Here is a 112036-nt window from a genome sequence, read left to right as displayed (position 1 = left end):
CGCCGATCTGGACGCGGTATCGCGCCGACTCGACGCACTGCTCCAGCCGCAGCTGCCGGTGGTGCTGTCCGGCAGCCTTCCGTCCGGGCTGCAAGCCGATGCATGGGCCCGACTGCAGGCGCAGGTGCGCGCCGCCGGCGCGCGCGTACTGCTGGATACCAGTGGCGACGCGCTTGCCGCGGCGTTGAGTGGTGCACAGGGTGCACTGCCCTACGCGGTCAAGCCCAACCGCCATGAACTGGAGGCCTGGGCCGGCACGCCGCTGCTGGATCGCAGCGCCCTGCGCGCCGCGGGCCGGGCCTTGGTCGAACGCGGAGTTGCACTCGTAGCGATCTCGATGGGCGCCGACGGCGCGCTGTTCATTGATCGCAGCGGCGCCCTGGTTGCACGGCCAGCGCGACTGGCGCAGGGCAGTACGGTCGGTGCCGGCGACGCCATGGTCGCCGGCATCGCCGCCGCCTTGTTGGAGCCCTCCCCCGATCTGGCCAGTTGTGCGCGACTGGCCACGGCGTTCTCGATGAGCCGGCTGGAGAGTGGCGACGCGCGACGGCTGGACCCGGCGCAGGTGCGCGCGTGGACCGGCGATGTACTGATCGAGCGGTTGGATTGAAACCCCTGCAGAGGGGGCTGCGGCTGGCCTTGGGCCACCGATGGCCCCTGCTGCAAGGACGAACCCGAAGAATTCCAGGAGTTGCCATGCAAGCTTCCACCGTAGTCATCGCCGCTGGCGAACGCAGCATCGAGGCCGTTCTTGCCGCCGAAGCGCTGCGCCGCGCCGCACGCCAGCAAAGGGTCGAATTGGCGATCGAAATCCGCAGCGATCAGGGCGTGACCGGGGCATTGCCCGACGCGCAGGCTGCCGCCGCAACGCAGCTGCTGCTGGTGGGTGACGGCGAGGCGGACAGCGCCCGCTTCGGCAATGCCCAGATCGTGCGCGCCGGCCTCGGTGAAGTGCTGGACGACCCGCTCGCCGTGCTGGCGCAGCTCGCCGCAGCATCGTCACCCCCTTCCAGGGATGACGCGGGCAAGCGCATCGTCGCCGTCACCTCCTGCCCGACCGGCATCGCCCACACGTTCATGGCGGCCGAAGGCCTGCAGCAGGCGGCCAAGGCACTGGGCCACGCGATCCGGGTGGAAACCCAGGGCTCGGTCGGCGCCCAGGACGCGTTGAGCGACGACGAAATCGCCGCCGCCGACCTGGTGCTGATCGCCGCCGACCGCGAAGTCGATCTGTCGCGCTTTGCTGGCAAACGCCTGTTCAAGAGCGGCACCAAGCCGGCGATCAATGACGGCCAGAACCTGATCCGCAAGGCGCTGGCCGAGGCTGGCGTGCAGACCGGCAGGGTGGCTTCAGGTCGCACCACCGAGAAGGCCAGGGTCACCGGCCCCTACAAGCACCTGATGACCGGCGTGTCGTTCATGCTGCCGTTCGTCACTGCCGGCGGCCTGCTGATCGCACTGGCGTTCGCGCTCGGCGGCATCTATGCCTTCGACGATGCACACAAGGGCACGCTGGCCTGGTCGCTGTTCCAGATCGGCGCCAAGTCCGGCTTCATGCTGATGGTGCCGGCACTGGCCGGCTACATCGCCTACTCCATCGCCGATCGCCCGGGCATCGCCCCGGGCATGATCGGGGGATTGGTGGCAGTCAACATGGATGCGGGCTTCATCGGCGGCATCCTGGCCGGTTTCATCGCCGGCTACGGCGTGCATTGGATCAACCGTGCGCTGCGCCTGCCGCGCAGCCTGGAAGGCCTCAAGCCGGTGCTGATCCTGCCGGTGCTGGGCACGCTGCTGGTCGGCCTGTTGATGATGTATGTAATCGGTACGCCGGTGGCTGGGCTGCTGGCCTGGCTGACCGACTGGCTGCGCGGCATGCAAGGCAGCAGCGCGATCCTGCTTGGCCTGCTGCTGGGCGGCATGATGGCGGTGGACATGGGCGGACCCGTCAACAAGGCGTCCTACGCCTTCTCCACCGCATTGATTTCCAGCCAGGTCTACACGCCGATGGCGGCGACGATGATCGGCGGCATGACGCCGCCGCTGGGTATCGCACTGGCGACATGGCTGTTCAGTAGCCGCTTCACTGCCGAGGAGCGTGGCACGGCCGGTGCCGCTGGCGTGCTTGGCCTCAGTTTCGTGACCGAAGGCGCGATCCCCTATGCTGCGCGTGATCCGCTGCGCACCATTCCGGCGCTGATCCTTGGTTCTGCCGTGGCCGGTGCGATTTCGATGGCCGCAGGCGTCGAACTGAAGGTGCCGCATGGCGGCGTGTTCGTGCTGCCGATCCCGAACGCAGTCACCCACCTTGGCATCTACCTGCTGGCACTCGTGGCCGGCGTGGCCGTCACCGCGGTCGCGCTGCGCGTGCTCAAGAAGCCGGTCACGGCTCCCACCCTGTAAAAGGAACCCGCCCATGACCTCCCCTTCCCGCCGCCTGCTGCCGACAGTGATCCTGCTGGCCCTGCCATCACTGGCCGCAGCCGCCGACGCGAGCGACGTCTTCGCTCCGAAGCTCGCCTACACCGGCGAAGCGGCCGCCACGCTCGACGGTGGCAAGCGCAGCGGCACGGCCTATGCCGGCCAGCTGATGTTCGGTGCCGACGTGGACCTGGACGCGGCGTTTGGCTGGCGAGGTGCGACGGTCAAGGCCTACGGCATCAACCGCCATGGCACCAATCTCGCCAACAGCAGTACAGGCAACAGCACCTCGGTGCAGGAAATCTACGGCGGCCAGGGCACGCGCCTGGCCAACCTGACCCTCGAACAGAAGTTGTTCAACGACCGGTTGGTGCTGGAAGCAGGGCGCAGCGTCGCCAACATCCACCACCTGGGTTCGGACCTGTGCCAGTACTTCCAGGGCAACTCGGCCTGTGGCAACCCGACCTACGTATTCCGCACCAGCAGTTTCACCTGGTGGCCGGTATCGAGCTGGATGGCCGATGCCACGGCCTGGGTGACGCCCGATGTCTATGTCCGCGTCGGCGCCTACCAGGTTGATCCCAGCCAGGCCGAGGATGGCCAGCATGGCCTGAAGTGGAATACGAACCAGGCCACCGGCTGGATCGTGCCCTACACGATCGGCTGGCGCAGCCCTGCTTCGGCACGACTGAAAGCCCGCTACGAACTCGGTGGTTGGCAGGACAACTCGACCTATCGCGATCCGCTGCGCGATGCCAACGGCATTCCCGCGCTGCTCAGTGGCCAGGAGTACGCGACGCGTCACGGTCGCTCCGGTGCGTTCGCCCGCTTCGAGCAGCAGCTCACCAGTGATGGTGCCGGCCGCGGCCTGACCCTTTTCGGTGCGGCGCTCAAGGGCACCTCCGGCCAGTTGATCGAGGATCATTTCCTGCAGGCCGGGCTGGTGCAGAAAGGCACGTTCGCCCGGCGGCCGCAGGACAGCATCGCTTTCGTCGTGACCCAGCAGAAGTACAGCAGCATCGCGCTGGAAGACCTGCGCCTCGCCCGCGCCGCAGCCGGTGGCAGCGGCACCCCGCACGGGAGCCAGGTGATGATGGAGCTGAGCTACGGCATCCAGCTCACCCCGCAGCTTCGTGTTGCACCGAACCTGCACTACATCGTGCACCCCGACCAGTTCAATGAGCCCGCACGCCAGCATGACCTGCCGGATGCGCTGATCGCCGGCATGCGGATCGACTGGAACCTGTAGGAAATGTCAGGTGGTCCTGGGGCGCGGCCCGTGTCAGGCACCGGGTCCACGGCCGGTCCAGGCGGCGTACCGACCGCCCGGCACCCGGGTGACCGCCTGCCCTGGCCGGGGTTTCAGGTGCTGTCCGCCGCCCACGCCAGTTCGAATGTCAATGCGAGGCGCTGGCCGGGCTCCAGCCGGTGCGGTGCCAGGGTGTAGCCATCTGGCGGGCCGCTCTGCGGCTCGACACAGGTGGCGTGCGGCGTACCATCGTAGACCACCCAGTGGTCGTGGTCCGACCTCAGCCGCAGGTGCTGGCCTTCGCGTATCAGCGTGACGTCACCGTCGGCGATGAAGCAGTCATCCCAGGGGCCGGTGGTGGGCTCCACGCGGGGCAGCGTGGCAATACCTTCCCTGTCCCGCGGATACATCAAGCGAGGACTGAAAAGCAGTCGTTCCGGCTTCCGGAACCAGGGGTGCCAGCCCAGCACCGCCGGCATCGCCTGGCCGCCGGCCTGGACCGAGAGGTCCATCTGCAGGCTGTGAGCCTGCAACTGCAGGTCCAGCACGGCAGCGCCACCGAAAGGCCAGTAGCCGTCGCTCGGCAGCTCCAGCGACAACCGGGCTGCCGCCGCGTCCAAGCGGTCGATCCGCCAGGGTCGCGAGAAACCCACCCCATGGATGGCGTGCCCGTCGAAGTTGAGCGGCAGCCGATGCGGCCTGCCGTCAAAATGGAACTGTCCACGGCGGATGCGCCCGGCCCACGGCACCATCGGGTAGCAGCCCCACGCGATCGCCGCCGGGCCTGCCTGCTGCGCATCCACCAGCCATTCCACGCCCCGGTAGCGCAGGTGCGCCACGCGCCCGCCCGCCCCTGCGGCGAACGCAACCTCCAGTTCGCCGCACCTCAGCCAGTGCAGCTCGCCGGCTGGCAGCGGAGCCAGCGCATCATCCACCGGCAGCATCCGCTCAGGCCCCATACGGGTTGATCGTGCGGATGCTTCCGTCCGGCTCCATGTGCAGCGGCGTGCACTTGGCCGAGCGCAGGTGGGTGATGCCGCCGGACATCAGTGCATCGTGATAGAACAGGTACCACTGTCCTTCGAACTGGCAGATGGAGTGGTGGGTGGTCCAACCGACCACGGGGGTGAGGATCACGCCAGCGTAGGTGAACGGTCCATACGGGCTGTCGCCGATGGCGTAGCACAGCTGGTGGGTGTTGCCAGTGGAGTACGACAGGTAGTAGCGACCCTGGTACCTGTGCAGCCACGGACCTTCGAAGAAGCGGCGCGCATGGTCGTCCGCGCGCAGCGGCTGGCCATGCTCATCCAGGATCTGCACTTCGCGGGTGGGTTCGGCCAGCTCGGTCATGCCGGCATCCAGGCGGCCCACGCGCGGGCCCAGCGCCGGTGCGCTGCCCTCGGGCTCCTCGTGGGCCCCGCTGTACTGGTTGTCACGATACTTCTGCAGCTGCCCGCCCCATATGCCGCCGAAGTACAGGTAGTGGCTGCCATCCTCGTCTTCGAACACGGCCGGATCGATCGAGTACGCACCCTTGATCGGCTCCGGCTGGGGCACGAACGGGCCCTCCGGCCGCGCACCGATCGCCACGCCGATGCGGAACCGGCCCTCGGCATCCTTGGCCGGGAAGTAGAGGTAGTAGCGGCCATCACGGCAGGCGGCATCGGGGGCCCACATCTGTTTGCGGGCCCAGGGCACGTCGCGCACATGCAACGCCATGCCGCAATCGACGGCCGTGCCGTCGGGCGTATCCATCTTCAGCACATGATAATCCTGCATGCCGAAGTGGCCACCTTCGTCGTCGAATGGCTGGCCGCCGTCGATGTCGTGCGACGGATAGATGTACAGGCGCCCCTCGAACACATGCGCCGAAGGGTCTGCGGTATAGATGTGGGTCACCAGCGGTTGCGAAATGGCGTGCGCGGTGAGCTGCGCAAGACGGGCTTCGCTGGCCTGGCCGTCTTCGCCGGCAGAGAGGTCGATCATGGTCGTCATCTTGGAGTTACGCGGAGGCGTCGGCGGAACGGCGACGCAGGTGGAGGTCCTGCTCGATGCGGGTTTCAGTGCGCTTGTCGATCCTGTAGAAGACCAGCAGCGCCACGGCGAGCAGGAAAGGAAGGGAGCAGTAGACGCTTACGGTCAGGCGGATGCCCTGCACCACGGCCTCAGGCTGCTGCGCCAGGCCGGCCTGGTAGCCGTAGTGGGCGAGGATCGCGGCGACCAGCGCGCCGCCCACGCTGAGGCCGATCTTCAGCCCGCACAGCATCGCCGAGAAGATGATCGCGGTTGCCCGCCGATGGTTCTTCCACTCCGAGTAGTCCGCGACGTCGGCGATCATCGCCCACAGCAACGGGATGGTGATGCCATAGCAGAAGCCATGCAGCATGAAGGCGCCGAACGCCACCGCCACCGCCGTGGGTGGAAACAGGTAGAAGGCAAGCAGGAACAGGGTCGAGACAAACAGGGCGCCACCGAAGACGTCGCGCTTGCCGAAGCGGTCCGCCAGCCGTCGCGATGCGCCGATACCCAGGATCATGCAGAGGATGCCGCACGCGTTGAACAGGCTGAACGCCGAGGTGGCCGCGTCCTTCGGCCAGGTGAACGCCGCGAAGCCGGCGCTGGCCAGCGCAGCATTCAACGCGCTGACCAGGCCGTTGAACCCCGAGTTTTCAAGGAAGCCGGCCAGCGCCGCTTCACTCATGTAGTACTGGAAGTAATAGATGTAGGTACCGCCCTTCAATGCCAGGTTGATGAACACCAGCACGGTCAGGGCCAGCATCACCTGCCACGGGCGGTTGTGCAGCAGGTCCGACAGGTCCTGCACTATGCCGCCGGTCTGTTCGCGCGTCGGCACGATGCGTTCGCGGGTGGTGGCGAACGTGATCAGGAAGAACGCCGTGCCGATGATGGCGAATGCGGTCATGACCTGCTCGAAGCCGCGCACCCGGTTGCCGTCACCCAGGATCAGCACCAGCGGCATCAGCAGCACCTGGATGATGAACTGCGCGATCATCACGGCCACGAAGCGGTAGGCCGAAAGGCTGTTGCGCTGGGCCATGCTGCCGGTCAGCACGCCGCTCAGCGCCGAGTACGGCAGGTTGTTCGCTGCGTACACGCAGACCAGCAGCGCGTAGGTGGCCAGTGCATAGATCACCTTTCCGCGCTCGCCCAGGTCCGGCGTGCTGAACGCCAGCAGGGACAGTACGCCAAAGGGAATGGCCGTCCACAGGATCCACGGCCGGAAGCGGCCCCAACGGGTGGTCGTCCGGTCAGCCGCGATGCCGATCAACGGCGTGAACACGAACGCACCCAGCAGGCCCACCACGAAGATGATCGTGGCCGCGGTCGCAGCTGGCAGGCGGTAGACGTCGGTGTAGAAGAACGCCAGGTAGGTGATCAGGGTCTGGAAGATCAGGTTGGCGGCGAGATCGCCCAGGCTGTAGCCGAGCTTCTCGCGTACCGATAGCGCGTGTTCAGTGCTTGCCATGCAGCGGACGTCCTGGAAAAGGGATCTGGGCGGAGGGAAATCGATGCCCGCGAGAGCGATCAGTCATGCGCGGACACCACCGTGAACCTGCCCTGCGCGCGTGCATCGGCACTGGACGCCCCCACCCTGACCTCGTAGGCACCGGGCCGCACCTCATACGCGGCGCGCGCTTCGTCATAGTGGCGCAGGGCCTGCGCTGCCTCCAGGGTGAACGTCACCGTGCGGTGTTCGCCCGGGGCCAGATGGATCCGCTGGAAGCCACGCAGCTCCTGCACGGCATCGCCGCTGCCAGCGTGCTCGCGCCGCACGTACAGCTGCACCACTTCGTCACCGCTGCGCGTGCCTGCGTTGGTCACATCGACCGCCACGCCCAGGCGGCCATCGGCGCGGAGGCTGTCTGCATCGAGGCGGAGCGTTCCATAGTCGAACCGCGTGTACGACAGGCCGTGACCGAACGGATAAAGCGGCGTGCCGCGGAAGTAGCGATAGGTGCGGCCCTCCATGGCGTAGTCGTCGAATGCCGGCAACGCTTCGCTGGCCTTGTAGAACGTCACTGGCAACCGGCCGGCGGGATTGACGTCGCCGAACAGCGCCTGGCCGACGGCGGTGCCGCCGCGCTGCCCGGGGTACCAGCTCATCAGGATCGCCGGCAGATGCGACTGCGCCCAGTCCACGGCAACGGCCGAGCCGCCGGTGAGCACCATCACCACCGGCTTGCCGGTAGCGTGCAGGGCCTCCAGCAGGGTGCGCTGCGGCGCGGGCAACCGCAGGTCGGTACGGTCGCCACCGGCAAAGCCTGGATAGTTGACCGTCATTTCCTCGCCTTCGACATCGCCGGTAAGGCCACCGACGAACACCACCACATCGGCTTCGCGTGCGGCATCGAGCGCTTCATCGAACGGCGCCTTGGCGCCGGGCATGCGCCAGCCCAGGCGCACGCCGGCATCGCGCTCGTCGTCGTAGTACTCCAGCGTCAGCGCGTAGGCACGCCCGGCCTGCAGCTCCAGTTCGATGCCCTCGGCATGCAGGCGATCTGTGTTCACCCAGTGATCGATCACGCGCTTCCCGTCCAGGTACAGGCGGTAGCCATCATCGCCGGCCACCTCCAGCCGGTAGCGGCCGGACACGGGTGGCAGCAGTTGGCCACTCCAGCGGATGCTGAAGCGGTCGTTCGGGATCCCCTGCCCCGGTGCCGCTTCGCCGCGTGCCAGCAGGTTGTCGGTCGGCGAGCCGCGGTCCCAGCGGAAGCCGATCTGCGCGTCGGTACGCACCAGGGCCGGCGTACCGGACAGGTCGGGCGTGCGGAAGTACTCGCCACGCAGGCCACGCTCGGGCGAGTCCGCCGAAGGCCGCAGGAAGGTCGGCTCGATCAACGGCGTGGCACCGGGATCGTCGCGGCCCTCCACCAGGTCCACGCCGCGGGCATAGCGAACCTCGACGCCCTTGGCCGCCTCGCGTATGCCCTGCAGGATCGTGACCGGCGCGGCCGGCGTGCCGAAGTAGTTGCCGAGCAGTGCCATGGTGTCGTCGGCAGTGGGACCGACCACGGCAATGCGCTTGATGTCGCGTGACAGCGGCAGGATGCCGTCGTTCTTCAGCAGCACCAGCGACGCCTGCGCGGCCTTGAGCGCCAGCGCATCATGGGCCGGGGCCTGGTTCACCGAGGCCGGAATGCGCGCCCAGCGCACCCGCTCCGGCGGGTCGAACATGCCCAGGCGCATCCGTGCGGTGAACAGACGGGTCACCGCATCGTCGATCTCCGCTTCGCTGATCAAACCCTGACGCACGGCTGACGGAAGCGTGGCGTACTCCTGGCCGCATTCCAGCTCGGTGCCATTCCTGACCGCCAGCGCCGCAGCGGCTTCGCGCGTGGTCACGATATGGTGGTGCTTCCAGATGTCGACGATGGCCCAGCAGTCCGAGACCACGTAGCCCTTGAAGCCCCAGTCGCGTCGCAGCACATCGCGCAGCAGGAAACGGCTGGCACTGGCGGACTCGCCGTACACGCGGTTGTAGGCGCCCATCACAGCATCGACGTCGCCCTCCTTGACCAGCGCCTCGAATGCCGGCAGGTAGGTGTCATACAGGTCGCGCCGGCTGGGCCGTGCATCGAAGTGATGGCGGTCGGCCTCCGGCCCGCTGTGCACGGCCAGATGCTTGGCGGTGGCGTCCAGCTTGCGGTAGACGGGGTCGTCGCCCTGCAGGCCACGTACGAAGGCCACGCCCATGCGCGCGGTGAGGTACGGGTCCTCGCCATAGGTTTCCTGTCCGCGGCCCCAGCGCGGGTCGCGGAAGATGTTGACGTTCGGCGACCAGAAGGTCAGCCCCTGGTAACGGCCGTGCGCGCCTTCGCGGAGGAACTGGTGGTGCTTTGCGCGGGCCTCATCGCTGATCGTCGTGGCCACCTGCCCCATCAACGGCACATCGAAGGTCGCGGCCAGGCCGATCGCCTGCGGAAAGACCGTGGCCTGCCCTGCCCGTGCCACGCCATGCAGTCCCTCATTCCACCAGTCGTAGGCGGGCACACCCAGGCGTTCGATTGCCGGCGCGGCGTTCTGCATCTGCGCGGCTTTCTCTTCCAGCGTCATCTGCGCGACGAGTGAGGCAGCCCGTTGCTCGAAGCTGGCCGAAACGTCCAGCCAGGGCCGCGGCGCGGCTGCGGATGCGGCCGCCGCGATGCAGGTCAGAACGAACACAGTGAGCCCGCGGCGCAAAGTGCGGCGACGGGCGTTGGACGACAGCGACAGCCTCATTTGCTTCTCCCGGTGCGCTCATCGCGCGCGAAGGGACCCAGCAGTGCGCCTACGAATCCGCCTGCCCGGTCCGTGCTCAGAACGGTGCCATCCACCTTGCCTGCAAGCAGTTGCCAGCCCTGCCCGTCGCCGGTATCGAACGAGAACGCGTAGTCGCCCTCGTTGCCGGCGATCTTCAGGCGCAACGCATCCGGTGCCCGCACCTCGCGGGTCGCCACGATGCGCGTACTGCCACCGCCATCACGAACTTCCAGGAAGAGCGAAAGTCGCTCGTCCGGAAGGCTGCGAACGCCAAGGAAGTACCAGTACGCCTCGCTCTGGAACGCCGCCAGGCCGGCCGCCACGCCAGGCCCCGGCCGGCTCATCGCGGCGCTCGCCTCGAAGCGCAGGTGCTGCTGGCGTCGGCCAAGGAACGCGGGATTGCGCAGCGTGTCCAGATCCTCGGCAAGCGGGTGCACGGCCAGCATTCCCGGGCGCGTGGCCAGGTCGGCCCAGGCGTGCTTGGGCACCCGCACGCGCAGCCACTGGCGATCGAGCCTCGGTCCATCGAAGTTGTCGCGCTCGACGAAGTTGCCGGTCGAGGGGGCCTGGGATGCTTCGCCCTGCATCCACGACGGCGCCTTGACCACGTAGGGGATGGGCTGGTCGGCCGGCAGGATCCGTGGCCAGCCGTCCTGCCAGCGCACCGGCAGCAGATAGGTCTCGCGCCCGGTGTTGTAGTGCCGCGTCTGATAGTTGCGGCTGGCCAGGAACACCGCCCACCACGAACCGTCCGGGCCTTCGACCAGGTCGGCATGGCCGGCATTGGTGATCGGTAGCGGTCGGTCGTCGGGCAGCTCGCGCTGGGTCAGGATCGGATTGCCCGCGTAGGGGTCATACGGGCCCCACACGGTGCGGCTGCGCAGCACCACCTGGGAGTGCTGCGGCCCGGTGCCGCCTTCGGCATCGGACAGGTAATACCAGCCCTGGCGCTTGTAGATGTGGGGGCCTTCGATCCAGATCGGGTTCTTCGCCGGCTCCACGCCCGCGTCGACCAGCACCCGGCGCGGCCCCACCGGCTTGAAGGCAGCCAGATCGATCTGCTGCATCCAGATGGCGCGGTGCCCGTCGTAGCGTGGTGTGCCGGGCGGCGCGTCGTTGTTGACCAGGTACACCTTGCCGTCGTCATCGAAGAACAGTGATGGATCGATGCCATCGATGCCGGGCAGCCAGTGCGGATCGGACCACGGACCGGCCGGGTCGCGCGCGGTGGCAATGAAGTTGCCGCCACTGTCGGTGGCCGTGGTCACCACGTAGAAGACCCCATCGTGGTATTCGATGGTGGGCGCGAAGATGCCGCGCGAGACGCTCAGTCCGTCGAAATCCAGCTGCGTGGCGCGGTCGATCACGTTGCCGATCTGCTTCCAGTGAACCAGGTCGGCACTCTCGAACACCGGAATGCCCGGGAAATAGGTGAAGCTGGAATTGACCAGGTAGAACCGGCCGTTCGCGCTCACGATGCTGGGATCGGCATGGAAGCCGGCCAGCACCGGATTGCGGTAGTGGTCGGCCGGCAGCGGCGTGTCGAAGGCCGCGTCGTGGCCGCGGTATTCGAACCAGTCGAAGTACACCGGCGGTGCGTCCGGCGGCGCGCTGGCCGGGCTGGTTGCGGCCGACAGCAGGAGTGCCGCCGCCAGCAGGTGGCGCGCCATCGACCTCAGGCCGGCCCTGTCGCGGACCGGAGGGGACTGCTTGGACAACGTCATCATCGTCGCGTCTCGGCTTCGGCAATGGGAAGTTCGAACGGGCCTGCCGGTGCCCCGCTGCGGTCGCGTAGCGTGCACACCGGGCCATCGGCCCAGCAGTAACGGACATGCGTTGCGTGCGTCGACAGCGGGCCGCGCAGCAGGATCCGGCGCCCATCCAGTTCGGCGTCGCCGTAGTCGCAAAGGCCGCTATCACCCCTGGTCCCGCACAGTTCAAAGCCAATCGGACGCAGCGCGCCGGTCGCGGTGAGCACGCCTTCGACATCCTCGAACGCAATGGCCACGCCAGCGGGCGTGCGCACGGCCGTTACCGCTCGCGGACCCGACGGCGCCACGTCCTGCTTGCCGTACACCACGTGGCGCGCCAAGCGCGCCAGGCGGCGCCCGAGCTCCTGCTTGTTCGGCGGATGGATGTCGTAGGCGTCGCCGATGTCGATGGCAATGGCGAGCCCGCTCAGCGCGTCCTCGGCGGCGACGCGCCGCTGCGCCTCACGCACCTGCGCCCAACCGCTGGCGGCGGGCGCAACCGGCGGCTGGCCGTAGCCGGCCAGCTGCACCAGCAGCAGTGGCGTGCGCGCACCGAACTGCCGCCGCCAGTCCTCGCGCAGCGCACGCAACCGCATCGCATACGTCGCACCATCGCTGGTGTTCGATTCACCTTGATACCAGAGCATGCCGCGCAGCCCGAAGCCCCCGAGCGGTGCGATCATCCCGTTGTACAGCGTCGACAGCCCGGTGGCGGCCTGCCATGGCGCGAAAGGCGGCGCCTGCTGGCCCGCCGCCACCCGGTATTTCCAGGGGCCCTGCAGTGCCACGCGCTCGCCGTTGTCGAACTGCAGGCCGTATGCCGTTGAGGGGCCGGCCAGGCCGCCTTCGCCGTAGGTGTCCAGCACGTTGACCGCAATGCTGTTGGATCCCGCCTTCAACAGGCCACTCGGCAACGGATAGCGCCTCTGGCCGGCGCCGTACTGGCTGCCGACGGCGACCCCGTTCACCCAGGTCACGTCCGCCTCGTCGGCCGTTGCCAGCTCCAGGGTCGCGCCGCGTGCAGCCTGTTCAGCGCTCAGCACCACCTGCGTGCGATACCAGACCATGCCGTTGTAATCGGCAAGCGCGCGCTCGTTCCACCGCTCCCATGCGCCCAGTGTGGCCGGTGCGTGCGACCATGCGCGGTCATCGGTATCCGCGCGCCAAGGTGCGTCGCCGGGCAGCGCCCCTTCGCGCGTCTCCCACCAGTGCTGCCAGTGGCGGCCCCAGGCTGCGCGTGCCTCCAGCGGATCACGGGCAGAGCGCGCGAGAATATCGAGGGCCTCGTCCATGCCGCCTTGCCCGCGCAGGGCATCGGTACTGGTCCAGGCCTCGATCCGCGAGCCGCCCCACGCCGCCTGGATCAGCCCCATCGGTACGGTAACCGTGCGCTGCAGTTCGCGGGCGAAATAGAAGCAGGCTGCAGAGAAACCGCGCACCGAATCGGGCGTTGCCCGCGTCCATCCAGGGTCACCCTTGAAGCTCTCCTGCGCCTGCACGGCCGCGTCCTTCGGCACGCTGAACAGCCGGATCCGTGGCAGCGTGGCCGAGGCGATCTCGCTGGCTGCGTTGAGCGAGCGCCAGACCGGCAGCTCCATGTTCGACTGCCCCGCGCACAACCAGACGTCGCCGACCAGAAGATCCCGCGCCGTCTCACGCCGGGTCCCGGCGGTTGCCTCGAGGGTGTACGGGCCGCCTGCGGCGATGGCGGGGAACATGGCCTGCCAGCGGCCTGCCCTATCGGCCTGTGTGGCCACCGCCTGGCCCGCGAAGGTGGCCGATACCGCCTGCCCAGGGCTTGCCTGGCCCCAGACGGTGATCGGCCGGTCGCGCTGCAGGACCGCATGGTCCTGGAACAGCGGGTGCAGCAAACCCGTCGTTTCGCCGGCCGCCACCGGTGCGGCAAGCCACGCCAGCACCATCAACGCCGCCGCGCGGGCGGACCATCCGAACCGGTTCATCGCCCATCTCCGGGTGCGAAAGGAAACTGCAACGCCTGGTAGTACGACAACGGCTGTGGCGGTGGCCGTTCTCCCGCCGGCAGCGGTCGGCCGCTGACTGACTGGAAGTACGCCACACTGGCATCGCGCCACCACTGCGCTTCCTCGCGCTGGATCTGCAGGAACGCCGCCACCTGCTGGTGCCGCTGCGGATCGATCCGATCGCGCAGGCCCGCCCAGGTCGCCTGCATCGACTGCACCTGGCGCACACCCCGCGAATAGCGCCCGACCAGTTCGTCCCACAGCGTCCTGCCCGAGCGCATGCGGCGGTCCCACGGCACGTGATGGAACCACAGCAGCAGCGACTCGGGCACCCGCGCCGGATCGCCATAAACCCCGGCAACCGGCGGGAAGTACTGCCCCACGGCGTTGCTTCCGCTTGCGCTGCGGTCAAAACCGATGCCGTTGCGGTCTGCACGGTGGTAGTAGACCGACGTCCAGTCCGCACGTGGGCCTCCGTCCACCCAGGGGCCGGGGCCGTAGTGATGGCCGCGTGCCATCAGGTGGTGCAGGCCCAGCGGCGTCATGTAATCCACTGCCGCCTCGCGCGATTCCATCATCATCCGCACGATCGGGCCGGTCACCTGCGGGTCGGGCGAGAAGGTCAGCGCGACCCAGTCCTCGGCAATGCCGCGCGCGGACTGCTGCGGATTCCATGCCAGTCGCCCGAACGCGTACCAGTTGGCCTGGTCGAAATGCGAGCCGCTCCAGGTGCGGTCTACGCCGATGTTCGCAACGCCGGCGATGCCGGTCAGTGCATGACCTTCCAACGAGCCGTCGACCACGCGGGCGACCGTGGAGCCCTCGCCACGTGCATGGGTGTCGGCCTGCAGCACTTCTTCGTAAAGCGTTCCCAGGTACACCAGGTGCGTCGCAAAACCCAGGTACTCCTTGGTGATCTGCAGTTCCATCATCAGCGGCGTGCGTGGCATGGCGCCGAACAGCGGATGGAACGGCTCGCGCGGCTGGAAGTCGATGGGACCGTTCTTCACCTGCACGATCACGTTGGGGCGGAAGGCACCGTCCAGCCCTACAAACTCGCTGTACGCCTGCTTGGCGCGATCTTCGGGAACCTGGTGCGAGTACACGAAGGCGCGCCACATCACTACGCCGTTGTAGGGCGCCAGTGCCTCGGCCAGCAGGTTGGCGCCGTCGGCATGGGAACGACCGTAATCCTGCGGGCCGGGTTGCCCCTCCGAGTTCGCCTTGACCAGGAAACCGCCAAAATCCGGAATGCGCGCATGGATCTCATCGACCTTGTCGCGCCACCAGCGCCGCACAGCCGGATCCAGCGGATCAGCCGTTGCCAGGCCGCCAAGCTCGATCGGCGCACTGAAGCGCGCGCTCAGGTAGACCCGGATGCCATAGGGCCGGAACAGGTCGGCCAGCGCGGCGGCCTTGGCCAGATAGGCCGGCGACAGGCTCAGCGCACTGGCATTGACGTTGTTGAGGACGGTGCCGTTGATGCCGAGCGAGGCGTTGGCACGGGCGTAGTCGGTGTAGCGCGGGTCACGCCACTGCGGCAACGTCTGCCAGTCCCACAGCGAGCTGCCTGCATAGCCACGCTCGACGTAACGATCCAGGTTGTCCCAATGGTTGAGCACACGCAGTGCGACCTGCGGCGACTCACGCACATCCAGCGCCTGCAGTGGGGTGCCACGCTGCAGCAGGCGCAGCAGATGGAACATGCCATACAGCACGCCGACATCCTGGCGTGCCGCCACAAGCAGCACATCGCGCCCCTCGATCCGGACCCGCCGGATCAGGAAGCCCTCGTCGCCCAACGTGGCGATCTCGTTGCCGTACGCGGCGACGAGTGTCGAAGATTGCGGCGTGCCCAGCACCAGGGCACGCTCGGTACTGATTGCCGTTCGCATTGGCGGCGCCGCTCCCAGCAATCCAGGGAGGCTGCGCGCAAGCTCGTCGCGGGTGGCGCGCTGCATTGGCGTGCGATCCGGGGCCACCACTTCGGCCAGTTGCCGCCGGTAATCGGCAGCGACCGTTGCGGCAACCGGCTGGTAGCGCATCCACAGCGCATAGCCATCCTCCGCCCGTGCCCCGCCAACACAGGCCAGCAGCACGAGCAGGGCCCACAGGTGCGTGCCGACAGCGCGCAACAACGGCGTTAACATGCGCCTTTGTAGACTACGTCCGGGCCCGGGGCAGCGCATCATCGTCCTTCGCACCCGCGCGGCAGCGCCACCAAGAACAAAGGGATCGTGCATTGGACAAGCCGAAGAAATCGGTTCGCCGCAGAACCGCAGGCGTGACGATCGACGAGGTTGCGGCCCTTGCCGGCGTTTCGCCGATGACCGTGTCGCGGGTAATCAACCAGGGCAAGGTGCGCGACGTCACCCGCGAGCGCGTGCTGCGCGCCGTGCGTGAGCTGGGCTATACGCCCAATCTTGCCGCCAGTTCGCTGGCCGCTGCACAGCACACGCGCATTGCGCTGATCTATACCAACCCCAGCGGCGCCTACCTGCGCGAACTGCTGGTGGGCCTGCTGCGCGTCGCCTCCAGTTCCGCCATCCAGCTGGTCATCGACTACTGGGACAACCTGGATGCCGAATCCGAACGCAGGGCGGCGCGTGCGCTCGCCGGACGCGTCGACGGGGTGATCCTGCCGCCGCCGCTGTGCGAATCGCAGGCCGCCGTAAGCGAACTGGTCAAGGCTGGCATTCCGGTGGTGGCCATCGCATCGGGTCGCCTGAGCGAGGCCCTGTCCTGCGTCCGCATCGATGATTTCAGTGCGGGCAGGGAAATGACCGATCACCTGCTCCGGCAGGGACACACCCGCATCGGTTTCATCCGTGGGCGCGATGACCTGAGCGCAAGTGCGCTCCGCTACGACGGCTTCGTCACCGCCCTGCGCGAGGCCGGGCTGGCGGTGGAGCCCGGCCTGGTCCAGCACGGTGACTACACCTACCGGTCCGGCCTGGCCGCGGCCGAGAAGCTGCTGTCCCAGCGCCGGCCACCGACCGCGATTTTCGCCAGCAACGACGACATGGGCGCCGCCGCCATCTCCGTGGCGCATCGGCGCGGGCTGGAAGTGCCACGCGACCTGTCGGTGGTGGGTTTCGATGACACCTCGGCCGCCACCACCGTGTGGCCGGAACTGACAACGATCCACCAGCCCATCGCCTCGATGGCCAACGCGGCCATCGACATCCTGCTGCGCACCATCCGCCGTCCTGCGGGGGACGCAACGGTGCTGCGCGAACATGTGATGCCGCATCGGCTGATCGCACGCGGTTCGGTAGCCGCACCGCCCACGCGCCGGTAGCGAAGGCCCCGCCCTCATGCCTGCGCCTGCGCAGCAGGCGGCAGGGTGCCGGCCAGGCCGGCAGCAATCATGCGCCGCATCCAAGGGCGACCTCGGCTTCGTTCAGTGCGCCCAGCGCGACGCGTGACACGGAGATCGTCATCGCATCGGCCGTCACCACCGACCACGGTCGGTCGATCGCGTCCAGCTTTGCACCCGCCTTGGCCAGGCACTTCAGCGGCACGCCAACGCGCTTCCACTGGCCTTGTGGAAGCGCCGCCAGCGACGGCCCGATGGCGATGCGTGCCGAGCAGCCCACGCCGCAACCGACCGACAGCCACGCCTCACCCTCCGGCGCAGCGTCCACGCGCAGCGTGGTCAGCAGCATCAGGTCACCGTTGGATTCGCGCTGCAGGTCCAGCGCCGTGTGCGAGTGCAGTGCAGCAACGGCCTCGCCCTTGCCCGACCAGGCCAGGCGGCGCCCATCCTCCTGCGCCAGATGATCCACGCCGGTGATCTTCAGCCGATCATCGGGCAATGCGTCCGGCACGCGGGTCACGGTCAGGCCCTGGCCTGCGGCCTGCTCAAGGCGCAGCGCCATGCCGGGGCCTGCATCACCGCGCGCGAAGAACACGCCGGTCGCGCCCTCGTTGCCGGTCACGCCCGATGCCTCCGGCAGCGCGGCCAGGTCGCCGTTGTCGGCGTAGGTCAGGCCGAAGCCGAACGCAAACAACGGATCGTAGTCCTTCTGGCCGACGTTGTTGGCGTACTGGGTGGCGGTGCGCGGCCAGCTGAAACTGAGCTTGCCCTTGAAATCGTGCTGCACCCGGCCATCGCTTCCGCGCAGCAGTACATCGGCAATGCCGGCGCCTTCCGAGCCCGGCAGCCACGCGGCCACGAAGGCATCGGCGGCATTGATTTCCCGGTTCACCCAGAGCGGCCGCCCGCTCAGGAAGACCGCGACGACCGGTATGCCATCGGCCTTGAGCCGCTTGAGCAGCGCCAGATCCGTTTCGTTGCCGGGCTTGTAGGCCAGCGTCGGCCGGTCTCCCTGGAACTCGGCATAGGGGTCTTCGCCAAACACCACCACCGCCACGTCGGGTTTCACTGCATAGCGACCGTCAACGGCAAGCACGGCTTCACCACCGGCCGCCCTGGCCTGGTGCGCGATGCCCTCGTAGATGGAGTCCGCATTGGGGAAGTCCTTGCGCGTGGTGCCGGTGCCCTGCCAGTTGAGCGTCCAGCCGCCGGCCTGCTTGCCGACATCGTTGGCACCGTCGCCGGCCACGAGGATCCGCTGCTTCGGCGACAGCGGCAGGACGCCGTTCTGGTTCTTCAGCAGGACCAGCGATTCGCGCACGGCCTGCCGGGCCACCGCGCGATGTGCCGGCGCGCCGATCAGTGCGAACTGGCCGCCAACGGCCCGCGTGGACGGCCTGCCGGCCTCGAACAGCCCCAGGCGGAACTTGACCCGCAGGATCCGGCGCACCGCATCGTCCAGGCGCTGCGGCGTTATCCGGCCGTCCTTCACCGCAGCCAGCGTCGTCTCGTAGAAACCCTTCCAGCTGTCCGAGGCCATCGCCATGTCCAGGCCCGCGTTGATCGTGGCCGGGCAGTCCGTGGTGGTGCAGCCCTTGACCTGGCCATGACCATTCCAGTCGCCCACCACGAAGCCACCGAAGTTCATGCGTCCCTTGAGCACATCGGTGAGGTAGTGCCGGTGCCCGTGCATCTTTTCACCGTTGACGCTGTTGAACGATGCCATCGCGCTCTGCGCGCCGGCGGCGATGGCCGGCGGGTATCCGGCGGCGTGGATGCGTACCAGGTCCGGCTCACTGATGCGGGTGTCGCCCTGGTCCTTGCCGTCGGTGGTGCCGCCATCACCGAGAAAGTGCTTCACCGAGGCGATCACATGGCGGCCATCGAGGAACTCCGGTGTTCCCACCCTGCCCTGCAATCCCTCCACCATGGCGCCGGCATAGCTGGCCACCACCTCGGGCGATTCCGAGTAGCCCTCGTAGCTGCGGCCCCAGCGATCATCCTGGGGTACCGCAACGGTCGGCGCGAACGTCCACTCCATGCCGGTGACGCGGGTTTCCAGCGCGGTGATGCCACCGATCTGCCGCAGCAGCTCCGGATTGCGCGTGGCGCCCAGCCCGATGTTGTGCGGGAACAACGTGGCGCCAATGATGTTGCTCTGCCCATGCACGGCATCGATGCCGAACAGCAGCGGAATGGCCTTGCCGCCTTTCGACGTGTCCATGGAGGCGTCGTAGAAGGCGTCTGCCAGCGCCAGCCACTCGGCTGGCGACGCATCGTAGCGGCCACCGGGGTCGGAATTGCCACCGGCCAGGATCGAACCAAGGCGGTAGCGCCGCACGTCATCGGGGGTGAGGCTGGCAATGTCGCCCTGCACGAGCTGGCCGACCTTTTCCTCCACCGTCATGCCTGCCATCAGGTCGGTGATCCGCTTCTCCAGCGCAGGATCCGCGGCCAGTGGCCAGGTGACCTGCGGCCACGGGTCGCTGGCGGCTCCCGCAGTGGCGGCGGGCCGGTCCTGGCCGTGGCAGCCCAGCAACGCCAGCGTCAGCACGGCGACCAGCACGCCGCTGCGGGATAAGGAGGTCTGCGATGTCATGGCGCTCATCCTTCCATCTGCTCCAGTTCCTTGCCCTTGGTCTCGTGCACATGCCGGACCACGAAAATCACCGAGATGATCGCCGCCACCAGGTAGATGCCGTAGGTGGCCGCCAGCCCTGCCGCGGCCAGCAGCATCGGGAACGTCACCGTGACCACGAAGTTGGAGGTCCATTGCGCTGCGCCGGCGACCGCCAGTGCCGAACCGCGGATCTGGTTCGGGAACATCTCGCCCAGCATCACCCACATCACCGGCCCCCACGACAGGTTGAAGAACACGACATAGGCATTGGCCGCCACCAGCGCCAGCGTGCCCATGCGCCCGGGTAGCTGCAGATGCCCGTCGGCCAGTGAACCACTTGCAAACGCGACCACCACCAGTGCAAGCGACAGCGACATCCCGGCCGAGCCGAACCACAGCAGGGGCTTGCGGCCGATCCGGTCGATCAGCAGCACCGTGACCACGCAGGCACCGATGCTCAGCGCGCCGGACAGCACGTTGATCAGCAGCGCGTCGTTCTCGGAAAAGCCGACCGCCTGCCACAGCACGGCGCCGTAATAGAACACCACGTTGATGCCGACCAGCTGCTGGAAGCAGGCCAGCCCGACGCCGACCCACACAATCGGGCGGATCCGCCCGGTCGCCCGGCTCTTCAGATCGGACAGGCGCGGGCGATGGTGGTCGTTGGACAGCGAGGCATCGATCTCTTCGAGCGTGGCGCGGGCCTTGTCGTTGCCGAGCAGCCGGGTGAGCACGCGCAGCGCGTCGTCCTTGCGCCGCTTGACCACCAGGTAGCGCGGGCTCTCAGGAATGGTCAGCAACAGCAGCAGGAACACCAGCGATGGCGCGGCCTGCATCCAGAACATCCAGCGCCAGGCAGCCTGCCCGGCCCACAGCGGCTCGGTCGACGCGCCCGCTGCGGCCGCCAGCAGGTAGTTGGACAGGAAGGCGGCGGTGAGCCCGGTGATGATCGCGATCTGCTGCACCGTGGCCAGGCGGCCGCGATAGCGGGCCGGAGCGACCTCGGCAATGTAGGCCGGCGAGATCACGCTCGCCGCGCCTACCGCGAACCCACCCACCACCCGCGCCGCAATGAACCAGCCCGACGAGGCCGCCGCCCCGGCACCGAGTGCCGACAGCAGGAACATCACCGCCGACAGGATCAGCACGTTGCGACGGCCGAGGCGGTCGGCCAGGCGGCCGGCACTGAACGCGCCCACCGCACAGCCCAGCAGCATCGACGCGATCTCGAACCCCTGCATCCATTCACCGGACCGGAACGCCTGGTGCAGGCCGTCCTGGGTGCCGTTGATCACGCCGCTGTCGAAGCCGAACAGAAAACCGCCAATCGTCGCTACCACGCTGATCAGTACGATCAGCCGGGTGTTCTCACCGCTGCCTGCTGCCTGGTTCATTCCCGTCCCCTTGAGTGCACCGTTGCCGCGCTCAGCGCAGCAGGTACTGGTTGAGCAGGTTTTCGTAACGCTCCTGCTTGCCGCTGGCCTGGTGCGGTTCGCCGAGGCGGGCGGCCAGGCCCGCCAGGTCCGGCAGGCTGAGCGTGCCACGCTCGAACTCCTGGCCGGCGCCGCTGTCGAAACTCGCGTAGCGCTCCTTGCGCCATTGCTCCCAGGGCGACTCGGTCAGCAGTGCATGGGCAACCTCCAGCCCGCGTGCGAACGCATCCATGCCGCCGATATGGGCAATGAACAGATCCTCAAGGTCGGTCGACTCACGGCGCACTTTGGCATCGAAGTTCAACCCGCCCTCCAGCCCGCCCTGGCGCAGCACGACCAGCATCGCACCCACCGTGTCGTACAGATCGCTGGGGAACTGGTCGGTGTCCCAGCCGTTCTGCGCGTTGCCGCGGTTGGCATCGATGCTGCCGAGCAGGCCATGGTCGGACGCAACCTGCAGGTCGTGCTCGAAGGTGTGCCCGGACAACGTGGCGTGGTTGGCTTCGATGTTGAGCTTGAAGTCCTTGTCCAGCCCATGCTCCTTCAGGAAGCCCACCACCGTGGCACTGTCGAAGTCATACTGGTGCTTCATCGGCTCCATCGGCTTGGGCTCGATCAGGAAGTTGCCCTTCAGGCCGATGCTGCGGCCGTAGTCGCGGGCCATGGTGAGGAAGCGCGCGAAATGTTCGATCTCGCGCTTCATCTGGGTATTGGCCAGCGACGCATAACCTTCGCGTCCGCCCCAGAACACGTAGTGCTCGCCGCCGAGTTCGACCGTGGCCTCCAGCGCGGCCTTGACCTGCACCGCTGCGCGCGCGACCACCGCGAAGTCGGGGTTGGTCGATGCGCCGTTCATGTAACGCGGGTGCGAGAACAGGTTGGCCGTGCCCCACAGCAGCTTGACGCCGGTGGCCTCCTGGCGCGCCTTGGCCAGGGCCACCATGTGCGAGAGGTTCTTCTGGTACTGGCCGATGTCGTCGGCATCCGGCGCCAGGTCGATATCGTGGAAGCACCAGTACGGCACGCCCAGCTTGGTGAAGAACTCGAACGCCGCGTCCACCTTCGCTTCGGCCGTGGCCAGTGGCGAGGCTGCCTCCCACGGGAACTGCCGTGTACCCGGGCCGAACGGATCGTGCCCGGCATTGCAGAAGGTGTGCCAGTAGCACACGGCGAAGCGCAGATGCTCCTGCATGGTCTTGCCACCGATGACCCGGTTCGCATCGTAGACCTTGAAGGCAAGCGGATTGTCCGAGCCCTTGCCCTCGAACGGAATGCGGCCGACGCCGGGGAAGTACTCCTTGGCGCCGATGAAGGGCTGCGTGCTCATGGTGCGTGCTCCTGTCGTTGTACGGGGTGTCGTGGAGGAGCCATCAGCCGCGCTGCAGCGGCGTGATGGCATCAAGATGGCTGAGGAAGCGTGCGTAGGCCCGTGCATAGGCATCGCTGCGGGCCGGATCCGGCCGTGCGGACAGCGCCGGATCGACGGTGACGTGGCGCGCGGTGATGTCGCTGATCGAGGCGGCGTCTCCCTGCGCCCGGGCGAGCGCCCACAGCGCCTGCAGTGCCGCACCAAACGCCGCGCCTTCGGCCTGCACCGGGACGTCCACCGGCAGGCCGAACACATCAGCCACCAGCTGACGCCAGGCCGCGCTGTTGCTGCCGCCGCCGGTGAGCACGATGCGATCGAACCGCATGCCCGCGCGGACGAAGGCGTCGTAGCCGTACTTCAGGCTGTAGGTCGCGCCCTCCATGGCGGCGCGGTAGAGGTGCGCCGGGGTGAAATTGGCGATGTCCAGGCCTGCCAGCACGCCCTTGCCGAGCGGCAGGTCGGGGGTACGTTCGCCATTGAGGAACGGCAGCATCACCAGCCCCCCTGCGCCCGGCGGCGTCGCGTGGAGGTGCGCATCGCCGTCGCGGCTGCTGAAACCAAAGGCGCTGGCCACGCGTTCGGTGGCCACGGTGCAGTTCATGGTGCAGATCAGCGGCAGCCAGCCACCGGTGGACGAGCAGAACGCCGCCCACGCACCGTCCGGATCGATCACCGGCGAGCCGGAATAGGCGAACAGCGTTCCGGAGGTTCCCAGGCTCATCGCCAGCCGACCTTCCGTGACGCAGCCGGTGCCGATCGCCGCCATCATGTTGTCGCCGCCGCCAACGGCCACCTTCACCGCCGCTGCAAGCCCGAGCGCGGCCGCGGCCTTCGGCGCGATATCAAACAGGGCGTCGGGTGCGGCGATCGGCGGCAGGCAGGCGGCAAGATCACGATCAGGATCGGTGGCGCGCAGCAGTTCCTGCGACCAGGTGCGTGTGCGCACGTCCAGCCAGCCGGTTCCGGACGCATCGCCAAGCTCGCAGAACCGTTGCCCGGTCAACACGAAATTCAGGTAGTCGTGTGGCAGCAGGATGGTCGCCAGCCGCGCATAGGCGTCGGCACGGTGGATCCGGGTCCAGGGCAGCTTGGACGCTGTGTAGCCGGCCAGGATCGGGTTGCCCGCCAGCGCGATGGTGCGTTGGAACCCGCCCACGGCGTCCATGATCTGGATGCATTCGGCCGAGGTGCTGGTGTCGCACCACAGCTTGGCCGGCGCCAGTACCTCGCCAGCATCATCAACCGGCACGAACCCATGCTGCTGCCCCGATACCGCCAGCGCGACGATGCGAGCGCGCAGCGAGGGATCGATCCTGGCAAAGCAGGCGCGCAGGGCCGACACCCAGTCGGCAGGCGCCTGTTCACGGCTGCCGTCGGCACCGCTGTCCATCGCGAGCGGCACGCTGGCCGAGGCCACCACCACCTGCGTCCGCGGGTCATAGACCAGCACCTTCAGGCTCTGCGTCCCTGCATCGATCCCTGCAACCAGACCCATCGAAACCGCCTCCGATCAAAAAAGGTAGCGCTAACATTCCGTGGACTCAAAAAGGGGGCGTGGTGTCCGGCCCCCTCGTTGCCACCGCGCGCGTCATCGCCAGCGGTGTTGCCGCACTGTAACCAGCTGCAGCGGAAAAAGCGTGCTGCAACGCAAAACCCTGTTACGCGCTTGCTGCCGTCGAACGCCACACGTCCACGCCGGACCTGCAGTACTGCGCGATGAACTCCGCCTGCGCCGGCATCTGCGCGGCAGCCTGCTGCACGGGCTGTTGGATGCCCTTCAACAGGGTGCGCAGATCGGCGTCGCTCACGGCCCGCGCCAGCGGGTGGGCGGGACCGGGCGCGATGCCCTGCCCGAGCAGCACGCTGGTCCAGGATTCCACGCGGAAAACCTCGCCGGGGTCCTGCCACGCATGTGCACGCTCGCGCCACGCGCTCAGCCGCTGCTGCAGCGATTCGGGCACGCGCATTTCGCGACACGCCTTCCACATCGGTTCGGGGCGCTGGGTTGCGTGGTAGTGCAGGATGATGAAGTCGCGCACGTGCTCCATTTCCTGGCGGCTGACATCGTTGTACAGCTTCACCAGCGACGCACTGATGCCATCGAACGGGAACAGCTGGATCAGGCGCACTACCGCGCTGATCGTCAGATGGATGCTGGTCGACTCCAGCGGTTCGATGAAGCCGCTGGCCAGCCCGAGCGACACCACGTTCCTGTTCCAGGCCTTCAGCCGGCGCCCGCTGCGGAACGGCACCTTCCATGGATCGCGCAAAGGTGGAGCCCCGGCATCGCGCAGCAGCTTCGCTGCGGCCTCGTCATCGGACAGGTGGCGGCTGTCATACACCAGCCCGCAGCCAACGCGGTGCTGCAGCGCGATGTGCCAGCGCCACCCCGCTTCGTGGGCGATCGCCCGGGTATAGGGCACCGGCGGCGCCACCGCTTCGGTCTGCACCGCCACGGCGCGGTCGCACGGCAGCCATTCGTGCCAGTCCTCGTAGCCGGTGCCCAGCGTCTGCTCGATCAGCAGGCCACGGAAGCCGGTGCAGTCGATGAACAGGTCGCCCTCGATCACCTGGCCGTCGTCCAGTACCAGCGCCTGCACCGAACCGTCGTGCGCGTGCTGCCTGACCTGGGCGATCCTGCCTTCGATCCGGCGCAGGCCGTGGGCCTCGGCCCTGCGGCGCAGGAACCGCGCATACAGGCTGGCATCGAAATGATACGCATAGCTGGCCTGCGGCTGGGTGTGCAGCGAGAAGCGGTCGCCATGCGATGCGATGCTCTCCAGGCTGAAGTCGCCCAGCTCCGAGGGCATGCCGCGGCGCAGGCTGTCCAGCCAGAAGTGATGGAAGGGTGCTGCCCAGGTGCCGTGGCCGATGGTGCCGAACGGATGGAAGAAGCGATCCCCCGGCAGGCGCCAGTTCTCGAACGAGATCGACAGCTTGAAGGTGCCGGCCACCGCGCGCAGGAACTCCTGCTCGTCGATCTGCAGGAAGCGATGGAAGGTGCGGATCGGCGGCACGGTGGACTCACCGACGCCGACCGTGCCGATCTGCTCGGACTCGACCAGCGTGATCTGCAGCTGGTCACGGAACTGATGCGCCAGCGCGCAGCCGGCCAGCCATCCCGCCGTACCGCCACCGGCAATGACCACCTTGCGGATGCGCTCTGCAGGCGTGCTCTGGGTATCCAACACGGTGCCCTCTCTCAACGGTTGAGCCTGCCCAGCAGCATCGCGCGCATGCGGCGGGCGCGCTGCTCGTCGAACGGTGCCAGATCCCCGCGCGCCGTCTCAGGCAGGTGCTGACCGGCGCGCTCGCCGGGGCCGAATACGTAGTAACGGAAGAGCCCTTCCCAGGCCTGCTTCTCACGCGCTGGCAGGTCGCGCACGGACCACATCGCATGCTGCAGCGCCGCCAGCGGCGACCCCAGCCAGGCCGGCGAGCTTCGCCACCAGTAGTTCACCAGCACGTTGAACGGTTCCAGGCTGCGTACATGGTGCCACCACATGCTGGGAATGAGGATCGCATCGCCGGGCCCAAGTACCGCCCCGCGTGCATGCGCCAGCGCCTCGCGGAAGCGTGGATGCCGCGCGTAGTCGGGGTGTTCGAAGTTCACCACGCTCACTACCTGCCCCCCCGGCGTGGGTTCGAGCGGGCCCGGATAGAGGTTGTCGACCTGGGCGGGCGGGAACAGGGTGAACTCGCGCTGCCCCACCGCGCAGAAGGCGAGGTTGTCGGGTGTGTCGAAATGGCACGAGGCCGTCACCCGGTTGCCGATCCAGATGCTGGCGGTGGCGTCGATGCCCTGCTTCGCCAGCCCGGCATCGTTGGCCTGCGCGAATGCCGGCAGCAGTGCCCGCGTGATCGGCAGCGAGGCCACGTAATAGGTTGGCGGCCGCGGCGCATGCAGCGTCGCGGCGATCTCTTCCAGCACCTGGGCGAGTACACCGCGCCGCACTTCGAAGTTCAGCCGGGTGAAGTCCGCGCTGTAGAACGGGCGGCCCGCGATCTCGGCGCCGCCGAACGAGTACTGGATGGGCGCACCCGCATCGACGCTGCACAGGTACGCCATCGCGTCACGCACGCCGCCCAGTCCGGCCTGGACCAGTGGCCAACCGCTGGCGATGCCGCGCAGTACGACCGGCTCACCGGCCTCCACCAGGGCGGCCAATGGCAAGGCAGCAGGATCGATGCCTTCCAGGCTCCGTATCGGCAGGCAGGCTTGCACCGGTCAGTTCCTGACCGCCTGCGCTTTGCCGTCCTGGACGCGGAGACGGCGCTGCTTCTCGGCGATCAGGCGGCGCATGTTATGCAGCGAGGCAAGCATCAGGTACGCACCTTCCAGGTAACCGGCGCGGTTCAACGCAGCCAGGCGTGAACTGTCCAGCGCCGCCAGGCGCTCGCGGTCGATGCCGTGCAATCCGCTCACGCTCACGCGGTGATGCGGCGCGAGCTGCACATCAAGCGTGACCGGCTGGATGAGGCCACAGTCGTCGAGCATCGTGAACATACTGGCCGCGAAGGCACTGCCCTCGTGGATGCCGCGCAGCACGCCGGCGATGTGGTCCAGGTAAGGCGTGTTTCCACCCTGCGGCAGGAACACCGGCTCACCGGCGCCGGAGGTGACACGCGGATGGTCCAGGTCGACGTGCATCACCGCGTCCTGGGTGAGCAGGCCGTCCACGTAGTGCTCCTGGAAGCCGATCAGGAACGGCCCTTTTGCGGCCGCGCCGGGCAGGTAGGAGGCATTCCAGCGTCCGTCCTGCAGGTACAGGTTCTCGTGCTGCTCGAAACCCAGCAGAGCCACCGACTGCCACGCCCCGGTCCCGGCCTCCCGGCGCAGGAAGATCGGATACTCGCGCTGCAGTTCGGCGAACTCGCTGGGATAGGCCGGCACCATGCCCACCGCATCGCCGAACTGCGGCCCGAATCCGGTGGCGACCCTCAGGTCCCGATGCGCGATGTTGTTGAGCATTTCATAGCGGGCCATCGAGGTATCCAGTCCAGTGCGGGGTGGCTGGCCAGCAGGGTAGCGCAGGCGCGCGACAGGTGCGGCGACTCGGCCCCGGGCGGCACCGCCGCGGACAGCGGTGCCGTGCCGGGCGCATCGGCAACCAGGCTCAGAACTTGTAGCGGACGCCCAGCATGTAGCGCGGGCTCTGGTCGGCCAGCTTGACGATCATCTGCGAGGTGCGCGAGCGCCACCGCACATCCTCGCCGGTCAGGTTGATCGCCTCCAGGCTGAAGGACCAGTGGTCATCCAGCGCGTAGTTGACGCTGAGATCCCACTGCTCGTACGGCTCCACGTAGTACGGATTGCGGCTGGAACCCTGGTTGGCCAGGATCAGGTACTGGTCGCGCCAGTTCCATGCCAGGCGCACCGACCACCCGTACTTCTCGTACATCAGCATGGCGTTGGCAGTGTCGCTCAGGCCGGTGAGCGAGAACTGGTCGATACCCGGATCGCCGCCATTGTTGTAGCCGACATCACCTTTGACCACGGTGTAGTTGGCCAGCACGCCGAAGCCGGTGTCACCGAAGAAGTACTGGCCGCCCAGTTCCCAGCCATGCAGCTTGGACTTGTTCTGGTTGATCGGGCGATTGACGTTGAACTGGTACAGCGGGTCGTTGGCCTGCCCATACAGATCGTAGGCCGCTTCGGTGGCCAGTACCTGCGCATCGGTGCCGTTGTAGGCGCCCAGGCCAGCTGGATTGTTGCGCAGCAGCGCCAGTGCGGTGAACAGCGAGGTGTCGTTGGCTGAGCAGGCGGCCGCATTGGCCGGCCCGACCTGGGCCACGCAGGCGCCGCTGGTCAGGAAGTCCAACGCCGCCCGCGCATCCGGCCCGGAGGTCGGGTCGGTGAGGCCGTACAGGCTTTCCTGGACGACCGTGTTGCCGATGAAGTTGCTGACCGACTTGTTCCAGTAGGTCAATGACACATAGCTGGCATCGGCGAAGTACCACTCCAGCCCCAGGTCGAGGTTGTCCGATTCCAGCGGCTTCAGGCTCGGGTTCTGCGAATTGCCGCTGGCGCGCGACGACGGATCGATCAGCACCGAGCCGAACGGCTGCTGGGCACCGGGCCCTGCATACAGGTTGCCGTACGGCGCGCGGGCGATGCTCTTGCCGAACGAAACGCGGCCCTTCAGTTCCTCGGTGAGGTCGATGCTGAAATCAAGGTTGGGCAGGATGTAGCTGTACCGCGCCTTCTCGGTGAAGGGCTGCTGCTCATCGGACAGCACGATGCGGAAATCGTTGTTGGCCTGCCACTCGATGGACTCGGGAACGGCAATGACCGAGGTCGACACCACGTCGGTGGTTTCATAGCGCACGCCCAGGCGGGTATTGGTGCGCATGCCGCCCAGCTCCCCGTCCAGTTCCACCTGGAAGTACGCCGCCTTGGTCTTCTCTTCCACGAAGTTGTCGGCCGCGCGTTGCGGGTTCACACCCAGGCCGACGCCGTACTCGCGCGACGCCCATTGCGCGAGCTGCCCGGCATTGCCGCGCCAGGCCGGCCAGCTGTTGGCACTGTAGTCATCGAACAGGCCGACGATGCTGACTGGCTGCAGCAGGTCCATCAGGCCGGCGGCGGTATCCCGGTCCACGTTGGCCACGCCCCAGTCGCCCAGTGTCGAATAGGCCTCGGCGGCCTGGATGCGGTGGGTGGTGGACTTGTTCGTATCCACGCCGAACTGGAAGCGGCCGTGGTCGAAGTTCCATTCGCCGTCGACACGCGCCTGCTTGATCTTGCTGATCTGGGTCTGCGCGTTGACGCGCAGCACCTGGGTGCCGATCTCGCCTTCCTGGAAGCCCGGATTGACCACGCCATTGGTCCCGGCGACCGCATCGGCAGTACTGGGATACCAGACCTGGGTGCCGACCGGCAGGCCATTGTTGAAGTTCAACTCCTGTACCCAGGAGCCACCGCAATGCGGGCCACGGGTGCAGTTGTTGGTGCCGGCAATGCTCATGAAGATGGAGCCGCCGCCGGTCAGTGGGTCATTGGGGCGGCTTTCATTCTTCGAATTGTGCGCATCGAAGCTGAGCTTGAAACGGTCGCTGACATTCCACACCGCGTTGAAGCCCAGCGAGCCCAGCTTGTACTCCTGCATGCTGCGCTGCTGTTCCAGCCCGAAGTCCTTGGTGCCGGCGATCTCGCGGATGTAGACCGGGGTGGCGACCGCACCGGAGGTGTCGAACTGGACATTGGTGTAGTTGCTGTTCTGCAGCCACATGCCCTGCTCGCCACGATTCTCGGTGATCTCGTTGGTCGAGTAGGTGTAATCCATCGTCAGGGTCAGGCTGTCCGTCGGTGCGAACTGCAGCACTGCCTGGCCATTGACTCGCTCGCGCTCGAATTCGGAGAACGCGTAGCGCAGGTCGTTGGGCCGCGCATAGAGCTGGCCGACGGCCGGGGCGTTCACCACGGTCGGGTTGCCCGGCATCGACCCCGTCCAGGGCTGCACGTTCCAGTAGTTCTCCGTGGCCTGCACCGAGCCGCCCTTGCGCTTCTGCTGGCTCGCGCTGAGGCTGACGCCAAAGGTCTTTTCCGGATTGCTGTAACTGAAGATGCCCGACAGCTCCGGCGTCAGGTCGTTGTCGAACGGCTGGCTCTGGTCGGAGACCAGCTTTGCCCCGGCATTGGCCACGATGCCGGCGTGGTCGAGCGGGCGCGAGGTCAGGATGTTGATCGTCGCGCCGATGCCACCGCTGGGCACCTGTGCCTGGCTGGTCTTGTAGACCTCGATGCCATTGATGGCCTCGGCGGCCAGCTGCGCGAAATTGAAGGCGCGAGTGCCGCCGTCGACACCGCCGATGGCCACCTGCCCGGAGGCACCGAATGCATCGGCGCCGGGCATCTGGCGACCATTGAGCGTGACCATGTTGAACTGCGGACCAAAGCCACGCGCGGTCACCTGCGCGCCCTCGCCGTCACGGCGCTCGATGGAGATGCCGGTGATGCGCTGCAACGACTCGGCAAGATTGGTATCGGGGAACTTGCCGATGTCCTCGGCGCTGATCGCATCGACCACGCCCGCCGAGTCGCGCTTGATGTCCATGGCCTGGCTCAGGCTGTTGCGTATGCCCGTGACCTGCACTGCATCGAGCTGGGTGGGCTGCGACTGGCTCTGCGGCTGCTGCCCGGTTGCCGGTGCTGCGTCCTGCGCAAACGCAGGATTGATGACCAGGGCGCCACCCACGAAGGTGAACATGGCCCGGGACCGGAACTTCGCCAACGCGCGGCTCATGAACCGGACCTCGGGCCCGGGGTGCCACGGAAACTGCAAGTGCTCATGAAAGTCCCCTCTGACATACGATCGAATGGATGTACCGCCCCCTCCCAGGGGCACGCACGGGCGTGGCCCGCATTCCAAACCGAACAGCACGGCTGCTGGAGCACGCCGCGACTTACACTTGCTTTTCAAGCCTGCCAGGACAAACACGCGGCAAAGAAGGCAGCCCCTGGACCTTGGATCCCCGTCCGACTGGTAGCGCTACCATCGCGTTGCAGCGGAGAGTAATCACCCGGGTTCGCGCTTGTCACCATGCAGCGCAGCAAATCGGCAGCGCGCGTAGCGGCGCTGGAATCACCCCGCTACTGATGACCGGGCTGCTGCTGCATCCGGTCACCGCTCACCCGCCGCAGGAAAGATGCCCGCGCCTGCGGGTCATCCAGAAAGGAACGGACCGTGAACGCTCTCCAGCGCATCGCCGCCGCAGTCGGCTCGCCGTACTCGTTCCGTCCGGCTCCGCCGTTTTCGCGGCCAACGCCGTGATCGTGGACGGAGCAGATGAGCCGCTCACCGTGGTGCTACGCAGGGGCTACCACTCTGGTCCCAGCAGCTTCATCACTTCGACCTCCAGTTTCTGCGCGGCCTCGTCCTGGGAGGCGACCTTGATGCACAGCCCCGACTGCGCCGGCCCGGGCATCAGCTGGTATCGGTTGATGGTGCCGCCCCCGTCGCCGTCCAGCGCCACGCGCGCCACCACCGTGCGCCCATTGGCGTGGAAGGTCCAGTCCTGGTAATCAAACATGCTTCAGTATCCCGGCGGCCAAGGGGTCATCCCACCTTAGGCGGCACGACAGTGAAGAAGGCTCCAGGAAGTTGTTCAGAGCGCGTGGACATGATGATGGCAGCACCTACTGCAGTGCCCGCGCCAATTGCAGGACATCGGCGAAGAAGGACGCGTAGTCGTCCTGTGGGGCGCGGTGGCTCTCGCGCCGATGGATCAGGCGCACTGCGACGACGCGTTGTTCCGGAACGATCATCAGGTATTGGCCCAGGTAGCCGTTGGCGGCAAAGCCGACGACCGGTCCCCGTGTGATGTCGTAGAGATCGGCGAGCTTCAGGCCGCGCGCGGTGATCTGGCTGGCGTAACGCTGCGGCCCGTCTGCGCCCAACCGTTCGGTGAGGAATGCGATCAACTGCCCCCGGCTGTCGAATGTGCGCCCCGCGCTGGCCTGCACGGCGCGGCGCACGTCATCGTCAACGCCGTGCCCGGCCAGCAGGTCATCCAGCCGGGGTTTGAGCTGATAGCGTTCCCACGCTGGTATCCGCCACCACAACAGGCCCACGTCAGGCGAACGGGCACTTTCAGCAGTGATCAATGCCACTGACCGTTCACTCAACAGTCGTTTGCCATCCGGCGCCACGCCTCCATCCAGCAACAGTTGCCCGATGGCGGCAAGATCGGCGGCACGCAGGGACAGGCCCGCCATTCCCAGCGGAGTGCCTGCCTCATCCTTCATCCAGGTGTGGTGGGCAATGCCCAGCGGCTTGAACAGGCGCGCATCCAGGTAGGCATCCAGCGGCTCGCCCGCCAGGCGCTCGACAATGCCGGGCAGCAGGCTGGTGGCCTTGTTGTTGTAGGAAAACACGGCGCCCGGGTCGTCACTCAGCTCGGCTGCCAGTGCCAGTTTGACCAGGTCCGGGGCCCCTTCCAGTTCGGCGCCCGCGTTGGCCACGTTCTGCAGGCCGGAGGTGTGGTCCAGCAGCATGCGCACGGTGATGCGGCTCTTCCTGCCCTGTTTCCATTCCGGATAGATCTGGCTGACCGGTACGTCGATCGAAGCCAGCTTGCCTTCGTCCAGCAGCAACGCAATGCCCAGCGCGACGACGGACTTGGTTGCCGACATCAGGTGCACGGATTCCTGCGCTGGGGCGGGCTTCAGCTCAAGCAGCGTGTCCCGGTCATGCATCACGAGCACCGCATCGGAATGCGAAGCACGCGCGTTGCGCTCGATCGTGGCGAGGGCGTCGGCACGCGGCGTCGCATGGGTGGGCCCCGCGATGCCGATCACGAGGGCCAGGGCGCAGGACAACCAGCAGGACGTTGGCATTGCGTTCTCTTCCAGTGAGTGTGCGTGCAGTGTGACTACACATGTAGTCACACCGCAGTGCCTGAAGTCATGCCGCGCTTGATTGCCTATCCGCACCGGACACCGGGTTCGTCACCAACGCGCCCGGCCCCCCAGCAGTCGCCATGCCAGTGCGCACGGTATGATGCGGCGATCCCGGAACCTGCGATGATTGCAGCGGCCGCCCATCCGCTGATCGCGTGCGCCAGGAGCACCTGCGCCGGGGTCGCTGCCGGTGCCGCTGAAGCCCCCACTCCATGCTCGCCCCCCATTCCCCCCTCGTGATCTGGGCAGCGGTCGCCGTTGCCACCATCGGCCTGCTGTTCCGTCCCTTCCGCATCCCCGAGTATGTGTGGGCGCTGGGTGCTGCCGCCCTGTTGCCGCTGCTGGGCGCGGTATCGCTGCAGACCGCATGGGGCGCGGTAGCCGAAGGCCGCGACGTCTACCTGTTCCTGGTCGGCATGATGGTGCTGGCCGAACTGGCGCGGCGCGAAGGCCTGTTCGATTGGCTGGCGTTGTACGCGGTGCGGCATGCGGGCGGATCGGGGCGACGCCTGTTCGACCTGGTGTTCCTGGTCGGCACGCTGGTGACGGTGTTCCTGTCCAACGATGCAACGGCCGTGGTGCTGACACCGGCGGTCTACGCGGCCTGCAAGGCGGCGCGCGCCAATCCCCTGCCCTACCTGTTCGTCTGCGCCTTCATTGCCAATGCGGCCAGCTTCGTGCTGCCCATCTCCAACCCGGCCAACCTGGTGGTGTACGGCCAGCACATGCCGCCACTGCTGCAGTGGCTGGCGCAGTTCGCGCTGCCGTCGGCGGCGGCGATCGGTGCCACCTACCTGGTGCTGCGCTGGGTACACCGGCGCGAAATCGCGCAGCCGCTGGTCGCCGCACCGGAACATCGCCCGCTGACCGAGGGTGGCCGACTGAGTGCGTTGGGCGTGCTGTTCACCGGCAGCGTACTGCTGGTGACGTCCGCGCTGAACGGACCGCTGGGCCTGGCCACGTTCTGCGCCGGCGCGCTGAGCGTGGCGGTCGTGGTGATACGCCAGCGCCATAGCCCGCTGCCGCTGCTGCGGCATGTCTCCTGGGGCGTGCTGCCGCTGGTGGCCGGTCTGTTCGTGCTGGTGGAGGCGGTGGCGCAGACCGGCGTCATCCAGACTGCGGCAAGCGCGCTGCAGGCCATGGCGCAGGCTTCTCCCCACCAGGCCAGCTGGCTGGCCGGTGCCGCCGCTGCACTGCTGAGCAACGTAGCCAACAATCTGCCGGTCGGCCTGGCCGCCGGTTCGCTGGGCCAGATGGCTGAACTGCCCGCACAGACCCGTGCCGCACTGCTGGTCGGCGTGGACCTGGGCCCGAACCTGTCGGTGACCGGCTCGCTGGCCACGATGCTGTGGCTGGTGGCGCTGCGTCGCGAGGGCGAGCATGTCAGCGCGCTCGACTTCCTGCGCGTCGGCGCGCTGGTGATGCCGCCTGCACTCATCGCTGCGTTGTTGCTGCTGTGACCAGAATGCAGGCGGCAGCCCGGCCCTAGAAGGCCAGCTGCAGACGGGTATTGAAGGTGGTGCCTTCATCCCTGCCCGCAGCACTGCCGCTGTGGTGGCGGGTCTGCCAACGCACGGCTTCGAACATCACCCGGCTGAAATCGTTGAGGTACCAGTTCGCGCCCAGTGTCCACGCGTGACCGGTACCACCACTGGGCAGTTCGGCATAGTCCACGTCCTCATAGCGGCCCTTCAGCTCCCACGCACCGCTGCCGCCGCGCGTCACCGGATCGGCCACCTTCACCTTGCCCCACGTGCCGGCCTTGCCCGAGTAGGACGGCAGCGCGCCCGCCAGGAACCAGCCGGCCGAGATCGCCCACGCTTCGTGGTCGCGATCATAGCGCCCGCTGGCATCGGCCCCGCGCAGGCTTCGCGTACCCCACTCGCCGGTTGCCCACGCCGGGCCGAAGAAGCCGGCCAGTTCCGCGCCGTAGGCGGTGCTGCGCTCGGCGCCCACCAGCGTGCCCGGTGTGATCCTGACCAGATCGTTGAAATGCCCCGCGATGGCCGAACTGCGCACCACGCCGCTGGCCCCGGCGGGAATCTTCTCGTGGAAGGCCCATGCGCCCAGATGCACCGTGGCGTCGGCGGTGTCCAGCGGATTCCAGTGGACGCGGGTGGCCCAGGTCTGGTTGTCGTTGTCGGTGCCGGCGTTGTTGAGGTCGTTGCCGGCCACCGACAGGCTGGCATGCCAGCCCCTTCCATACACCCGCTCGGTGAGCCCGACACCAAACAGGCCGCGCTGCGGCAGCAGCAGCGTGCCGACCACGTTGCGTTCCTGGAACGGCGTGTTGGAGGTGCTGCTTGAGCCATCGATACCGCGATCGTTCAAGCGGTTGCCGATCGTGAGATCGGCCGGCAGGCCGAACAGCGTGTGGTCCAGCGTGGCGTAGACCGACTTCCACGCCACCGCGTTGTCGGCGAAGTCGCCCTCCACGACCCAGCCCAGGGTGCCGTAGCGCCCCTCGGCCCCCAGGCGCACCGAACGGACCTCGGTACCCGAAACGTTGCGGCTGGCGACCGCCGAACCGTCGGTGCTGGAGGCATCGACGAACAGGCGGCCACGGGGGCGGAACACCGTCGTGCCGTCGGCACTGCTGAACTCCGGTGCACCCTTGGCCCAGGAGACCTTCGGCAGCCTGGACTGGCTGGTTTCCAGTGCGGCCACCCGCGTTTCCAGCGCAGGCGCGGGCGGCGTTGACGGTGCCCCCTCACTGCCCTGCCCGCCCTCGACGGCGCGGAGGCGTGCTTCCAGTTGCTGGATCTGCAGTGCCTGCTGCTGCACCAGGCGTGACAGCTCGGCCTGGCTCAGCGGCGCGGGCAGCGACGACGTGGACTGTGCGTCGGCATGGCCACTGGCCAACAGCAGGCCGAGCGCGACCGACAGCGCTGCCCGCGGCAGCACGTTGGAATGGTTCATGGGCTCTCTCCGGCCAGCCGGCCCCCTGGCCTGGCGCTGGCCCGTTGCGGTGGTGCGGGGGAAGATCGGGGAAGGAAGCGCGCGCCGCCGGATCGGCCCGGCGGCGCGGCAGGCGGGCTCAGCCCGTCCGGGTCAGCTGGTGGCCTGTGCCTGGGCGTTGGGACGCCAGGTGATCAGCTTGTTCTCGACCACGTCCAGCAGCGCGTCGATGACCAGCACGAAGGCGGCCAGGATGATGATGCCGGCGAACACACCCACAGCGTTGAAGTTGCCTTCTGCCTGCGCGATCAGGTAGCCCAGGCCCGCCGAGGCGCCGAGGTATTCGCCGATGATCGCACCGACCACGGCAAAACCGACCGAAGTACGCAGCGAAGACAGGATCCAGCTCGCCGCTGCGGGGAAGTAGACATGGCGCAGCAGGTCACTGCGGCTCGCCCCCAGGATGCGGGCATTGGCCAGCACCACCGGATTCACCTCGCGCACGCCCTGCATGGCATTGAAGAACGTGGTGAAGAACACCAGCGTGACCGCCAGCGCCACCTTCGACCACAGCCCCAGGCCCAGCCACAGCACGAAAATCGGCGCCAGCACCACGCGCGGAATCGCGTTGAAGCCCTTGATGAAGGGATCGAGGATGCGTGCCGAGCGGCGGCTCAGGCCGAGCCAGACGCCGCCGGCCACACCCAGGCCGGTGCCGATGATGTAGCCCAGCGCGGTTTCGGTCAGCGTGATGTAGACATGCTGATAGAACGACGTATCGGACAGCCAGGTCCAGGCCTGCTGCACGATCGCCGTTGGCGAGGGGAAGAAGAACGGATCGATCACGCCCAGCGCGATGCCGCCTTCCCAGCCACCGAACACGGCGACCACCAGCGCGAGCTGGATGAACTTGTCAGTCTTGGCGTGCATAGCTCTTCTCCACTTCGCCGCGCAGGCAGGCCCAGATGTCGCGGTACAGGTCGGTGAAACGGTCATCCAGCTTGATTTCGGCCACGTTCCTCGGCCGTTCCAGATCCACATCGAAACTGCGCACCACGCGGCTGGCCGGGCCGGAGGACAGCACCACCACGCGGTCGCCCAGGGCGATCGCTTCTTCCAGATCGTGGGTGATCAGGATCACCGAGCGCCGGTCTTCCTGCCACAACCGCAGCAGCTCGTTCTGCATGAGGTGGCGGGTATGGATGTCCAGCGCCGAGAACGGCTCATCCATCAGGATCACCTTCGGCTCGACGATCAACGCCTGGGCCATCTGCACGCGCTTGCGCTGGCCACCGGACAGCTGGTGCGGGTAGCGATGCTCGAAGCCGGCCAGGCCGACCTTGGCCAGCCACGCGTTGGCCTTGGCCTTGCGTTCGGCCTCGGGCACACCGCGGAAGCGCAGGCCGAGTTCAACATTCTGGTACGCGGTCTTCCACGGCAGCAGCGCGTCCTGCTGGAACAGGTAGCCGACCGACTGCTGCACGCCGCTGACGGCACGGCCATCGATGCTGACCTGGCCCGACGACGGCTTCAGCAGGCCCGCCACGGAATTGAGGATGGTGCTCTTGCCGCAGCCGGTGGGTCCGACGATGGCAAGGAACTCGCCGTCACCCACCTGGATGTCGACATCGCGTACGGCGGTGAATTCGCCGAAGGACATGGTCACCTTGTTGATGGCGACCATGGTCTGTGCAGGCTCCAGCTGCGGCGCGCCGTTGAACTGGCGCACGGTGGCATTGAGGGCCATGGTTTACCTCCGCTTACGGTTGGGCAGCCGGCGCCGCAGCGTTGGCACGCTCGACGAAGGCATTGGTATAGGTCCGGGACAGATCGATATCGGCCTTGGCGACATCCGTGTTGAACTCACGCAGCACCTTCAGCGGTGTTTCCAGATCGGCAGGCGTGAAGTGACCGTCCCGGGTGAAGATCGCGCGCGCGTTCTCCACCGCGCGGGCATAGGTGGCGCGGTCACCGGAGACGTAGCTGTCCGGCAGCGCGGCCACGATGTCTTCAGCACTGTTGTCGGCGATGAACTTCAAGGCCATCTGCTCGGCGCGGGCGATCTTCTCGGCCGCTTCGGGTCGCGTGTCCAGGAAGCTCTGGTTGGCGTACATCACCGAGGTCGGGTACAGGCCGCCATAGACCTGGCGGGCGCCGTCATCGCTGCGCGCGTCGAGGATGATCCTGCCGACCTTGCGCTCGGTGATCAGGGTGGCGGCAGGATCATAGTTGACCAGCAGGTCGATCTTGCCCTGCTCCAGCGCGGCCACCGCTGCGGCGCCCGAGCCGACGCCGATCAACGAGATGCTGTCGGCCGGAATATCGTGCTGGGCGAGGAAGTGACGGACGAAGAAGTCGGACGAGGAGCCCGGCGCGGTGATCCCGACCTTCTGGCCCTTGATGGTCTCCGGGCGCGCCGGATCGAAGGTGGCATCCTCGCGGCCGGCCATCACCAGGCCGGAGTTGCGCGAGAGCAGTACGAAGGCCACCACGTCCTTGCCCTTGGCCTGCATCTGGATGGTGTGGTCGTAGAAGCCGACGGCCACGTCGGTGGAATTGGCCACCAGCGCCTGCAATACCTTGGAGCCGCCCTGGGCGAAGTTCTCGGTCTTCACCTGCAGGCCGACGTCCTTGAAGTACCCCTTGGCGTCGGCGATGAAGAACGGCAGGTTGTTGAGGTTGTAGGAGCCGACGCTGATGCGTACCGGTGCATTGTCGCCACCGCCGGCGGATGCGCCTTCGCTGCGCCCGCTGTTGCTGCATCCGGCCGCGGCCAGACCGGCCGCGCACAGCGCGGCCAAGAAGAACTGCTTGTACATCATCCCTCCCAGGAGTGAAGCATCTACGTTGTAATGGCGGGCATGCGCGTCTATGCAGGCCCGTCCGGGTTCAGATCATGCCGCTGACGTCCATTGGCGGGCTTGGGTGGCAGTGGCCGTGGCGGGCGAAGTCGCGTACACGCGCCCCTCGAACAAGCGGCGTGCGGTGCGGACCACGCTGGCAATCACCGGCGAATCGCCCGAGCTGCGACTGAGGCCCACCTCCAGGGCCCCACTCGGATGTTCGAGGGTAATGCTGCCGGGAACGGACCGGCATCCGACCAAAGTGTGGGCCAGCGTGCCCGGCGTGACGGCGGCGGTGGCCAGGCCGACCGCACCGGTAATGGCCAGTGCGGTGTGGCATTGGTGCGGCATGAAATAGCGCACCTGCAGATCGCCGCCCTGTTGCGGCGCCGACAGCAGCACCGGCTTGGGAATGACCTTGTTGCCGGCGTCGGCGATGCCCATGCGGGCGCCCGCTTCGATGCGCAGCGCTTCCAGCCGGCGCATGAACGCCGCGTCCGCGTTCAGTTCGGCGGGCGAGGCATCACCGCGCACGCCCAGGTCTTCGGCACGCACCAGCATCATCGGCATGGCGCAGTCCACCAGGCTGGCCGGCACGCCATTGATGGTTTCCTGCGCATGCCCGCTGGGCAGCAGCTTGCCGGTGCGGGCGCCTGCCGCATCAAGGAAGGAGAGCCTGACCGGCGCGGCTGCGCCCGGCGCGCCGGCAATGCGCGTATCACCGCGGTAGGCCACATTGCCGCCCGGCGTTTCCACCGTGGCGATGATCAGCTTGCCGGTGTTGACGTTGTGGATGCGCACCTCGGTCTGCGGATCCTGCGCCTGCACCAGCCCACGCTCGATGGCATACGGGCCCACGGCCGCCAGCATGTTGCCGCAGTTGGGCGAGGTATCCACCACCTGCTGCTCCACCCGGACCTGGGCGAACAGGTAGTCCACGTCGGCGTCCGCCCGGCTCGAGCGGTCGATGATCGCCACCTTGCTGGTCAGTGCGTTGCCACCGCCGATGCCGTCGATCTGCAACGGATGGCCCGAGCCCATCACTTCCAGCAGCAGGCGATCCCGTTCGGCGGTGTCCGCCGGCAGGTCGCTGGCCAGGAAGAACGGGCCCTTGGAGGTGCCGCCGCGCATGAGCACGCAGGGAATGCTGAGCAGATCGTTGGACATACGTGTGCTAGATTGATGCGTATAGGGGATGAATGACCCCTCTGTGATTCGATACTGGCATGACCCTAATTGATCTGTGAATTGCTGATTTTTGGATGATTGATACCCAATGAGCATCAATTGCGAAATCCTGGATCTACGCGCGTTCCTGCTGGTATCGGAGACACGCAGCTTCCATCGCGCCGCTGAAATCCTGCACGTCTCCCAGCCGGCGCTCAGCCGACGGATACAGAAGCTGGAGCAGGCCGTGGGTTCGCCGCTGCTGGAGCGCACCACGCGCAGCGTCAGTACCACCGCTGTCGGCGAGAACCTGCTGCCACTGGTGCGCCGCATGCTGGAGGAATTCGATGGCTCGCTGTTCTCGCTGCGCGGCCGCGAAGACACCCGCGGCGCCACCGTGACCATCGCGTGCCTGCCGACGGCGGCGTTCTACTTCCTGCCCAGCGTGATGGCGCGTTTCCACGAAGCACACCCGAACGTGCGCTTCCGCATTCTGGATATCCCGGCCACGGAGGGTCTGCAGGCAGTGGAACGTGGTGAAGTCGAGTTCGGCATCAACTTCATGGGCGCCAACGATCCGAATCTCGACTTCGACGTGCTGGCCGAGGACCCCTTCGTCCTCGCCTGCCGGCGCGATCATCCGCTGGCCCGCAAGCGCAAAGTGGAATGGGCTGATCTGGCCGAGCACCAGCTGATCACCGTGCATCGCACCAGCGGTAACCGCACGCTGCTGGACGGCGCGCTGGCGCGCGAGAACCTCAAGTTGAGCTGGCACTACGAGGTGACGCACCTGTCGACGTCACTGGGCATGGTCGAGGCCGGCATCGGCGTGTCGGTGCTACCGAAGATGGCCACGCCGGACGGGGATCACCCCACCCTGGTGACGCGCGCGATCGGCAACCCGGTGGTGTCGCGCACGATCGGCATCGTCCGCCGACGGGGTGCCCTGCTCTCGCCCACCGCAGAGCGATTCCTTCAGATGCTGATGAGCCAGTGGCGTGGGGAGGCGTGAGCAACCGCACGGTTCACGCGCTTGTGCTGTCCTGACTCCAGGCGAATGTGCTGCTGCCACCCATCAATCGGGCCGTCTGCATCGACCATTCCTGCAGAAGCTGCCGCGCGCCTGATTCGCCACCTCGCCCGATTGCCTCCAGCATCCTGTCCAGTCTTCCGCGGATCGCGCTGGACACCGGCAGTGCGAGCAGATTCTTCAGTGCAGCGTCTGCGGCCGGGAAATCGCCCAGGCGAATGGTGGACAGGTACTTCACCCATTGGCAGTAGTCGCCCTCGAAACCGGCCTCTTCAACATACATCAGAAGGTCCGCAGCTGTTCTCACCCCTTCGAGCATTGCGAGGTGAGCCTCGTGCGTGCCGCGGAAAAAGTCCTTTGGATCTTCCGGGCAAGCGACCCTCTGGCCGAGAGACATATGCAGGTGTGGCAGGCCGTCATAGACCGGAAGTGCGAAGGTCCATACATAGATGGAGGACGGCGCTGGGTCCATGGCAAACCCGGAGATCACATCGCGCGTGTACGAAACAATCAGAAAGTTGCCAACCACCCGCAACCCAGCCTTCCTGGCGTTCCGTTTCATTGTCCACAGATCAATGGATCTCATGCGTGCGCCCGACGGTTGGCGACGGCACAGGACTTTCAATGTTCAACTGGATGCCCTGCACCATTCGCCTTCCGTCGCGCAGGACAACAAGGGCTCGATCCAGATCGCGCCTTGCAATGGAAATCGATCTCAGACCAAGCGATTGAGCGACCTCGCACTGCGAAAAGAAGATGTCATAGGTCTCCATCAACTCGGCATGAAACAGCTGATTGGGGGCGTTGTCGATCACCCTGGAGAGGTCCGTCATGAAATTCCATGCATCCACGACCTCCCCGGGGTCGACCTCCCGCCCTGAATCTACAGACGAGATCAGCCAGTCGAGGTCAATGACGGACTCTCCTTCCCAGTCCAGGACTCGGCCGCGCGCGGCAACCTGACCCTCCAGCCCTTCCTTGCTGCTATCGCATACAGGCCTTCCATTGCTGGACATCACCCGATCATGGTCACCTGATACCCAGGCAAACCAGATGATCCGCATTCCCCCTGCAACGCCGACCGGATATATCGCTTCCACTATCGATTCCTGCTCAGATGGTTCCATCCATCCCGGGCTCTCACGGGAGGTGCAGCCGCTCCGATGGTAACGCCAAACTCGATTGCCGATGACCTGCGGAGCCTCCAGCGACCGGCACTACCAGGTCAATCAACCTGCGGTTTCCAGTCCCTTCCCCGCCGCGTCCATCCGCAGCGAGGCCAGGTAGCGACAGTACTTGCCCACGAAGACGCCAGTGAACCCGCCGGTCAGCAGCAGGTAGGCGGCGCTGAAGCCGGCACTGGCGGTCAGCGTCGGCGACACCGCAAATGCGACCTCGAAGCCGTACTTCACCAGGAAGGTGACCAGCAGCAGCGGCAGCAGGCTGAAGTCCGCGCTGCGCCAGAGCTTGCCGGTGCTGCGGTCCAGCGTCAGCTTCAATCGACTCAACAGCAGCCAGGCAAGCGCGGCCCCCGTGGCGATGCCGGCCAGCCACTCGCTCCAGGCGATCAGCGACGCGCCGAAACGATGGCTGATCGACCACGCACCCCAGACGGCAAACAGGCCGGGCACGATCGCCAGCTTCTGCAGCGAGGTCTGGGCCGGCTTCATGGCGGCAATGCCACGGGTGACCAGGAAGGCCAGGAGCAGCCAGACCCAGATCGGCGTCTGCGAGGCGAGTTGCTGGAGCATGTTCATGAGCGGTCCCCCTGGTGAGTGGTGGCTGAGTGGTGGCGAGGTGTCCTCGCCTTGGCGCTCACTATTCGCTTCCGCCCGGGTTGCAGCCAGTGACAGCTGTCAGCCATCGCGGATGACCCGCCGGCATGCTGCGCGTCCCCGGCAGCTGTCGGGGTGGATTCACCCGGTTCACCCTGAGCGGGCCGGCCCTCGGTCCGCGCTACCATCACCACGACGCCGCTGCGAGCCACGTGCATGTACCACGACCCTGTTCGACGCCGCCTGTGTGCGGCGCTGCTGGCTACCGGCTGCGGCCTGTCAGCACCATCGGCGCTGGCGAGCCGGGCGACGTTGGCGGGATGCGGTTCGCTGACCGCATTGCTGCAGGCCGAACGGCAGCCTGGCATGGCGGCCGTTCTGGTCGATCACGGGCGCATTGCCGCGCTGTCCACGACCGGGCGGCTCAATGACACCCGGCCTGCACCGATTGATCGCCATACCGTGTTCGAACTGGGGTCGATCACCAAGCTGTTCACGGCCCTGCTGATATTCCGGCTCCAGCAGCGGCATCTGCTCGACGTCACCGCGCCCATCGGCGAGTACGTGGAAGGGTTGCCTTCCGTATGGGCATCCACTTCGCTGCTGCAGCTGCTGAGCCATACCTCAGGCATTCCCAACTATCTGAATGAAGACAACTTCCTGCGGTTGATGCCGACGAATCCAGCCCCCCGTGAATTGCTCGCAGAGGTGGCCGAGCGGCCGCTGGCGTTTGCGCCCGGTGCGCGGCACGCCTATTCCAATACGAACTACATCCTGCTCGGCCTGGCCATCGAGCATGCAACCGGCATGGACTACTGGCGGGTTCTGCAGGAGGAGATACTGTCGCCGCTGGGCATGCGCGATGCGGGACCGCGTCGTGCCGACGATCGGCGCCGTGTTGCCCAGGGGCATCTGTTCCAGCATGGCCACTGGCGCGCACCGCCACCCACTGCTCCGGGCTCGGCATGGGCCGCTGGCGGCCTGCTCGCCAGCATCGACGACATGGCGCGCTTTGCTGTGGCGCTGGACCAGCATCGACTGTTGCCCGAGTCGGCCCTGAAGCGGATGTGGTGCGACACACTCCTCGCCAATGGCAGCAAGGCGGGCTGGGGGGCCGGCTGGGAAGTTTCCGATGGCGGAAAGGTAGTCGGCCATGGCGGCGGGACCGCAGGCTTTACCGGGTATCTCCGGCACCGTCCCACCGATCGAAGAACGCTCGTCGTGCTGATCAATCGCGCCGGAGATATCAACCCGCAGGGCATTGCAGAGCGCCTCGACCTGGGCATGCGTGGCTGCAATGGGAGGCTTTCCAGGCCGGCGCCTTCGCTGGATCAACCCGGCACCCGGACAACGCGATCCGTGCCATGACGCAGATCATCGGCGCTGGCTGATGGAAATGTGGCGCCGGTACTGCGCCACCCACTCCAGCGACGGCGCAATACCGCCGAACGGGAAGAAATGCGGGCTGACCTGGCCATGGGCGCGGGTCAGCCCCTTCACCAGGCAATCGACGAACACCTCCGGCCCTGCCGTGCCGAGCAGCCGGCCGATCGAGATGCCATACCGGGCCAGCATCGATGCACTGGCGCCCACGCCGCACATCGCGGCGTAGCGCAGCAGGCGAGAGACGCTGGCCGGGCCCGGCACGCCGACCAGCACCAGGACGCTGATGCCACGCGCGCGCAGTGCCTCCAGCCAGGCCAGCACGGCATCGGCATCGAAGGCGAACTGGGTGACGATCAAGGGGGCCATGCCGCGCGCTTCGATGCTCTGGCATTTACGCTCAAGCGCCTGCCAGCGTTCGTCACTGCTCATTACCGGATGCCCTTCCGGGTGTCCGCCGATACCAACGACCTTGATCCCGGAGTGCTCCAGAAGACCGGTCTGGATGATCGAAGCACTGTCGGCAAACGGCCCAGCGGGCGTGGCCAGGTCGCCCGCGATCAGCAGGCAACGCGCGACCCCGGCGTCGCCGGCCGCACGCTCCAGGAAGCGCGCAAGCGATGCGGCTGACCGGATGCGGCGGGCAGAGAGATGCGGCATCGGCTCGAATCCGAGCGCGCGCACGGTGCGCACGGCGGCCAGGCGGGCGTCGTCATCCTCGCTGGCCAGCCAGGGAATGGAGATGACCGTACCGCGCGGGATCCGATCCGCCTCGGCGCGCAGCGCAGGCATGGCCTTCGCGCTGACTTCCAGTGAAAAGGCGTTGATGAAGGCTTCCGCGTGCGCTGAGGTACCGGCCGGCATCAGCGCGCCTCGCGTGCATTGCCGGCAAGCGGCGAGCTGTTGCGGGCCAGTTCGATGAAGGCCAGCAGGTAGTCGATACCGGTATCGGCCACGCGCGCACCCAGGTAGATCTGCTTGGGGATGCCCTTGGCGCCCAGCCGTACGGGCACCACGTCCATGCGCGTGGCGTACTCCTCCACCAGCCAGCGCGGCATGGCAGCCACGCCGCGGCCGCTGGCCACCATCTGCATCATGATGTCGGTGGTTTCGATGGCCTTGTGGCGCCGCGGGGTGATGCCGGCCGGCAGCAGGAACTGGTTGTAGATGTCCAGGCGCTCGAACGGCACCGGGTAGCTGATCAGCACTTCCTGGCCGAGCTGGCGCGGCTTTACGTGGTCCACCTTGGCCAGGGCGTGGTTGCTGGCCACTACCAGCACCTGCTCGTAATCGAACACGGGGATGAACTTCAGGCCTGGCTTCAGCAGTGGATCGGGCGTGACCAGCAGGTCGATCTCGTAACCGAACAATGCGCCGATGCCACCGAACTGGAACTTCTGCTTGACGTCCACATCCACGTCCGGCCACGCCGCCAGGTAGGGAGAGACGATCTTCAGCAGCCACTGGTAGCACGGATGGCATTCCATGCCGATGCGCAGCGCGCCGCGCTCGCCCTGCGCGAACTGGCCCAACCGCTCCTCGGCCAGGTCCAGCTGCGGCAGTACCCGGTTGGCGACCGCCAGCAGGTACTGCCCGGCCTGGGTCAGGCGCAGGCTGCGGCCCTCGCGCAGCCAGACATCGGTGCCCAGCTGCTGCTCCAGCTTTTTCATGCTGTGGCTGAGCGCCGACTGGGTCAGGTTGAGCACGCCGGCGGCCGCGGTGAGCGAGCCCTGCTGTTCGACCTGCTGCACGATGCTGAGGTGGATCCGTTCCAACATGAAGATGAATCTCATTCATGGATTGGTGAAGTAATACCATTTTACGTCATGGAAGGGCATGGCTAGGATCGGGTCATGCCTTCGGTTGCCTGCCAGCCTGCTGACCCAGCCGGCCTGCAGGGCTGCGCACCTGCAGATGCCCGAAGGCGCTCCCCTCCCCCGCTGATAGCGAACAGATGACCCGCTCCCTCCGTATCGTCGCCGTTTCCGGCGGACTGCAACGCCCCTCCCGGGCCGCCGCCCTGGCCGAGCATCTGCTGGACCTGATCGGCGAAGACATCCACAGCGAACAGCAGCTGATCGAACTCGGTGAGCTGGCACCGCAGCTGGCCGGTGCGCTGTGGCGCTCGCAGCTGCCCGAGGCCGTGGAGCGGCAGCTGGTTGCGGTTGAACAGGCCGACGTCCTGGTGGTGGCCACGCCGGTCTACCGCGGCTCCTATACCGGCCTGTTCAAGCACTTCTTCGACTTCATCGACCAGGATGCGCTGGTCGACACCCCGATCCTGCTGGCCGCCACCGGCGGCAGCGAGCGCCATGCCCTCGTGATCGACCACCAGCTGCGCCCGCTCTTCAGCTTCTTCCAGGCCCGCACCCTGCCCCTGGGCGTCTACGCCACCGACCGCGATTTCGCCGAGGGCCGCGTGAACAACGACGCACTGATCCAGCGTGCGCGACTGGCCGTGCAGCGGGCGATGCCCCTGCTGGCGCTGTCCCATCGCGCCGCGCCTCCCGCTACCGCAGAGGCCACCGCAACGCTTTGAATGCCAGACGCCGCCGACCTGCATCTGGATGTCACCCCGCAACCCGGAACGCCGCCATGACGACCGATACCTTCACCTTCAGCATCACGCGCATCCCCTTCAACGAGGATTACCAGCCGGCCGAGGGCACGCGCATCACCACCAACTTCGCCAACCTGGCCCGTGGCGCGTCGCGGCGGGAGAACCTGCGCAACACGATCAGCATGATCAACAACCGCTTCAACGACCTGGCACATTGGGACAACCCGAATGCGGACCGCTATGCGGTCGAGCTGGACATCATCTCCGTGGAGATGCACATCGACGGCGCCGACGGCAGCGATCCGTTCCCGTTGATCGAAGTGCTGCGGCCGACCATCGTCGATACGCAGACCGGCGTGCGCAGCGAGGGCATCGTTGGCAACAACTTCTCGTCCTACGTGCGCGACTACGACTTCAGCGTCGTGCTGCCGGCCAGCAACGAGGGCAAGGACACCTTCGGCATTCCGGAGGGCTTTGGCGACCTGCACGGCAAGCTGTTCCAGCACTTCCTGCGCTCGGACGCCTACCGCGCCAACTTCAGCAAGGGGCCGGTGATCTGCATCAGTGTTTCCAGCAGCAGGACCTACCACCGCACCGAGAACCATCACCCGATCCTGGGCGTGGAATACCGCCAGGGTGAGTTCTCCCCCACCGACCAGTACTTCGACAAGATGGGCCTGCAGGTGCGCTATTTCATGCCACCGGGCAGCGTCGCGCCGCTGGCGTTCTACTTCCAGGGCGACCTGCTGGGCGATTACTCGAACCTGGAACTGATCGGCACCATCAGCACCATGGAAGCCTTCCAGAAGATCTACCGCCCGGAGATCTACAACGCCAATTCCGTGGCCGGCAAGGTCTACCAGCCCAGCCTGAAGCACCAGGACTACTCCTCCACCCGCATCGTCTACGACCGCGAAGAGCGCAGCCAGCTGGCGGTCAAGCAGGGCAGGTTCACCGAAGAGCACTTCATCAAGCCGTACCGTGCCGTGCTTGAGCAGTGGGCCGCCCGCTGATCCATCGATTTACCAACCGCCCCAGGACACACGACACAATGCCGACGAAGACGCTGCTCCCCACCTCCACCGCAGGCAGCCTGCCCAAACCCTCCTGGCTGGCAGAGCCCGAAACACTCTGGTCACCCTGGAAGCTGCAGGACGAAGCCCTGCTTGAAGGCAAGCAGGACGCCCTTCGCCTGTCCCTGCAGGAACAGCAGCACGCCGGCATTGATATCGTCAGCGACGGCGAGCAGACCCGGCAGCATTTCGTCACCACCTTCATCGAGCATCTCAGCGGCGTCGACTTCGAGAAGCGCGAAACCGTGCGCATCCGCAACCGCTACGACGCCAGCGTGCCGACCGTGGTTGGCGCGGTGAGCCGCCCGAAGCCGGTGTTCGTGGAGGATGCGAAGTTCCTGCGCCGCCAGACCACGCAGCCGATCAAGTGGGCGCTGCCGGGCCCGATGACGATGATCGACACGCTGTACGACGCGCACTACAGGAGCCGCGAAAAGCTGGCCTGGGAGTTCGCGAAGATCCTCAATGAGGAAGCGAAGGAACTGGAGGCCGCCGGCGTTGACATCATCCAGTTCGATGAGCCGGCCTTCAATGTGTTCTTCGACGAGGTGAACGACTGGGGCGTGGCCGCCCTGGAGCGTGCGATCGAAGGGCTGAAGTGCGAGACGGCGGTGCACATCTGCTACGGCTACGGCATCAAGGCCAACACCGACTGGAAGCAGACGCTGGGTTCGGAATGGCGCCAGTACGAGGAGTCGTTCCCGAAGCTGCAGACCTCCAGCCTCGACATCATCTCGCTGGAATGCCACAACTCCCATGTGCCGATCGACCTGATCGAGCTGGTGCGCGGCAAGAAGGTGATGGTCGGTGCCATCGACGTGGCCTCCACCACGGTGGAAACCCCGGAGGACGTGGCCAACACCCTGCGCAGGGCGCTGCAGTTCGTGGACGCCGACAAGCTCTACCCGAGCACCAACTGTGGCATGGCGCCACTGGCGCGCGACGTGGCCAGGGGCAAGCTGCGCGCACTCAGCGCGGGGGCGAGGATCGTGCGCGAAGAACTCTCGGCATAACCCTGGCTGGGGAGGAATTGCCGTTCGAATGTCGGTTTGACGGAGCCTGGCCGGGTATCGACCAGGCTCCACCCCGCCCCTGCACTTCCGGTCGGGTCTTCATCGCGGGCTGTCGCGGCGCCAGTGCCTGCTTGATCCGTACCACCTCCCCCGCCCCGGCCTCGGCCAGGCGGCGGGCCTGCTGCCGTTGTTCCCGCGAAAGCGCGGGCAACGGCGCAGCGCCTGTTTCCGGCGCTACGTCCACCAGGCGTGCCACTGCCTCGCGCAGCCGCAGCTGTGGGCAGAGCCGCGCAGCACACCAGCGCTCGGCGTAGCGCCTGGCCTGCCGCACATTCGTGGCGGCCACCACCTTGGTCTGGGACATCCTGCGTGCATCCAGGTAGACCCGGAAGCCAAGTTCGGCATGCGGCACGATGTTGGCCACCGAGCGCCCGTTCCACCACAGGTCCCAGCGCTCGCCGCTCTGTACCCAGCCGGAGGGCCGGGTGACCGTCATGAACTCTGGAAGATCGAAGGGAGGACTCATGCCGGGAAGGATACGAGCGCCCGTCGCACCGGCTGAGATCCGAACCGTGCGCTTGTTCGAGACCATGAATCGTTAAGGCGCGCTTGCTTCCGCTACGCCTGCTCCGCACCGTCGGGCTACGGGAACAAGAACTAAAGTGACGCGTCACGCTCGATGATGCTTTCGATCCAGTCGATGTAGCGGGACACGCGCACGTTGTAGACCACCTGCCCATAGAAACCCGCTTCCAGCGCATGCTCGGGTACGGCGGTGATCCAGGAACCGAGGCCCACCAGCTGCCAGGCCCCATCTTTCTCGATCACCAGCGGGCCGCCGCTGTCGCCGTTGCCGAGCACGCCTTCAAGGGGAAGGCCCTGCGGAGGCGGATCAAACCGGTACCAGAGATAGCGCGTGTTGCCGCCGGTGATCGCGTTGCAGGCCCGCCGCAGCGTTGTACGATGCGGCCCGCCGGGCACCAGGCCAGTCGCACCATTGCCGGTGGCGCCTCTCCCTATCAGGGCGGCGACCTGCGTGACCTCGTCGGCGCCCCGGTAGAGTGCGACCGGCGGCACATCGCCCACCGGTGCGGCAAGTCTGATCAATGCAATGTCATCCGATGCTGCCAGGAACGCGTGGATTTTCGACGCGCTCCCGGTTGCCATCGCTTCCTTGCCCAGCGCCTCGGGCATCTTCCGGTAGCCGGGGTGCAGGAAGACGCGCTCGACGCCGTAGCCGTTCCCATTGATGGTGATGGTGGCGCCCCTCCCTTCCATCGGCACGGCATGCGCGGCGGTCAGCACCCAGCGCGGCGCGATCAGGACGCCGTGCCCCTCGCCCGGCATGTCGGCCAGCGCGGGGAAGGCCGATGCATCGATCTGATACCGGGCGTCGTCCACATCATCACGGATGACCACGGCACCGGCAGTGAACGGGAGCGTGGCCAATGCCAGGAAAATCCAGCGGTTCATGGTTGCTTGCATCCCAGCAGTTCAATCCCAACAGCCTAGGGCATGGCCCTGCCATACGGGGAGATCGTGCGACCGATCCCCGGCGATGGCCGACGAATGCGGGGAAACGGGAGTTGAAGCCAGGCGGGCCATGCCCTACCTGCGGCCGCGATAGGGTTCGCAGCCCACGCCATCATTGTCGCGATCGAGGTGCGGGCCATAGCCCGGATCACCACGCCGTACCGGCGCAGCCCCGGCGGCGCGGGCCTCCGCGCAGTTGGCAAACACCCGGGAACTGCGCGCGGGCGCGGGGGCGAAACTGCTGCGCGGAGTGTCGACGTATCGAGGGGCGGTTGGAGCGCCTCGATGGCAGTGATACTCACCCGTTTTCCGGTTGGTGTGGCACCCCTGCTTGTCGAGCCCGCCCGGATGCGCGAGCGCATTGGCGGACAGTGCCAGTGCGAGCATGCCGGATGCAGTCAATACGCTGGAAACGCGGCGTCGTGTGTCCATGCCTTCCCCCTGTCAGGCACTCCTCTGCCAAGGGGAAGGCTAGCATGGTGTCTCGACCGCCAGGCTTGACGCTGCAGCGGCTGCCACTCAACGCAGGTAGTGCTTCAGGAACAGCCAGGTGATCAGCGTCGGCAAGATCAACAAGAAGAAGCTGCGCGTGCTGCACGCCCCGGAGGCAGGCGCCGGCAGTCGCTGATCCCTGAGCGGCCACGGGCTCTGCGCCAATGCGGGGAAATCAATGCACCCGCGCTCCTGTTCCGTCGGTTCCGCCGCATACATCGTGGCTGGCGCCGATCCTCCCTCGCCCCTCGCTCCTACAGTGGATTCGCGGCGACGCACGGCCTGCACCCCCGATGGCAACGCCGCCGCCCCCACTTTTCGAGCCCACAGGAGCGAGACATGGCATGCCTTTCCCGGACTACCGCTGGCACAGCGGCAATGCGCCCAGCCCCCTCCACGCAGGTTGAACGGAGGGGTGCACCATGAACCAGGTCTACGTCGCAGTCTGGGATGGATCCCACTATCTGGTCGTCCGCAAACGGGTGCTCAATAGCTGGTGGGGCAGCAATTCCGTTGTCGTGCTTTCTGCCGAGGCGATGGCCGCTGTGCTGGCCATCCGCAACGCGTCCGGCGGTGGCACAGAGCAGGACTGGGATCTGGTGAAGAAGCTGCTTTCCGGCGCCTGGCGCGCCGCAGGGTCAGTCGCCTACCGCGGCGAACGCACGCTGCCCCGCACCATGGACGCACTGGACCGGGCGCTTGAAAGCGCCGAACGCACGCATCCGCAAACCGATGACATCGCCATGGAGACGCTGGCCGCTCTGCAGAGCCTGTTCCGCGAGGACGCAAGAACCCCTCCCACGTTCAGCGCTGCGCGTGCAACCTTGCGGGAGCTCTCCATCGCGTTGCCGCCGCCCACCCGGGGTGCGCCGAACTGGGCCGCTGCGTTGATACTGGCACAACGCCTGGTGGCGGAAGTCGGAGCGTGGTCGGATGCCCTGCCCCCGGCGCTGGTGAACCAGGCGGGGCAATGGGCCCTGCCCGGCGGCGGCCGCCTGAACAACGAACGCAAGGAGCGCGCCGCGCGCCGCGAGTTCGAGGAGGAGCTCGGCATCTGGCTTGGGCAGGGACGCGCCGCATGCGATCTGCGTGCCCGGCTGTTTCCGGATGGGGGAGGCAGCTTCTCCCTGGTTCGCTTCCGCACCACGGCCGAGGAGCTTCTGCGGATGGCGCAGGAGGCCGAGAACAACGTCCAGGCCAGTGCCAGCAGCCCTGCGCGCCCCCAGTCCTGCCTGGTGACCGACTGGGAGGTGGCGAGCATCGGACGGGTGCCGGTGACCGAACTGCGCAACATCCTGGGAGCAAGGGTGGAGGTTCCGGGCGCAGGAACACCGGAGGTTGACGAGGCCCTGGCCGGCGCCAGGCCCGGTAGCCAGGAGATCGACTGGTACCGGGAGATCGCCGCTCTGCTGTCACCCGCCTGAGCCTCCAGCGCGAACCCATGTGATCCCCTGCAACCCCAGCGAGGCCCCTCCATGAAAGAGAGCACGCCCGAGCGCGAGGCCCGGCGCCACATCAGCAAGCAGCTCACCGCGCAGATCAACAACGCGCAGGCGTATCCCGACGTCCGCTCGGTCGTGGTGAAGGCCCTGTCGGACATCAAGGACCAGCTGCGCAGCCTGTCCAGCAAGGTACGGCGCGACTACAGCCTGAAGCCCGACGAGCCGCTGATGTTCTTCTACGTCAAGGGCGGCAACGCACTGGACGCACTGCTTGAACGCCCGGCCCAGCCGCCACCGACGCTGTTCGATTTCGGCCGGTCCGACTGGGATACGCAGGTGGTGATCAATCCCTGGATTCCGATCCCGGCCCAGGACGCCCTGCACGGCGGCGTGGAGGACATCGTGATCGAGGTGATGCTCGGCGCCGGCCTCAACATCGCATTGGAGATCAGTGTCTTCCCACCCAACCAGAATCCGCTGGCCGGCCAAGTGGTGGATCTTGCACCGGTGGACATCCATGTGCCGCCCGGCCAGCAGTGTCTGGTGACCTGTGACACTCCGCAGGCGTTCCGGAAGGTCTACCAGCGTGACCGCGCGGGCCTGCATCTGTTCACCAGCGAACCGCTGAAGGGCATCGGCACCTCCACGGCCTTGGCCAGCCCGTCCGTGCTGCCACCGCCGCCGCCGCCACTGCCCGTGCAGCCGCCACCTACCCCTCCGCCGCCACCCGGCATCATCCTCAACGACGGCATCAAGCCGTTCGTGCTGTACCGCATGGGCTACACCTGGCACGCGCGATGGGTGAAGGATCCGAAGGCGCCTGTCGGCGACGACCCGGTGACGCCGCGGCCGATCCTGATGGAACTGATCGATGTGACCACGCCGCGCCGCGATACCGTGGAGGCCGTGACAGTGTGGTCGGACATCATCCGCAACCATCTGGTGATTGCCGAGGATGCCGGCGCGGAAGAGCGCTGGCGGCTGCCCCTGCCCAGCATGGAGTACCACCTGTGGGAAGGCCTGACCATGCTGTGCGAGATCGCCGCCTATCCCGGCTGGCCGGGTGCGGACAAGCTGGAGAAGCGTCGCCGCAATGTGCAGCGCATCCACGACTGGTACCGCGACCAGCAGGGCGACCTGGCGACGTTCGGCAGGGTGATCGATGGCATCTCGGCGGCGCCGGTGTTCGCCGATGACAGGGACTGCATGCAGCAGGTCGATGCCTGCATGCGTGAGGTCAAAATGCGCATGCAGGCGTCATCTTCGGGATTCGATCACGGCGCCCTGTCGGCCACCCACACGCATCGCCTGCGGCAGGGGCGGCAGTGGGTCGCGCAGCGGGTCGCAACGCTGCTGCAACGCCTGCAGACATCTGCCGCATCCTGTGGCTACAGCGACGATCTGGCGTTGATCGGGACGCTGGCGCAGAACCCCTACCTGGATGTCACCCAGGTGCCGATCTCCGACGTCGACTGCGCGATGATCATCCGCACCGACCCTGCAACGCTGCGCAGGGCGACGGCGGCCAACTGCTTGAATGCGCTTGCCCAGGATCTCGGCGCGCACATGACCATCGAGGATTCCCTGCACTCGACCGTACGTGCGACGGGTATCAGTTACGAGCGAACGCTGGTGATCTTCGATGCGCCGCGTTCGCCGTCGGCGCGCCTAGCCAAGGCGATCCTGACATTCACCACGGCTGGCCCGGTCGGTTGCCCGTTCCGGGACAGCCCCGACGGTTCCGGGCAGGCCATCGCACCGTTGCTGGACATGGACAACCAGCGCAAGGTAGCAGCCTCGATCGTCCAGGGTTTCGTGCAACGGGCGAATCTGTCCAGGCAGCACGAGATGATCCGGGTGCTGTTGCCACAGGGGGAATGATCCTCCATCAGCGCAGCGCGGGCGGCGGGTTCCGATCAGGTCCGATCAGTCCCTGCCCTCCAGGATCCATGCCTCCAGCGCCTGCGTGTCCCGCATGTCCCCCGCGTAGCGGCGATCCGGCACGTAGGGCTCGTTCGAACCGCGCCCGCGACCGCGGTAGACCTTCATGGGTACCGAAATCCGGCTCAGCCCACTGGGCAATGGCTGAGGCCTGATATCCATGTAGACACTGTCGGCGGACGTCTCGACCCCCACCTGCAGAGCGCCCAGCCGCTTCCATAGATCCAGTGCATCCAGGCAGGCTGAGCCGCAGGAGGCGTCCGCCACGATCACCACCCTGCCGCTGCGATCCGGAACGGCTGCAGCGGGCGGACGCATCGGCCCAACCGGCGCGTCCGCCGGTTCGCGCCACAGCGCCTCACCGTTCGCACCGGCACGGGCCATCCCTGCGGTGACCGTTTCCAGCATGTGCAGCAGTTCGGGCGACGCGTCGTGTGCTGCCTTCAGCTTCTGCAGGAAGCCGCGCAGCTGCGCGATGTTGGCCTCCGACGTCCGCCATTCCGCCCAACTCTCGTCACGCAATGCATCCACCGCTGCAGGCCCCCAGATCAAACGGGCCAGCGCGATGCTCCAGTGCGACGCACCTCCGGTATTGCCGCGCACGTCCAGCACCACCCGCGGTGCCTGCTGCAGTGCGTCGGCCACCGGGGTGAGTTGCTGCAAAAGCTCGGTCAGCTGCTGGGCATTGCGCGTGGCTGGATCGGCATTGAAGCTGCTGGTGGTGATCCAGTAGCCGCCACCGGCCAATGTGTGCCAGCCATTGGCTGGGCGGAAGCTGCGACGGGTATCGGCCAGTCGCGCTTCGCGTGTTGCCGTATCAATCGGAAGCCATTGCAGCGTGTAGGCGCTCTGGCGCCCATCCACCCAGAAGACGCAGCTGTGCAACGTCGGCACGAACGGGTTGCCCTGTTCAAGCAGCACCTCGCCGCCCGCGTGGATACGGCTCGCCTGCAGGTTCCAGCGCCCGTTGAAGTCGCCCACGCGCCACTCAGCCAGTGCCTGTGCATCGACGCCATCACAGGACAGCAATCGCGCGCCCATGGGCGGCCGACCGGGGCGTCCATCCACGACCATCACCACCTGCGCGTCACCTTCGAAGCCCGTCAGGAACCCGGACCATCGGGCCGGCAGCATGGGGGCGCCCGCCAATGGATTGAGACTCACGTGGCCATCGTTGAACGTGGCCGCATAGCCCTTCATCGCCCACCAGTAGCCGGCGAAACTGTCGACCTGGCGCGCGCGCGACCGTGCAAGTGACAGGGCGCCGTCCATCTGGGCGACGAAGCCGGGATTGTGCGGGTCAACCACCCCGGGATGGCTGTCGCGCAGGGCCGCGTCAGCAGCCTCCAGATCCATCAACAGCGTGCTCGGCCAATCTGTGGCAGAGCCTTGGGTGCCTGCTGCCAGTACCGCGCCGACCAGCAACGATGCGAGCGCCATCGATTCACCTCTCGACTGGATTGCGCTCCAGTCTGGCAACTTTCAGGTCTGTCGTGCCGCGCCCGCCGCAACGGGCGCGGCGCCACGTCAATGCAGGGGCACCTTCAGCACCGAAGGCGCGTTGGCCGGTGAGCTGAAGGTCACCGCACCGCCCAGCTGGCTGATGCCTGCATAGCGCAGGTCCACGGTATCGACCACCAGGGTCAGGCGGCTGCCGGCCGGGAGGTTCCAGCTGCTGGCTTCCAGGCGGAGATCGATTGTTTTCGGCTGGCCGGGCGCGGCCCCGCGCAGGGTGTAGGGCTTGTGGCTGACCAGCTGGCCGTTGCCCAGCGCGTCTTCGGCATACAGGTAGGCATACAGCGTGGTATTGGCGCGGCTGGGCGTCACCGTCACCCGCACTTCCGGTGCGCCATCCAGGCGACGTGCGCTCCAGTAGATCGGGCCCTGCCAGACGCCGGCGGCGTTGCGGCCGACGAACGGTACATAGGCGCCGGGCGGCAGGTTGATCATCTGCAGTGCACCGGAGGCCATCACCACGCCGGAATTGGCAGCCGTCAGCAGCCCGCTGCCGATGCGGTAGCTCCAGCCGGTAGCGCCACCGTTCTCTGCCAGGCCGCCGGTGGGCAGCAGCAAACCGGAGGGTGCGGTCAGGCCGTAGCTGACGGCGCCCGCATTGGTGGCCTGCCAGTCCGGATAGCGGCTCCAGCTGCCCTTCTGCGACTTCAGCTGCACCGCTGCCTGGCGATCGATGCCATTGGCCACGCCCTTCAGGTAGTGGTCGAACCAGTCGCCCACGGCGGCATAGACCTCATTGGGAATGCCGAACGCACCGAAGGCCTCGTTGAGGGCATGGTCGCCGTGGCGCAACTGCAGCTGCTTGGGCCCCTTCAGGCGGTTGAAGAAATCGACCAGCTGGCCCGGCGGGAACAGGCTGTCATTGAAGGCATTGGCGAGGAATACCGCCGGCTGGTTGGCGTTGATCTCTTCAAGGCTGCTGGCCGGGCTGCGCTGTGCGGCCACCGGCAGCAGCGAGTCCACCGCCCCCTGGTAATTGCCGACCAGCACATTGCGGTTGATGGTGGCCAGCTCCGCGCCGGGGCGGCCGGTGGCCAGGCCCGCCGCCACCAGCAGGGCGATGCCCTGGGCGCTGGGTGTGTCATGGCTGTACAGCGACGCCTGCAGGTCGGCCCAGCCACTGAGTGCGGCAACGGCCTTGATGCGGGGGTCGCGCGCCGCCGCCAACAGGCTGGTGCCGGCGCCATAGGAGATGCCCGAGACCCCGATCCTGGCCGGATCGGCGCGGGTGTTGTCCAGCGCCCAGTCGATCAGCGCGCTGACATCCTCGACCGTGGCGGGCCCGGCGATGTCGATGCTGCCACCCGACTCCCAGAAGCCGCGCGAGCTGTAGCTGATGACCACATAGCCGCGCTGCGCCAGCGACTGTGCCACGCCCACGTACTCCACGCTGGGCACCGCCCAGCTGCTGGGCATGACCAGCAGCGGATAGCGCCCGCTGCCGGCATCCTGCGGCTCGATGACGAAGGCCCCGAGAGGCGTGCCATCCCAGTTGGGAATGGTGCGATGGGTGGTCTTGACCGTGGCGGCCCAGGCGGTGGGCGCCAGGCCGGTCAGCAGGATCAACAGCAGCAAAAGCTTGCGCATCGTCGTCTCTCCCCGTCGGTGGTGGTGCAACGGGTCGGACCGTACCAGTGCGAATGGTGGCTGGCACCTTGCGACGCAGCATGGCGCAAAGCGCACCTTGGTATGCTTCGCGGCACTGCGGTCCTCCGCAGGCTCCCATCAATGCAAGGAGGCCCCCCCGATGCGCAGGACGCTCTTCGTCGGCACGCTCTTGAGCGTGGCCAGTCTGTTCGCCCCTTCAGTCGTGGCGGCCCGGGACCCTGACGTCACGGATGACTGCAGCGAAATCGCGCAGTTGATGTCCAACGACGACTTTCCGGCACTGGACGCGATGGCCGCGCGCCTCCGCACGGGCGAGCTCAACGCCGCCGGCGAATCCCGGCTGGGCCGTTTCTACCTCTGCATGTCGCGTGCAATCGGCACGGCGCGGCAGGAGGTGGAGGCCTGGAACCGCTGGTCGGCCTGGGCGGCGCGCTGGGTTCAGCATGCGCCAAAGTCGCCGGCAGCCCACCTGATGACTGCACGGATTCCGCTCAACCTGGCCTGGAGCTACCGCGGAAATGGTTACGCCAACACCGTCAATGCCGAAGACTGGGCTCAGTTCCATGAGTACAACGCGGCTTCGCAGGCCTACCTGCAATCGCATGAGGGCCTTGCCGGCGGCGACCCGTTCTGGCACGAGATGAGCGTGCTGATCGCGCTGCGCGAGGGCGCGGATGACGAAGAACTACTGACGCTCGTCGACCGTGCAGCGAAGGCCTTCCCCGACTACGAGCCGCTGCACTTCATTGCCCTGCAGCACTTCACGCCGGCCTGGGGCGGCAGCGCACAGAAGATGGAAGCCTTCGCACGGCGCTCGATGGCCAGTATCCCGAAGAAAAAGCGGGCCATGCGCTACGCACGGCTGTACTGGTCAGCCACCGCGTATTCGGCCGATCACTTCCGCGCGGCGACACCCGATTGGCCGCTGATGCGCCAGGGGCTGGACGAAATCGCACAGCGCTACCCGACCATCGACAATCTGGAGACCATTACACGCTACGCCTGTTGGGCGCGTGACGGCGATGCCCTGGATCGGTGGAATCGCCTGTACTTGAGCCGAAGTGGTTTCAGCGAGGCGGTCATTGCGGACTCGAGCGAGCAAAGCAGGGCCGCCTGCCTGGCGCCGGATGCTGGGCAAGAGGCTTCCTTGTAGAGCCAATCGGTGCGGAACCGGGCCGCGGAGGATGCGCGGTCCAGCATGCACTTCACACCTGCAGGGTGCTTAGCACGTACGCATGTCAGCCACGGACCGCGTGATCTGACACATCACCAGTGCTTGCACCCGGTCACAGCTTCGCGTTCTCGTCGTTGACCAAAAGACGACAGCTTGTGACGCTTGCGACACCGCGCGGCCCTCCGGGCCTCCTCATCGCGGCCTCGCTCTACTGCACTCCGCATCACCCGTATCCGCAACGCCTTCACATGACACAGGCCCGGCCTGGTCGTGGCGGGCAGCTGCGTCCTGAACTCTTTGCTGGAGAATCGCAATGCGCCTTGCAAGCTTCGTCTTTGCCTTCGTCCTCAGCGCCTTTGCCGGCGCAGCCCAGGCCCAGGTAGTCACCCTCAACAAGGGCGGCTTCGTGCTCACCTACGACTGCGGCATCCACAGCGCCACCCGTTACGAGTACACGCTCACCGCCGATACCGGTTCGGCCGCACGGCCGTCCAGCTTCTACAAGGACCCGGACCTGCCGGCCGGTTGCCTGGGCCAGACCAGCACCGCGTCCTACGCCAGCATCAAATCCGGCTATGACCGTGGCCATCTGGTGACGTCCAACCACATGGATTACGACGCGACCTACATCCGTCGCGCCAACTACATGACCAACATCGTGCCGCAGGTGTCCAGCTTCAACCAGGGCATCTGGGTGAAGGCCGAGAACGTGGCCGAGTGCTACCGCGACATCGCGCCGGTGGACGTCTACGGTGGCGTGGTCTACGGCGATGCCGCCAACGATTATTTCCTGGCCAGCCATGGCATTCCGACGCCGGAGTTCTTCTGGAAGACGATCATCACCCGCGACCCGAACACCGGAACCGCCAAGGCGATCAGCTGGATCATCCCCAACGAGGCCAACCTGGGCAGCCTGGACAACTACCTGGTGACGATTGCGGATCTGGAGGAACTGCTGGGCGCCAGCTACGTGGCGATCAACGCGCCGGCCTCGCTGAAGAACATGCTGCCGGCCACCACCTGGCCGCAGCCGGCCGGGTGTGACCTGGGCTGATCGGGGGGCAGAGGAACGTCACGATGCCTGTGCGCGCAGCCATCGTGACGCCAGCACTCTGGCCAGCAGGAACTGCACTGCGGCGCCGACGACGGTGGCAACGACAAGCCCGCGACCTGTCGTCGGCGCCCCAGCGGACAGCGCTCGCAGAAGATAAGCCATGCTGGCCGGGATGATCAGCAGCGCCGTGGCAAGCAGGATCAGCGACACCACCATCGTGCGCGCCGTCGATGCGGGTTCCGGCGACGGCGCGCCGGCCCATAGGCCGGCAAACGTGGCCAGCGCGTAGGCCACCAGCAGGATCAGGCTCGCAATCTGCAGCTGCGCGGCGCCGTCGGCAACGGGCATGATGAACTCGCCGGGCGAGAATCCCACCGGCAGCTGCGCCACCAGGATGGGAAGCAGGCAGCTGCCGGCCACCAGCGTCACCGCGCCGGCGATGCTGGCACTGATGAGGTGATGGTGCCCGCCCTCGGCAGGGATGCGCCGCTGCATCAGCAGCGCCGGCACCAAGGCCAGCAGCGTGAGGACCAGTGCATGCGCAAGCGGCATCAGACTGATGGCTGCGACGCTGTAGACTGGAAACGGCAACTGCGCCATCGGAATGCGCATGGCGCGATCAAGCACGATCAGCAACCCGAAAAAGGCGACCGAAGCGATCACCGGATGCCGGATCCGCAGCGCGCCGCGACGCCCGAACAGCAGCATCGACACCAGTACCGCCGCTCCGGCGAAGAGACTCAGCCTGAAACCGAGCTCAGCCAGCGCGTAGCCGATTTCACGTGAGGCCTCGGGCGGGCCCAGACGGCGCCCGAATTCGACCAGGCGGAGGGCTACGGGCAGATACAGGCAGAGCACGTAAAGCTTGGCGGCCATCGCGAACTTGATGGGGTACGCACTGAAGAATGATCGCAATCGGTTCAAGGCGTATTCCCGTGCAGGCGCTGGGCGGGCTGACCTGGCAGTCTAGCGTTCCTGTGGCCCGCGTGCCCCGCTCGACCCGCTATGGGAAAATGGCGGGCACGTCGCCCCTTTGGCTGTTCCCGGAGTAGTAGATGTCCCGTTTCCCCTTCGATGCCGTGCTGTTCGACTGCGACGGCGTACTGGTCGATTCCGAGCCGCTGGTGGCCCGTGTGCTCTCGGAAATGCTGACCGCACGCGGCTGGCCGCTGACCCCGGCGCAGGCGGGCGAGGTCTTCCTCGGCCAATCCGTGGCTCATCTGGCCGGGCTGATCGCAGAGCGCACCGGCAAGCCGTTCACCGAGCAATGGCTGGAGGAATTCCGCCAGCAGCGCAACCGTGCGCTGGAGCAGGACCTAGAGGCGATCCAGGGGGCGCCCGAGGCCGTGCGTGCGATTGCCGCGGCCACCGGCGGGCGGATTGCCTGCGCCTCCGGTGCCGACCTGTTCAAGGTGAAGCTGCAGCTGGGCAAGGTCGGCATCCTTGATGCCTTCGGTGCCCATGTGTTCAGTGGCCAGGACATGCCGAACACCAAGCCTCACCCGGATGTCTATCTGGCCGCCGCCGCAGCGCTGGGCGTGGATCCGACGCGCTGCGCGGTGATCGAAGACACCGTGACCGGCGCCACCGCCGGCGTCGCGGCAGGTGCGACCGTGTTTGGTTTCAGCGAGGGCGGCCCGCACCACAGCACGCCGGAGGCCCTGCGCGCTGCGGGCGCGAAGGTGATCTTCCAGCGCATGGAGCAGCTGCCGGCAGTGCTGGCGGCCTACGCCGCCGACGCAGCCGCCTGAGGCGGCCTCAGCCCGCAGCGCCCAGTGCGGCGCCGCGGCGTTTCCCGGCGTAATGCAGCACGAACAGGTACAGGCCGGTGAACAGCTGCAGGAACAGTGGCGGCAACGGCGAATAGGTGATCCACGCTGCAGGCTCGCCCTGCCCCAGCCCGCGGACGACGAAGTTGGCGATCACCGCCAGGGTGAAGACGATCGAGGTCCAGCGATGTACGGGCCGCGCCCAGCCACCGCGGCTCATTGACGGCGCCTCGCTTCGGAGCGCGCTTCGATCATCTTCCAGCCATTGCCGGACGGGTCGCGGAACCCCGCATCGATGGCGCCGTAGCGTTCGACCGGCGCCTGGGTGAACTCCACGCCCTGCGCCAGCCATTGCGTGTAGCGCGCCTGGCAGTCATCCACGGCCAGCACCAGCGGCGGCATTGCGCCCTTGGCCACCAGCTGCTGCAGCGCCTGCGCGGTGGCCGCATCGTGGGTGGGCGGACCGGGCACGAACAGGCCCAGCTGGAATCCGTCCTGGCCGGGGCTGCGCACCGTCAGCCAGCGGTAGCTGCCATTGCGCACGTCGGTATGCACTTCGAAGCCGAGCGTGCCGACGTAGAACGCGAGCGCCTCATCCTGGTTGCGCACATACAGGCCGACCGTGTTAACAGTGTTTGTCATGGGACCTCCCTCAGGTGGGATCCACGTTAGCAACCGCCTCGCGGCGGCGCTTCTCCAAAACTGCGATGTTCAGGTCCGGTCGCTGCGCGGCACGTGCGTGGCATTCCGGCACGCTGGCTGGCGTCGCCTCGCCGGCGCGCTCGCGCTGGCGCACATTGCCCGGGCTGTCGCCGGTGATGTCACGAAAGATGCGCCCGAAGGTACCCAGGCTGCTCCAGCCGGTCTGCGCGGCGATCTCGGTGACCGGCAGCTCGGTGTCACGCAGCATCGCCACGGCCCGTTCGATGCGGCGGCTGAGCAGGTAGCGGTGCGGCGGCAGGCCGAATGCCTGCTTGAACGAACGCGCGAAATGCGCAGGCGATACCGCACTGACCTCGGCCAGGCGGGCCACCGGCCAGTCCTCGTGACTGGCGTGGTCCATCCGGTCCTTGGCACGCAGCAGGCGCCGCAACAGTTCCGGGCTCTGGTTCATGGCGTCACCGCGTGTGCCAGATGATGTCGCGACGCACGCCTGGCCTGCGCGGCCTGCTCGCCCAGCCAGTCACCGAATGCGATGACCTTGGCGCTGCGGCTGCGCGCCGTCGGTGCCACGAACCAGAAACCACGCCCGTCGCTGGCCACACCGGGATGTGCCTGCACCAGGCGCCCACTGTCCAGTTCGGCCTGGAACAGGATCGGCGAGCCGATGGCGATGCCCTGCCCGGCAATGGCAGCACCTACATCCAGATGCTCCATCGCAAAGGGGGTGACGAAGCTCTCCGGGTCCGGTGGCCGAACAGCACCATGTGCGGAAAACCACAGCGCCCACCAGTCAGGCCTGCCGAGCAGTGGAACCTCCAACGCCCGCCGACCGAGCCCGTCTGCCGCCGGCAGCAGCGCTGGCGCGCACAGCGGAGTGAAAATGCTGGGGAACAGGGGCGTGGCCTGCAGCCCGGGCCACGCACCATGCCCGTTGCGGATGGCGGCATCGAAACGCCCGGCGGCCAGGTCCTGCGGCTCTGCCGACAGGTCCAGTTCCAGCACGATGCTTCGATGGCGCGCGCGGAAACTGCCCAGGCGCGGCGTCAACCAGCTGGTGCCCAGCGTCGGCAGAACGGACAGGCGCAGTCGTGCTGCATCCATGTCAGCGGCGCGCATGAAACTGGCGCGCAGCGCGTCGAAGGCCCGGGTGGCCTCCACTGCGACGCTCGCACCGGCGGCGGTCAATTCCACATGCTGGGCGTGGCGCAGGAACAGGCAGGTCCCGGTCTGGGCCTCCAGCCGGCGCACGTGGTAACTCACCGATGCCGCACTGGTATCGAGCTCCTCGGCGGCGCGGGCGAAACTGCCCAGCCGTGCCGCCGCCTCGAAGGCGCGGATGGCGACAAGCGATGGCAGCTGGCGTTGGGTCACCATAAGTGTGGCTTAGCCTGAGCCCCGATTTCCACGTGGTCAATCCCCCTCGCACGCGCAACGATGGAGGCACCTCCGGCACGGGATAACGCACATGGATCGACGGCAGTTCCTGGCCACCCTGGCCGCCACGGCAGCGTCCACCGCCCTGCCCTCCGGGTGGGCCCTGGCCAGCCCCAGCGCAGACTGGAAATGGTTGCAGGGCAACTGGCAGGTCCGGCACCAACGCCTGAAGGAGCGCCTGGTGGGCGATACCCGCTGGGACGCCTTCACCGGCGCCAGCGCGGTCTGGCTCACCCTGGGCGGGCTCGGCACCATCGATGACAACGTCATGGCACTGCCTTCGGGCCCCTACAGGGGCCTGGGCGTGCGTGCCTTCGATCCGGTGTCTTCCACCTGGTCGATCTGGTGGATCGATGGGCGCACCCCTGCCCATATCGAAGCGCCCGTGCGCGGCGCCTTCGCAGGCGATGGCGGCAGCTTCCGTGGTCGCGATGACTTCGAGGGACGCCCCATCGAGGTCTGGTTCCGCTGGCATGACATCCACGGCGATGAGCCGTGGTGGGAGCAGGCGTTCTCCGACGATGCCGGTGCCCATTGGGAAGTGAACTGGCGCAACTGGTTCCGCCGCACTGCTGCGATCCCCACTCCGCTTCCGAAGCTGCCGGATGCACCGGGCGATTTTGATTTCCTGGTGGGCCATTGGAACGTGCGCCATCGCCGCCTGCGGGCTCGGCTGGCAGGCAGCGATGCGTGGGACGCGTTCAACGGCACCCTGCACAACTGGCCGGTACTGGGCGGATTCGGCAACGTGGGCGACAACCTGATGGACGTGCCTGGAGCACCGCTGCGCGGCATGGGCATCCGCGCCTGGAATGCGGCCGAGCGGCACTGGCTGAGCTGGTGGCTGGATGGCCGCGCGCCGACCCGGATCGGCGCGCCACTGCGTGGGGGATTCGAGGCCGGTGTCGGCCGCTTCTTCGGCGAGGACCAGCACGAGGGACGGGCGATCCAGACGCGGGTGATCTGGTCACGCATCACCCCGCGTTCGGCGCGCTGGGAACAGGCGGCCTCCGCCGATGGTGGACGCAGTTGGGAAACCAACTGGGTCAGCGACTTCGAGCGACAGGCATGAAGGCGCTTCTGGCCGTGATGCTGCTGGCATCGGCATTGCCCGTGCCCTCCCCGCCCGTGGTGCTGCGGATCATCGGCCCCGCCGAGCGGTTCGCCCCCGGCATTGCCTCCACACAGCATGACGAGATCCGGCTGACCCTGAGTCCGGACGGCAATACCGCCCTGTGGTTCAGCCGCAACCGGCCGGGGGGGGCTGGGGGCTACGACATCTGGATCTCGCACCGCGAAGGTGACCGCTGGCGGCCGGCCACGCCAGTGCCGTTCAACACGCCGGGGCGCGACTTCGATCCCGCATTTTCCGCAGATGGGCGCGTGGTGTATTTCTGCTCGGACCGCGCAGGCGGCCGGGGCGGTGACGATCTGTATCGGGTCAGCATGGGGAGCGACGGTCGATTCGGGGAGCCAGTCAATCTTGGCCCCGCAGTGAACAGCGCGGCCGATGAGTTCGCGCCGATGCTCTCGCCCGACGGTCGTACGCTGTTGTTCTCCAGCGATCGTGCGGGCGGTGCTGGCGGCCATGACCTCTACAGCGCGGCGATGATCGGCGGCGTCGCGCAGCCGGCACGGCCGCTGGCGGGAGACCTCAATACCGCAGCGCAGGAGTTCGATGCCACCTTCCTGGGCGACGGCCGAACGGTGGTATTTGCCCGCGCCCAGGACTTCGGCAGTGCACCGGTGCGCCAGTTCATTGCCTACGAACGTGGAGGCCGCTATGACGCAGGCCATGCTTTGCCATCGCCCGTGAACGCGCCCAGCGGCGACAGCTACGGCGCGATGCTGGATGGCTCGCGCCGCGACACGCTGACCTACTCGGCGCGACGCGCCGGTGGTGAGGGACTGGACCTGTACCGCGTCCGCTACCGGATGATGCCGCCCTGAAGGCAGTGGGTGTCGATTTCCCACGCGCCCGTTCGTCGAGAGGTTGAGTACCCCAGGAGAAAATGCAGATGCCTTCCCAACAGTCCCTTGCCTGCGCCTGCGGCCAGGTCCGCCTGACCACCACCGGCAGCCCCATCGCCAGCGTCGAATGCTGCTGCGACAGCTGCCGCAGGGCCGGCGCCCGGATGCAGGCGATGCCCGGCGCACCGCAGGTGCTGGGGCCTCAGGGCCAGACGCATTTCGTAATGCAGCGCAAGGATCGCGTCCGCATCGATGCCGGGCATTCCCGGCTGCACGCGTGGCGGTTGTCCAGCACGGCCGGCAGCCGCCGCGTCGTGGCGGGCTGCTGCAATACGCCGCTCTTCCTGGAGTTCAGCGGTGGCCATTGGCTGAGCCTGTATGGGCTGTTGTGGCCGGACGCGATACGCCCCGCCGTGGAGATGCGGACGATGGTCAACGATCTTCCCGACGCGTCTGTCCTTCCCGGCGATGTGCCCAACCTGAAGACCCACTCGCTGCGGTTCTATGCCCGGCTGTTGAAGGCGTGGATCTCCATGGGCTTCCGCAGCCCACGCATCGAGATCACGGGAGACAGCCATGCCTGAGCCCGAGCGGATCGAGATCGAGAGCATCACCACGCCCGGGCACATCCAGCGCGTGGATCGCGCCAAGTACATGGCCATGCGCGCGGCCCTGCTGCGTGCCTTGCCCAGGCAACCTCGCGGGATGACGGTGGCGCAGGCGAAGCAGGCGCTGTTGCCGCACCTGCCCGCATCGCTGTTTCCGCAAGGCGCCACGGCCGGTTGGTGGCTGAAAGCCGTGCAGCTGGACCTGGAGGCCAAGGGCGTGATCGAGCGTCTTCCAGGCACGCCACTGCGCCTGTTCAAGCACGTGCCGGCCGGCTGATCAGCGCTGCGCCGGCAGCTCCAGCCGATGCTTGCGGCACAGCCGATACACGGTCACCCGCGAGATCTGCATCTGCCGCGCGCACTCGGAGACGTTGTAGCCGGTCTGCCGCAGCGTCTGCAGCAGCACATCACGTTCGGCCTGGCCGCGGGCATCGTGCAGCACCGCCCCCGGCGGCGCATGCACGGGCCCTCCCAGTTCGAGGTCACGCTCGCTGATCAGCTCGCCTTCGGCCATGATCGCCGCCCGCTGCACCCGGTTCAGCAGTTCGCGCACGTTGCCGGGCCATTCGAAACGCCGCATCGCCTGCAGCGCAGCGGGTGCAAAGCCACGTGCACGCACGCTGTGGCGCAGGCGGAAGCAGCGCAGGAAATGTTCCGCCAGCAGCTGCACATCAGCGCCGCGCTCGCGCAGCGGTGGCATCAGCAGGCGCAGCACGTTGAGGCGATAGTAGAGATCGCTGCGGAACCGCACCTGCGCCACCGCGTGCTCCAGTTCCACATGGGTGGCAGCCAGTACACGCACGTCCGCCCGCAGCGGCTGGCTGCTGCCGACCCGCTCGAACGTACCTTCCTGCAGCACGCGCAACAGGCTGGTCTGCGCTTCGGCCGGCAGGTCGCCCACCTCGTCAAGGAACACGGTTCCGCCGGATGCGGCCTCGAATACGCCGATCTGGCGCTTGTCGGCACCGGTGAACGAGCCACGCTCGTGGCCGAACAGCTCCGACTGCACCAGGTTCGCAGGGATGGCACCGCAGTTGACCGCGATGAACGGCTTGCCCGCACGGCCGGACAACGCGTGCAGTGCATGTGCCGCCAACTCCTTGCCGGTGCCGGTCTCGCCGGTGACCAGCACCGGCAGATCGACCGGCGCGAACTTGTGCAGTACGGTGCGCACCGCATGCAGCGCAGGACTCTCGCCGATCAATGCGCGCGGCCCCTGCCCGCCGCACACTTCGTCGGCAGACGTATCCTCCGCGTCGAACTGCTGGCGCATCGCCGCCACCAGGTCCAGCAGGCCGAAAGGCAGCGTGAACCGCGAGATGCAACGCTGCAACAAGGGCAGCCACGCTGCAGGCGTGGGCCCTGCGCCAGGCGGCAGCACCGCCAGCCAGGTCAGATGCGCGTGCTGTTCGATCCACGGCGCCAGCAATTGCTGGGCCGGCGCATCCAGATGGCGAAGATCCAGCACGGCGAGCAGCCGGTCGCGCCCGCGCAGGCCGATGGCCATCGCCGGGTCGGGATGGATGCGACGCACGTACCAGCCTGCGGCCGCCAGCGCGCTGCGCTCGTTCGCCAGCGGCTCGCCGAACCAGAGCACGCATCGTGACGCAGAAGCCTCCGGGACCGCTGCCATGCTTCCCCCAGCATCCGGACACCGTCGGCGGACTGTCAGGCAATCACCGGCGTGCCGCCCCTCCGCCGGGACCTCTACGGCCACCGCGGCGGCCTTTGTTGCGCGGATCCTAGCGCTGCGCTAAACGGCGGCGCAATGAGCGGCGCGTCAAGAAAGCACTGGCTGAAGCGGCATCGTTACAGTCCGCGGCGGCACCTGTAACACCGGTGCGACAGTCGGCCGCCTGCCTTGCCCTGCGGCGCTTGGCGCTGCGCAATCCCAACATTTTTTCCACACGGCTGTATCAGTGCAGCAGCAACGCCCCACGCCCGCCAGTGCCCGCCCCCCTGGCGGCCAAGCCTTTCAGGGTTGGCACGGATGATGCGTGGTTCCGCCGCACCCATCACGGGAGATCGGCATGGACGGCATCACCCCCATTCGCGGCCTGCTGGCAATGCTGGCCGTGGCCCTGCTGTCGGCAGCCGCGGGCGCCTCTGCCTCCGGTGCCCGCCAGGGCGTGAAGGCACAACCGGGCGAAATCGTCCTGTTGCGGGATGTGGCCGCGCGACCGGCCTATCGCATGGCGCCCCCGGGCATGGCGCTGATCGCCGATCCGAAACCGCAGCGCGAGATTGCGTTGGCGCTCGGTGCGGGTACCCCGGCAAACGCGATGGATGAGCTGAGCGATGAGGACTATGCCGGCATTGGGGCGGGGCACACGGCTGCGACCGCGACCCCCACTGGCACCACCGTCGAACGGGTCGCCCAGCAGGCCCTGGGCGGCACGCTGGGACGCAGCAGTGACGGCATGCTCGGCAGCAGCCTCGGTGGCGCACTGGGTGGCCCACTGGGCGCGGTCGGGAACAGCACCCGCGGCATCGGCGATACCGTGCGCGGCGCGCTCGCCCAGTTCCCGTTGCAGGGCCCGGCCCCGGCAGGTGGCAAGTGAAGCGGGCACGTTGGCTGCTGCTGGTCCTGTTTGCCACGCCGTTGATGGCGCAGGCCGACGACTACAGCGGCATGCTCGCCTACCTCGACGTGGCCCGCATCGACGGTCACGCCCTGGCGGGTGCAAACGGCGCCATCGCGGTGAACCAGGCGGCCGGTGACCTCAACCTGCAGGCCAACCTGCATGGCATCGCCACCGGCGAACGCGCCGACGTGTCGATCGGCAACCGGCAACTGCAGGCCGGCAACCGCGTGCTGAGCGCACCGGCGCACGCCACCGCCGTCATCGACGGCAACGCGCTGGCCGGTGCCAGCGGCATCGCATCCATCAACCAGGCCAGCGGCATCGCCAACACGACGCTCAACGTCGTCAGCGCGACGCTGGCCAGACAGGGCATACGCGAATCCGACGATACGGCCTTGGCCGCCGAAGGTTCCGCGTTGGCAGGGGGGCGGGACGACGCCGGTCGCGGCGTCGCGACCGGCACCCGCAGCGCCGGTGTCACCAGCACCGCGCTGCGGGGATTCGACGGGGTCCTGCAACTCAATCAGATCGCGGGCAGCGGCAACGACACGGCCAATGTGCTGGGCCTGATCGTGCAGGACCTCCCGTGACAACCACCCAACCGATGCACCACCCGATGAGAGAGAGGGCACCATGAAAGCGACCGTCAAACGGACCATGCTCGCCATGGCGATTGCCACTGCCTCGACCGCCGCTGCGGCCAATGGCTGGGACAACCAGAACGCCAACGCGAACATCAACCACAACCACACCGTCAGCGAGACCCGCAACGACACCCACAACCACACCGACAACGACGTACGCAACCGCACCGTCAACGTCAATGTGCAGAAGCACAGCACCATCCAGGCCGACGAGCGCAAGGAAAAGAACAACCACGGCGTCGACGTGAACCTGGAGAAGGACCTGCGCCTCAGCACCGACGTCAATTTCTCCGGCGACCCCACCATCACCGGCGACATCGACCTCGACTCGGCGGCCATTGCGGTGATCGACAACCGCCAGTCGATCAGCAGCAACGCCACCAGCAACAGCCTGGTCACCAACAGTGCGTCCATCGGTGACAGTGTGGGTGCCGGCGCCTCCGGCAACCTGGGCTTCAACGTGGTATCGGGCGACAACAACGCCCAGGACAATGCTGCGTCGCTGTCCGCTGCCGATGCGTCCTTCAGCTTCGGCATGGCCGACGCCGAGGTGTTCGTCAACCAGGCCGGCTTCGGCAACGCCACCATGAACTCCGGCGTCACCAATGCCGCAGGTCTCGGTGGCAATGCCTTCGGCGGTGCGTCGGGCAACATCGGCGTCAACATCGCCTCGGGCAACAACAACGAGCAGAAGAACGCGCTCGCGGCCTCCGTCGCAACCACGGCGGTGGCGCAGTCGAGCATCAGCTCCAACCAGGTCTCCACCGGCAACACGGTCAGCAATGCCGGCTTCGTGCAGTCCTACACCGATACCGTGCAGGTCGGCCTGCATGGCGGCGTCAGCGGCCTGACGTGGGGCTATGGCGCCGGCACCTACCGCGGCACCGGCAATGCCTACCAGATGGCCAACTATTACCTGGATACGTGGAACGGCGCACTGCCGCATCCGGGTGGCAACAGTACCGGCCACATCGACCTGGACAACGAGATCCAGAACGCCACGATGAACCCCAACCGGCCGGGGGTGGGCGGCCTGGGCTTCGATACGCGTGAAAGCGGCTCCAGCCAGTTCGTCGAACTGGGCGTGGCCGATCTGTACGCCAGCCTGAGCGGCACGGTCAGCACCACGCGCTGGGTGAACGTCAACGCCACCAACACGTCGGCCTTGTCCGGCAGTGCCTTCTCCGGCGCCTCCGGCAACATCGGCGTGAACGTGGCGGCGGGCACCGGCAACCTGCAGGCCAACAGCCTGGCCCTGGCCGTAGCCCAGCCCAGCACCGGCGGTGGTGGCGGCAACGGCGAGTAAGTGCACCACCCCGGCCGTCCGCCAATGGCCGGGTTCCCGGGAGCCCCTGTTCCTCCTCCCCCTTGGGGCAGGGGCTCCCTCCTGCTGCTGGAGAACGTGATGCTCGGCCACCGTCTGTCGATATGCCTGCTGGCCTGCCTGCTGTTGCTGGGCGGTGCATCGGCGCGGGCGGGCGACGTCGGCTTCGCCGGCGTGCTGCCCAATGGCGCACTGCTGCAGCAGAAGGTGGAAAGCATGCAGGAACGGCGCTACCGCAACGTGGTGCGGCAGCACACCGATTACAGCTGCGGGGCGGCCGCACTGGCAACCATCCTGCGCCATGCCTATCACCTGCAGACCGACGAAGCGACCGTGATCGAAGGAATGATGGGGGTGTCCGATCCAGCGCTGGTGGCCGAGCGTGGTTTCTCGCTGCTCGACATCAAGCGCTACGTGGAATCGCTGGGCATGCGCGGGCGCGGCTATCGTATCGATGAAACACGCCTGCGCACGCTTCGCGTTCCCGGTCTTGTGCTGATGGACGTGCGCGGCTTCCGCCACTTCGTGGTGCTCAAGCAGGTGCGCGACGGTGTGGTCGAGGTGGCTGATCCCATCCTCGGCAACCGCAGCCTGGCGCTGCCTGAATTCCTCGCTGCGTGGCCATCGCGTGCCGTCTTCGTGGTGATCGGCAGCGATTTCGATCGCAACACGGTCCTGCTGCAACCCAGCGAACGGCCCAGTGCCCGCGCGCTCTACGCGCGACAGGGGCCGATCACCGATGCCGAACTGGTCGACTTCGGCTTCAGCCACGCCGACCTGTTCTGAAGGAGGTTCCGCCATGTTCCGTCACCGCCTGTTGATGGTCCTGCTGCTGGCCTGCCCCGCCCTGCCCCTGCAGGCGGCGGACGCGGCGCCCGGGCGCGGCCTGAAGGAAATCCCGGATCCCGAACTGAACCTGATGCGGGGCCGCTACACCGTGGGCGGCAATACCGTCGCCTGGTTCGGGGTGACGATGGTCTCGCGGTGGCAGGCCAGCAACGGAAGCGTGTTGCAGGGTGCGTTGACCCTGGGCATGGACTTCCGCGGCGGCGGCAGCCCGAAGATGAGCTTCCAGCCCAGCGTGCACGTGACCGCCGCAGATGCGCCGCTGCCGGACACGCAGGGTCGCCACATCGACAGCAGCGGCCTGGCCAACGCCAGCGGCGTGGTGCAGAGCGTGCAGGTGGCCGGCGATGGCAACGTCGCCCGCAATGCCACCACGCTGGTGGTACGCAATGGCGCGGTGCCGGCCCTGCCGGGTGACGGTGCCCATTCGATCAGTGCACACGCCGCAGGCGTCTCGGCCTCTGCGGTGCTCGACGGCAACCAGGCACGCCTGCTGTTGCAGGTAGATGGCCAGGGCCTGGTCCAGCAATGGATACGCAACGGCAGCGTCGGCCAGGGCATCGCCCTGGCCGGTGACGGCCAGATCGCCAGCAACCAGCTGCGGCTGGAGCTGGTGCGGGATACCGCGGGCGGCAACCTGCCGTTGAGCCAGAACGTGGCCCAGGCGATTGCGATGAACCGCGGCATGGGGCCGGGCCGGTAGCACCACGGCACGGCGTTGGGGGAAGCGTTCCACAACGCAGGACACGAACATGCACACCCTGATGAGGATCACCCCGTTGGCGCTGGCGGCGCTGGCGGGCACCGCCTTCGCCGCGCCACCCGCGGCGGACGATGGCGCCGACGTGCAGGCACTGGCCAACCAGCTGGAGCAGCTGAAATCCAACTACGCACAGGAAGTGCGGCGGCTGCGCGAACTGGACATGCAGGTACAGGCGATGCAGGCGCGGCTGAGTGGGAAGGTTGGTCCGATGGCCCCGTCTACGACTGCGCCCGTCGAGCATGGCTCGACCCTACAGACGTCGCCGGGCAGCGAAGGCTATGCCAGCAGTGCCGCCGAGGCGCAGCAGGCAAAGCAGGAATCGCGGCGCAGCGTGGATGATGTGAAACAGCAGCAGTCGGCGCTGTTCTCGCGCCGCTTCACCGTCGAGAACAGCCTCACCTACGCCCGCTACGACCGCAAGCAGCTCACCCTCAATGGCTTCCTGGCGCTGGATGCGATCTTCCTCGGCAACATCGCCATCGAGAACGTCGAGTCCGATTCGCTCACCTACAATCTGGCCGCGCGCTGGGGCGTCAGTCCGAACCTGACGCTCAACCTGGACGTGCCATACCTGGCGCGGCGCACCGTCTACCAGAAGGGCGGTGCCGGCGGTGCGGCGGCCGCGATCGCGCAGGAACAAACCAATGGCAACGGCCTGGGCGATATCGGCCTGAGTGCGAACTACCGCTTGTTCGGCGAGCGCGGCTGGCGCCCGGAAGCCGTACTCACCGCCGGAGTGACCGCACCCACCGGGCGTGCACCTTACGGCCTGGACTGGAAGGTGATCGAGCGCGATGACGATGACTACATCCGCTTCGCCGTGCCCAAGGAACAACCGACCGGCAATGGTGTGTGGCAGGCCAACGTCGGGCTGTCGGTGGTCAAGACAGCCGATCCGGCGATCCTGTTCGCCAACCTCGGCTACGTGCATTCGTTCCCGCGTGGTTTCAGTGACATCGACAGCAACCCCGACACGGTCAACCCGGGTGACGTGAAGCTCGGCGGCTCGGTCTACTTCGGCGCCGGCGTGGCCTTTGCGTTCAACGAGCGCACCAGTCTCAGCCTGTCCTTCAGCGACCGCATCAGCGCCCGTGCTTCCACCCGTTTCCAGGGCGGAAAGTGGATGAAAGTGATTGGCAGCGACGCCAACGCGGCGTCACTGAATCTGGGTGTGACGTACGCGCTCAACCAGCACACCACGCTGGTGACCCTGCTGGGCATCGGGCTGACCCCGGATGCACCGGACTTCACGCTGGCGTTCAAGATCCCTTACATGCTCTGACCCGCCCGATCCGGCGACGCTGTGGCCGACAGCCCCTCGCCGCCGGATGGCGCTACCCACGCGCAGGCCCTGTGTGTGCTCCAGGGCAACGCGCCAGCGCTGGCGACGACGGCGATGATCATCAGTTCCGCCGTATTCACGCCGCACCTTCACGGTGATCCCACCGCATTCTCCGTCGATTCCGCCAATCCGGCGGCGGCGCCATTTCCTACTCTGGCCCCACGGTGAAGCCCAGGCCGCTGCAGGCAACGCACCGTGACACTGGATACCACGCACTTCCACCCTTTCGCAGGAGCAGGACATGGCATTTCCAACCGCGGTAAACGACCAGATCACCGATTCGGTCACCCAGGCCAACACCAAGGTGCTGGGCGACGCGCCCGCCGTGGCAGTGGGCAATCTGTACCAGGCCACCGCACAGGCGCTGGCCAACGCCGCCCACAACGCCACCAACGCGCAGCAGCAGTCCTACGTCACCGCGCAGTCGGCCACCACCATGGGCGTGGCCACCCTGTACTCGATCGATACCGCCACCACGGCGGTAGCGAGCAAGGAAATCCTCAGCACCCGCGTCCGCGGCCTGGGCTCCTGATCTGTCGTTCCATCGCTGACCCGCCAACCTCAAGGAGATCGACATGGCATTCCCGACCGCTGTAAACGACCAGATCACCGATTCGGTCACCCAGGCCAACACCAAGGTGCTGGGCGACGCGCCCGCCGTGGCCATGGGCAATCTGTACCAGGCCACTGCGCAGGCGCTGGCCAACGCCGCCCACAACGCCACCAATGCGCAGCAGCAGTCCTATGTGACGGCGCAGGCGGCCACCACCATGGGCGTGGCCACGCTGTACTCGATCGACACCGCCACCACCGGCGTGGCCACCAAGCAGATCCTCGGCGCGTGATGCGCCGGCAGGCGAGGAGCTGAGCCATGGCATTTCCCACGGCCGTCAACGACCAGATCACCGACTCGGTCAGCCAGGCCAACCTGCAGGTGCTGGGCGTGGCGCCTGCCACGGCAATGGGCACGCTATACCAGGCCACCGCGCAGGCGCTGGCCAATGCCGCCCACAACGCGACGCTCGCCCAGCAGCAGATGTATGTCACGGCGCAGGCCGCGACCACGATGGGCGTCGCGCTGCTCTACGCCGTCGATACCGGCGCCACCGGCGCCGCCACCCGGAAGATTCTCGGCTGATTCCATTGAGTGCCGGCAATCTCCGTTCCTGTAGTGCTGTCCACCCTAGGAGCTTCCACCATGGCATTTCCCACCGCCGTCAACAGCCAGATCACCGATTCGGTCTCGCAGGTCAACACCAAGGTGCTTGGTGATGCGCCGGCCATCGCAATGGGCAACCTGTTCGTGGCCACCAGCCAGGCGCTGTCCAACGCCGCGCACAACGCCACCAACAACCAGCAGCAGTCCTACGTGACCATGCAGGCGTCGACCACCCAGGGGGTGTCCACGCTGTATGCGATCGACACCGCCTCCAACGGCGTGGCCACCCGCGAAATCCTGGGCCTGCGCTGACGTGTCGGCCCGGCGTGACGCCAACCACCGCGCCCCCGCCCAGGGCGGCGTCACGTCGGGCCCCTGATCGATGGCCGCATCGCCCGCCACCGGCTACCTGCTGGCAACCACCAGCGCCGGATCCGGTGTGGCGATCGCCCTTGCCCCCTCGTTCGCGATGTCCGCCACCTACCTGGCGATGGCCGACAGCCTCGGCCTGGCAATGCAGAACGCGGTGGCCAACCAGCAACGCGGCCAGGTGACCGCCGGCGCAAGCCTGGCCCAGGTCCTGGCCCTGATCATCCAGAAGGGAGCCGTTCCGTCATGAGCAGTGAGAACACCGTCAACAGCCAGATCGTCGACAGCGTCAGCGCCGCCTCGACGCTGCTGGTGGCCCAGGGTCCGGCGCAGTCCTTCAGCATGCTGGACATGGTGATGCTGGAGACGCTGGGCACCGCCATGCACAACGCCGTCGCGCGCCAGCAGGGTGCAGGCATGGTCAGCAACGCAGCGGTCACCGCCACCTGCGCGAAGATGATCAACGCTCCCTGGCCGGTGCCGCCACCCGCTCCGGAACCCCCTCCGCCGCCACCGCCGCAGGTCATCCCCCTGCCCGGCCCGGTGCCGGCGCCCCCTTCGCCTGCGGCGGTGATCGCCGCGGCCACCGCAGAAGGAAAGACCGCCATCAGCGTCCTGCAGGCACAGACCCACGGTGCCACTGCCGACGCTGCGGCCGCTACCAGCAGCCTGCATGCACTCCAAACGCTTGCAGGCAATGCGGCAGCGCCCGCGCCCGGTCCTGCGCCCGACCCCGCGTCCGGTCCGGATCCGGACGCAGGTCCCGCCCAGGATCCCGCGCCAGACTCCCCTTCCCCTTCCCCGGCGGACGACGCTGACGCCGGGGCCTGACAGACTGCAGGCCGCCTGCGGCCCCACCCGCCCATCAAGGAGCCCGTATGGACCCGAGCAACGTCAACGCCCAGATCATCGATGTGATCAACCAAGTGCAGACGGCCACCATGTCAGCGACCGTCGTGACGACCAGTGGTGCCGGCAAGGCCTACCAGTCGGTGGCCCAGTCTGCGGCGATCGCCGTACAGGATGCCGCCGACGCCCTGCGCAATGTCTCAACCATCGCGACCACCGCGGCCGGCGTGGCCATGGCCCAGTACCTGGCGACGGGGGACGAAAAGTACGCAAGGGTGCTCACGCAGGCGCAGAACATGATGCAGGGGGCCACCGCCGACTTCAACCGCGTCGGCAATGCCGCTGCGACCGTCCTCAAGGAATTTCCGGCCCAGTGAGGCCGCCAGGAGATCCACGCATGAGCATTTTCATTGCCGGTCGTTCCATCCCCCAGGCCAACCTGATCAGTCAATCCTGCAGGCATGTCCTTCAGTTCATCGACGGCGGCGAGCACTGGTTGAAGTGGGCCATGGAATCGCATGAGCACCGCTACGCCTTCTCCGACGAGGGCACGATGCTTGATGGGGTGCAACAGGGCCTGCACGGTTCGCGCATGACATGGTTGCCGCGCACCGGGTTGCAGATCGGTCCGGTCAAGCTGCTCAGCCTTGGTGCCAGCGACCTCGGTGCCCTGCGCAACATGGAGTTTGATGACGAGACACGCCTGTCGCACAACGAGGCACAGCGAGTGCTGGAAAAACACCGGCTGCTGACCAACGCCGAGCTCGGCGCCTCGCGCGCGTTCCTGGCTTCGATCGGCGCGGCCGACGCACCCCTGCTGCAGCAGCTGGACTTTCGCGAATCGGTGGCGCTCCACCAGCTGGCCCGTGAGGTGGACATGTCCGCAGCAGGGCGCGACGACCTGGCCGCCGCTGCCGGCTTCGCGCTGCTGCACGCGCGCAGGCCCATCGAGTTTGCCGACTACTTCCGCTTCTACCAGCGGGTGAGCGCAGGGGGTGGCAGCCGCGAGCATCGGCTGGCGCGTGCCACCCGTGCGTTGCAGCAGGTGCTGCCGATCCTGTTCGGCTTCCTGGACGGGCCGCAGCTGCCACAGTTGCCGTCGCCAGAGCAGGTGCGCGAGGCGATCGACGCAAGCCTGGCCGCGAACCGGCAGATCGGCTACGCCCGCATCTCGCTGGCCGCCCAGCAGATGGCGGCCTGCTTCGACGACGAACCCGACCTGCTGCAGGATGACAGCCGGTTGCGCGAGGCCGCGCGGTGGCAGCTGCGCGATGCGCAGGAATTCCTCAACGAACATCCGGTTTCCCGTGGCCGGCTCGGCCAGGACGGTGCCAGCGTGCAGTTCGCGATCGATGGTTCCAGAGCGAAGGCGCTGATACAGGTGGAGGACAATGTGATCACCCTGCAGGATTACCGCCGAACCCGCCGCTACCTGGGCGATGAAGCGCGAGTGGATTATCAGAAGGATGCAGTGTGAACCCGGCTCCGGCGCCAGATGGCGATGGCGTGCAGGCAGCAACAGAGGCCTTTGCTTCGGCAGCCGGCGCGGCCGTTGCTGCCGGACGCCTGGCGGCCCGGCAACAGGCGCAGAAGATCCTGGCCGATGCCCAGGCGGCATTGCGCCACATCCTGGGGGAGCGCAGTGACGGTGTTCCCCCCTCATCCCCAGCAGGAGCACCGACGATGACCTTCCCGACCCCGCTTCCCGGCAAGCCCACTCCCGCCCATCCGGCGGGCAGAACCCCGATGGAGATCGCCCAGGAACTGGCGGACGCCGCAATGGCTGCCAGTGAAGAAGGCATCCGCACCGCGATGAAGGTTTCGCAACGCGCGGTCGAGGCCGCCGCCGAGGCCGCGCGATGCGCGGACGAAGCGGCCGAACAGGCCGTGCAGCGCGCTGCTGAAGCCAACGCGCGCTGACGCTGCGTCCGCCATCCCAACGCCCCGGGCAGGCCCGCGCCTGCACCGGGGCGTTGCTTTTACTGGTGCGGGCTTCGCCGGTAGCTGCGCGGGCTGACCCCTACCGCGCGCCGGAAGCTCTTTTCGAAGTGGCTCAGGTCACCGAAGCCGACCTGCAGTGCGACATCGGTAATGCGCAGGCGCTGCCCATCCCGCAGCAGCTGCTTGGCGTGCTCGATGCGCAGTTGCTGCAGCAGCAGCTTGAACGTCGTGCCCAGCTCGCTGCGGAACAGGAATCCCAGGTGTGACTGGCTCACATGGGCCTGACGGGCAAGGTCGCCCAGCGTGAGCGGCTCCGCGGCATGGTCCTTCAGGTAGGCCAGGGCGCGTTTCAGGCCGTCGTGCAGGCCTTCATGCGCTGCCCGCGGCGTATCCGGCTGCGCGGGCGCAGGACCGACGGTCTGCTCAACCGCGGGCAGCCGTTGCGGGGCGCGCCCGGCATCGCTGGCAACGTGGCCTGCAGCCAGATCCGGCGCGTGGCGTGCGAGATCCTCACGACGGATGCATCGGCCACCGGTCATCACCGCCAGCCGGACCACCACCCGCTCCATTTCCAGCAGATTGCCGGGCCAGTCGTGCGCGCACAGGGCTTCCAGCACATCGTCGCCCAGCACGCGGGGATTGAATCCATGCAGCTCCAGCGAACGCGCCGCCAGCGCGCCGATGTCCTCCACCCGTTCGCGCAGCGGTGGAATATCCACGGTCAGGAACTCCAGCCCAGCCAGCAGGGCGCGCGAGAACTGCTTCTCTCTCACCCGTTGTTCCAGGTCCGCGCTGGTCGACGCGATCACCCGTATCGGGCCGGCCGCCAGCGCTTCAGCATGAGCGGCAGGCAGCCCACGCATGCGATGTGACAGCTGCCCCTGCAGCGGCACCGGCAGTTCGTCGACTTCGTGGAAGTACAGCGTGCCGCCCTGTGCGCGCGCGAACCAGTCGCTGGCTTCGCCCAGCGGGTGAACACAGTTCACCTCCACAAACGGGCCCTGCCGGGAAGGGCCGCCACTGTGCAGGGCGGCGGCCAGCTCCATCTTCTCGGTACCAAACTCGCCGCGCAGCAGGACCGGCAACGGGCTGGCCGCCGCGCGCTCCACGAATTCATCCATCTGCTTCAGCGCCTCGCCGGCGCCGACCAGCAACAGCGGCCGGCTCAATGCCTGTTCGGCCCAGGCCTTGGCTTCGTAGCGCTTGATCAGATGCGCGCAACGCTGGGCAAACTGCTCCCCCAGCGCCAGGGCACTGCCATCCAGCCGGCCCTTCTCGCCTTCCAGGTGCAGCTCACCCAGCACCTCGCCGCCATAGCGGATGGGAACCCGCTGCAAGGAAACCTCTTGCCCGGACGCAGCTGGCAACCCCGCAGCCGTCCCTGCCACCGCACCACGCAACCGCACTTGGCCACCCCGCATCACCTTGTGCTGGGACAGCTCCTTCACGAACGCGCCCAGCAGTTCGGGCAATGACGGATAGGGCCGATAAGCGCGCTGCAGCATCTCACTGACTTGCCTGTGCATCGAAACTCCCCTTTGGAATGGCGACCCGATGCATCTGCAACGGGCGATCTCGCGATGCAGGCCCTCCGGCATCATCGCGGGATGCTGCGACGTCCACGCCGCATGCCGTACCCGCTGGTCGCACCGCTGGTGCCGTGCACGCTGCCCGCTCCCGCAGTGCCGGGAACTGCCATCGCTGCTGGAGGTCGGCAAGGCGGACGTCGTCCAGGCCGGGGTCGTGCGCCACAGGGCGGCACTGCCTGTGACGCGGCGCTCCCTGTGTTCCGGCCATCGCGTCCCTGGATTATGGGAAACGAGTTTCCAGAAAATAAGCATGATAATGACGTGAATATCCGCGCCGGATATTTGTCGCCCGCGTTTCCGTGCGCCGCGCACCGCAAAGCAGGTTAAGGCAAGGCGCCGGGATTCCATCCACGCTGATGATCAACGCGTCTGAGCGAACCAGGGGCGGGCACGTATTGCGCCGCCGTGACGGCTGCACCGCCTGCTCGCCCAGGCCCGCAGGCCACCGCGCCTGCCTGCCGCGGCGCCGCCCCCGATCAAAGACCCATCGACCAGCAGAAGATTGCGCACCACGCACGCGTGGCAAGCCTTCCGCTGCACCCGGCCTGTCCGCATACTCGCGCTCCCGACCGCAGCGCGATCAAGGAGATCGACCGCATGGACCGCACCCCGCCACCCGTGCCCCCCAGGAACTACCTGATGTGGGCCATCCTGAGCATCATCGCCGGCTTCTGGCCGTTCGGCATCGTCGCCACCGTCTACGCCAACCGCAGCACGTCATTGGTCGCCAGCGGCCAGATCGGCGCGGCCACCGAGGCTTCGCGCAAGGCGCTGCGCTGGATGATCGCCTCCTTCGTCACCCTGCCACTGTGCCTGGCACTGATGATCGGCTATGCCCTGATCGCGCGCGGCATGGCCTGAAAGCCTGCCGTCGCCGTCGCGCCATGATGAATGGCAGGCGCGCGCGGCGGTGGCGGCGGCCCATCCCGCTCCTCTATAGTCAGTCCAGCTCGGCAGGCATGGTGCCTGCCCTCGAATCACAGGGAGTTGGACATGGGTCTGGTACAGGCGGTGAAGGGTGCGGTGGGTGGTGTGCTGGCCGACCAGTGGAAGGACTTCTACACCGTGCCCACGGGCCTGCCCTCGACGGCGGCCCTGTTCGCGGCAGTACCGCGCGGCACCAATGCCGGCCGCGGCTCCAATACCAGCGGCTCGTCCAACATCATCACCAACGGCTCGAAGATCATCGTGCCGGAGGGCTACGGCCTGCTGCTGTTCCAGGACGGCGCGATCACCGCGTTCGTCGCCGAACCGGGTGGCTACGAGTGGCGTTCGGATGATCTGAACTCGCAGTCGATCTTCGCCGGCGACGGCCTGGTCAGCACGTTCATCAAGCAGAGCTGGGAGCGCTTCAAGTTCGGCGGCCAGCCGGGTTCGCAGCAGGCGGCGTATTTCGTGTCGCTGAAGGAACTGCCGGACAACCGCTTCGGTACCCAGTCGGAAATCTACTGGGACGACGGCTTCCTCAACACCCAGGTGGGTGCGGTCACGCGCGGCTCCTACACGCTGAAGATCGTCGACCCGATCCTGTTCGTGAAGAACTTCGTGCCGGCCAGCTACCTGCAGCCGGGCCAGGTGTTCGACTTCACCGACCTGGACAACGCCGCCGCCAGCCAGCTGTTCAATGAAGTGGTCGGTTCGCTGGCCCCGGCCTTCAGCCTGTACACGAACGACCCGGGCAAGGGCAACCGCATCACCAAGCTGCAGCAGGATTCGCTGGGCTTTGCACAGAGCCTGTCTGCCGCCGTCGAGCAGGGCTACCAGTGGAAGTCCGACCGCGGCCTGGCCATCGTCAAGACCGCCATCGTCTCGATCGAGTACGACGCCAACACCCGCGAACTGCTGAAGACCGTGCAGCGCGCCGATGCCCTGTCGGGTTCGCGCGGCAATTCCAACCTGCAGGCCAGCGTCGCCCAGGGCATCCAGTCCGCCGGCGAGAACGGCGGAGCGGCTGGCCTGGTCGGTGTCGGCATGGCCTCGGGCATGTTCGGTGTCGGCGGCATGCAGCAGCCGGTCGCCCCGGCTGCCGACGACCCGGTGGCCAAGCTGAAGAAGGCCAAGGAAATGCTGGATCTGGGCCTGATCACCCAGGGCGACTATGACGCCCTGAAGGCCAAGGCACTGGGCCTGTAACAGCGGGACGCACAACGAACATGTCCGATCCCCGAAACGGCCCGCCGCCGCTGCCCGGATCCGCGCCCGCGACGCCGCCGCCCTTGCCGGCGGCGTCGTTGGATGGGCCCGGTTCGCCGCAGGACGTCCCTCCCCTGCCCGGCAGCTTCCCGCTGGACACCTCGAAACTGCCACAGGCCATCCGTGATGAAGTGGAAGCGCCCGACCCGGTGGCCATCGATACGTCGGCCAGCGAGCTGAAGGACGGCCTCAACCGCTGCCCGAAGTGCGGTGCCACCGACATCCGGCCCAAGGCCGGCACCGACATCCTGGTCTGCCTGTACTGCCGTCACGAATGGCATGGCGCACGCGTCGAGGAAGAGTTCGGCCTGGGCGAGGCCATCGACCAGCTGCGCGGTACGGTCATTGCCTCCGGAGCACGTGACATCGACGCCGACACCTCGGCACTGATGACGTTCAAATGCACCGGGTGCGGCGCTGAAGTCACGGTCAATACCGAGAGTACGATGACGGCGCGCTGCCACTGGTGCCGCCATGTGTTCGGCGTCAACGAGCAGATCGCCAACGGCGCGGTGCCCGATGCAGTGCTGCCCTTCCATATCAGGAAGGACGATGCGGTCGCGCGCATCCGCCAGTTCGTCGACAAGCGCCGCATGTTCGCGCTGAAGGCATTCAAGGACCAGTTCACCCCGGAAAACGTGGTGGGCGTGTTCCTGCCCTACATGATCGTCGACAGCAATGTCAGCGCGGCCGTGGCCGGCAAGGGTGAGATCCAGACCCGGCAGTACACCGTGGGCAGCGAGAAGAACAAGCGCACCCTGTACGACGCCGATGTCTACCAGGTCGAGCGCCAGGTCGACTTCACGGTCGATGACCTGCCACTGGAATCCTCGGCCGAGCGCGGGAATCTCGATACCCGCGCCAACACCAACAACATCATCAACACCATCCTGCCGTTCGATACCAAGAACGCGGTGAAATGGAACGCCTCGTACCTGGCCGGCTTCACCTCCGAAAAGCGCAACCTGGATGTGGAAAAGCTGCGGCCGCGGCTGGAAGACCAGCTGCTGTCGATCGCCCGCGCACAGCTGGAAGGTTCGGTAAAGCGCTACAACCGTGGCGTGCGTTGGGAACAGGAGCAGCTGGAGGTGCATGGCACCCGCTGGGTGTCGATGTACCTGCCGGTGTGGTTGTACTCCTACCACCAGCCCGGCAAGAACGGCGGCATGCTGCACTACATCGCGGTGAACGGCCGTACCGGCGAAACCATGGGCAGCGTGCCCGTGCAGCAATGGAAGATGCTGCTGGCGGCACTGGCCACCGGCACCGTCATTGAAGCCCTCGCAATTGCCTTCCTGGTGGCATCGACATGAGCGACGACAGTGGCCTCTGGCTGTTGGCGGCAGGTCCGGCCGGCGCAACCGCGCTGTACTGGGCGCTGTACCGCTATTACCGCAACACCGACAAATCGCACTCCTTCGAGCACGAGACCGCCATCGAGGCCAAGCCGGTCACCGGCTCGGACCAGCAGGTAGGCCGGGTTACCGGCACCGAGGAAAAGCGTATCCGCGGTGACAATGTGTATGAGTACCGGAAACGGGTGGTCAGGGTAAAGCCCGACCCGTAGCGCCAGGCCCTGCCTGGCTGCGGGTAGTGCCGGCCGCTGGCCGGCATTCCTTCGGTTCCTGGGTGCCAAGTGGGAGCCGGCCAGCGGCCGGCACTACCCTTCGCTGGGCTGCCGCCGCGCACACCCTCACACCGTCTCCCGCCCCACCGGTTCGATACTCGCGCGGTCCACCCTTCCGAGGATGCTGCAATGGCTGCCGTGCTCGCCCGTACCTGCCTGTCCGCGCTGTGCTGCCTGGCCCTGCCCGCCCTGGCCCAGGACGCCTCGTTCGGCTTCGGCGAACAGACCACCCACACCGACCAGACCACGCAATCCAGCAGCACCCAGACCCAGAGCAGTGGCGCGGTGACCACCCAGACCACCACCAGCGGCAGCTCGCAGTCCGGGTCACGCAGCGAAAGCAAAGAGATCGACGTGGGCTTCGGTTTCCACGACGACAACGACGACTGGGGCCGCGACCGCCACCGTGGCGGCCGCGATGTGCGCGACAGCGATCTGTTCGGCAGCTGGACGCTGGGCCAGGAGAACGGCAACACCTGCTCCATCGAGCTGAAGAACATCGAGTGGTTCGGCGGCTACAGTGCCTACGTGCCCGCCGGCTGCCCGGATGGCTTCTTCTCGGCCAACCGTTGGGTACTGTCGGGCAACCAGCTGCTGCTCACCGACACCAGCAACACTGTGTTCGGGCGCTTCCGCGCGTCAGGCGGCGGGCGATGGACGGGCTACCGTGAATCGGATGGGGCGCGTTTGTACCTCAATCCCAAGGGGCACTGATCGCGCCGTGCACGCAATGGGCACGCGCTGATCGGGAAGATCAGGCGTCCGCCCCGCCCCGCCGCCGAAATGTCCGCTCCCACCGGTTCCCGTCTGGTCATCTATGCCGCCCTCGCGGGCAACCTGGCCATTGCCATCGCAAAGTTCATCGCTGCCGGCATCTCCGGCAGCTCGGCCATGCTCAGCGAGGGCGTGCATTCGCTGGTCGACACATTGAATGAACTCCTGCTGCTGTACGGGCTGCGCCGTGCCGGCAAGGCGCCAGACCCGGTACATCCATTCGGCTATGGCCGCGAGCTGTACTTCTGGAGCTTCATCGTCGCCCTGCTGGTGTTCGCCGCTGGCGCCGGCGTCTCGGCGTACGAGGGCATCCAGCACATCCGCCGGCCGGAGCCGGCTACCAACCACGCGTTGAGCTACAGCGTGCTGGGCATTTCCATCCTGTTCGAGGGGGCCTCCTGGTGGGTGGCGCTGCGCGAGTTCCGGCGTACCAAAGGCAGACTGGGCTACTTCGAAGCCTTCCGCCGCAGCAAGGATCCTTCCACCTTCACCGTACTGCTGGAAGACAGCGCTGCGTTGCTCGGGCTGGGCTTCGCGTTGATCGGCCTGGTGGCCGCGCAGGTGCTGGATATGCCGGTGCTTGATGGTGTGGCGTCGCTGTGCATCGCCGGCGTGCTGGCCGCAACCGCCTTCCTCCTGGCCCGTGAAACCAAGGGCTTGCTGGTTGGAGAGCCTGCCCACCCTGCGGTGGCCGAGCGGATCATGGCGGTGGCCGAAACCGATCCGGACCTGCGTCGCGCGAACGGCGTGACCACCATGCAGATGGGACCGGAACAGGTCGTGGCCATGCTCAGCGCCGAGTTCGAGGACGATCGGCAGACCCCACAGATTGAAGCCTGCATCACCCGCATCGAAACGGCGGTAAAGCGCGAGTATCCGGAGCTGGTGGCACTGTTCATCAAGCCGCAGACGCCCGAGGTCTACGCCGCCCGGCGCGCCACGCTGGCGGCACCGTCCGCGCCGGAATGACGCTGCGTCTGCGCCCGTTTCACCAGTCCAATGCCACAGTGCCACCAACATCTGCCCGAGCCTGCCTCTACCGTGCCGGATTGGTTGCCCGCCTCTCTTCAGATCCTCCCGCGCAGCTTCTACCGGCGCCCGCCCGTCGAGGTTGCGCCCGAGCTGCTCAACAAACTTCTGGTCCGTGACGATGGCCGAACGGGTCGCATCGTTGAAGTCGAAGCGTACGCGGGCAGCGTCGATCCGGCGGCGCACTCCTATCGCGGGCAGACGCCGCGCACGGCCAGCATGTTCGGTGAGGCCGGCCACCTGTATGTCTACTTCACCTACGGCATGCACTGGGGCAGCAACGTGGTCTGCGGAGAGGTCGGTGAAGGCGTGGCGGTGCTGCTGCGGGCCGTCGAGCCGCTGGCGGGCCTTGAGCGCATGCACGAGTTGCGCCCCGCCGCGCGCCGGGACCACGATCTGGCCAGCGGCCCCGGCAAGCTCTCGCAGGCATTCGGGCTGGACCGCAGTTTCGACGGCGCCGACCTGGTGACTGGCAGTCATGGCATCGCGATCGCAAGCGATGGGACCCCGCCTCCGTCCGACCCGGTAATTGGTCCACGCATCGGCATCACCCGCGCTGTCGATTTCCCTTGGCGCTGGCACATCCGTGACAATCGTCACGTATCGATTCAGCCACGGCGTACTCCCGCCCCTGCGAGGAAACGATGATGACCCCGCTCGACAAACCACTGCGACGCGAACTGGACATCGATGGCCGGCCCCATACCCTCACTGTGGACCCCGAAGGCCTCAAGCTGGTCGAAAAGGGGCGACGCAAGGGCATCACGCTACGCTGGCAGGACCTGGTATCCGGCGATGCCGCACTGGCCACCGCCCTGCAGGCATCGCTCCAGCAACACTGAGCGGGCGCGGCCACCTCACATCGGCATCACTCCGCCATGGCGATACATAACGCCGTGCGCACTAGCGTAGCGCCAGCCAGCCGCCGCAACCGCCCTCGCCACCCAGCCCTGAAAAGCGCCATGGACGAAGCCGAACGTCTGCTCGAAATCGACCGACTGCACCTGCTGGATACGCCCCCCGAGCCGGTGTTCGATGCGATCGTCGCCGCCGCCCGTGCCGCGACCGGCATGACCATGGGACTGATCACCGTGGTGGCCGAAGACCGGCAGTGGTTCAAGGCCAATATCGGGCTGGAGGGCGTCACCGGAACGGCCCGCGAGATCTCCTTCTGCACGCATGCGATCCGCCACGACGAGCTGTTCGAGATACCCGACGCGCGCCAGGACCCTCGCTTCTCGACCAATCCCCTGGTGACCGCCGGGCCGCGCATCCGGCACTACGCCGGCATCCCGCTGGGCTCGGCCCATGGTGCACGCATTGGCACGCTGTGCCTGCTCGACCCGATGCCCGGCGTGCTGTCCCCCTCCCAGCGCGAACTGATGGTGCATCTGGCACGGGTCACCACCCAGGTGCTGGAACAGCGCAGTACCCTGATGGCGCAGGTTGGCCAGGCGAAAGCGCTGCATCGCGAGCTGAAACGCAGCGAAGACTTCCTGGAGCGGACCAACCGCGCCGCCCGGGTGGGCGGCTGGGAGATGGACCTGGTCACCAACGAAGTGCGCTGGACCCGCGAGACCAAGCAGCTGCACGGCGTGCGCAGCAACTTTGAACCGACGCTCGACACCGCGCTGTCCTTCTATCGCGAAGACAGCCGCAACATCATCCGCGCGGCAGTGCAGCGTTGCATCGACGAAGGCACGTCCTGGGAGGTGCAGCTGCCAATGACCACCGCCGACGGGCGCGCGATCTGGACCCGGGTGGTCGGCAGCCGGCAACAGGTCGACGGCCATCCGCGCCTGGTCGGGGCGATCCAGGACATCACGGACGAGCGAGCCGCGCTCGACGCGCTGGAAGCGAGCGAGACCCGCTACCGGCGACTGTTCCACTACAGCCTGGGCCTGATCTGCACCCACACGCTGGACGGGACATTGACCTCGGTGAATCCCGCGGCGGTGCAGTCGCTGGGCTTTGAGGAAAGCCAGATGGTCGGGCGCAGCCTGTGCGACCTGATGCCACCGGAAAAACGCGAGGGCTTCAAGGCCTACCTCGCTCGGATCCAGGCAAACCACACCGACGCTGGCGTGATCGAGCTGATCGCCGCCGACGGTACGCGCCACTACTGGGCGTACCACAACGTGCTCGACAGCGAGGCCAGCCCGCCCTACGTGCTGGGGCATGCACAGGACGTCACCGCGCTGAGGATGCAGGAGCAGCAGCTGCGCGAAATGTCCTTCAAGGATCCGCTCACGCAGTGCTACAACCGGCGTTACCTGCACCGGCTGGATGAACTGATTGATGAGCGCTGGGCCTGCGTGATGTTCGATCTGGACCACTTCAAGCACATCAACGACACCCAGGGCCACCGCCGCGGCGACGCCGTCCTGGTCGAGTTCGCCACCTTCCTGCGCTCGCCGCTGGGCAAGGAGGAGACGGTGGTGCGGCTGGGCGGCGACGAATTCATGGTGGTACTGGTCGCGCCCGCGGATGGCCGGTTGAGCGAACTGGAGCACTGGTACCGGGACCACGCTGCGCTGTCGCCCAGCGCTTTCTCGATGGGTGCAGCCATCAACACGGCCGGTGAGCCCGTGGCCGACACCATCCAGAAGGCGGACAGCCGCCTCTACCGGACCCGCGCGCGCGTGCGCCGCGAGCGGCGCGAAGGCCCTGCCGCGCGTTGATCACGCCGCCCGCACCGTCACCCACGTCGGCGCGTGGTCGCTGGCCTTCTCCTGCAGACGCACCCAACGGTCGACGCCAGCGTCCTTCAGTCGCTCCGCCAGTACGGGATTCAGCAGAAGATGATCGATGCGCAGCCCACGGTCGCGCTCGGCATGTTGGCGGAAATAGTCCCAGAAGGTGTAGATCGTGGCGTCGCCGTGCACCTTCCGCAGCGCATCGGTCCAGCCCTGCGCGAGCAGCCGCTCGAAGGCATCGCGAACCTCGGGCTGGAACAGCGCATCGCGCCGCCAGGCCTTGGGATCATAGACATCGGCGTCTGTGGGAATCACGTTGAAATCACCCAGCAGCAGCGCCGGGTGCGGCAGCTCGACCAGGCTGCGTGCATGCCGGATCAGGCGTTCCATCCAGCGCAGCTTGTAGTCGAACCTGGGTCCGGGCTGCGGGTTGCCGTTGGGCAGGTAGAGGGCACCCACGATGACGCCGTGCACCGCCGCCTCCAGGTAGCGACTCTGCGTATCCTTGGGTTCGCCCGGCAATCGGCGGCGGCTCTCGACCGGCATGGTCCCCCGGGCCAGCAGCGCCACGCCGTTCCAGCGCGCCTCACCTTGCCAGAGCGCACCGTACCCAGCCTCCTCCAATGACGCAGCCGGAAACGCCGCGTCGGTCGCCTTCAGTTCCTGCAGGGCAACCACGTCCGGCGATTCCCTGTGCAGCCAGTCCAGCAGCTGTGGCAGGCGCGTGCCGATGCCGTTGACGTTGAACGTGGCAATACGAAGCGTCTTGCGTCGGGCCATGCAGGAAGCCTCCTCGGTGCCGGGAATGAGCATTCACTCTGCGCGCCCGGGCATGCACGAGCCGTGGATGCCACGTCATGATGCGGTGCCATTCGTTTCACGAACCGCTGCCACGCGCGACAGCAGGCTGGTCACCCGTGAACAGTGCCGGAGAAGCCCATGGCGGTGCGTCCACTGCGCGCCATCTACCAGATCGACCCCTACCTGTTCCGCGACAGCGACGGCCGCGGCTGGGGCACGCTGGATGGCATCACGGAAAAGCTGGACTACCTGCAGTGGCTTGGCATCAGCCATGTCTGGCTGCTGCCGTTCTACTGCAACGCCGGCCGCGATGGTGGCTACGATGTCACCGATCACTACCGTATCGATCCACGCCTGGGCGACGAGGCCGCGTTCCAGCGCCTGGTCGATGCCGCCGACGCACGTGGCATCGGCATCATCGTCGAACTGGTGATGCAGCACACCGCCGCCGCGCACCCGTGGTTCATCGCCGCGCAGCACGGTGACCCGGCCTGGCGCCGCTGGTACCTGTGGAGCGACCACATGCCTGACGACGGCCTGCAGCCGATGTTCCCGCCGATCGAGGCCTCTGTCTGGACCTGGGATGCCGAGGCCGGCGCGTTCAACCGGCACATGTTCTACCGGCACGAGCCAGACCTCGACCTGGCCCATGCGCCGGTACGCGAGGAACTGCTGCAGGTAATGACGTTCTGGCTGCAGCGCGGCGTGGCCGGCTTCCGCGTCGACGCGGTCCCGTACATGGTCGAGCGCGCGCGCCACGCGGACCCGCGCGACGACGGGCTGTGGCTGCTGGAGGCGATGCGCGCGACGGCAGACGCACAGCAGCCAGGGCTGCCGTTGATCGGCGAAGCGGATGTCCGCGCGTCCCACTACGGTGACTTCCTGTGCCACGGGCGGCGGCTTTCGCACCTGCTGGATTTCCACCTCAACAATCATTTCTTCCTGGCACTGGCACGCGGCGATGCCAGCGAAGTGGCGCGGGTCATGGCCGAGTACGGCCCGCACGCGCCGCCGGACACACGCATTGCCTGGCTGCGCAACAATGATGAACTGGACCTGGAGCAGCTGGAGCCGGATGAGCGCGAAGCGGTGATGGAACGCTTCGCTCCTGAGCGTGGCATGCGCATCTATGGCCGTGGCATCCGCCGCCGGCTGGCACCGATGCTGGACGGCGACATCGCATGGCAGGCCATGGCCTGGGCGGCGCTGCTGTCGCTGGGCCAGGTGCCGGTGATCCGCTATGGCGAAGAGATCGGCCTCGGTGATTGCCTGGAGCTGCCCGAACGCAATGCCGTGCGCATGCCGATGCACTGGCATAACGGCCCAGGGGCTGGGTTCACCGACGAACCGCGGCATGCCTGGCGCGCGCCACCGTCGGACGGCCCCTACGGTTACCGCACGGTGAATGTCGAGGCGCAACGCGCGATGCCGGACTCACTGCTGCTGCGGGTGCGCGAGCTGCTGCAGCAACGCAATGCCCATCCCGTGCTGCAGCAGGGGCCACACACGCTCGACCCACCCTCACCCGCGCTGCTGATGCTCCGCTTCGGTGAGGCACCCCATCAGGCACTGGCACTGATCAACTTCGGCGACAACCCGGTTGAGGTGGACGTACCCCTGCACGGCCCGCTGCACACGCTGGTGGGCCACGGCGCCAAACTGCAGGGTCGCCGCTGTTACCTGCAGGGCCATGGCTATGCATGGCTGGCTGCCGAGGGTGCCTGAGTGCGCAGCGCAGGCAGTACGTGTTCGGCGAAGTCGTCGATGAAGCGTTCCTGCTCGCGGTTTACGTTGTGCAGGTAGATGCGATCGAACCCCAGGGACTGCAGCTCCTGCAGCCAGGCCCGATGCTGGCCCAGGTCTGCCGAGACATGCACGTGCTCACGCACCACCTCGGCGCTGACCGATCGGGCCTGTGCTTCGAACTGTTCGGGCTGGTCCAGGCCTTCAGCCAGTTCCGGCGGCAGCACGTTGGCGCTCCACTGCTCCATCGCACCTTCCAGCGCCGCCTGTTCGGCGCGCGCGTAGGAGAGCTTGGCCTGCAGGTACATCGGCTTGCCCCTGCCACCGCCGCCCTCGAACGCCGCCACCACACGCCGCAACTGCGCCAGTGGCTGGCTGATGGTGATCAGGCCATCGGCCCAGCCCCCCATCCAGCGTGCGGTTTCCTCGGTGACGGCCGCACCCAGCAGCGGCAGGGGAAGCGCCGGGCGACTGTAGAGCCGTGCCTGGCGCACCCGGAAGCCACCGTCGTGGTCGACCTGCTCGCCGCCCCACAGCCGCCGCATCACCTCGGCCGCATCGCGCAATGCCTTCTGCCGCTCGCGCTTGGCTGGCCACGGCTGGCCGGTGATGCGCTCGTTCAGGGCCTCGCCGGTACCCAGCGCCAGCCAGATCCGGCCCGGCGCCAACTGCTCCAGCGTCGCCGCTGCCTGTGCCACCAATGCCGGGTGCTGGCGCAGCATCGGGCAGGTCACCATGCCCAGGGTCAATGCGCTCTGCACCGCCAGCGCGCCGGCCCATACCCAGCTGTGGCCGGACTGCCCTTGCGCGGTCGTCCACGGGTGGAAATGGTCCGAGCACATCAAAGCCTCGAATCCCGCCTGTTCGGCGCGCAGCGCCAGGCCCAGCAAGGTGGCGGGCGGGAACTGCTCATGCGATGCGTGGTAGCCGATGGTCATCACGGATTCCGTGCGGGGACTGGACACGATGGCAACACCCCTCCAGCTAAAACGGCGTCATGGAAACGAACACTTCCTGCATCGGGCATCGACGCTGGGCTATCGCCGAAGGCTACATTCCAGCCTGGAGCAACGGCCCGTCGCCGGAGATGCAGAGTCACGAAACCTGCTGCGTCCTCAATGCGGGCAACGAGGACGCGCATGTCACGCTGACCCTCTACTTCGAGGACCGCGATCCTGTCGGTCCCTACCGGATCACCGTGCCAGCACGACGCACCTGCCACCTGCGCTTCAACGACCTGCAGGATCCGGCGCCGGTACCACGCGGCACCGGCTTCGCCACCCTCATCGAATCCGACCAGCCGATCATCGTGCAGCACACGCGGCTGGATTCACGGCAGCCGGCCAACAGCATCATGACCACGATCGCCCATCCGTTGTGAAGCACCGTGCGCAGTCGTCCACGCTGCCACGACACCGCGCCCTCCGGCCGTTTACCCGCGCCGAGCGAGACTGCCGCCAGGTTCCCTTTCGGAGAGTGACGATGGCCCTGCCCGACTACCCACGTCCGCCCTTCCCGGCGCAGCAGCAATCCTTCCCCGGCAAGACCGCGCAGATGCAGCCGCGGCCCGACCACGGCGAGGACAGCTACCGCGGCCATGGCCTGCTGCGGGGCAAGAAGGCACTGATCACCGGCGGTGACAGCGGCATCGGCGCAGCGGTGGCCATCGCTTTCGCGCGCGAGGGTGCCGACGTCGCCATCGCCTTTCTTGATGGCGAGCAGGACGACGCCCGCCATGTGCAGCAGCAGATCGAACAGGCCGGGCGCAAGGCCGTGCTGGTACCCTGTGACATCAGCGACCCGGCGCAGGCGCGCTCGCTCGTCGACCGCGTGGCCAGCGAGCTGGACGGTCTCGACATCCTGGTCAACAACGCGGCCTACCAGCGCTACTACGAGCACTTCGACGACATCACCCTGGATGACTGGAAGCGGACGTTCGATACCAATGTCCATGCCGTGTTCAATCTGACGCGGTTGTGCGTGCCACACCTGCGCGGTGGCGGCGCGATCATCAACACCGCATCGGTCAATTCGAAGCGACCGACCCCGAACATCCTTCCGTACTCTGCGACCAAGGGCGCCGTCGCCAACCTGACGCTGGGGCTGGCGGGCCTGCTGGCCGAGCACCAGATACGCGTCAACGCCGTGCTGCCCGGCCCGATCTGGACACCGTTCATTCCGGCAGGCATGGCCGCCGAAGAGGTCGAGCAATTCGGCTCGCAGACGCCGTTCGGCCGACCCGGGCAGCCCGCGGAACTGGCCTCGGCCTACGTGATGCTGGCTTCGGACAGCGCCAGTTATACCTCCGGTGCCTTGCTGACCATCTCCGGCGGCGCGGCAACGCTGTGACCGCCCATGGCCGGACTGCCTGCCTGGATCGCGGATTGGCTGCTGGTGGTGGTACCGGTGGCCGAGGTGCTGGTCATTCTCGGGGTGGCCTGGCTGATGGTGCGTGCACTGGCGTGGCTGCTCGTGCAGGCCCGGCAGCGCGGCAGGCTGGCTCCAGAGCTTCATGTGGGCCTGCGCCGCGGCGGTGCATTGCTGCTGTATCTGGCGGCCGCGCTGCTGATACTGGAGCGGCTGGGCGTTTCGCGCTCGGTGCTGTGGACCGCGCTGACCGGGTTCATGGCGGTCGGTGCGGTGGCGTTCTTTGCCGCGTGGAGCGTGTTGTCCAACCTGTTCTGTTCGTTCCTGATCGTGGCTACGCGCCCGTTCCGCATCAACGACACGATCGAAGTGCTGGAAAGCGTGGACAAGCCGGGCCTGTGCGGCCAGGTGGTGGACATCAACCTGATCTACACCACGCTGAGTGACCGTGGCGAAGGCGCGCGCGGTTGCCTGCTGCGCGTGCCCAACTCGTTGTTCTTCCAGCGCATCACCCGGCACTGGGGTGACAGCGGCTATGCGCAGCTACCAGGAAGCGTGGCGATCAAAGGCAAGGCGCGCTGAGTCGCTGTAGCGCCGAGCCCATGCTCGGCTCGCTGCGCGCGGCGCAGGGCGCATCGCGGTCTGAACGGAGAGCAGCCGAGCGTGGGTTCGGCTTTACACGTGCCATAGCAGGCGAGCCTACTCCGCCGCCAATGCCTCGATCGGGTCCAGCTGCGCGGCATTGCGGGCCGGGAAGTAGCCGAAACCCAGCCCGATTGCAGACGAACATGCCAGCGCGGCGAGCACCGGCCCAGGCGTGAACAGGAACGGCACGCCCAGTGACAGCAGACTGGACAAGGCCCCCACGCCCAACGCGGACAACACGCCCAGCACCCCACCGAACAGGCAGATCAGCACGGCCTCGATCAGGAACTGGCGCAGGATGTCGCCCTGCCGGGCCCCCACTGCCAACCGCACGCCGATCTCGCGCACGCGCTCCTTCACCGACACCAGCATGATGTTCATCACGCCCACGCCGCCAACCACCAGCGCCACCGCCGCGATCGCCGAAACCAGCGCCGCCATGGTCTGGCTGGATTTCATCACCGCCTTGCGGATCTGGTCCGAGTTGTAGATGAAGAAATCGCGACGACCATGCAGGCGCTCCAGCTCGGCGCCCAGCGAGGCCTCGGCGGCATTGGTGGGTACGTTGTCGCGTACGCGCACGGTGATGCTCTCCAGGCGCTGGCTGCCCAGCAGCCGGGAGGCAGCCGACGTATAGGGAACGTAGACGGTTGGCGTGGCCCCACCGGCGAATGCATTGGCACCCACCACGCCGATCACCTCGACCGGCATGCCGCCCAGCAGCACCGTGCTGCCGATGGGGTTGCCAGTGAACAGTGCCTTCGCTGCCTTCTGGTCGACCACGCCCACTGCCCTATGCGCCTCCACCTCGGCATCGGTGAAGAACCGGCCGGCCCTCAGGCGCAGCCCGCGCACGCGCGGCAGATCGGCACCGGCCCCCAGTACCTGCGTATTGGCTCGTCGGCCGCCCTGCAGTGCTGCTACCGAACCGCTGAGGTTGGGGCTGACACTGTCCACGTAACTCAGGGCGGCCAGGTGATCGGCATCGCCTACCACCAGCGTTTCGATCTCCGCCGAGCGCGGGTCACCGAAATCGGCGCCCGGGAAGATCTCCAGCGTGCTGGCGCCCAGCTCGTTTATCTGCGCCTCGACCTGCGCCTGCGCGCCTTTGCCCAGCGCAACCACGGTCACGACCGCGGCCACGCCGATGATGATGCCGAGCATGGTCAGCAGGGTGCGCAGGCGATGGGCCAGCATCGAACGCACTGCCATGCGCGTCGCCTCGCGCACGGCATCGATACGGGCGCGCCGCTCGGTAGCCGCCGTGGGAGTGCGCCCCGGTGCGTCCGCACGCTGCCGCACCAAAGGGCCTCGCTCCTGGCGATCCGCCACCACACGTCCATCGGCGATCTCGATCACCCGTGACGCGTGGGCAGCAATCGCCGCATCATGGGTGACCAGGATCACGGTATGGCCCTGCGCATGCAGGCGCTTGAGCTCGGCCATCACCTGCCTGCCACTGGCATGATCCAGCGCGCCGGTCGGCTCATCGGCCAGCACGATCGCGCCGCCGTTCATCAGCGAGCGTGCGATGGAGACGCGCTGCTGCTGGCCGCCGGACAGCTGGCTGGGCCGGTTCGCGGTCCGCTCGCCCAGGCCGAGCGTTTCCAGCAGCAGGCGGGCACGCGTGGTGCGCGCATCGGCCTCCACCCCGGCATAGACGGCGGGCAAGGCCACGTTCTCGGTGGCACTGAGGTTCTCCATCAGGTTGTAGCGCTGGAAGATGAAGCCGAAGTGCTCGCGGCGCAGGCGCGCCAGCTGGTCAGGCGACATCTGCTCGGTCGCAGCCCCCTCCACGCGGTAGCTGCCTTCGGTCGGCCGATCCAGGCAGCCCAGGATGTTCATCAGCGTGGACTTGCCCGAACCCGAGGGGCCGATGATGGCGATGAACTCGCCGGCATCGATGCGCAGCGAGACCTCCTTCAGCACCACCACCTCGCCGGCGGCCGAGCGATAGGCGCGCGATACGCCCTTCAATTCCAGCAGTGCGTCGGCCATGCTCACATCCCCAGCAGGCTGGTGGGTTCGGCATCGCCACCGCTGGGCGCCTCGCCGACCACCACGTTCTCGCCCGCCTTCAGGCCAGAGAGGATCTGCACGGCGGTGGCGGTGCGCAGGCCGGTGGTCACAGCGCGTTCGCGGGCGCGGCCTTTCGCATCGACTACCCGCACGATTGCGCCGTTGCCGTTCTTGTCGTCGGACTCGCCCAGGGCGGTCAGCGGCACCTGCAGTGCATTGGCCACGCGTGCCAGCTGGATCGTCACTTTCACCGTCATCGAAGGCTTCAGCATCAAGCCCGGATTGGCCACGTCGAACAGCCCCGCGTAGTACACCGCTTTCGGCGTCTGCGCCGATCCGCCGCTGTTGCCGCTGGCCGCGTCGGCAATCGACGACGGCGCTGGCTCAAGCTGCTGCAGGTGCGATTCATAGCGGCGCCCGCTCGGTCCCAGCGTCGAGAACCACAACGGTTGGCCGGGTGCGATCAGTTCCACGTCAGCCTCGGCGATCTCGGCGCGCACCGTCATCGTGTCCATCTGTGCCAGCATCACGATGGTCGGCGTGGTCTGCATCGAGTTCAGCGTCTGCCCCGCCTTGGTGACGATGGCCACGATGTAGCCCTCGGACGGCGACACGATACGGGTGTAGCCCAGGTTGATGCGGGCGGTTTCCACCTGGGTCACCGCCTGGTCGATCTGCGCCTGCAACGCAGCGGCATCCGCGCGCGCCGCATCGCGCGCCACACGTGCCGCTTCGAAGCCTTCCTGCGAGACCAGCCGCGACGCCACCAGCTGCGACTGGCGATCGTACATGCGAAGGGCCTGGCGGTAGCGCGCCTGGCTGGCCGCATGTTGCGCACGCAGCGCGTTGGCGGCGGCTTCGGCACTGCGCAGGGCAATGCGCTGCGGTTGTGAATCCACTTCGGCAATCAGGTCGCCGGCCTGCACGTGCTGGCCCAGCACCACATGCAGGCGCGTGACCTGCCCGGAGACCTGCGCGCCCACGGCCACCAGTTCTTTCGGATTGACCCGACCGACCGCCTGCACGGTCTTTTCCAGACGGGCGACCCTTGCCGGTGCGGTGATCAACGCGGCATCCTCGCCATCGGCAAACGCCCACCAGCAACCGCCGCCGGCAAGAACGGCCAGCGTTGCGGCAATGATCCAGGTCCTGCGGTTGTTCATCGAAACTTCCGGGGGTGCGTGCAGTCGCCCGGTGCGACCGCCAGGGCCGCAGTCTGGAAGCCCCAGGTGGATGTTTCTTGGAGCGGCTGTGGAGATTGGATGGAGACGCGACCGCCGTTCAGGCACCGCGTCGGCGGCTGAATCCATGGCGCGGCTCCACGCAATCTCGACACAATCTCGACCAAGTCTCCATCAACGGTCGCTAGCCTCGGCGGCCTCGCCGACTGCCAGCCTGCCGTGCCCCTTTCCTACCCGGACCTGCCACCCCTCGATGTGCGCCGTGCCTACTTGGCGTGGTGTGCGCCATCGCCGTGGTTGATCGCACTGGTGCTGGCATCGACCAGCACATGGATGTGGGTCGCACCGTATCCGCTACTGCCGTTGCTGGCCGGCTTCGGGGCCGCCGCCCTGCTGGGGTTCCGCAGTGACGGGCCCGGACGCACCCGCCGCTCCGGGTCGCTCGCATCGCTGGCCTTGATCGGCCTGGCGTTCTGGTCGGCAACACCTCCGGCCGCCAACGTCAACCTGCATCTGCTGCTTGCGCCCGCCACCGCCGTGGTCGCCGCCCTGCTGGCAGTGCGCCTGCGCGCCATCGTGGGCATGGCCTCGCGGCTGCAGGCCCGGGTGAACGCCACCCCCATGGCCTCGCGCTGGAACGCGCTGCCTGCCGCGGTGTCTACCCTGACGCTGCAGCAGCTGCGCGGCGCGGGTTCGGTGGACCCCAGCCTGCAGCGCTCGCTGGTGCTGGCCACGCTGGCCTGGGCGGCCAACGAAGAGGCGCAGGCCAGGGAACGCCGACGATGACCCCGTCCCTGTCCCGCCCTGCCCGCCCTTGGCCTCGAACCTGCCGCTCGCAATGAAACACCAACTCCGTAACCGACAGCCGCCCTTGGTGCTGATTGCCGAAGATGAGGGCGAGATCGCCGACATCCTCGGTGCCTACCTGGCCCGTTCGGGCCTGCGCAGCGCACGCGCCGCCGACGGTGAGGCGGCGCTTGCCAGCCACCGCCAGCTGCGCCCGGACCTGGTGCTGCTGGATGTGCAGATGCCCAAGCTGGATGGCTGGCAGGTGCTGAGCGAACTGCGGCGTCGCGGCAACACGCCGGTGATCATGCTCACCGCGCTCGACCAGGACGTGGACAAGCTGACCGGCCTGCGCGTGGGCGCTGACGACTACGTGGCCAAACCATTCAATCCCGCTGAGATCGTTGCGCGCATCCAGGCCGTGCTGCGCCGCAGTGCCCGCAGCGTGGCCGAAGAACCCACCGGGCTGATCCGCCAGGGCCCATTCGAGATCGACCTGCGCAGCCACGAAGTGACGGTCCGCAACGGCGAGCAGGTGCACGCACTGAACTTCACCCTCACCGAATTCCGGCTGTTGGTGCACATGGCGCGCGCGCCGCGCCAGGTGCATGCGCGGGTGGACCTGCTGCACGCCTGCCTGCCCGAGGGCGATGCGCAGGAGCGCACCGTCGACAGCCATGTCAGCAAGCTGCGGCGCAAGCTCGAGGATGTCGGCGTGATCGGCATTCCCGCCACCATCCGTGGCGTCGGCTACCGCTTCCTGGACTGAATGATGAACCCCAAAGGCAAGAGCATCGGCCGCCAGATCAGCCTGTCGATCACCGTGGCCTCGCTGTGTTCGACGGTGCTGTCGATCAGCGGCTTCTACCTGTTCTACTACCTGCTGGAGGTGTTCTATCCGCGCTGGTATGACGAGCCGAAGTCCATGATGCCCTCCGGGCTGGAGTGGCTGTGGATCGGCCTGACCGCCACCGTGGTGGTGGCGTTGGCCACCCTGATCGCGTCTCGCCTGACCCGGCGCATCATCACCCCGTTGAATTCGGTGGCCGCAAGCCTGCGTCGCGTGGCCAGCGGTGACCTGGAGGCGCGCGCACGCGGCGGCGACACCTCGATGGCCGAGGCCGCCACGCTGGTCAACGACTTCAATTCCATGGCCGAGCGGCTCAGCCGGATGTCCGAGAACCGCGTGTTCTGGAACGCGGCCATCGCACACGAACTGCGCACGCCGATGACCATCCTGCGTGGCCGCCTGCAAGGCATCGCCGAAGGTGTATTCGAGCCGGGCCCCGAGCAGTTCAACAGCATGCTCACCCAGCTGGAGGGCCTGACCCGCATCATCGAGGACCTGCGCGTGGTCAGCCTGGCCGAGAGTGGCCACCTGGATCTGCGCCTGCAACGCAGCGACGTCAGCGTGCAGGTGGCGGCGGTGGTGGAGGCGATGTCCGAGGCGCTGACCGAAAGTGGCTTCTCGGTGAGCCTGGACGCGCGGCCGTCGCTGGCGGACTGCGATCCGGCCCGCATCCGCCAGGCGGTGCTGGCATTGCTGGAGAACGCCCGTCGCCATGCCATCCCCTGCCCGCTGCGGGTGCGCGTCACCCTCGCTGAGGGGCACTGCGCGGTGGCCGTGGAAGATGGTGGCCCCGGCGTGCCGGACGACCTGCGCGACAGCATTTTCGAAGCCTTCCAGCGCACCGATGTGTCGCGCTCACGGCAGAGTGGGGGCTCAGGTCTCGGCCTGGCGGTCGTGCGTGCGATTGCCGTGGCACATCACGGAACGGCGCAGTGCCGAGCTACCGAGCGTGGCGGCAGTTCGTTCGAGATCCGCTGGCCGGTGCACGTGCGCCGTTGAGGCGGTAGACGCTGCCCTGGTAGCGGCCCACCTTGGTGGGCACCACGCGCGTGGCTGAACGCCGCCGATTTCTCCACGCAATCTCCATCATCCCTCCATGCCCGCTCCAAAGGGCTGCAGATACTGGGCGCGACCCGGCAGATGGCAGGCATCCGTCCCCTGCCCTGTCCCCGAACCCCCCAGGCATCCCATGAAACACCCCCACGATCCAACGGCCGCCGCCGGCAGCATCGGCCAGCAGAATGCGGCCGCCACGCTCAAGGCGATCCTGCGCACCTACCCCTGGCAGCTGACCGGCACGTTCTCGCTGGTGGCGCTGGAGAACACCCTGCTGCTGGCCTATCCGTTGTTCGCAGGCTTCGCGGTAGACGCGATCATCAGCGGCAACATCGGCCATGCCATCTCCTATGCCGGCGTGGTATTGCTGTTCTGGCTGGTGGGTGCCGCCCGTCGGGCGGTGGATACGCGCACCTTCACCCGCATCTATGCCGATCTGGCAGTGAGCGTGGTGCAGGCGCAGCGCCGGTTGGGCCAGGCGACGTCCACTTCGGCGGCACGCGTGGTGCTGGCCCGCGAGTTCGTCGACTTCTTTGAAAAGCACGTGCCGATCATCGCCACCGCGCTGGCATCGATGTTCGGTGCAGTGGCCATGCTGCTGGCGATCGAGCCGATGGTCGGTGCCGCTGGCCTGGCCACCCTGCTCGGCGCCCTGCTGGTGCTGCCCTCGTTCGCACGCCGCAACGAGCAGTTGCACGGCCGACTGAACAACCGCCTGGAACACGAAATCCGGCTGGTCGACCGGGTCAGCCCCTGGGTGCTGCGCCGCCACTACACCACGCTGTCGCGCCTGCGCATCCTGCTGTCCGACCGCGAGGCCGGCGCCTATGTGGTGATCGGCCTGGCTGCCGCGGCATTGTTCGCGCTGACCATCGGTCGCCTTGCCACCAGTGAAGGCGTTACACCGGGCCACGTCTACGCGGTGATGACCTACCTGTGGACCTTCGTCGGCAGCCTGGACGATGCACCGTCAATGGTGGATCAGCTTGCGCGGCTGAAGGATATCGGCCGCCGCGTCAGCCCCGGCATGGACGATGCGGACCACAAGGGCGCCGCTTGACCGGTCGCTGCCCACCCTGGTGGGCACCGACGGAAGCCAGCGCCAACCCAGGTTGGCGGCTACCAGGCCTGAGCAGTGTTGCCCTGGTAGCTGCCCACCCTGGTGGGCACCGACGGAAGCCAGCGCCAACCACGGTTGGCGGCTACCGGGATCGATAGATACCCATGCGCCGCTTGGCGCTACAGGAACTCCGCCATGCGCTGCAGCTCGTCGTCCAGCGCGCCACGAAATACCTTGTCGCGGGCCAGCGACTTGCCGGCATAGCCCACGCTCGACACCAACTCACCCTCGCGCACGCTCAAGTTGGCCCAGCCCACCACCTGCTCATGCCACAACACCGGCAGTGCGTAGTAGCCGTACTGGCGTTTCGGTGCAGGCGTGTAGGCCTCGAACTTGTACACCCAATCCCACAACAGCTCGAAGCGGCGGCGGTCCCACACCACCGGGTCGAACGGCGCCAGCAGGCGCACCTGTTCGTCCGGCGCATGGCGGCGCGAGCGCGGATTTTCGTCTGCCGGCCAGTACCAGGTGGTGCCCTCCAACGTGCAGCTGGCCAGCTGCTGCTTGGCCAGCGCCAATGCCTTGCGGGTCTGCTCGGCCAGGTGCGGCGCGCCATAGCCCAGCAGGCGCACCAGATAGGTCAGGCTGGCCGAAGGCAGCGGCGCGTACTTGCGCACTACCAGATCAATCAGGGCGGCGGCACGTTCGATCTGCGCCTGTTCGCTGGAATCGGGCTCGGCATGATCGGCCACCGCGTAGATGCGCGTACCGCTGTCGCGCCGCTGCACGCGCAGCAGGCCACGGTAGTGCATGCCATCCAGCAGATGCGTACTGGCGTTGCTGGTGCCGCCCCAGTAGTTGGTCACTCGCCCATGCGCGAACGCCTGGTCGACCTCGCGCGGGTGCACGCTGCCACGCTCGCGCACAAAGGCCAGCACGTCGGCCGCACGGCGATGGGTCTCGGCATCCCACTCGCGCTTGGATACCCGTGGGTGCATCAGCGCCAGATGCTCGCGCGGCAGGAAGCCGTAGTTCACCAAGCAATCCTCTTCCACCGGCAGACGCGTGTAGCGGCGCTCAAGATCGCCCGCGCGGTAGTCCTTCACCCGGTGGCGCAAGGTCAGGTCCTGTGCGCGTGCCGGTGCGCGGATCGGGTCGGCCTGCACGAAGCCCAGCCGCCGGATCGCGGTCAGCAGCGTGGTCGGCTTGAACAGGGTGCGCGCGACCGCGTAGCGGCGAAGATCATCGAGAGTAGGCGTGGCAGGCATGGCCGCATTGTAGATCCACGCCATCCGTAGATGGGGCCGTGGCGAACCGTGCAACGGCACCCACGCAAGGCGTGGATCTACCGAAGCCGCGATACCTCCAGCGAACCGATCACCAACGCCCGCATGCCCTGCTTGAACTCGGTGATCACCTGCCCCTCCTCGTCATCCGCAATCGCGTAGATGGTGTCGGCACCGGCGATGCAGTAGAACGCGATCGTGGCCAGCAGCCAGCGCGCCTTGTCCACCGGCAGGCCGAACACCTCGGCCACGTGCGCCTGGTGCGAGGCGATCTTTTCCAGCATCGGCGCGGTCGCCACCGTGCGCCGCAGCAGGTAGGGCGGTAGCCCGGGATGCGCCTTCACCACTTCGCACAGCGACTCCACGAACCCCATCAGATAGGCCTCCAGCCCACCCGGTGCGTCGACCGACGCGCGCGGAATCTGCCAGCGCTGGAACACCGCCTCCGCCACCAGGCGCTTCAACGCCTCCAGGTTCGCCACGCGCTTGTACAGCGCTGCCTGGGTTACCGCCAGTTCGGCGGCTACGTTGGCCATGGTCAGGTTGGGCAGGCCCAGGCGGATGCCGATGTCGGCCAGGCGCTCCGGGGTGATGGTGGGTGGGCGGCCACGGGTCGGCGCCGTTGGATCGGGGTGGGTGCTCATACCCTGCTGAGGGTGCCAGCAAAGGGACCCTCTTGTCCGCTTCGATTGATTTAGTTTACTTTACTCAACTAATTCGGAATGCGTCCGCCGCGCACCCGTAACCGAGCCCATGGCTCACCTCCCGCCAGGTCCCCACCCAGCCAACAACCCTGCGCTGCGCCCTCTCCCCGTGCTTGCCGTCGGCAGCGCGCCAGGCGCGCTCGCGCCTGCGATTCACAGGACTCTGGCATGACCGTTTACAACTTCACTTCTGCGCAGCTTCGCGCTGCGGCCGCATCCTCCGGCCTGATGCATCCGCCGGGCATGCCCATGCGCTACCGGATGTCAGCCCTCGCGCTGGGGCTGCTGGCCTCGTTTGCCGCGCAGGCCGACACCGCACCGTCCACGCTGCCCTCGGTGCAGGTGCAGGAACAGCGCCGGGTCACTGCAGACTATGCGGGCGGCCAGGTGGCCGCCGGCAGCCGCGTCGGCCTGCTCGGTGACAAGGACTTCATGGACACGCCGTTCAGTACGGTCAGCTACACCGAGTCCTTCATCCGCGATCGCCAGGCCAAGGACCTGACCGACGTCATTGCCGCCACCGACCCCACGGTGTTCAGCAACGGCGTCACCGGTGCCTGGAGTGAGAACTACGCGATCCGCGGCTTTGCGTCCAACACCAGCGACACCACGTTCAATGGCCTCAGCGGCATGGCGCCCTACTACCGCACCTCGCCGGAAATGTTCGAGCGCATCGAGGTGCTGAAGGGACCGTCTGCGCTGCTCAACGGCATGCCGCCGGGCGGCTCGGTCGGTGGCAGCGTCAACCTGGTGCCCAAGCGCGCAAGCGAGCAACCGCTGCTGCGGGTCAGTGCCAACTTCGCCTCCGATGCGCAGTTCGGCACTCACGTGGATATGGGCCGTCGCCTCGGCGCCGACAGGCAGTTCGGCATCCGCTTCAACGGTGCCTACCGTGATCGTGACGGCGCCGTCGGCAAGCAGCGCAAGAAGGTACAGCTCGGTTCGCTGGCACTGGACTGGCGCGGCGAACGTATGCGGCTGTCGGCCGATCTTTACAGCGCCGACGACCGCGTTGACGGCCCGGCGCGTGGCGTCGGCCTGGCACCGGGTGTGGCCATTCCACGCCCGCCACGCGGGGATACGCTGATCAACCCGGATTGGGCCTACGTGGACAGCCAGGACAAGGGCGCGATGGTGCGCGGCGAGCTGGATGTCAACGATAGCCTGATGGCCTACCTCGCGTACGGCACCAGCAGGACCGACTACCGCTACAACGGTTCGATCAGCGCGCAGATCCTCAATCCAGCCGGCGACTTCACCACGGTGATCGGCCAGCTCGCCTTCGATATCAAGAAGCAGTCCGCAGATGCCGGCCTGCGCGGTTCGTTCCACACCGGCAGCGTCGGCCACCAGTGGGCCGCCAACGTGACCCACTACCAGCACACCCAGAACGACTACGGTCGCCGCAGCGTACCCGGCTGGGACTGGACCACCAATGTGTACAACCCAGTGTGGGGCCCGGCGGCGCCGTTCATCGCGCCGCACATCTCGCATACCGAGCTGAAGCTGGACAGCCTCGGCTTCGCCGACACCCTCGCCTTCGCCGATGACCGCGTGCAGCTGACGCTGGGCGTGCGCCGCCAGCAGGTGGTCAGCGAGACCTTCAACGTGTCCACGGGTGCACGCACCTCGCGCTACGACGAGAGCGCCACCACGCCGGCAGCGGCCCTGCTGGTGAAAGCCACCGACACGATCGCCCTCTACACCAACTACATCGAAGGCCTCAGCCAGGGCGCCACCGCGCCGATGACCGCCGCCAATGCCGGCGATGTGTTCGCACCGTTCCGCACCAGGCAGAAGGAGCTGGGCCTGAAGCTGGACCTGGGCAGCTCCGCGCACACCTTCAGCGTGTACGAGATCAAGCGACCGAGCAGCTACACCGACCCGGTCACGAATATCTTCTCGTTTGGCGGCGAGCAACGTAATCGCGGCGTGGAATGGGGCTTCTTCGGCGCACCGATGGACGGCGTGCGCCTGCTCGGTGGCGTGGCCTATGTGCAGCCGAAGCTGACCCGCACGGCCGGCGGCGTGAATGAAGGACGCATCGCCACCGCCGTGGCGCAGCGGCAGGCCAAGCTGGGCGTGGAATGGGATGTGCCGACCTTGCAGGGCCTCACCTTGACCGGCAATGCCACGGCGATGTCGAAGCAGTACATCAGTGCCGACAACAACCTGTCCGTGCCGGGGCGGACGTTGTTCGACGTGGGCGCGCGCTACAGCACGACGATCGCAGGACGGCCCCTTGCACTGCGGGCCACGGTAAACAACGTGACCAACAAGGCTTACTGGGGCATGCCGTTGTTGTCGAGCCTGGCGCTGGGTGCACCGAGGACAGTGCTGGTGTCGGCAACCATGGATTTCTGAGCCGGCATGGATCTCCTGTAGAGCCGAGCCTATGCTCGGCTCCGTTTCGTCCGCTGAGCCGAGCATAGGCTCGGCTCTACAGGACGTCGGGCAATCCGCGAACGGCATCCACGCATGGCGTGGATCTACGTGTCATTCCGGATGCAGGCGATAGATGGCGTGGCTGGTCAACGCCAATGCCGCCAGCTTCAGCCCTTCCATTACGCGATCGCCCACGTACTGTTCCGGGCCGCCATTCTGGCGGGCGCGTTCGGCCGCCAGCAGGATCTCCTACACGATACGCAGCCCGGCCAGTGCACCGTCGGCGTCGGCCAACGCCAGGCACCGGCCCGGCAGCTGATGGCGCTCGGGCCAGGGCTGGCCGTCGGCAGCCGCGCCCAACCCGATGCGATGCAGCAGGGCCGTCAGGTTGTTGGGATCGGGCGGGATGTCGTGCCCCTCATCGGCATTGGCCGGGGCGCGCTGATGGGGAAACTCCGATGCGTTCATGGCAGGTCTCCGTGCAAGGCATGCGGGACCACCACCCTTAACAATCAAGGCGGCGGACGGTGCGTGGCTGGAAATCCCGTGAGTCAGTGCTATACCCGGGCGGTGGGCTTGCGCCCACCTCCACGCACCGCCCGCCATGGAACGCGAACGGAATGCCAGCCGACGCCGCGCAAGGCGACGCCGGCTGGCAAGCGTAAACAGCACTTACTCAACGGGGTTTCCAGGCCCCGGCCACCCTTTTTCGGTGGCACCCCATCATGTGCACAACGGGGTGGCAGGCGCCAACAACCCAAGTGCAAAGACAGCAACGTTCACGCAGTGGCCGCATTGTCGCATATCGACAATCGAGCCGAAGATTCAACAACTTGCGCCACGCCAACGGCGGCGTTCCCCACCCGCATCGGCACCACGCGTTCCTTGACCGCATCCGGCTTTCAAGACGCGCGACACGCCAGTTCCGACATTACACAAGCAGATGGGCAATCAACGCCAGCACCGCCAGATGCCCCACGTAGTAGCCGTAGAACAGCCAGCGCCAGCGCGGCAGCTGCCACGGCACCCGCGCGGCCAGCAGCACCACCGGAACGGCCAGCACCGCCCAGCCGTTGTGGTTGGCCCAGCACACCGCCGCAAGCGCGACCAGCAGCGGCCACCACGCCCGATGCCGGAACGCGATCCAGGCCAGCAGCACGGCGCCAACGCCGGCCCACTGGTAGTCCACGAACATCGGCAGCACACCGGCAGCCAGCAACAGCAGCACAGGCCGATTGTTCGCAAGCGCATGCACGGCCACCGCCGCCAAAGTGAAGGTGAGCAGGATGTTGAGCGGCAGCCAGGAACCGAACGCAAAGGCGTGCAACGGCTGCGCGATCAGCCCCCATAGCGCGAGCCGGCGGATCGATTTGCGCAGGTCGGCGCCCGCCTGGGCCAGGTTGCAGGCCATCACCAGCGCGAACAGCGGGAAGGCGATACGCCCCAGTTCGCTGACCACCGGCACGTAGCCCCCGAACACCACCTTGGCCATGTGGTCGCCGGTCATGGCCAACAGCGCGATCCACTTCAGCAGCTCCCGCGCGCCGCTGCCGAGGGTGAGGTTGAACGTGGACGTCCCGGTCGTGGTCGCTTGCATCGCGGAAGCTTATGCGCATCGGCCAGCGCATTTCCAGCGCCGCGCAGGAGCCCGCTGCTGCAAGCCGCCGGTGGCGGCGCTATGCTGGCCGCCCCTGCTTGTGAGACACCCGTCATGCGCACCGTGTACCCGGCCATCGATCCCTACCGCGAATTCACCCTGCCGGTGAGCGATCTGCACACGCTGCATATCGAAGAGTGCGGCACGCCGGAGGGCATTCCGGTGGTGTACCTGCACGGTGGCCCGGGCGCCGGTATCTCGCCGACCCATCGGCGCTTCTTCGACCCGGCGCGCTACCGCATCGTGTTGATCGACCAGCGCGGCAGCGGCCGCTCCACGCCGTTCGGCGAGCTGCGCGACAACACTACGCAGGACCTGGTGGCGGACATCGAAAAGGTGCGTGAGCACCTGGGCATCGAGCGCTGGCTGGTCTATGGCGGCTCGTGGGGCTCCACGCTGTCGCTGGCCTACGCGCAGGCACATCCCGAACGCGCCACCGGCCTGATCCTGCGTGGCGTGTTCCTCGGTCGTGAGATCGAGAACCGCTGGTTCGCCGAGGCCGATGGCGGTGCGCGCTGGATCTTCCCGGAGCGCTGGGACCGCTACGAGGCTTATATCCCGGAAGCCGAGCGTGGCGACATGATCGCGGCCTACTGGGCGCGCATGGATGGCCCGGATCAATCAACCCGCATCGAAGCCGCGCAGGCCTGGTTGGGCTGGGAAGACAATGCGGCCACCCTGCAGCACGACGTGGATGCCGAATCCACCGATGATCCGCTGGATACCCTGGCCAAGGCCCGTATTGAAGCCCACTACTTCCGCAACGGCGTCTTCCTGGAACCGGACCAGCTGCTGCGCAACATCGATCGCATCCGCCACCTGCCCGGCGTGATCGTGCAGGGGCGCTACGACATCATCTGCCCGCCGCGCAGCGCGTGGGACCTGGCGAAGGCCTGGCCGGAAGCGCGCCTGGAGATGGTGACCTCCGGCCACAGCGCCAACGAGCCGGCCACGGTCGATGCGCTGGTGCGGGCGACGGATGCCTTTGCCGACCGGTTCTGAAGGGACGGTAGTGCCGGCCGCTGGCCGGCATTCCACCGTAGGAAGGTAGAGTCGACTGTCAGTCGACTGCTCTTTGCAGGAAGCTGAAAACCCCGCGCTGCGCGCGAAAGTCGACGAACGGTCGACTCTACCGTGCCACATCCGTCGAGCCGACTCCCCAAGGCGTCCGCGCGCAATCCCCGTTGCGCAGCCCGGCAAATGGCGGCCCACTGGCAGCTGTCCATGGGCCCCATTCTTCGCAGCCCACTTACAGCCCCGCGCGGAAGATCCGGCCGTGACCATCGCACAGGTGGTCAGCCCTTTTTTCAGGAGCACGCCATGATCGGTTATCGCTACCTCCCCATTGCACTCTCGCTTTGTGCCGGCCTGCTGCTGGGCGCCTGTTCCAAGACCCAGGAGGCGAGCAAGGCCACCGCCGCCGAGGACGTCACCGAAGTGAAGCTGATACCGCCGTATGAGTCGCTGGACAAGGACAAGGACGGCATTGTCACCCTGGCGGAAGTCGATGCAGTGGCGCCGGACTGGGCCGAAAGACTGCACGCCTGCGATACCGACCGTGACAAGACGTTGACCCGTGGCGAGTACGACGTGTGCAAGCAGACCAGCGCTTCGCATTGATCCATCACTGAACCCTCGATTGGCGCTACGGGTGCCCGGCTATACCAAGGTATAGCCGGGCTAACCCACGGGCCTCTAGGCCTGCCCCATTCAGGGGCGGACAATAGCGCCACTGGCCAGGGCAACCCTGGCTGGCACCCTCCCCTCATGGAGACGCAGATGGACCCCGACCCTGCCGGGCGCACCGCGCCCCGGATGACCGCTTGTTGCCTGTTCCTGGCGCCTGCCCGCCGGTCCCTGCCTGCCTGAGTGACGGGGGATCGCCAGGCGCCGCCTGCCTGGAGATCACCCCCATGTCCTACAAGATCCTCTACATCACCCTGCGCCGCCTGATTGGCGAGCGCGATGTTGCCGCCCTGCGCAGCCAGCTGCTGCAGCACGGCCCGGTCATGTTCGCCCGTTCGCTGTCGCTCGGTTCGCCGCGCGTGGTGGCCGATGCGCTGTCGCTGCTGCCGATCAGCGAGCGCATCACCGTGCTGCGTCATCTGCCCTATCCCCTGCGCGATGCGATGAAGCCGCTGTGCATCGGTGGCAGCCAGCGCCTGCACATGCAGCCGTGGTCGCCGGCGGTTCTGGCCATGCGCCACGCCTGATCTGTCTCACCCATTCCGTTCGTGTTCCGGCTGCGGCCGGCTCTGACATTCGAGGAGCGTCCCATGAGCCTGCTCAACGCCTGGTTCAACGCCTTCCTGCGCAGCCGCCGCGCAGGCAATCTATTCCGCCGTCGCGCGATGCCCGAAGCCGGCTTTGGCCCGGGTAGCGCCGAGGCGGCGCCGTTCGCGCTCACCACCGGCCTGGTCACCCTTGCCCAGCAGGAGGAAGCCGAACTGCTGGCCACGCTGGGCTCGCATGCCGATGGCCTCAGCCCGCATGAGGCCGAGGAACGACTGGCCACGCTCGGCCCCAACGAGGTGGATCACGAAAAGCCGCTGCCGTGGTGGCGGCACCTGTGGCAGTGCTACCGCAATCCGTTCAACCTGCTGCTGACCGTGCTGGCGGCGGTGTCCTGGCTGACCGAGGACATCAAGGCCACCGTGGTGATCGGTGCGATGGTGCTGCTGTCCACGCTGATCCGCTTCGTGCAGGAAGGCCGCTCCAACCGTGCCGCCGAGCGGCTGAAGGCGCTGGTCGGCAACACCGCGCGCGTGCTGCGCCGCAATCCGGGCACCGAGGCCGCCGATGTGGCCGACCAGTACTTCGGCGTGCACCTGCACAGCCGTCGCCCGGCTCGCCTGCTGGACCTGCCGATCCGTGAGCTGGTGCCCGGTGACCACATCGTGCTTTCAGCCGGCGACATGATTCCGGCCGATTGCCGCGTACTGACCGCCAAGGACCTGTTCGTGGCACAGGCCGCAATGACCGGCGAGTCGCTGCCGGTGGAAAAGTTCGCGCACCCCGGCGACGGCCTGGCTGGCTTGCTGGAGCAGCACAACCTGCTGTTCATGGGCACCAATGTGGTCTCCGGTACCGCCACCGCCATTGTGCTGGCCACCGGCAACCGCACCTACTTCGGCACGCTGGCCCAGCGTAGCACCGCCACCGACCGTGCGCCCACCGCGTTCCAGGCCGGCGTCAACAGTGTCAGCTGGCTGCTGATCCGCTTCGCGCTGGTGATGGTGCCGTTCGTGCTGCTGATCAACGGCTGGACCAAGGGCGACTGGACCGAGGCGTTCCTGTTCGCGCTGTCGGTGGCGGTGGGCTTGACGCCGGAAATGCTGCCGATGATCGTCACCTCCACCCTGGCCAAGGGCGCGGTGCTGCTGTCGCGGCGCAAGGTGATCGTCAAGCGCCTCGATGCGATCCAGAACTTCGGCGCCATGGAAGTGCTGTGCACCGACAAGACCGGCACGCTCACCCAGGACAGGATCGCGCTGGAGCGCCACACCGATGTGTTCGGTCACGATTCGGAAGACGTGCTGAAGTTCGCTTACCTCAACAGCCACTTCCAGACCGGGCTGATCAACCTGCTGGACCGCGCGGTGCTGGAACACGTGGAGCTGCAGAGCTCGCTGCGGCTGTCGCAGGACTACCACAAGGTGGATGAGATCCCGTTCGACTTCGAGCGCCGCCGCATGTCGGTGGTGGTTTCCGAGCGCGAGGACCACCATGAGCTGATCTGCAAGGGCGCGGTGGAAGAGATGCTGGCGGTGTGCAGCACCGTGCGCGAGAACGGCCAGGACATGCCACTGGACGAGCGCCGCCTGGCGCGGGTGCGGCAGACCACCGAGGAACTGAACGAACAGGGCCTGCGCGTGGTGGCGGTGGCGATGAAGGAGACCGCGGCCAGTCAGAGCGCCTACTCGCAAGCGGACGAGTGCGGTTTGACGCTGGTCGGCTACGTGGCCTTCCTGGACCCGCCGAAGGAGTCGGCTGCGCAGGCGCTGCAGGCGCTGGCCGCACACGGTGTCGAGGTCAAGGTCTTCACTGGCGACAACGAACTGGTGACCGCCCGTGTCTGCGCACAGGTGGGGCTGGACGCGGACACCATCCTGACCGGCCCGCAGATCGAGCGCATGGACGACGGCGCGCTGTCGCGGGCGCTGCACCACCATCGCGTGTTTGCCCGGCTGACGCCGCTGCACAAGGAGCGGCTGGTACGCGAGCTGCGGGCGCAGGGCAAGGTGGTCGGCTTCCTCGGTGACGGCATCAACGATGCGCCGGCGCTGCGCGCAGCCGATATCGGCATCAGCGTGGACAGCGCGGTGGACATTGCCAAGGAGGCGGCCGACATCATCCTGCTGGAAAAGAACCTGATGGTGCTGGAGGAAGGCGTCATCCAGGGCCGGCGCACGTTCAACAACATGCTGAAGTACATCCGCATGACCGCCAGCTCCAACTTCGGCAATGTGTTCTCGGTGCTGGTGGCGTCGGCCTTCCTGCCGTTCCTGCCGATGCTGCCGCTGCAGCTGCTGGTGCAGAACCTGCTGTATGACATCTCGCAGATCGCCATTCCGTTCGACAACGTGGATGAGGAACTGGTACGCAAGCCGCTGAAGTGGAACCCGGCGGACATCGGCCGCTTCATGGTGTTCTTCGGGCCGATCAGCTCGCTCTTCGACCTGAGCTGTTTCGCGCTGATGTGGTACGTGTTCGATGCACGCACGCCGGCCAACCAGGGCCTGTTCCAGTCCGGCTGGTTCGTGGTCGGCCTGCTGACCCAGACCCTGATCGTGCACATGATCCGCACGCCAAAGGTGCCGTTCCTGCAGAGCATCGCCGCGCCGCCACTGCTGCTGATGACCGGCCTGATCATGGCCATCGGCGTGGCCCTGCCGATGAGCCCGCTGGCCGGCTACTTCAAGCTGCAGGCGCTGCCGGCCGGCTACTGGCCGTTCCTGGTGGCGATCCTGTTCGGCTATGCGGTGCTGACCACCGCGCTGAAGAAGTTCTACATCCGTCGTTACGGCTGGCAGTAAGCGCCCGCCGCTTGTCCAGGGAGAAACACAATGGACATCAATCCGAACCTGCCGGCGTTCAACGCCGGCGCCACGCTCAGCTCGCTGACCAGCCTGTCGGTGGCATTCGTGCTGGGCACGGTCATCGGCCTGGAGCGGCAGCTGCGGCAACGCACCGCCGGCCTGCGTACCAATACGCTGGTGGCGGTGGGTGCGGCAGTGTTCGTCGATCTGGCGGTGCGCTTCCATGACCTGTACGGCGGACCACCCTCGCCGCTGCATGTGGTGGCCTATGTGATCTCCGGCGTCGGCTTCCTCGGCGCCGGCGCGATCATGAAGGACGGCGCGCAGGTGTCCGGCCTGAACACCGCCGCCACCCTGTGGGGATCGGCAGCGGTGGGAGCCTGCGCGGGTATCAAGCTGCTGCCGGAAGCGGTGCTGGCCGCCGTCTTCGTGCTGGCCGCCAATACCCTGCTGCGGCCGGTGGTGAACCGCATCCAGCGGCAGCCGCTGCCGGAAGCGTTCAGCGAGGCGACCTATGCGATCAACGTGGTCTGCCAGCGCGAGCAGCAGGCCGAGGTGCTGGACCAGCTGTTGCTGCTGCTTGAGCAGGCGCAGTACCCGGTGCGCGCGGTGGACCAGCGCCCGTTCGGCGAGAGCGATGTGGAGATCGAGGCGGTGCTGTATGCCACCACGGTGGATGCCGGCGAACTGGACGCTGTACTTGCGACGCTGGCGACCACGCCCGGTGTGCTGCAGGGATTCTGGAACGCCAGCCTGGAGGAGTAGTGCCGGCCGCTGGCCAGCAACACCGTGCACCGCTTTGGTAGGTGCCGACCTTGGTCGGCAGAGAACCTTCAGAGACCGTGTCCATCCCTGCGGTAGTGCCGGCCCCGGGGCGGCCCCCCCCAAAGGGCCCCCCACCCCCCGCCATTTGCCGCCCCCCGCCCCCCCAACCCAGCACCCAGAAGGGATTTGGCGCCCCAACGGGCGCCCCC

Annotated in this window: 103 protein-coding genes and 1 pseudogene (1 of these 104 running past the window's edge); 57 read left to right on the top strand and 47 right to left on the bottom strand. The window is 67.1% G+C overall.

All coding sequences use genetic code 11. From position 1 onward, the window contains the following. The 3 genes from pfkB to AC5JLE_RS14210 form a co-directional block, all read left to right on the top strand. A protein-coding gene (pfkB, locus tag AC5JLE_RS14220; protein ID WP_496065406.1) for a 1-phosphofructokinase crosses the window boundary here: on the top strand, nucleotides 1-610 show its 3' portion. The gene continues 347 nt to the left of window position 1, outside the view; the window shows 610 of its 957 coding nt (coding positions 348-957); its start codon lies off the left edge, out of view; the stop codon is at nucleotides 608-610. Between the two features lie 86 nt (nucleotides 611-696). Next, nucleotides 697-2403 carry a PTS fructose transporter subunit IIC gene (locus AC5JLE_RS14215; RefSeq protein WP_496065405.1) on the top strand — a complete coding sequence of 569 codons (1707 nt, stop codon included), beginning with the start codon at nucleotides 697-699 and terminating at the stop codon, nucleotides 2401-2403. Nucleotides 2404-2416: 13 nt separating this feature from the next. Beyond that, on the top strand, nucleotides 2417-3670 hold the full coding sequence (locus AC5JLE_RS14210; protein WP_142234746.1) for a carbohydrate porin: 1254 nt from the start codon (nucleotides 2417-2419) through the stop codon (nucleotides 3668-3670). A 113-nt stretch (nucleotides 3671-3783) separates the two neighbouring features. Here the strand turns inward: AC5JLE_RS14210 and AC5JLE_RS14205 are convergent, their stop codons facing one another. Genes AC5JLE_RS14205 through AC5JLE_RS14175 form a run of 7 tightly spaced genes read right to left on the bottom strand, consistent with a single transcriptional unit; the run spans nucleotide 3784 to nucleotide 15814 of the window. Further along, entirely contained in the window at nucleotides 3784-4629 is an 846-nt protein-coding gene (locus AC5JLE_RS14205) for an aldose epimerase family protein (RefSeq protein WP_164109281.1), read from the bottom strand. Beyond that, the gene (locus AC5JLE_RS14200) at nucleotides 4619-5656 is read right to left on the bottom strand and encodes a glycoside hydrolase family 43 protein (protein WP_197556515.1); all 1038 of its coding nucleotides are present in this window, start codon (nucleotides 5654-5656) and stop codon (nucleotides 4619-4621) included. Before AC5JLE_RS14200 ends, AC5JLE_RS14205 begins: the two co-directional genes overlap by 11 nt. A gap of 16 nt (nucleotides 5657-5672) precedes the next feature. Continuing rightward, on the bottom strand, nucleotides 5673-7157 hold the full coding sequence (locus AC5JLE_RS14195) for an MFS transporter (protein ID WP_496065404.1): 1485 nt from the start codon (nucleotides 7155-7157) through the stop codon (nucleotides 5673-5675). Between the two features lie 59 nt (nucleotides 7158-7216). Beyond that, entirely contained in the window at nucleotides 7217-9910 is a 2694-nt protein-coding gene (locus AC5JLE_RS14190; protein ID WP_496065403.1) for a glycoside hydrolase family 3 protein, read from the bottom strand. Then, nucleotides 9907-11601 carry a glycoside hydrolase family 43 protein gene (locus AC5JLE_RS14185; RefSeq protein WP_496065402.1) on the bottom strand — a complete coding sequence of 565 codons (1695 nt, stop codon included), beginning with the start codon at nucleotides 11599-11601 and terminating at the stop codon, nucleotides 9907-9909. Before AC5JLE_RS14185 ends, AC5JLE_RS14190 begins: the two co-directional genes overlap by 4 nt. Before the next feature lie 53 nt (nucleotides 11602-11654). Then, on the bottom strand, nucleotides 11655-13643 hold the full coding sequence (locus tag AC5JLE_RS14180; protein WP_496065401.1) for a sialate O-acetylesterase: 1989 nt from the start codon (nucleotides 13641-13643) through the stop codon (nucleotides 11655-11657). Then, entirely contained in the window at nucleotides 13640-15814 is a 2175-nt protein-coding gene (locus tag AC5JLE_RS14175) for an alpha-glucuronidase family glycosyl hydrolase (protein ID WP_496065400.1), read from the bottom strand. Before AC5JLE_RS14175 ends, AC5JLE_RS14180 begins: the two co-directional genes overlap by 4 nt. Before the next feature lie 92 nt (nucleotides 15815-15906). On the opposite strand from AC5JLE_RS14175, the gene AC5JLE_RS14170 reads away from it, so the two are divergent. Beyond that, nucleotides 15907-16965 carry a LacI family DNA-binding transcriptional regulator gene (locus tag AC5JLE_RS14170; RefSeq protein WP_014647205.1) on the top strand — a complete coding sequence of 353 codons (1059 nt, stop codon included), beginning with the start codon at nucleotides 15907-15909 and terminating at the stop codon, nucleotides 16963-16965. A 67-nt stretch (nucleotides 16966-17032) separates the two neighbouring features. Here AC5JLE_RS14170 and AC5JLE_RS14165 read toward each other — a convergent pair whose 3' ends face one another. From AC5JLE_RS14165 to AC5JLE_RS14120, 10 genes are all read right to left on the bottom strand, one after another. Next, nucleotides 17033-19591, bottom strand: a complete 2559-nt coding sequence (locus AC5JLE_RS14165) for a glycoside hydrolase family 3 protein (protein WP_481444788.1) — start codon at nucleotides 19589-19591, stop codon at nucleotides 17033-17035. After that, on the bottom strand, nucleotides 19588-20997 hold the full coding sequence (locus tag AC5JLE_RS14160; protein ID WP_046430740.1) for a sugar porter family MFS transporter: 1410 nt from the start codon (nucleotides 20995-20997) through the stop codon (nucleotides 19588-19590). The genes AC5JLE_RS14165 and AC5JLE_RS14160 overlap by 4 nt, the downstream gene beginning before the upstream one ends. A 31-nt stretch (nucleotides 20998-21028) precedes the next feature. Continuing rightward, nucleotides 21029-22363 carry a xylose isomerase gene (xylA, locus tag AC5JLE_RS14155; RefSeq protein WP_043395866.1) on the bottom strand — a complete coding sequence of 445 codons (1335 nt, stop codon included), beginning with the start codon at nucleotides 22361-22363 and terminating at the stop codon, nucleotides 21029-21031. Nucleotides 22364-22406: 43 nt separating this feature from the next. Then, nucleotides 22407-23900 carry a xylulokinase gene (gene xylB, locus AC5JLE_RS14150; RefSeq protein WP_496065399.1) on the bottom strand — a complete coding sequence of 498 codons (1494 nt, stop codon included), beginning with the start codon at nucleotides 23898-23900 and terminating at the stop codon, nucleotides 22407-22409. Between the two features lie 163 nt (nucleotides 23901-24063). Continuing rightward, nucleotides 24064-25596 (bottom strand): tryptophan halogenase family protein, encoded by a 1533-nt coding sequence (locus AC5JLE_RS14145; RefSeq protein ID WP_414611501.1) that lies wholly within the window; start codon nucleotides 25594-25596, stop codon nucleotides 24064-24066. Between the two features lie 11 nt (nucleotides 25597-25607). After that, entirely contained in the window at nucleotides 25608-26630 is a 1023-nt protein-coding gene (locus AC5JLE_RS14140) for a cupin-like domain-containing protein (RefSeq protein WP_496065398.1), read from the bottom strand. 3 nt (nucleotides 26631-26633) lie between these two features. Further along, nucleotides 26634-27392 carry a SapC family protein gene (locus AC5JLE_RS14135; protein WP_496065397.1) on the bottom strand — a complete coding sequence of 253 codons (759 nt, stop codon included), beginning with the start codon at nucleotides 27390-27392 and terminating at the stop codon, nucleotides 26634-26636. Between the two features lie 130 nt (nucleotides 27393-27522). After that, nucleotides 27523-30651, bottom strand: a complete 3129-nt coding sequence (locus AC5JLE_RS14130) for a TonB-dependent receptor (RefSeq protein ID WP_496065396.1) — start codon at nucleotides 30649-30651, stop codon at nucleotides 27523-27525. 574 nt (nucleotides 30652-31225) lie between these two features. Continuing rightward, entirely contained in the window at nucleotides 31226-31438 is a 213-nt protein-coding gene (locus AC5JLE_RS14125) for a hypothetical protein (protein ID WP_032957243.1), read from the bottom strand. Between the two features lie 106 nt (nucleotides 31439-31544). After that, on the bottom strand, nucleotides 31545-32744 hold the full coding sequence (locus tag AC5JLE_RS14120) for a serine hydrolase domain-containing protein (protein ID WP_496065395.1): 1200 nt from the start codon (nucleotides 32742-32744) through the stop codon (nucleotides 31545-31547). 275 nt (nucleotides 32745-33019) lie between these two features. Here AC5JLE_RS14120 and AC5JLE_RS14115 point away from each other — a divergent pair, with 275 nt between their 5' ends. Then, on the top strand, nucleotides 33020-34267 hold the full coding sequence (locus AC5JLE_RS14115) for an arsenic transporter (RefSeq protein ID WP_496065394.1): 1248 nt from the start codon (nucleotides 33020-33022) through the stop codon (nucleotides 34265-34267). 25 nt (nucleotides 34268-34292) lie between these two features. Here the strand turns inward: AC5JLE_RS14115 and AC5JLE_RS14110 are convergent, their stop codons facing one another. From AC5JLE_RS14110 to AC5JLE_RS14090, 5 genes are all read right to left on the bottom strand, one after another. Further along, nucleotides 34293-35726 (bottom strand): OprO/OprP family phosphate-selective porin, encoded by a 1434-nt coding sequence (locus tag AC5JLE_RS14110; protein WP_496065393.1) that lies wholly within the window; start codon nucleotides 35724-35726, stop codon nucleotides 34293-34295. A 132-nt stretch (nucleotides 35727-35858) separates the two neighbouring features. Continuing rightward, on the bottom strand, nucleotides 35859-36635 hold the full coding sequence (locus AC5JLE_RS14105) for an ABC transporter permease (protein WP_005409726.1): 777 nt from the start codon (nucleotides 36633-36635) through the stop codon (nucleotides 35859-35861). Beyond that, nucleotides 36619-37452 (bottom strand): ABC transporter ATP-binding protein, encoded by an 834-nt coding sequence (locus AC5JLE_RS14100; protein WP_496065392.1) that lies wholly within the window; start codon nucleotides 37450-37452, stop codon nucleotides 36619-36621. Before AC5JLE_RS14100 ends, AC5JLE_RS14105 begins: the two co-directional genes overlap by 17 nt. A gap of 13 nt (nucleotides 37453-37465) precedes the next feature. After that, nucleotides 37466-38524, bottom strand: a complete 1059-nt coding sequence (locus tag AC5JLE_RS14095; protein WP_041864185.1) for an ABC transporter substrate-binding protein — start codon at nucleotides 38522-38524, stop codon at nucleotides 37466-37468. A 75-nt stretch (nucleotides 38525-38599) separates the two neighbouring features. Further along, nucleotides 38600-39715 (bottom strand): 4-oxalomesaconate tautomerase, encoded by a 1116-nt coding sequence (locus tag AC5JLE_RS14090; protein WP_241884046.1) that lies wholly within the window; start codon nucleotides 39713-39715, stop codon nucleotides 38600-38602. 109 nt (nucleotides 39716-39824) lie between these two features. Between AC5JLE_RS14090 and AC5JLE_RS14085 the strand changes: the two genes are divergently transcribed. After that, a complete protein-coding gene (locus tag AC5JLE_RS14085; RefSeq protein WP_010485668.1) occupies nucleotides 39825-40727 on the top strand; it encodes a LysR family transcriptional regulator in 903 nt (300 codons plus the stop codon). Between the two features lie 13 nt (nucleotides 40728-40740). Here the strand turns inward: AC5JLE_RS14085 and AC5JLE_RS14080 are convergent, their stop codons facing one another. The 3 genes from AC5JLE_RS14080 to AC5JLE_RS14070 form a co-directional block, all read right to left on the bottom strand. Continuing rightward, on the bottom strand, nucleotides 40741-41307 hold the full coding sequence (locus AC5JLE_RS14080; RefSeq protein ID WP_032958916.1) for a hypothetical protein: 567 nt from the start codon (nucleotides 41305-41307) through the stop codon (nucleotides 40741-40743). A 10-nt stretch (nucleotides 41308-41317) separates the two neighbouring features. Then, a complete protein-coding gene (locus AC5JLE_RS14075; RefSeq protein WP_181452947.1) occupies nucleotides 41318-41845 on the bottom strand; it encodes a hypothetical protein in 528 nt (175 codons plus the stop codon). Between the two features lie 129 nt (nucleotides 41846-41974). Next, a complete protein-coding gene (locus AC5JLE_RS14070; RefSeq protein ID WP_075076936.1) occupies nucleotides 41975-42502 on the bottom strand; it encodes a DUF6622 family protein in 528 nt (175 codons plus the stop codon). A 234-nt stretch (nucleotides 42503-42736) separates the two neighbouring features. On the opposite strand from AC5JLE_RS14070, the gene AC5JLE_RS14065 reads away from it, so the two are divergent. Further along, on the top strand, nucleotides 42737-43888 hold the full coding sequence (locus AC5JLE_RS14065; protein ID WP_241883893.1) for a serine hydrolase domain-containing protein: 1152 nt from the start codon (nucleotides 42737-42739) through the stop codon (nucleotides 43886-43888). A 6-nt stretch (nucleotides 43889-43894) separates the two neighbouring features. On the opposite strand, the gene AC5JLE_RS14060 is transcribed toward AC5JLE_RS14065, so the two are convergent. Together AC5JLE_RS14060 and AC5JLE_RS14055 are read right to left on the bottom strand one after the other, a co-directional pair. Next, complete coding sequence (locus tag AC5JLE_RS14060) at nucleotides 43895-44767, bottom strand: methylenetetrahydrofolate reductase (RefSeq protein ID WP_241883894.1); 873 nt, start codon at nucleotides 44765-44767, stop codon at nucleotides 43895-43897. After that, nucleotides 44767-45681, bottom strand: a complete 915-nt coding sequence (locus tag AC5JLE_RS14055; protein WP_241883895.1) for a LysR family transcriptional regulator — start codon at nucleotides 45679-45681, stop codon at nucleotides 44767-44769. The genes AC5JLE_RS14060 and AC5JLE_RS14055 overlap by 1 nt, the downstream gene beginning before the upstream one ends. Before the next feature lie 176 nt (nucleotides 45682-45857). Here AC5JLE_RS14055 and msuE point away from each other — a divergent pair, with 176 nt between their 5' ends. The 3 genes from msuE to AC5JLE_RS14040 are packed head-to-tail and all read left to right on the top strand — an operon-like array spanning nucleotide 45858 to nucleotide 48549. Beyond that, nucleotides 45858-46442, top strand: a complete 585-nt coding sequence (msuE, locus tag AC5JLE_RS14050) for an FMN reductase (RefSeq protein ID WP_241883896.1) — start codon at nucleotides 45858-45860, stop codon at nucleotides 46440-46442. A gap of 56 nt (nucleotides 46443-46498) precedes the next feature. Next, nucleotides 46499-47476, top strand: a complete 978-nt coding sequence (locus AC5JLE_RS14045) for a DUF1852 domain-containing protein (RefSeq protein WP_049406286.1) — start codon at nucleotides 46499-46501, stop codon at nucleotides 47474-47476. Nucleotides 47477-47514: 38 nt separating this feature from the next. Continuing rightward, on the top strand, nucleotides 47515-48549 hold the full coding sequence (locus tag AC5JLE_RS14040) for a methionine synthase (protein ID WP_014647229.1): 1035 nt from the start codon (nucleotides 47515-47517) through the stop codon (nucleotides 48547-48549). Here the strand turns inward: AC5JLE_RS14040 and AC5JLE_RS14035 are convergent. From AC5JLE_RS14035 to AC5JLE_RS14025, 3 genes are all read right to left on the bottom strand, one after another. After that, the gene (locus tag AC5JLE_RS14035; RefSeq protein WP_241883897.1) at nucleotides 48506-49141 is read right to left on the bottom strand and encodes a hypothetical protein; all 636 of its coding nucleotides are present in this window, start codon (nucleotides 49139-49141) and stop codon (nucleotides 48506-48508) included. The genes AC5JLE_RS14040 and AC5JLE_RS14035 overlap by 44 nt on opposite strands. Nucleotides 49142-49206: 65 nt before the next feature. Continuing rightward, on the bottom strand, nucleotides 49207-50022 hold the full coding sequence (locus tag AC5JLE_RS14030; RefSeq protein WP_241883898.1) for a trypsin-like serine protease: 816 nt from the start codon (nucleotides 50020-50022) through the stop codon (nucleotides 49207-49209). A 135-nt stretch (nucleotides 50023-50157) separates the two neighbouring features. Further along, nucleotides 50158-50469, bottom strand: coding sequence for an excalibur calcium-binding domain-containing protein (locus tag AC5JLE_RS14025; RefSeq protein WP_005416627.1), 312 nt, complete (start codon nucleotides 50467-50469; stop codon nucleotides 50158-50160). A 527-nt stretch (nucleotides 50470-50996) separates the two neighbouring features. On the opposite strand from AC5JLE_RS14025, the gene AC5JLE_RS14020 reads away from it, so the two are divergent. Both AC5JLE_RS14020 and AC5JLE_RS14015 read left to right on the top strand, forming a co-directional pair. Next, nucleotides 50997-51998, top strand: a complete 1002-nt coding sequence (locus AC5JLE_RS14020; protein WP_241883899.1) for an NUDIX domain-containing protein — start codon at nucleotides 50997-50999, stop codon at nucleotides 51996-51998. Nucleotides 51999-52049: 51 nt separating this feature from the next. Beyond that, complete coding sequence (locus AC5JLE_RS14015; protein WP_241883900.1) at nucleotides 52050-53897, top strand: hypothetical protein; 1848 nt, start codon at nucleotides 52050-52052, stop codon at nucleotides 53895-53897. A 45-nt stretch (nucleotides 53898-53942) separates the two neighbouring features. Here the strand turns inward: AC5JLE_RS14015 and AC5JLE_RS14010 are convergent, their stop codons facing one another. Beyond that, the gene (locus tag AC5JLE_RS14010) at nucleotides 53943-55397 is read right to left on the bottom strand and encodes a S41 family peptidase (protein WP_197561848.1); all 1455 of its coding nucleotides are present in this window, start codon (nucleotides 55395-55397) and stop codon (nucleotides 53943-53945) included. Between the two features lie 87 nt (nucleotides 55398-55484). After that, nucleotides 55485-57059 (bottom strand): S15 peptidase family protein, encoded by a 1575-nt coding sequence (locus AC5JLE_RS14005; protein WP_496065391.1) that lies wholly within the window; start codon nucleotides 57057-57059, stop codon nucleotides 55485-55487. A 160-nt stretch (nucleotides 57060-57219) separates the two neighbouring features. Between AC5JLE_RS14005 and AC5JLE_RS14000 the strand changes: the two genes are divergently transcribed. Both AC5JLE_RS14000 and AC5JLE_RS13995 read left to right on the top strand, forming a co-directional pair. Further along, nucleotides 57220-58233, top strand: coding sequence for a hypothetical protein (locus tag AC5JLE_RS14000; RefSeq protein ID WP_496065390.1), 1014 nt, complete (start codon nucleotides 57220-57222; stop codon nucleotides 58231-58233). Nucleotides 58234-58567: 334 nt separating this feature from the next. Beyond that, nucleotides 58568-59308 (top strand): DNA/RNA non-specific endonuclease, encoded by a 741-nt coding sequence (locus AC5JLE_RS13995; protein WP_032957559.1) that lies wholly within the window; start codon nucleotides 58568-58570, stop codon nucleotides 59306-59308. An 18-nt stretch (nucleotides 59309-59326) separates the two neighbouring features. Here AC5JLE_RS13995 and AC5JLE_RS13990 read toward each other — a convergent pair whose 3' ends face one another. Next, nucleotides 59327-60184 (bottom strand): hypothetical protein, encoded by an 858-nt coding sequence (locus AC5JLE_RS13990; RefSeq protein ID WP_496065389.1) that lies wholly within the window; start codon nucleotides 60182-60184, stop codon nucleotides 59327-59329. Nucleotides 60185-60363: 179 nt separating this feature from the next. Between AC5JLE_RS13990 and AC5JLE_RS13985 the strand changes: the two genes are divergently transcribed. After that, nucleotides 60364-61059, top strand: a complete 696-nt coding sequence (locus AC5JLE_RS13985) for an HAD family hydrolase (protein WP_241883904.1) — start codon at nucleotides 60364-60366, stop codon at nucleotides 61057-61059. Between the two features lie 7 nt (nucleotides 61060-61066). Here the strand turns inward: AC5JLE_RS13985 and AC5JLE_RS13980 are convergent, their stop codons facing one another. The 4 genes from AC5JLE_RS13980 to AC5JLE_RS13965 are packed head-to-tail and all read right to left on the bottom strand — an operon-like array spanning nucleotide 61067 to nucleotide 63114. Further along, nucleotides 61067-61297 (bottom strand): hypothetical protein, encoded by a 231-nt coding sequence (locus AC5JLE_RS13980; RefSeq protein WP_032957563.1) that lies wholly within the window; start codon nucleotides 61295-61297, stop codon nucleotides 61067-61069. Further along, complete coding sequence (locus tag AC5JLE_RS13975) at nucleotides 61294-61719, bottom strand: VOC family protein (RefSeq protein WP_241883905.1); 426 nt, start codon at nucleotides 61717-61719, stop codon at nucleotides 61294-61296. The genes AC5JLE_RS13980 and AC5JLE_RS13975 overlap by 4 nt, the downstream gene beginning before the upstream one ends. A 10-nt stretch (nucleotides 61720-61729) precedes the next feature. Continuing rightward, complete coding sequence (locus tag AC5JLE_RS13970; protein WP_014647242.1) at nucleotides 61730-62191, bottom strand: helix-turn-helix domain-containing protein; 462 nt, start codon at nucleotides 62189-62191, stop codon at nucleotides 61730-61732. Continuing rightward, complete coding sequence (locus AC5JLE_RS13965; RefSeq protein WP_032957569.1) at nucleotides 62188-63114, bottom strand: LysR substrate-binding domain-containing protein; 927 nt, start codon at nucleotides 63112-63114, stop codon at nucleotides 62188-62190. Before AC5JLE_RS13965 ends, AC5JLE_RS13970 begins: the two co-directional genes overlap by 4 nt. 91 nt (nucleotides 63115-63205) lie before the next feature. Between AC5JLE_RS13965 and AC5JLE_RS13960 the strand changes: the two genes are divergently transcribed. From AC5JLE_RS13960 to AC5JLE_RS13945, 4 genes are all read left to right on the top strand, one after another. After that, nucleotides 63206-64246: a hypothetical protein gene (locus AC5JLE_RS13960; RefSeq protein WP_049403930.1), complete on the top strand. Its 1041-nt coding sequence runs from the start codon at nucleotides 63206-63208 to the stop codon at nucleotides 64244-64246. Next, entirely contained in the window at nucleotides 64243-65124 is an 882-nt protein-coding gene (locus AC5JLE_RS13955; protein WP_049403928.1) for a TolB family protein, read from the top strand. Before AC5JLE_RS13960 ends, AC5JLE_RS13955 begins: the two co-directional genes overlap by 4 nt. A gap of 62 nt (nucleotides 65125-65186) precedes the next feature. Then, nucleotides 65187-65729, top strand: coding sequence for a GFA family protein (locus AC5JLE_RS13950; protein WP_049403927.1), 543 nt, complete (start codon nucleotides 65187-65189; stop codon nucleotides 65727-65729). Continuing rightward, nucleotides 65722-66030, top strand: a complete 309-nt coding sequence (locus AC5JLE_RS13945; protein WP_046430794.1) for a DUF6958 family protein — start codon at nucleotides 65722-65724, stop codon at nucleotides 66028-66030. The genes AC5JLE_RS13950 and AC5JLE_RS13945 overlap by 8 nt, the downstream gene beginning before the upstream one ends. On the opposite strand, the gene AC5JLE_RS13940 is transcribed toward AC5JLE_RS13945, so the two are convergent. Continuing rightward, entirely contained in the window at nucleotides 66031-67386 is a 1356-nt protein-coding gene (locus AC5JLE_RS13940; protein WP_478443544.1) for a sigma-54 interaction domain-containing protein, read from the bottom strand. Nucleotides 67387-67783: 397 nt separating this feature from the next. On the opposite strand from AC5JLE_RS13940, the gene AC5JLE_RS13935 reads away from it, so the two are divergent. From AC5JLE_RS13935 to AC5JLE_RS13865, 15 genes are all read left to right on the top strand, one after another. After that, a complete protein-coding gene (locus AC5JLE_RS13935; RefSeq protein ID WP_197561233.1) occupies nucleotides 67784-68314 on the top strand; it encodes a FapA family amyloid fibril periplasmic chaperone in 531 nt (176 codons plus the stop codon). A gap of 44 nt (nucleotides 68315-68358) precedes the next feature. Beyond that, the gene (locus AC5JLE_RS13930; protein ID WP_197561237.1) at nucleotides 68359-68928 is read left to right on the top strand and encodes a FapB/FapC family functional amyloid domain-containing protein; all 570 of its coding nucleotides are present in this window, start codon (nucleotides 68359-68361) and stop codon (nucleotides 68926-68928) included. Between the two features lie 43 nt (nucleotides 68929-68971). Further along, on the top strand, nucleotides 68972-70288 hold the full coding sequence (locus AC5JLE_RS13925; protein ID WP_032957581.1) for a FapB/FapC family functional amyloid domain-containing protein: 1317 nt from the start codon (nucleotides 68972-68974) through the stop codon (nucleotides 70286-70288). A 99-nt stretch (nucleotides 70289-70387) separates the two neighbouring features. Further along, on the top strand, nucleotides 70388-71092 hold the full coding sequence (locus AC5JLE_RS13920) for a C39 family peptidase (RefSeq protein WP_197561232.1): 705 nt from the start codon (nucleotides 70388-70390) through the stop codon (nucleotides 71090-71092). A 13-nt stretch (nucleotides 71093-71105) separates the two neighbouring features. Beyond that, nucleotides 71106-71855, top strand: coding sequence for a hypothetical protein (locus tag AC5JLE_RS13915; protein WP_197561231.1), 750 nt, complete (start codon nucleotides 71106-71108; stop codon nucleotides 71853-71855). 49 nt (nucleotides 71856-71904) lie between these two features. Beyond that, the gene (locus AC5JLE_RS13910) at nucleotides 71905-73197 is read left to right on the top strand and encodes a transporter (protein ID WP_134966317.1); all 1293 of its coding nucleotides are present in this window, start codon (nucleotides 71905-71907) and stop codon (nucleotides 73195-73197) included. Nucleotides 73198-73498: 301 nt separating this feature from the next. Continuing rightward, complete coding sequence (locus AC5JLE_RS13905; RefSeq protein WP_005416648.1) at nucleotides 73499-73789, top strand: RebB family R body protein; 291 nt, start codon at nucleotides 73499-73501, stop codon at nucleotides 73787-73789. Nucleotides 73790-73832: 43 nt separating this feature from the next. Further along, complete coding sequence (locus AC5JLE_RS13900; protein ID WP_005416649.1) at nucleotides 73833-74102, top strand: RebB family R body protein; 270 nt, start codon at nucleotides 73833-73835, stop codon at nucleotides 74100-74102. 26 nt (nucleotides 74103-74128) lie between these two features. Then, nucleotides 74129-74395: a RebB family R body protein gene (locus AC5JLE_RS13895; RefSeq protein WP_006446865.1), complete on the top strand. Its 267-nt coding sequence runs from the start codon at nucleotides 74129-74131 to the stop codon at nucleotides 74393-74395. Between the two features lie 60 nt (nucleotides 74396-74455). After that, the gene (locus AC5JLE_RS13890) at nucleotides 74456-74728 is read left to right on the top strand and encodes a RebB family R body protein (RefSeq protein ID WP_005416651.1); all 273 of its coding nucleotides are present in this window, start codon (nucleotides 74456-74458) and stop codon (nucleotides 74726-74728) included. Nucleotides 74729-74798: 70 nt separating this feature from the next. Continuing rightward, entirely contained in the window at nucleotides 74799-75035 is a 237-nt protein-coding gene (locus AC5JLE_RS13885; RefSeq protein ID WP_032957589.1) for a RebB family R body protein, read from the top strand. Next, nucleotides 75032-75616, top strand: coding sequence for a RebB family R body protein (locus AC5JLE_RS13880; RefSeq protein WP_049406879.1), 585 nt, complete (start codon nucleotides 75032-75034; stop codon nucleotides 75614-75616). The genes AC5JLE_RS13885 and AC5JLE_RS13880 overlap by 4 nt, the downstream gene beginning before the upstream one ends. A 47-nt stretch (nucleotides 75617-75663) precedes the next feature. Next, nucleotides 75664-76011 (top strand): hypothetical protein, encoded by a 348-nt coding sequence (locus AC5JLE_RS13875; protein WP_046430815.1) that lies wholly within the window; start codon nucleotides 75664-75666, stop codon nucleotides 76009-76011. Nucleotides 76012-76031: 20 nt separating this feature from the next. Then, nucleotides 76032-77111, top strand: coding sequence for a hypothetical protein (locus AC5JLE_RS13870; protein WP_197561230.1), 1080 nt, complete (start codon nucleotides 76032-76034; stop codon nucleotides 77109-77111). Beyond that, nucleotides 77108-77554, top strand: a complete 447-nt coding sequence (locus tag AC5JLE_RS13865; protein WP_014647259.1) for a hypothetical protein — start codon at nucleotides 77108-77110, stop codon at nucleotides 77552-77554. The genes AC5JLE_RS13870 and AC5JLE_RS13865 overlap by 4 nt, the downstream gene beginning before the upstream one ends. 59 nt (nucleotides 77555-77613) lie before the next feature. Here the strand turns inward: AC5JLE_RS13865 and AC5JLE_RS13860 are convergent, their stop codons facing one another. Then, nucleotides 77614-79101 carry a helix-turn-helix domain-containing protein gene (locus AC5JLE_RS13860; protein ID WP_164109337.1) on the bottom strand — a complete coding sequence of 496 codons (1488 nt, stop codon included), beginning with the start codon at nucleotides 79099-79101 and terminating at the stop codon, nucleotides 77614-77616. Nucleotides 79102-79761: 660 nt separating this feature from the next. Here AC5JLE_RS13860 and AC5JLE_RS13855 point away from each other — a divergent pair. From AC5JLE_RS13855 to AC5JLE_RS13815, 9 genes are all read left to right on the top strand, one after another. Then, a complete protein-coding gene (locus AC5JLE_RS13855; protein WP_032956532.1) occupies nucleotides 79762-80025 on the top strand; it encodes a CD225/dispanin family protein in 264 nt (87 codons plus the stop codon). Between the two features lie 132 nt (nucleotides 80026-80157). Continuing rightward, complete coding sequence (locus AC5JLE_RS13850; protein WP_014647262.1) at nucleotides 80158-81297, top strand: SPFH domain-containing protein; 1140 nt, start codon at nucleotides 80158-80160, stop codon at nucleotides 81295-81297. 20 nt (nucleotides 81298-81317) lie between these two features. Continuing rightward, the gene (locus AC5JLE_RS13845; RefSeq protein WP_075076957.1) at nucleotides 81318-82670 is read left to right on the top strand and encodes a hypothetical protein; all 1353 of its coding nucleotides are present in this window, start codon (nucleotides 81318-81320) and stop codon (nucleotides 82668-82670) included. Then, on the top strand, nucleotides 82667-82924 hold the full coding sequence (locus AC5JLE_RS13840; protein ID WP_014647264.1) for a hypothetical protein: 258 nt from the start codon (nucleotides 82667-82669) through the stop codon (nucleotides 82922-82924). The genes AC5JLE_RS13845 and AC5JLE_RS13840 overlap by 4 nt, the downstream gene beginning before the upstream one ends. Nucleotides 82925-83113: 189 nt before the next feature. After that, on the top strand, nucleotides 83114-83698 hold the full coding sequence (locus AC5JLE_RS13835; RefSeq protein ID WP_049439612.1) for an AprI/Inh family metalloprotease inhibitor: 585 nt from the start codon (nucleotides 83114-83116) through the stop codon (nucleotides 83696-83698). A 69-nt stretch (nucleotides 83699-83767) separates the two neighbouring features. Beyond that, nucleotides 83768-84727 carry a cation diffusion facilitator family transporter gene (locus AC5JLE_RS13830; RefSeq protein ID WP_100450112.1) on the top strand — a complete coding sequence of 320 codons (960 nt, stop codon included), beginning with the start codon at nucleotides 83768-83770 and terminating at the stop codon, nucleotides 84725-84727. 72 nt (nucleotides 84728-84799) lie between these two features. Continuing rightward, on the top strand, nucleotides 84800-85435 hold the full coding sequence (locus tag AC5JLE_RS13825) for a DNA-3-methyladenine glycosylase (RefSeq protein ID WP_197561228.1): 636 nt from the start codon (nucleotides 84800-84802) through the stop codon (nucleotides 85433-85435). Continuing rightward, complete coding sequence (locus AC5JLE_RS13820) at nucleotides 85435-85629, top strand: hypothetical protein (RefSeq protein WP_014647268.1); 195 nt, start codon at nucleotides 85435-85437, stop codon at nucleotides 85627-85629. Before AC5JLE_RS13825 ends, AC5JLE_RS13820 begins: the two co-directional genes overlap by 1 nt. A 120-nt stretch (nucleotides 85630-85749) precedes the next feature. After that, nucleotides 85750-87468 (top strand): sensor domain-containing diguanylate cyclase, encoded by a 1719-nt coding sequence (locus tag AC5JLE_RS13815; RefSeq protein ID WP_496065388.1) that lies wholly within the window; start codon nucleotides 85750-85752, stop codon nucleotides 87466-87468. On the opposite strand, the gene xth is transcribed toward AC5JLE_RS13815, so the two are convergent. Beyond that, the gene (gene xth, locus AC5JLE_RS13810) at nucleotides 87469-88263 is read right to left on the bottom strand and encodes an exodeoxyribonuclease III (RefSeq protein WP_164165686.1); all 795 of its coding nucleotides are present in this window, start codon (nucleotides 88261-88263) and stop codon (nucleotides 87469-87471) included. Between the two features lie 159 nt (nucleotides 88264-88422). Between xth and AC5JLE_RS13805 the strand changes: the two genes are divergently transcribed. Further along, the gene (locus AC5JLE_RS13805; RefSeq protein WP_481444748.1) at nucleotides 88423-90009 is read left to right on the top strand and encodes an alpha-amylase family protein; all 1587 of its coding nucleotides are present in this window, start codon (nucleotides 88423-88425) and stop codon (nucleotides 90007-90009) included. Here the strand turns inward: AC5JLE_RS13805 and AC5JLE_RS13800 are convergent. After that, complete coding sequence (locus tag AC5JLE_RS13800) at nucleotides 89979-90965, bottom strand: TIGR03885 family FMN-dependent LLM class oxidoreductase (RefSeq protein WP_496065387.1); 987 nt, start codon at nucleotides 90963-90965, stop codon at nucleotides 89979-89981. The genes AC5JLE_RS13805 and AC5JLE_RS13800 overlap by 31 nt on opposite strands. Nucleotides 90966-91024: 59 nt before the next feature. On the opposite strand from AC5JLE_RS13800, the gene AC5JLE_RS13795 reads away from it, so the two are divergent. The 3 genes from AC5JLE_RS13795 to AC5JLE_RS13785 all read left to right on the top strand — a co-directional run bounded on the left by AC5JLE_RS13795 (nucleotide 91025) and on the right by AC5JLE_RS13785 (nucleotide 92976). Next, a complete protein-coding gene (locus AC5JLE_RS13795; protein ID WP_014647273.1) occupies nucleotides 91025-91408 on the top strand; it encodes a sensory rhodopsin transducer in 384 nt (127 codons plus the stop codon). A gap of 101 nt (nucleotides 91409-91509) precedes the next feature. Further along, nucleotides 91510-92376, top strand: a complete 867-nt coding sequence (locus AC5JLE_RS13790; protein WP_164165665.1) for an SDR family oxidoreductase — start codon at nucleotides 91510-91512, stop codon at nucleotides 92374-92376. 6 nt (nucleotides 92377-92382) lie between these two features. Further along, the gene (locus AC5JLE_RS13785) at nucleotides 92383-92976 is read left to right on the top strand and encodes a mechanosensitive ion channel domain-containing protein (protein ID WP_164165667.1); all 594 of its coding nucleotides are present in this window, start codon (nucleotides 92383-92385) and stop codon (nucleotides 92974-92976) included. A 117-nt stretch (nucleotides 92977-93093) separates the two neighbouring features. On the opposite strand, the gene AC5JLE_RS13780 is transcribed toward AC5JLE_RS13785, so the two are convergent. Together AC5JLE_RS13780 and AC5JLE_RS13775 are read right to left on the bottom strand one after the other, a co-directional pair. Continuing rightward, nucleotides 93094-95037, bottom strand: coding sequence for a MacB family efflux pump subunit (locus tag AC5JLE_RS13780; RefSeq protein ID WP_496065386.1), 1944 nt, complete (start codon nucleotides 95035-95037; stop codon nucleotides 93094-93096). Nucleotides 95038-95039: 2 nt separating this feature from the next. Next, nucleotides 95040-96221 carry an efflux RND transporter periplasmic adaptor subunit gene (locus tag AC5JLE_RS13775; RefSeq protein ID WP_197561221.1) on the bottom strand — a complete coding sequence of 394 codons (1182 nt, stop codon included), beginning with the start codon at nucleotides 96219-96221 and terminating at the stop codon, nucleotides 95040-95042. Nucleotides 96222-96458: 237 nt separating this feature from the next. Between AC5JLE_RS13775 and AC5JLE_RS13770 the strand changes: the two genes are divergently transcribed. The 4 genes from AC5JLE_RS13770 (at nucleotide 96459) to AC5JLE_RS13755 (ending at nucleotide 99991) form a co-directional block, all read left to right on the top strand. After that, nucleotides 96459-97025, top strand: a complete 567-nt coding sequence (locus AC5JLE_RS13770; RefSeq protein ID WP_202909967.1) for a hypothetical protein — start codon at nucleotides 96459-96461, stop codon at nucleotides 97023-97025. A 52-nt stretch (nucleotides 97026-97077) separates the two neighbouring features. After that, nucleotides 97078-97794, top strand: coding sequence for a response regulator (locus AC5JLE_RS13765; RefSeq protein WP_100450118.1), 717 nt, complete (start codon nucleotides 97078-97080; stop codon nucleotides 97792-97794). 3 nt (nucleotides 97795-97797) lie between these two features. Next, nucleotides 97798-98874 carry an ATP-binding protein gene (locus AC5JLE_RS13760; protein ID WP_032962724.1) on the top strand — a complete coding sequence of 359 codons (1077 nt, stop codon included), beginning with the start codon at nucleotides 97798-97800 and terminating at the stop codon, nucleotides 98872-98874. Between the two features lie 190 nt (nucleotides 98875-99064). Next, the gene (locus AC5JLE_RS13755; RefSeq protein WP_241883922.1) at nucleotides 99065-99991 is read left to right on the top strand and encodes an ABC transporter six-transmembrane domain-containing protein; all 927 of its coding nucleotides are present in this window, start codon (nucleotides 99065-99067) and stop codon (nucleotides 99989-99991) included. Between the two features lie 179 nt (nucleotides 99992-100170). On the opposite strand, the gene AC5JLE_RS13750 is transcribed toward AC5JLE_RS13755, so the two are convergent. Both AC5JLE_RS13750 and AC5JLE_RS13745 read right to left on the bottom strand, forming a co-directional pair. Next, a complete protein-coding gene (locus tag AC5JLE_RS13750; protein WP_049406620.1) occupies nucleotides 100171-101259 on the bottom strand; it encodes a DNA glycosylase AlkZ-like family protein in 1089 nt (362 codons plus the stop codon). Between the two features lie 77 nt (nucleotides 101260-101336). Further along, entirely contained in the window at nucleotides 101337-101921 is a 585-nt protein-coding gene (locus AC5JLE_RS13745; RefSeq protein ID WP_014647283.1) for a TetR/AcrR family transcriptional regulator, read from the bottom strand. A 228-nt stretch (nucleotides 101922-102149) separates the two neighbouring features. Here AC5JLE_RS13745 and AC5JLE_RS13740 point away from each other — a divergent pair, with 228 nt between their 5' ends. Further along, on the top strand, nucleotides 102150-104345 hold the full coding sequence (locus AC5JLE_RS13740; protein WP_496065385.1) for a TonB-dependent receptor: 2196 nt from the start codon (nucleotides 102150-102152) through the stop codon (nucleotides 104343-104345). Nucleotides 104346-104477: 132 nt separating this feature from the next. On the opposite strand, the pseudogene AC5JLE_RS13735 reads toward AC5JLE_RS13740, so the two are convergent. Together AC5JLE_RS13735 and AC5JLE_RS13730 are read right to left on the bottom strand one after the other, a co-directional pair. Beyond that, a pseudogene (locus AC5JLE_RS13735) lies at nucleotides 104478-104834 on the bottom strand (hypothetical protein). Nucleotides 104835-105297: 463 nt separating this feature from the next. Continuing rightward, entirely contained in the window at nucleotides 105298-105963 is a 666-nt protein-coding gene (locus AC5JLE_RS13730; RefSeq protein WP_164111320.1) for a TraX family protein, read from the bottom strand. Between the two features lie 114 nt (nucleotides 105964-106077). Here AC5JLE_RS13730 and pip point away from each other — a divergent pair, with 114 nt between their 5' ends. The 5 genes from pip to AC5JLE_RS13705 all read left to right on the top strand — a co-directional run bounded on the left by pip (nucleotide 106078) and on the right by AC5JLE_RS13705 (nucleotide 111827). Then, nucleotides 106078-107025, top strand: a complete 948-nt coding sequence (gene pip / locus AC5JLE_RS13725; protein WP_496065384.1) for a prolyl aminopeptidase — start codon at nucleotides 106078-106080, stop codon at nucleotides 107023-107025. Nucleotides 107026-107343: 318 nt separating this feature from the next. Continuing rightward, nucleotides 107344-107643 carry an EF-hand domain-containing protein gene (locus AC5JLE_RS13720; RefSeq protein ID WP_164111325.1) on the top strand — a complete coding sequence of 100 codons (300 nt, stop codon included), beginning with the start codon at nucleotides 107344-107346 and terminating at the stop codon, nucleotides 107641-107643. 293 nt (nucleotides 107644-107936) lie between these two features. Further along, nucleotides 107937-108236, top strand: coding sequence for a hypothetical protein (locus AC5JLE_RS13715; RefSeq protein WP_005413574.1), 300 nt, complete (start codon nucleotides 107937-107939; stop codon nucleotides 108234-108236). Nucleotides 108237-108299: 63 nt separating this feature from the next. Continuing rightward, nucleotides 108300-111059, top strand: coding sequence for a magnesium-translocating P-type ATPase (mgtA, locus tag AC5JLE_RS13710; protein ID WP_496065383.1), 2760 nt, complete (start codon nucleotides 108300-108302; stop codon nucleotides 111057-111059). Between the two features lie 30 nt (nucleotides 111060-111089). Continuing rightward, complete coding sequence (locus AC5JLE_RS13705) at nucleotides 111090-111827, top strand: MgtC/SapB family protein (protein ID WP_496065382.1); 738 nt, start codon at nucleotides 111090-111092, stop codon at nucleotides 111825-111827. Nucleotides 111828-112036: the final 209 nt, after the last annotated feature.

Source organism: Stenotrophomonas sp. (assembly GCF_059505245.1).
The sequence above is the reverse complement of the archived record's forward strand: the minus strand, read 5'-3'. Positions and strand labels throughout refer to the sequence as shown.

What these genes read in the sequence shown, in the direction of transcription:
- AC5JLE_RS14120 (WP_496065395.1), bottom strand. Translation starts at nt 32,744, where the DNA reads ATGCCAACGTCCTGCTGGTTGTCCTGCGCCCTGGCCCTCGTGATCGGC.
- AC5JLE_RS13920 (WP_197561232.1), top strand. Translation starts at nt 70,388, where the DNA reads ATGCTCGGCCACCGTCTGTCGATATGCCTGCTGGCCTGCCTGCTGTTG.
- AC5JLE_RS14045 (WP_049406286.1), top strand. Translation starts at nt 46,499, where the DNA reads ATGACGACCGATACCTTCACCTTCAGCATCACGCGCATCCCCTTCAAC.
- AC5JLE_RS13805 (WP_481444748.1), top strand. Translation starts at nt 88,423, where the DNA reads ATGGCGGTGCGTCCACTGCGCGCCATCTACCAGATCGACCCCTACCTG.
- AC5JLE_RS13970 (WP_014647242.1), bottom strand. Translation starts at nt 62,191, where the DNA reads ATGAACCAGAGCCCGGAACTGTTGCGGCGCCTGCTGCGTGCCAAGGAC.
- AC5JLE_RS14010 (WP_197561848.1), bottom strand. Translation starts at nt 55,397, where the DNA reads ATGGCGCTCGCATCGTTGCTGGTCGGCGCGGTACTGGCAGCAGGCACC.
- AC5JLE_RS14110 (WP_496065393.1), bottom strand. Translation starts at nt 35,726, where the DNA reads ATGAACCATTCCAACGTGCTGCCGCGGGCAGCGCTGTCGGTCGCGCTC.
- AC5JLE_RS13905 (WP_005416648.1), top strand. Translation starts at nt 73,499, where the DNA reads ATGGCATTTCCAACCGCGGTAAACGACCAGATCACCGATTCGGTCACC.
- AC5JLE_RS14060 (WP_241883894.1), bottom strand. Translation starts at nt 44,767, where the DNA reads ATGCCGGCCGGTACCTCAGCGCACGCGGAAGCCTTCATCAACGCCTTT.
- AC5JLE_RS14125 (WP_032957243.1), bottom strand. Translation starts at nt 31,438, where the DNA reads ATGTTTGATTACCAGGACTGGACCTTCCACGCCAATGGGCGCACGGTG.
- AC5JLE_RS13940 (WP_478443544.1), bottom strand. Translation starts at nt 67,386, where the DNA reads ATGGCAGCGGTCCCGGAGGCTTCTGCGTCACGATGCGTGCTCTGGTTC.
- AC5JLE_RS14035 (WP_241883897.1), bottom strand. Translation starts at nt 49,141, where the DNA reads ATGGTCTCGAACAAGCGCACGGTTCGGATCTCAGCCGGTGCGACGGGC.
- AC5JLE_RS13855 (WP_032956532.1), top strand. Translation starts at nt 79,762, where the DNA reads ATGGACCGCACCCCGCCACCCGTGCCCCCCAGGAACTACCTGATGTGG.
- AC5JLE_RS13845 (WP_075076957.1), top strand. Translation starts at nt 81,318, where the DNA reads ATGTCCGATCCCCGAAACGGCCCGCCGCCGCTGCCCGGATCCGCGCCC.
- AC5JLE_RS13835 (WP_049439612.1), top strand. Translation starts at nt 83,114, where the DNA reads ATGGCTGCCGTGCTCGCCCGTACCTGCCTGTCCGCGCTGTGCTGCCTG.
- AC5JLE_RS13900 (WP_005416649.1), top strand. Translation starts at nt 73,833, where the DNA reads ATGGCATTCCCGACCGCTGTAAACGACCAGATCACCGATTCGGTCACC.
- AC5JLE_RS14195 (WP_496065404.1), bottom strand. Translation starts at nt 7,157, where the DNA reads ATGGCAAGCACTGAACACGCGCTATCGGTACGCGAGAAGCTCGGCTAC.
- AC5JLE_RS14190 (WP_496065403.1), bottom strand. Translation starts at nt 9,910, where the DNA reads ATGAGGCTGTCGCTGTCGTCCAACGCCCGTCGCCGCACTTTGCGCCGC.
- AC5JLE_RS14025 (WP_005416627.1), bottom strand. Translation starts at nt 50,469, where the DNA reads ATGCTCGCACTGGCACTGTCCGCCAATGCGCTCGCGCATCCGGGCGGG.
- AC5JLE_RS13995 (WP_032957559.1), top strand. Translation starts at nt 58,568, where the DNA reads ATGCGCCTTGCAAGCTTCGTCTTTGCCTTCGTCCTCAGCGCCTTTGCC.
- AC5JLE_RS13975 (WP_241883905.1), bottom strand. Translation starts at nt 61,719, where the DNA reads ATGACAAACACTGTTAACACGGTCGGCCTGTATGTGCGCAACCAGGAT.
- AC5JLE_RS14015 (WP_241883900.1), top strand. Translation starts at nt 52,050, where the DNA reads ATGAAAGAGAGCACGCCCGAGCGCGAGGCCCGGCGCCACATCAGCAAG.
- xth (WP_164165686.1), bottom strand. Translation starts at nt 88,263, where the DNA reads ATGGCCCGACGCAAGACGCTTCGTATTGCCACGTTCAACGTCAACGGC.
- AC5JLE_RS13800 (WP_496065387.1), bottom strand. Translation starts at nt 90,965, where the DNA reads ATGACCATCGGCTACCACGCATCGCATGAGCAGTTCCCGCCCGCCACC.
- AC5JLE_RS13730 (WP_164111320.1), bottom strand. Translation starts at nt 105,963, where the DNA reads ATGCAAGCGACCACGACCGGGACGTCCACGTTCAACCTCACCCTCGGC.
- AC5JLE_RS13815 (WP_496065388.1), top strand. Translation starts at nt 85,750, where the DNA reads ATGGACGAAGCCGAACGTCTGCTCGAAATCGACCGACTGCACCTGCTG.
- AC5JLE_RS13775 (WP_197561221.1), bottom strand. Translation starts at nt 96,221, where the DNA reads ATGAACAACCGCAGGACCTGGATCATTGCCGCAACGCTGGCCGTTCTT.
- AC5JLE_RS14130 (WP_496065396.1), bottom strand. Translation starts at nt 30,651, where the DNA reads ATGAGCCGCGCGTTGGCGAAGTTCCGGTCCCGGGCCATGTTCACCTTC.
- AC5JLE_RS13840 (WP_014647264.1), top strand. Translation starts at nt 82,667, where the DNA reads ATGAGCGACGACAGTGGCCTCTGGCTGTTGGCGGCAGGTCCGGCCGGC.
- xylB (WP_496065399.1), bottom strand. Translation starts at nt 23,900, where the DNA reads ATGGGTCTGGTTGCAGGGATCGATGCAGGGACGCAGAGCCTGAAGGTG.
- AC5JLE_RS14135 (WP_496065397.1), bottom strand. Translation starts at nt 27,392, where the DNA reads ATGGCCCGCTATGAAATGCTCAACAACATCGCGCATCGGGACCTGAGG.
- AC5JLE_RS13965 (WP_032957569.1), bottom strand. Translation starts at nt 63,114, where the DNA reads ATGGTGACCCAACGCCAGCTGCCATCGCTTGTCGCCATCCGCGCCTTC.
- AC5JLE_RS13880 (WP_049406879.1), top strand. Translation starts at nt 75,032, where the DNA reads ATGAGCAGTGAGAACACCGTCAACAGCCAGATCGTCGACAGCGTCAGC.
- mgtA (WP_496065383.1), top strand. Translation starts at nt 108,300, where the DNA reads ATGAGCCTGCTCAACGCCTGGTTCAACGCCTTCCTGCGCAGCCGCCGC.
- AC5JLE_RS13870 (WP_197561230.1), top strand. Translation starts at nt 76,032, where the DNA reads ATGAGCATTTTCATTGCCGGTCGTTCCATCCCCCAGGCCAACCTGATC.
- AC5JLE_RS13930 (WP_197561237.1), top strand. Translation starts at nt 68,359, where the DNA reads ATGGCGCAGGCCGACGACTACAGCGGCATGCTCGCCTACCTCGACGTG.
- AC5JLE_RS13720 (WP_164111325.1), top strand. Translation starts at nt 107,344, where the DNA reads ATGATCGGTTATCGCTACCTCCCCATTGCACTCTCGCTTTGTGCCGGC.
- AC5JLE_RS13740 (WP_496065385.1), top strand. Translation starts at nt 102,150, where the DNA reads ATGACCGTTTACAACTTCACTTCTGCGCAGCTTCGCGCTGCGGCCGCA.
- AC5JLE_RS14165 (WP_481444788.1), bottom strand. Translation starts at nt 19,591, where the DNA reads ATGAGCGCCATGACATCGCAGACCTCCTTATCCCGCAGCGGCGTGCTG.
- AC5JLE_RS13945 (WP_046430794.1), top strand. Translation starts at nt 65,722, where the DNA reads ATGCCTGAGCCCGAGCGGATCGAGATCGAGAGCATCACCACGCCCGGG.
- AC5JLE_RS14000 (WP_496065390.1), top strand. Translation starts at nt 57,220, where the DNA reads ATGCGCAGGACGCTCTTCGTCGGCACGCTCTTGAGCGTGGCCAGTCTG.
- AC5JLE_RS13960 (WP_049403930.1), top strand. Translation starts at nt 63,206, where the DNA reads ATGGATCGACGGCAGTTCCTGGCCACCCTGGCCGCCACGGCAGCGTCC.
- AC5JLE_RS14105 (WP_005409726.1), bottom strand. Translation starts at nt 36,635, where the DNA reads ATGCACGCCAAGACTGACAAGTTCATCCAGCTCGCGCTGGTGGTCGCC.
- AC5JLE_RS14185 (WP_496065402.1), bottom strand. Translation starts at nt 11,601, where the DNA reads ATGGCGCGCCACCTGCTGGCGGCGGCACTCCTGCTGTCGGCCGCAACC.
- AC5JLE_RS13935 (WP_197561233.1), top strand. Translation starts at nt 67,784, where the DNA reads ATGGACGGCATCACCCCCATTCGCGGCCTGCTGGCAATGCTGGCCGTG.
- AC5JLE_RS13705 (WP_496065382.1), top strand. Translation starts at nt 111,090, where the DNA reads ATGGACATCAATCCGAACCTGCCGGCGTTCAACGCCGGCGCCACGCTC.
- AC5JLE_RS13750 (WP_049406620.1), bottom strand. Translation starts at nt 101,259, where the DNA reads ATGCCTGCCACGCCTACTCTCGATGATCTTCGCCGCTACGCGGTCGCG.
- AC5JLE_RS13715 (WP_005413574.1), top strand. Translation starts at nt 107,937, where the DNA reads ATGTCCTACAAGATCCTCTACATCACCCTGCGCCGCCTGATTGGCGAG.
- AC5JLE_RS13925 (WP_032957581.1), top strand. Translation starts at nt 68,972, where the DNA reads ATGAAAGCGACCGTCAAACGGACCATGCTCGCCATGGCGATTGCCACT.
- AC5JLE_RS13985 (WP_241883904.1), top strand. Translation starts at nt 60,364, where the DNA reads ATGTCCCGTTTCCCCTTCGATGCCGTGCTGTTCGACTGCGACGGCGTA.
- AC5JLE_RS13780 (WP_496065386.1), bottom strand. Translation starts at nt 95,037, where the DNA reads ATGGCCGACGCACTGCTGGAATTGAAGGGCGTATCGCGCGCCTATCGC.
- AC5JLE_RS14065 (WP_241883893.1), top strand. Translation starts at nt 42,737, where the DNA reads ATGTACCACGACCCTGTTCGACGCCGCCTGTGTGCGGCGCTGCTGGCT.
- AC5JLE_RS14005 (WP_496065391.1), bottom strand. Translation starts at nt 57,059, where the DNA reads ATGCGCAAGCTTTTGCTGCTGTTGATCCTGCTGACCGGCCTGGCGCCC.
- AC5JLE_RS14180 (WP_496065401.1), bottom strand. Translation starts at nt 13,643, where the DNA reads ATGAACCGGTTCGGATGGTCCGCCCGCGCGGCGGCGTTGATGGTGCTG.
- AC5JLE_RS14040 (WP_014647229.1), top strand. Translation starts at nt 47,515, where the DNA reads ATGCCGACGAAGACGCTGCTCCCCACCTCCACCGCAGGCAGCCTGCCC.
- AC5JLE_RS14030 (WP_241883898.1), bottom strand. Translation starts at nt 50,022, where the DNA reads ATGAACCGCTGGATTTTCCTGGCATTGGCCACGCTCCCGTTCACTGCC.
- AC5JLE_RS13875 (WP_046430815.1), top strand. Translation starts at nt 75,664, where the DNA reads ATGGACCCGAGCAACGTCAACGCCCAGATCATCGATGTGATCAACCAA.
- AC5JLE_RS13745 (WP_014647283.1), bottom strand. Translation starts at nt 101,921, where the DNA reads ATGAGCACCCACCCCGATCCAACGGCGCCGACCCGTGGCCGCCCACCC.
- AC5JLE_RS13850 (WP_014647262.1), top strand. Translation starts at nt 80,158, where the DNA reads ATGGGTCTGGTACAGGCGGTGAAGGGTGCGGTGGGTGGTGTGCTGGCC.
- AC5JLE_RS13990 (WP_496065389.1), bottom strand. Translation starts at nt 60,184, where the DNA reads ATGGCCGCCAAGCTTTACGTGCTCTGCCTGTATCTGCCCGTAGCCCTC.
- AC5JLE_RS13950 (WP_049403927.1), top strand. Translation starts at nt 65,187, where the DNA reads ATGCAGATGCCTTCCCAACAGTCCCTTGCCTGCGCCTGCGGCCAGGTC.
- AC5JLE_RS14210 (WP_142234746.1), top strand. Translation starts at nt 2,417, where the DNA reads ATGACCTCCCCTTCCCGCCGCCTGCTGCCGACAGTGATCCTGCTGGCC.
- AC5JLE_RS13765 (WP_100450118.1), top strand. Translation starts at nt 97,078, where the DNA reads ATGAAACACCAACTCCGTAACCGACAGCCGCCCTTGGTGCTGATTGCC.
- AC5JLE_RS14200 (WP_197556515.1), bottom strand. Translation starts at nt 5,656, where the DNA reads ATGATCGACCTCTCTGCCGGCGAAGACGGCCAGGCCAGCGAAGCCCGT.
- AC5JLE_RS13760 (WP_032962724.1), top strand. Translation starts at nt 97,798, where the DNA reads ATGAACCCCAAAGGCAAGAGCATCGGCCGCCAGATCAGCCTGTCGATC.
- AC5JLE_RS13755 (WP_241883922.1), top strand. Translation starts at nt 99,065, where the DNA reads ATGAAACACCCCCACGATCCAACGGCCGCCGCCGGCAGCATCGGCCAG.
- AC5JLE_RS14205 (WP_164109281.1), bottom strand. Translation starts at nt 4,629, where the DNA reads ATGGGGCCTGAGCGGATGCTGCCGGTGGATGATGCGCTGGCTCCGCTG.
- AC5JLE_RS13955 (WP_049403928.1), top strand. Translation starts at nt 64,243, where the DNA reads ATGAAGGCGCTTCTGGCCGTGATGCTGCTGGCATCGGCATTGCCCGTG.
- AC5JLE_RS14070 (WP_075076936.1), bottom strand. Translation starts at nt 42,502, where the DNA reads ATGAACATGCTCCAGCAACTCGCCTCGCAGACGCCGATCTGGGTCTGG.
- AC5JLE_RS14085 (WP_010485668.1), top strand. Translation starts at nt 39,825, where the DNA reads ATGAGCATCAATTGCGAAATCCTGGATCTACGCGCGTTCCTGCTGGTA.
- AC5JLE_RS14160 (WP_046430740.1), bottom strand. Translation starts at nt 20,997, where the DNA reads ATGAACCAGGCAGCAGGCAGCGGTGAGAACACCCGGCTGATCGTACTG.
- AC5JLE_RS13820 (WP_014647268.1), top strand. Translation starts at nt 85,435, where the DNA reads ATGACCCCGCTCGACAAACCACTGCGACGCGAACTGGACATCGATGGC.
- AC5JLE_RS13790 (WP_164165665.1), top strand. Translation starts at nt 91,510, where the DNA reads ATGGCCCTGCCCGACTACCCACGTCCGCCCTTCCCGGCGCAGCAGCAA.
- AC5JLE_RS13895 (WP_006446865.1), top strand. Translation starts at nt 74,129, where the DNA reads ATGGCATTTCCCACGGCCGTCAACGACCAGATCACCGACTCGGTCAGC.
- AC5JLE_RS14100 (WP_496065392.1), bottom strand. Translation starts at nt 37,452, where the DNA reads ATGGCCCTCAATGCCACCGTGCGCCAGTTCAACGGCGCGCCGCAGCTG.
- AC5JLE_RS14090 (WP_241884046.1), bottom strand. Translation starts at nt 39,715, where the DNA reads ATGTCCAACGATCTGCTCAGCATTCCCTGCGTGCTCATGCGCGGCGGC.
- AC5JLE_RS14095 (WP_041864185.1), bottom strand. Translation starts at nt 38,524, where the DNA reads ATGTACAAGCAGTTCTTCTTGGCCGCGCTGTGCGCGGCCGGTCTGGCC.
- pip (WP_496065384.1), top strand. Translation starts at nt 106,078, where the DNA reads ATGCGCACCGTGTACCCGGCCATCGATCCCTACCGCGAATTCACCCTG.
- AC5JLE_RS14020 (WP_241883899.1), top strand. Translation starts at nt 50,997, where the DNA reads ATGAACCAGGTCTACGTCGCAGTCTGGGATGGATCCCACTATCTGGTC.
- AC5JLE_RS13785 (WP_164165667.1), top strand. Translation starts at nt 92,383, where the DNA reads ATGGCCGGACTGCCTGCCTGGATCGCGGATTGGCTGCTGGTGGTGGTA.
- AC5JLE_RS13890 (WP_005416651.1), top strand. Translation starts at nt 74,456, where the DNA reads ATGGCATTTCCCACCGCCGTCAACAGCCAGATCACCGATTCGGTCTCG.
- AC5JLE_RS13795 (WP_014647273.1), top strand. Translation starts at nt 91,025, where the DNA reads ATGGAAACGAACACTTCCTGCATCGGGCATCGACGCTGGGCTATCGCC.
- AC5JLE_RS14115 (WP_496065394.1), top strand. Translation starts at nt 33,020, where the DNA reads ATGCTCGCCCCCCATTCCCCCCTCGTGATCTGGGCAGCGGTCGCCGTT.
- AC5JLE_RS13980 (WP_032957563.1), bottom strand. Translation starts at nt 61,297, where the DNA reads ATGAGCCGCGGTGGCTGGGCGCGGCCCGTACATCGCTGGACCTCGATC.
- xylA (WP_043395866.1), bottom strand. Translation starts at nt 22,363, where the DNA reads ATGAGCACGCAGCCCTTCATCGGCGCCAAGGAGTACTTCCCCGGCGTC.
- AC5JLE_RS14080 (WP_032958916.1), bottom strand. Translation starts at nt 41,307, where the DNA reads ATGAAACGGAACGCCAGGAAGGCTGGGTTGCGGGTGGTTGGCAACTTT.
- AC5JLE_RS14175 (WP_496065400.1), bottom strand. Translation starts at nt 15,814, where the DNA reads ATGTTAACGCCGTTGTTGCGCGCTGTCGGCACGCACCTGTGGGCCCTG.
- msuE (WP_241883896.1), top strand. Translation starts at nt 45,858, where the DNA reads ATGACCCGCTCCCTCCGTATCGTCGCCGTTTCCGGCGGACTGCAACGC.
- AC5JLE_RS13860 (WP_164109337.1), bottom strand. Translation starts at nt 79,101, where the DNA reads ATGCACAGGCAAGTCAGTGAGATGCTGCAGCGCGCTTATCGGCCCTAT.
- AC5JLE_RS13885 (WP_032957589.1), top strand. Translation starts at nt 74,799, where the DNA reads ATGGCCGCATCGCCCGCCACCGGCTACCTGCTGGCAACCACCAGCGCC.
- AC5JLE_RS13830 (WP_100450112.1), top strand. Translation starts at nt 83,768, where the DNA reads ATGTCCGCTCCCACCGGTTCCCGTCTGGTCATCTATGCCGCCCTCGCG.
- AC5JLE_RS13910 (WP_134966317.1), top strand. Translation starts at nt 71,905, where the DNA reads ATGCACACCCTGATGAGGATCACCCCGTTGGCGCTGGCGGCGCTGGCG.
- AC5JLE_RS14215 (WP_496065405.1), top strand. Translation starts at nt 697, where the DNA reads ATGCAAGCTTCCACCGTAGTCATCGCCGCTGGCGAACGCAGCATCGAG.
- AC5JLE_RS14055 (WP_241883895.1), bottom strand. Translation starts at nt 45,681, where the DNA reads ATGTTGGAACGGATCCACCTCAGCATCGTGCAGCAGGTCGAACAGCAG.
- AC5JLE_RS13915 (WP_197561231.1), top strand. Translation starts at nt 71,106, where the DNA reads ATGTTCCGTCACCGCCTGTTGATGGTCCTGCTGCTGGCCTGCCCCGCC.